This is a genomic window from Pseudoalteromonas sp. NZS11_1, assembly GCF_015864275.1.
GTDB lineage: Bacteria > Pseudomonadota > Gammaproteobacteria > Enterobacterales > Alteromonadaceae > Pseudoalteromonas > Pseudoalteromonas arctica.
Genome location: NZ_JADYXK010000002.1, coordinates 115,344 through 230,686, shown reverse-complemented (window position 1 = coordinate 230,686; position 115,343 = coordinate 115,344). Strand labels below are relative to the sequence as shown.

Sequence of the window (115,343 nt, the reverse complement as noted above, 5' to 3'; positions counted from 1 at the left end):
TCAATACTCTGACCGTGTGATTGCACTGTACTTAATGAGGGGTCTTGCCAAAAGGCTAAATCATTTAATTCGGGCAGTAATAAAAACAGTATACCGCCTGCTTTAACGGTGCCGGTAAGTGCTGCAAGTTTATCAGGGTGCAAACCACTAAAACCATTATAAACAGCGTGAGCAAATTCTTGCCCTAAAATTTGGTGAGTGCGAGTAGGCCAGTACGAATTTTTAATCGCGCACTGCTTTGATACAACAAGTGTATTGTTTTCATCTATTAATGAGTTAAGTAATTCATAACACCAAGCAGGGCTGCCGGTAATCAACACTAGCTGACGATGATACGCGCCAGCTAGTTGTTGTTCTAACTCATTTAGGTGAGATTTATACAGCTTGTAATCGTGCATAGGCCGTTACTAACCATTTACTGCCAAGGTCGTCAAAGTTAACTTGTACGCGAGATTGCGCGCCACTGCCTTCGTAATTAAGTACGGTACCAACACCAAACTTAGCATGCAAAACTCGTTGCCCTAAGTTAAAACCACTGTCTTCAAATGCGGCATGGCTAACTGATGCGCTAAAACGCCCGGCGGCAGGCGGACGAGAAACCTGTGTTTTAATACGGATTTCTTCTACGCAGTCCTCAGGTATTTCGCGTAAAAAGCGTGATGGGCTATGGTATTTTTCTTGCCCGTATAAGCGGCGACTCTCAGCATGGCTAATGTATAACTTATCCATTGCTCGTGTCATGCCTACATAACAAAGGCGGCGCTCTTCTTCTAAGCGGCCAGACTCTTCGTTACTTTGCTGAGAAGGGAACATGCCCTCTTCTACGCCCACCATAAACACTAACGGAAACTCTAATCCTTTAGCTGAGTGAAGTGTCATCATTTGAACGGCATCTTCGTGCTCTTCTGCTTGTCCTTCACCTGACTCAAGTGATGTATGTGCTAAAAAGCCTTGTAAAGGCGAGCTGTATTCTTCGTCTTCAGGAAGTTCGTACTGGTCACATGCGCTAATTAGCTCTTCTAAGTTTTCTACGCGAGCACGGCCTTTTTCACCTTTTTCAGCTTGGTACATTGCCATTAAGCCTGAGGTTTGAATTGTGTACTTGGCTTGCTCATGCAAAGTTAGATCGCTAATTTTATCTTCTATTTGTTCAACTAGTTCTACAAACTTACTTACTGCACCAGAAGCACGACCAGATAAGTGCTGTTGTTCTACAATTGCTTTTGCGGCATACCAAAGCGGTAACGATTCTGCTCGTGCACAATCTCGTATATGGCTCAATGTTTTATCACCAATACCGCGTGCTGGCGTATTAATTACACGCTCAAACGCGGCATCGTCTTGACGATTACCTACTAGGCGTAAATACGAAAGCGCATCTTTAATTTCTTGTCGTTCGAAGAATCGCATACCACCATAAATACGGTATTTTAAGCCTTCTTGCAGCATGGCCTCCTCAAGTACACGAGATTGCGCGTTACTACGGTATAAAATTGCGGCATCTTGTAGGGCATTACCTGCATTTAACCAGCTTCGTAGTTTGCTACTTACAAAGCGTGCTTCGTCTAACTCATTAAATGCTGCATAAATAGAGATTGGCTCGCCATCGTTACCGTCGGTCCACAAGCTTTTACCCATACGTTCTGAGTTATTTTGAATTAATGCGTTGGACGCTTTCAAAATAGTCGCGGTTGAACGGTAGTTTTGTTCAAGACGAATGGTTTCAGCGCTAAAGTCAGTTAAAAAACGTTTAATGTTTTCGATTTTAGCACCACGCCAACCATAAATGCTTTGGTCATCGTCGCCTACAATCATAATGCTGTTAGTATCGCCAGCAAGTAACTTTAACCAAGCATATTGAATGGTATTTGTATCTTGGAACTCGTCTACGAGCATATGTGCAAAGCGTTGCTGATAATGACGCAGTAACGTAGGGTTATTTTTTAACACTTCGTAGCTGCGTAGTAATATTTCAGCAAAATCAACTAGGCCCGCTCTATCACAGGCCTCTTGATAGGCGGCATAAACACGCAGCATCATTTGCTCATTAATATCGTATGCTTGAATATCTTTAGGGCGAAGTGCTTCATCTTTTTTGGCGCTTATGTACCAGCCAAATTGCTTAGCGGGCCATTTTTTATCATCAATATTCATCGATTTTAATAAGCGCTTGATCATTCTAAGCTGATCGTCAGAGTCTAAAATTTGAAAGGCTTCAGGTAAGTTAGCTTCACGGTGATGAGCACGTAAAATACGATGCGATAAACCATGGAAAGTACCAATCCACATGCCACCTACAGGGGCCTTTAGTGTTTCTTCAACGCGGCCACGCATTTCTTTAGCGGCTTTATTAGTAAAAGTAACTGCAAAAATACTGTAAGCGGAGGCTTGCTCAACTTGCATAAGCCACGCAATACGATGAACTAACACTCGTGTTTTACCAGACCCAGCACCTGCTAATACCAGCATGTTTTGTAGTGGGGCTGCAACGGCATCGCGTTGTTTGTCATTTAAGCCATCGAGTAATTGTGAAACGTCCATCGTTACGCCTTTTTAATCAATATTGTGGCCAGTATAACAGGTGTTTTTGTTAGGCTAAATAAAATACTGTTTTTATAAACAGCTATTTATAAAATAGTGTTCAAAACGAGTAACTTGCTAATTAATTGAGCGAATAGAAAAGTGCAAACACATAACAAAAATTTCTAATTTGACCTAAAGTTAGCAAAATTTACTAACTCTCTAAATCTAGACTAATTTAACTATTTGATTTGTAAGCTTTAATAAATTGGCATAGAGTGTGTAAGTAAATAATTATAAAATCAAATAAATACAGAGGTTAGTATGGCAGATCAAGGTTCTGGCGGTAACGTAATCGCAGCATTATGTAATATATTTTTTCCTGGTTTAGGGCAGTTAGTGCAAGGGCGTATTTTAGCGGCTATATTTTTTGCACTCGCTATTATAATAAGTTACGCACTAATTTATGTGCTTGTAGGCTTTGTACTTGTGCCTATTATTTACTTATGGTCGATTATTGACGCAGCGCGTTATAGATCGCGAAGTTAACGGTTTTCAAGTTGAGTAAAATAGCGCCCATGTGGCGCTATTTTACTTTATATGTCCTGTGGTTTACGGGCGTTTACGTATATAATTACGCAATTAAAGATTTACAGGCAAACCCTATGGAATATCAATTTATTCGCGACCCTATTAGTGGGCTACGTATTAAAATAAGCAGTGAACACGCTATTATTGGTCGCTGGCTAAACGAAGAAATAGGCAAAGACAAAGTAGCCATGGTGCAAGCGCTTATTGCATCGGTAAGTTCAAGCTATGAGCCGCTAACGCTAAAAGGCCAAGAAATAGATTTAATATTAACGAAAGACGAAGCATTATTTGAAGCCCATGCACTTCATCAAGACAGCGAAGACCTAATAGCGTATCAAGATGACGATTTAGCGCTTGAAGAAAATGGTTTAAGTAGTGGTTGTGGCTTTGAAGATTTCATTGATTTAATTGATTCATGGCATGAGTTTACGACGTCACGATAAACATAATTAGGACACTAATAAAAATATACAGCAATGCACAATCAGCATTTTATCTGTATTATTACACCAACGAAAATTACGCCAACCAAAACGACAGGAACTGATATGTCTGCCAATTTAAACAAGCTAGTAGTGATGCTAGAAATGCAAAACGCCATGAATACTAAAGTACATGAGCAATGGTTTACTCAAGGGTTTGAATGGTACCGCGCTATTTGGGTTGAGTGTGCTGAAATGTTGGATCATCATGGTTGGAAATGGTGGAAAAAACAAACACCAGATACTGAACAAGTTATTTTAGAGTTAGTTGATATTTTTCATTTTGGTCTATCGCTTAGAATTGACGGTGAAACTAGCTACGAAGACTTAGCAAAGCAACTTGAAACTGAGCTTAGCAATGCTCAACAAGCTGATGACTTTAAACAAACACTAGAGATATTGGCGGCGTCTGCTGTTGCTGATAAAACGTTTAATGCAGGTGCCTTTGCCGGCTGTATGGCGCAAATGGGTATGGATATTGATGATTTATATCGCGGCTACGTAGGTAAAAACACGTTAAACTTTTTCCGCCAAGATCACGGTTACAAAGATGGTAGCTATATTAAAGAATGGAATGGGCAAGAAGATAACGAGCATTTAGTTGAAGTAGTTAAAAGCCTTGATACAGAACATGCAGATTTTGCAAAGTTAGTATATCAAGGGCTAGAAGCGCGTTACCCAAAAATTTAAGTCACGTAAGTTGAGTTAGATAATCTTACGATAGTCGGTAACACTTAGGTAATCGGCTATTTCGTTATGTGGTTGTTGGCTATCTGGGTTAGCAACTGCAAGTAAGTGCTCAATGCCGTATTCTCGTGCGGCATTCAAAACCGGCACACTGTCATCTACAAACAAAGTGCGCTGCTTATTAAACCCTAAGTCTTTTTGTACTTGGTGCCACAAACTTTGTTGCTCTTTACTTACTCCATATTCATGAGTAGACACTACGCCATCTAGGTAGTTATCAATCGCTGTATGCTCAAATTTAAGCATGACACTCTCAGGGTGGGCGTTGGTAAGTAAAATTAACTCTTTGCCTGCTTTTTTAAGCTCAGTTAAAAAATGAGGTACGTCTTCGCGCATTTTAATTAAATGCTGAGACTCTCGTTTAAGCTCCATTATAGGCAAGCTTAATTGCTGCTCCCAATAATCTAAACAATACCACTGTATTTGACAGCTCACAGCTTGATAGCGTTTTAAAATATCTGCTTTAGCTGCATCTAGGCTAATGCCCCTTGCTAATGCGTGTTGCGCAGGAATAACGTTAAGCCAAAAATGACTGTCGTAATGTAAATCGAGTAATGTTCCATCCATGTCGAGCAAAACGGTATCGATTTTTGACCAATTTAACATAGGAATTTCAACTTATAAGGTTTATTATTGAACTAACTGCCATGATAGCAAATTAACGCCAATGACACAGAAAAAGCACCCAACACCACCACAAATCCTCAGTAACAATGTTGTCGCTAAAAGCCGCCTGTTTACTGTGGAGTCTTTAGAGCTAAAGTTTTCTAATAACGAAGAGCGCCAGTATGAGCGAATTCGCGGCGGTGGCCGGGGAGCAGTGATGATTGTTCCGTTAAGTGCAGACAACGAATTACTACTTGTACGTGAATACTGTGCGGGCACAAACGATTACCAGTTAGGTTTTCCTAAAGGCTTAATCGATCCGGGCGAAACGCCAGAGCAAGCTGCTAACAGAGAGCTTAAAGAAGAAATTGGCTTTGGTGCTGAGTATTTTAAACCATTAAGAACAGTAACAATGGCGCCGAGTTACTTTAATGCCACTATGCATATTTTATTTGCTAAGCAATTATACCCACAAACCCTTATTGGCGACGAACCAGAGCCGCTTGTTGTTGTTAAGTGGCCATTAACTCAGTGGCAGTCATTATTAGACCAAGAAGATTTTACCGAAGCACGCAGTGTTGCAGCTTTGCTATTATTAGATAAGTATTTAGCGTCTGGAGCTGCCGATGAATAAATTAATCGAACCGTGTATTGAATTAGCTGAGCGTGCTGGCGATGCAATTATGGCCATTTATAAAAAAGGCGATATTGGCCAACAAGAGAAATCAGATAATACGCCTGTTACCAAAGCTGACTTAGCAGCAAATGACGTACTGGTTGCTGGATTAAAAGTCTTAGCGCCCGATATCCCAATTATGTCGGAAGAAACACCTATACCAGCACTCGCCGACAGACATGACTGGCAGCGCTATTGGTTGCTCGATCCGATGGATGGTACAGGCGAATTTATTTTAGAAAGTGGCGACTTTGCAGTAAACATTGCATTGATTGAAAATAATCATCCTGTGCTTGGCGTTATTCATTGGCCTGCAAAAGGTGTGACTTATTTTGCTACAGCTAAAAATGGTGCCTTTAAACGTGAAAACTCAATTGATAAGCAAATATCTGTAGCGCCGCCAGAGAACTTGACGCTTGCAGTGAGCCGCCGCCAAAAAATAGAAGCGGTGAGTCAGTATTTAAATAGTCAGTTTACAACTATTGCTATTGGTTCGTGCTCATTAAAAGCTTGTACTGTTGCAGAAGGCAAAGCAGATTGTTTTTTAAGAATTGGTCCAACGGGAGAGTGGGATACAGGTGCTTCACAAGTTATTGTTGAAGAAGCCGGTGGTTGTATTACCGATGCAGAATTTAACCCGCTAACGTACAACCAACGCGAGAGTACTGAGAACCCTGACTTTATAGTGATGGGACATCCAGACTGGGAATGGCAAAAAATGATTAATCCGCATCAAAGGTTGAGCGCAGAATAGCAATTTGATTGCTTTTTGTTCGGTTGAACAACTTTAATTAGTTTAGGCCTTGCATTAAATGTTTATTCCTATATAGTAGCGCTCTCTTCAAGGCAGGCTCGTAAATATTACGAAAATGTTTTAAAGAAATTACAGGCGCGGGATGGAGCAGTCTGGTAGCTCGTCGGGCTCATAACCCGAAGGTCGTCGGTTCAAATCCGGCTCCCGCAACCAATTTTTTATAAGATTTGGTTACTGTAAACTCTAGCTTAAGAGATAAAATAAAGTAGTCGATAGACTTAAAATATACAGGCGCGGGATGGAGCAGTCTGGTAGCTCGTCGGGCTCATAACCCGAAGGTCGTCGGTTCAAATCCGGCTCCCGCAACCAATTTTTTATAAGATTTGGTTACTGTAAACTCTAGCTTAAGAGATAAAATAAAGTAGTCGATAGACTTAAAATATACAGGCGCGGGATGGAGCAGTCTGGTAGCTCGTCGGGCTCATAACCCGAAGGTCGTCGGTTCAAATCCGGCTCCCGCAACCAATTCTTTAATTGGAAGCCAAGTTGTAATGTAAGCAACTTTAAACAAGTCTACAAATTTCAGGCGCGGGATGGAGCAGTCTGGTAGCTCGTCGGGCTCATAACCCGAAGGTCGTCGGTTCAAATCCGGCTCCCGCAACCACTGAAATTAAATACCTAAAAAGTTAAAACAAAATAGCACTCTTTATCGAGTGATTTTTTGCGTCTGCAGTTTAATAAATTCTTATAATTATAAAACTCACCGTTACTGGGCAAAACACTTTGCACAAGTAAGCGAAGGTCGTCGGTTCGCTTTTTACAAACTCAAGCTCCCGCAACTACTGAAATTAAATACATAAAAAGCTAAAACAAAATCGCACTCTTTATCGAGTGATTTTTTGCGTCTGCAGTTTAATTAATTCCTATAATTATAAAACTCACCGTTACTACGCAAAATACTCTGCATAAGTAAGCGAAGGTCGTCGGTTCGCTTTTTACAAACTCAAGCTCCCGCAACCACTGAAATTAAATATCTAAAAATTCAAAACAAAATCGTACTCTTTATCGAGTGATTTTTTGCGTCTGCAGTTCAATGAATTCCTATAATTATAAAATTCACCGTTACTGCGCAAAATACTTTGCACAAGTAAGTGAAGGTCGTCGGTTCGCTTTTTACAAACTCAAGCTCCCGCAACCACTGAAATTAAATACCTAAAAAGTTAAAACAAAATCGCACTCTTTATCGAGTGATTTTTTGCGTCTGCAGTTTAATGAATTCCTATAATTATAAAACTCACCGTTACTACGCAAAATACTCTGCATAAGTAAGCGAAGGTCGTCGGTTCGCTTTTTACAAACCCAAGCTCCCGCAACCACTGAAATTAAATATCTAAAAATTTAAAACAAAATCGCACTCTTTATCGAGTGATTTTTGTGTCAGCAGTTTGATAAAATACCTTATATTCTGCTTTATTTAATGACTTTACTCTAATATCTGTGACGTTTAACAAATAACTTATTTTTTAAAAAAGAGTATTTTATGTTAAAACGGTTAAAAGATTTTAAGTAACAATACACATCACATGACAGAACTTTATCACTGGTTTGATTTAATAGGCATTGCGGTGTTTGCTGTGTCGGGCACTTTGCTAGCGTACGAAAAAAAAATGGATGGCTTTGGAGTCGTAGTTTTAGCGACGGTAACTGCTATTGGTGGTGGTACAGTGCGAGATCTAATTTTAGATGTTCCTGTGTTTTGGTTACACGATCAAAGTTACTTTTTTGCCATACTAGCTTCAGTATTTGTTACAACACGCCTTATAAATAAACAAAAGCCGATACCTCATTATATTTTACAAACAGCGGATGCGTTTGGTTTAGCTTTTTTTGCAGTAATGGGGGCGCAAAAAGCGCAGCTTGTTGGTATGCCCGATATGACAGCGGTAATTATGGCTGTAATTACAGGCTGCTTTGGTGGATTAATTCGAGATGTGCTTGCACGCGAGATCCCTATGCTATTAAAAGGTGAGCTTTACGCTATTACCTGTATAGCGGGTGGCACTGTTTATACGCTTGGCATTAGTTTTTCGTTAGTAACCGAAATGGCGATGGTATTAGGTATGTTAATGACCTTATTACTTCGTTTAGCTGCTATAAAATGGCAAATCACATTACACGTTTTTAAATATCCTGACTAAACTGGTGTAATCACACCATTTACTAGGATAAGGAATGTCGTTAGCTCGTATATTTTCTCGTGCTCAAGTGGGTATAAATGCCCCTGAAGTTATTGTAGAAGTTCACCTAGGAAATGGTTTACCCGCTTTTCATATAGTAGGCCTGCCCGAAGCGTCCGTTAAAGAATCAAAAGATAGAGTACGTAGCGCACTCGAAAACTCACAATTTGGTTTTCCCGATCAACGAATAACTGTAAATTTAGCCCCTGCCGATTTGCCAAAAGATGGCGGACGGTTTGATCTTGCTATTGCGGTGGGTATTTTAGTCGCCTCTGGGCAAATAGTGTGTCCTGATATTCACAAGTACGAGTTTTATGGTGAGCTTGCTCTTAATGGTGAGGTGCGTGGTGTAAACGCTATTTTACCTTCGGTACTTGCTGCAAAAGAGCAAGATCGTTGCTGCTTTTTACCTCTTGCAAACGACAGCCTAGCAAGCCTAGTTAATGGCGTTAAACGCAAAGCCGTAAGCTCTATTCAAGAAGTGTGGGGGGATTTACTTAATCAACAACCCTTACCATTAAATATAGAGTATCCCGACTGCACACAAGCCCCTGACTTTTTACTTGATTTAAGCGATGTGAAAGGTCAGCCCGGTGCAAAGCGAGTACTCGAAATTGCTGCAGCTGGCGGGCATAATTTATTATTTTTAGGCCCTCCAGGTACTGGTAAATCGATGCTGGCCCAGCGAATGGCAACTATAATGCCTACTATGTCGGACGATGAAGCTATTTCGACAGCTGCGCTTTACTCTATTATTGGGCAATCCATAGATTTAACTAATTGGCGACAGCGGCCATTTCGTAATCCACATCATACTTGTTCAGCTGTTGCCTTGGTGGGGGGCTCTTCGAATCCCAAACCTGGTGAAATTTCTCTGGCACATAACGGTGTGCTCTTCTTAGATGAGTTACCGGAATTCGAGCGTAAGGTACTTGATTCACTGCGTGAGCCAATGGAAACCGGTACAGTTACTATTTCACGTGCAGCTAGGCAAATGGAGTTTCCGGCGCAGTTTCAGCTTATTACAGCATTAAATCCAAGCCCAACAGGGAGCCATACTGATAAGCGGGCAACTCCCGATCAAGTTATGCGTTATTTATCGCGAGTATCAGGACCTTTTATTGACCGTATTGATTTGCAAATAGAACTACCTCGTTTAACGAGTGTTGAACTACAAAGTACTCAGCCGGAGGAAAGTAGTGCTGAGGTTAGAGCAAGAGTTGAAACGGCTTATTACCTACAACTAAAACGTCAAGGTAAGGTTAATGCGAGGCTTAATAATAAAGAAATGAGTGTGCACTGTGTACTAGCGCCTGCAGAGTTGCAGTTTTTAGCCAGAGCAAGCGAGAAGTTGTCTTTATCGCCACGCTCTTATCATAGAGTGATTAAAGTGGCGCGTACTATTAGTGATTTAAAAGGCGCTGAAAACATTAGTTTAAATGAGCTTAAAGAGGCACTTAATTACCGCGCATTTGAGCGTCTTATTGCGCAATTAACTAAGTATTAAATAGAGAGCATATAGCCTTTACCGCGTACGGTAACAATGCGTTTTTGATCTTTTTCGTCATTTAATTTTTTACGTAAACGACCAATCAGCACATCAACAGTACGATCGTTTGGACTCCAATCGGGCTGGCCTATTTCTTCTGATATTTTTTCACGGGATGTGGCTTTACCCGCATTACTAATTAAGCAAATAAGCACTTTATGTTCGGCTTCAGTTAAGCGTGATTCAACGCCTGCAGCAGTAATTAGTGTGCGGTTATCGGGGTGAAGCTTAAAGTCAGCATACTCTATAAATTCTTCGCTTTCGTCGTCTTCTAGGTTAACTGCAACACGCTTATAGAGCGCGCGCATGCGAAGTTCTAACTCAAGTAAATCGACGGGCTTACAAATATAGTCATCAGCGCCTTGTGCAAGGCCTGCAATACGATCGGCTTGGGAGTCACGACTCGATAATACAATAACGCCAATATCGGTAAGTGTGTTTAATTCTTTTGCCAGCTGAAGCCCATCACGCTTTGGCAAAACAATGTCAATTATGGCTAATGATATAGCACCGCGCAGGTTTACCCGCTGCCTTACAATGTTAAGTGCATCAGCGCCAGTTGGGTCTACCTCTATTGTAAATTCGGTATCTGCAAAGTGATTTTGGATGCGTTTAACGAGTAGTTCATCGTCTTCAACCAATAAAACATTAATAGCCATAGTACTTTATTTTGAATGCTTATAGCTCTGTATGGTAGCACCATTAGGTAAATGCTGAGAAGGGGGTTTATTAGTTTTAAGTAACTTAATATTTCAAAGGTGTATAAGACGTTATTAGAGGATGAGGTTAGCACCTTTAAACTAATTAAAAGGTGCTAAATAATTAATACTACTATTAATAAATCTGTATTAAGTCGTTATTTTAAAGGTTCAGGCTCAGTCATTTTTATACATTGAGTCCCACCATTGAGGTTCATCTTTTAGCTTTTTATCAAAGTATGCGAGCATGGTGTTCCACCAATCAAATCGTTTATCGCGTGCAAAAATTTGGTGGTCGGCGCCTTTGTATTCGATTAATTCTACGTCCTTATTAAGCAGTTTAAGCGCAGTGTACATTGTTAAGCTTTCGCCAACAGGTACATTGGTATCACTATCACCATGAAGAAGCAGCATAGGTGTTGTTACTTTGTCGGCATGAAATACAGGGCTATGTTGGCTGTAAAGCTCAGGGTTATTCCATGGGAAGCTATTTTTTGATGCTTCGCCAGAATATAAGTAGCCCCACCAACCTTCACCCCAATACGAGGTAATATTAGAAATACCCGCATGAGCTATTGAAGCACTAAATATATCGGTTTTAGTTGCCAATAACATGGTCATGAAGCCACCGTATGATGCCCCTAAATTTCCTATCTTTTCACTATCAACATAGTTGTATTTCTTTAAAAAGGCTTGCGTGCCTTCGATAATATCGTCTGCAGTGTAGTCGCCCCAGGAATTAACATGCTGCGCTGAAAACTTTTGTCCAAACCCTGTTGCGCCAGTAGGCTGTACTACATAAACAATGTAGCCATTTTCTGCCCATAAGTTAAACGGATAACGACCTGTAAAACCACGCGTAACTGGTGAAGTGCCGCCGTAGTAATACACGAGCGCCGGGTGCTTTTTAGTTTTATCTAAATTGCTAGGAATATAAACGCGGCCAGTTATTTCAACCCCATGTTTATTTTTAAAATTAAACTCTTCTAATGTAGGGAGTCGTGTATTTGCATAGCTACTTGGTTTTGAATCCCATATTAAATCTGTTTTATTTTTACTGACGTAAAGGCGCTTTAGCTGTTGTGGCGCTAAAGCGTTAGTGCCACTTAATAAAATTTCGGTATTACGGTCGTGTGAGTAACTAAATTGTTCAACAATATCCAATCCTGTATTTAACTTTTTAAAGCGCTGTTTACTTAAATCAAATAGGTAAAGCGGTTGAGTGTCTTGCTCTGTTACTTTAATGAGCGCATCGCCGTTTTCTAAAACTTGCAGTTGGCCAATAGCAGAATCGAATTGTTTACTAAGTGCTTTTACGTTTTTACCGCCTTCAGTAAGTAGGTAAAGTTGCCCGTCGTAGTTATTAGCAAGCATTGCTTTTGGTAGAGCTCTGCCTGCGCCATTTTTAAAGTCAGGGCCTGCAACTACATAAATATCTTTATTTGCGTATTTGGCTAAATTAAACGTTTTGAATTTACCAAGCGATGAAAGCTTGTTTGATTTTAAATCGAGTTCGGCTAACTCTGTTTCAGGGTGAGTTGATGCTTGCATTGCCATTACTGGGCGGCTCATTAATATTTTGCCACGGTTACTATTTGAATCTTCAAGGCTGTAAGAAAGAGGACCTTGGCTAAGTGCTTTTGTTAAACCACTTTTAGTATCAAACATATAAATTTGGCTGGTGGTACGTGCATACGACCAGCGATCTTGTAGACCTTTATAGTGCTTAGTTAAGCTGTTAGTGCTCTCAGGTGATTTAGACCAGCTAAACAAAAGGCTGGTGTCGTTATAAAAGGTAAAGCCATTGGCTCCTTCTAAATCGTTTGCTAATGTTTTTATTGAGAAGTTTTTACGGCTAAGTTGTTTAAGCTCACCATTTAACAAATACACTAAATATTGGTTATCTGGACTCCAAATAATGTTACTTGGTTGGCCTGCTTCGAAGCGATAAAGCGTTTGATTATCTGAATCTTTAAGTACTGTAACTGTATTTGCTTGGTTTTGTGCTTTATCGCTATAAGTGCGAGTAGTAGTAACGTACTGCTTAGCATTAGGTGCGAGTGATAATTGGCTGATTGTAGGGGCATCAAACAATTGTTTTGCAGATAAGCGTTTTGTTTGTGAGGCGCTAAGCGTAATTTTATCAACGTCGCTTTTAGGTGCAAAATCAAGCATTACGTCGTGCCAATTAGCTACTTGTTGGGCTACTATTAAAATAGAGTGAGTACTATTATTTAAAGCTAACTTATAGCTATTTTTATCGCCTGTTTGTAGTTCGCCATTAATAAATAACTGGCCTTGTTCAATTCCTTTTAAGGTAAGCGTACCTTGTGTGAAACGGGTTGTTTCAATATTAAACTTTAGTACCTGTAACCCACCTAAAGTGAGCGCATTGATTTTATTAAATGGCTGCCAATTTTGTTTTTTCCCAAATATAGAAAAGCTATCTGAGTTTGCTTGTAGTTGCGGCAATAGGTTATTAATAATGGCATTGCCATGAGGTGTTTGAAAAGGCTTTAACTGCATGTCTTCGGCAAGTGGGCCGATAAACTGAATTTTTGATTTATCCAATGGTGCAGCTATTGCAGCAAAGCTTAAGCTGCTAAGCGTTAAAAGAGCTGCTGCGTACTTAAATAGCTTATTTTGATGACACCATGGTGCGCTAAATTTCATTATTATGCCTATTATTATTGGAAGTTTGGCCAAATATAGCATGTATTGATACCATGCTCACATATCCAATATAGAGGAGAGAAAGTGACTTTACTGATAGTTTATATGGTAGTGGCGATTGTTATTTCGTTTTTATGTTCTGTGATGGAGGCTGTGTTATTAAGTATTTCGCCCAGCTATGTTGCATCACTTAGGAAAGAGCACCCTGAGCTGGCTAAACAGCTCGAAAAGCTTAAAAACAATATAGATCAGCCTTTAGCTGCTATTTTAACTTTAAATACGGTTGCCCATACTGCGGGTGCTGCTGGGGTAGGCGCACAGGCAGCTGTCGTGTTTTCCGATGCGGCTGTAGGTATTGCATCAGCCATTATGACATTCCTCGTATTAATCCTTTCTGAAATTATCCCTAAAACCTTGGGGGCTAATTACTGGCGAGCTCTAACGCCAAGTGTTACTTACGCTTTGCGGTTTTTAGTTATATCGCTAAAGCCTTTTGTATGGTTTGCACAAAAGCTAACAAATTTAATGGGTCCAAAGCACGATGAGGCTTACTATATTCGTCAAGAGATAGAGGCAATGGCTGATATAGGTACGGAGTCGGGTGCATTACATCAGGATGAGTCCGAAATAATTCGTAATTTATTGCATTTTAGGCATGCAAAATTATGCGATTTAATGACGCCTCGAACTGTTATTTTTAAAATCCACAAAGACTTAACCGTGAATCAGTATTTAAACGATCACGGCTCGTCGTCATTTTCTCGTATATTGGTATTTGATAAAGACAGCGACGATATTGTAGGGTTTGTGCATAAAAACGATATTATGCTGGCATTTCACCGTTTAGGTACCGATTACAAAATTAGCAAATTGATTAAGCCTATTTATACGGTGCCGAGTTCTCAAAATGTATCGTCGTTGCTGCAAACTCTTTTAACAAAGCGCACGCATATATGCCTAGTTGTAGATGAGTACGGTGACGTGCAAGGTATTGTAACGCTAGAGGATATGATTGAAGCTTTAATGGGGCTAGAGATTGTAGATGAGCGTGACCAATCTACTAATATGCGCGCAGTAGCAAGGCAGCGTTGGCACAAACGTTTAGCAAGCAGTGCGCATATAGTCAGTGAAGAAGATAAACACACTCGAGGTGATAATTAGTTAACCAGCCCCGATTAAATATTAATACCGCTTTAAGCGGGGCTGCCATCAGTTTTCAGCCAATCTTTAGCCCAAGATATAAATTCGTCTTGTGGTTTAGGGCGGCTAAATAAAAAACCTTGTATGGCTAGTTTTCTTTTATAATGCCTTAAATAAACGAGCTCTTCTGGTCGTTCAACACCTTCTGCCACTAAGTCTAAATTATCTTTACTCGTAATATTAAATAACGAACTTACGACCACTTGAGAAAATAAATCTGTTTCTATATGGCTAATAAGTGAACGGTCTATTTTAATTTCAGTAAAAGGAAGATTTCGAAGCTGATTCATATTAGTAAAACCAACACCAAAGTCATCTAGCGATATACCAAAGCCATGCATTCTTAATCTGTTTAGTGTTTCTAATTGCATGAGGCTTGAGAGTGCATGTTGTTCTGTTATTTCTATAATTATATTACTAGGCGTGAGTTGATTTAGTTCTAAAATGAGCAGTAATTTATTAGGGCAGTTTAGGTCGTCGAGCTGAGTTGGCGATAAGTTAAATGCCATCTTAAAATCATGACCTAGTTGCGCTTTCATATTTTTGAATTCGCTGGTGGCCTTTTCAAAAAGAGAAAATGTAATTTGATTAATTAAGTTATGTTGCTCGGCAATACCTATAAAACGGTTAGGTAAAATAATATTGCCGTCTTTACTTGATAAAATACGCGCTAAGACTTCAACGCTTTCAATTTTATTGTTATCAGCGTTTATTTTTGGTTGGTAAAAAGGCGTTATTTCATCATTTTTTAATGCTTCAATAAGCTCATCTTTTGAAATGGCTGACTCTTTTAATAAAGTATGGCTATTTAATTGCGCTACTTTAATAAGTAACCTACTTACCTGAGATAGTTGCACTGGTTTTGTAATATTACCAATGAGGTGAGCGTTATGTTGCTTGGCAAGGCTGGCAGCTAAACTAATAACTTTATGGTCCATTTCAGAAACAATAATAATACCGCCTTGATAATGTAACTCACCTAAGTGGCGGATTAATTCCATGCCGTCCATTTCGGGCATATTGAGATCAGTAAAAATAGCATCAAAGTAGTTAACATCTTCTTTTACTTTTTCAAGAGCTTCTTTTGCACTCAGACACGTAGTTATAGTGTTAGACATACCCAATTCGTTAAGTATAGCTTCCATAACGATCAAAATTGCTTTTGAGTCGTCAACAACTAAAATATTAGGTACTATTTTCTTCACAGTAATCTCTTCCAATGCGAATTTATTATTACTGTAAAAGTAGTAGCGTTATTGTATTTTGTCAGTACTTTTAATTTATATTTTTATCTGATAATTCTAATTAAAAAAGAGATCTTTATTATGCGGCTCGTGTTTTGTAAGTGAGTCGGTATACTAGCGCCATTGTTTTAAACGGTCTTAATTATGATAAGAATAGATCTTACTTTAGCCGAGCAGCCATTTTCGCTTATGGTGTCTGGGCAAAAAATTGTGCAGGTATTTCACGCGCAACAAGCCATTACATTTGATAACCCTCGTGAAAACTATTTTCAATTTACTTACGACAACAAAGTAATAGGTATTGATACAGCGGCGGTGAAAGAGCAAAGCATTTCGCTCTTTGTAGATGATCAATTTGCAACACAACTTGCGTTACCAGCACCTACAAATGGGTCACCTAAAAAAGGCTTTTTAGGTCTGGCTGCATTAGGTTTTAAGCTTTTTAAAAGTGCTAAGGTAATTAAAGTAGTGCTTGCAGGGGCTTCTGTTGCAGGCTATGCGTGGTTATTTAGTATAGAATTTGCATTAATGCTAATTGGGTGTTTAGTTGTACACGAATACGGCCATGTGCGAGCAATGAAATACTTTGGCATAAAAACCAAAGGTATTTACTTAATCCCATTTGTAGGTGGGCTAGCTGTAAGTGACGACAAAATAACGACTCGTTGGCAAGATGTCGTTATATCGCTAATGGGACCTGCATTTGGTTTAATTACCTCGGTACTGGGTGTCGTTTTATATTACGCCACCGAGACGGAGATATTTGCAGGTGTTGCGGTGCTTAGTGCGTTATTAAATTTATTTAACTTGTTACCAATTTTACCGCTTGATGGCGGGCATGTATTAAAAAGTATTAGCTTTTCAATGCGTTCATGGATTGGTTTGAGCGTATGCTTATTAGGCGTACTATTTGGCTTATGGCTGAGCTACACCTTTGGCTTAATGTTACTGGTATTCTTTTTGTTTGTAGGTGCGCTGGAAATTGTATTTGAGTGGCGAGGCCGTCACTATTCACATTTAATGCCGCTAGATAAATATGGCCAAGGCTTTTCAGCGGTAATGTATGCAGTTGTAGTCGCTGGGCATGTAGCTGTAATGATGCATTTTGCCGATTCAGAAAATCCAATATTGAGCCTGCCGATGACTATTTTATCGAGCTAGTATTTATCGTTCTAGGTAAAAGTGGGCTGTAATATTTGTTACAGCCCGTTAAAAATTAATAAAAGCTCAATACCAGCGATATAAAAACCCCAGTTACAAATAACTGCACAACACAAAATCCCATAATATCTTTTGCTTTTAAGCCTGCGATAGCAAGGACGGGTAATGCCCAAAAAGGTTGAATTAAATTAGTCCACGCATCACCCCATGCAACGGCCATTGCAACGCGAGATATATCGGCGCCTAGCTCTTGCGCTGCGGGTATTACAATGGGTGCTTGTATAGCCCATTGGCCACCGCCAGAGGGAACAAACATATTAATGAGCCCTGCACTTATAAAACTAAAAAATGGCAAGCTATCAGCATCTGCAACGGCAATAAAGCCACGTGATATCTGTTGTGCTAATCCGCTATCAACCATTACCGCCATGATGCCGGCATAAAAAGGAAATTGAATAACAATGCCAGCCCCGCTTGGAATTGCTTGTTGCAGACTGTTAAGTAAATTATGGGGTGTTTGATGCAGCGTAATAGCTAAAAACAAAAATACGGCAATAACGCTATTAAGGTTTAAGTTTCCGCCAGTAATAAAAAAGTAATAGCCTAAATATGCCAAACCTAATAAGCCAATTGCCATACCGAGTAGTTTACTTTGTTCTAAATGTTGAGCGGGTCTACTTATAGTAGTGGGTTTAGGTGCTATCTCTTGTAAAAGAGCTGGGTCGATATATACGCTTTCTTGCTCGCTTGGCAGCATATAGCGATTAACGAGCGGCATAATAATGAATAAACCAACTAATATGGCTATATTAAAGCCCGCAAATAAAGTGTGCTCTGTACTAATAATACCAATGCTGGCCTCTGAAAAGTGACCATCGGTTGCGATAGTTAAAGGAATCGAACCGGCTAATCCGCCATGCCATACAACAAAACCTGAGTAAGCGCTGGCTACTAATAATCGATAATCAACACGAGTATGTTTAGCAATTGCCTTGGCAAAAAGGGCACCAATAACTAAGCCAAATCCCCAATTTATCCAGCTCGCTAAAAGCGAAATAAGCGTTACCAATATAATTGCTTTAGGTGCTGTATTTGCGAATGTTGCTAGTTTTTCTAATAACTTACTTATAGGTGGCGTACTTGCCAACATATAGCCTGTAATTAACACTAGTAGCATTTGCATAGCAAAACTTAATAAGTTCCAAAATCCACCTCCCCACGCTTGTAATACTTCAATGTTGGTTGCGGTTGTAAATAAGCTCGCACTAATAAGAGTAATTATTGTAAGTAAAATTACAAATATAAAAGGGTCGGGAAGATAGCGCTCTACAATTTTAGTAAAAGGGCGGGCTATTTTATTAAGCATAAGCACAACTGTTTTGGTTATTATTTTAACGCTAATTAATCATGAAAAATCATCATTGGCAAACAGCATTTAGTCTTATATTTGCGGTTAAAAGCTTAAACATTGCTTAAAAGCATCGCTTACAGTAACGTACTGTTTATAGATAATTTACTAACGAAGACTTTGTATTATGCCGGTGATATTTAAAAGGTTAGCGTTACTTGTTCGCGCTCATATAGATCAGTTGAGTTGGCAAGCAGTGGCATTAGCTATTTTGACTCATATGCTATTAACATGGAGCTTACTATTTATAGCGAATGAGAAAGCGTTAACCTCGCTTACTACCTTTTTTTACTATTACACAGTAACAACATCAACAGTGGGATATGGTGACTTTAGTCCAACTACTGATCTTGGTCGTTGGGTGGTTGCATTAATACAAATTCCATTTGGTTTAGCTTTATTTGGTGTTTTGCTAGGAAAAGCAGGACAAACTGTTACTTACTTAATTAGGCGCGCTATGACTGGTGATAAAAACTTTGCCCACAGTAACCACCATATTATTATTTTTGGTTGGCATGACACTCGTACAAAAAAGATGATTGATTACATTTTGGCAGATACGAAACGTACTGACCGTCGTATTTTACTCGCGGTAACAGAGCAAATGGATCATCCTTTTTTAGCTAACGAAAGCGTTGATTTTGCACGTTTAACGAGTTTTACAAATTTAGCTGAACTAGAGCGTGTAGCTATTCGCAGTGCTGATAAGGTGATTATTGATGGTCAAGATGACGACCAGACATTTACGACAGCCCTGCGCATAAGTCGCTTAGTAAAAGATGATTGTCATATAAGTGCTCACTTTTTAGATGAAACTAAAGTTGAGATGATGTTAGAGCATTGCCAAAATGTAGAATGTAGTAGTGCAAAATCAGCTGAGATATTAGTACGCTCAATGCAAGATCCAGGTTCGAGCCGTGTGCAAGAGGAGCTGCTATCTACTTTGCACGGCGATACACAATTTAGCTTGAAAGTACCAAGTGGCTGCAAAGATATGGAGTTTGGTACTTTGTTTCATCATTTTAAGCTTGAGCATGATGCAATACTGTTAGGTGTTGCCCATAATTTAAGTGCGCAAAATATGGATTTAAACCCACCATTAGATTACAAAGTAAGTGAAGGCGATATTTTGCACTATATATCGGTAGATCGAGTATTAAGTAGTGAAGTAGACTGGTCGAGCCTAGAAAAATAATGAATGAAGTTGTATTTTTAATTGTTGTTTTAAGTGCTTACATATTACCTGTCGTTATTGTACTCAACAGTAAGCGTACACAGGGTCATGAAAAGAATGGCTGGCTAATGGGAATCATTATATTTTCTTGGTTAGGTTTAATGATGTACTTTACCATTGTGCCCAAGCATAGGCACAAAAAGAAAAAGGCTAAATAGAGTAGTTAGCCTTTATAGCCGTTTTAGTTGGAATAATTACTCTTCCAACTGTTTGAGTTTATGCTCAATTAGAGGGTCGTCAGGTAGAAGTTGCTGGGCGACTTCTAATAGCTGAATAGCATCATTAGGGTGCTGATCTTGGTGCTTAAGTGCCACATCTATTAATGGCTGAATATCAATTTTTGCTTGATGCTCTTGTACATACACTTCTTTTTCATCAGCTAAAATTTTATGCGCTGTACTCAATAATGCTAAACGATGGGGGGAGTCTGCATTAGCCGTATTGAGACTTTGATAATAATCTTCTTTTAAGCGTAAGGTTTTGGTTTGCAGGCGAAACTGTGCAATATCGATTTGCTGATGTTGAATGAAATCAACGGCTACTTGCTTATAAAACCCAAACTTATTCAAATATGTAGCGTGTGTGCCATGTCCCATACCAAATACTCGCAAGTGAGTTAACTGCTTATAGCGCTTGGCGTGCATTCGGTCTATACGATTAGTAGGATCGTAAATAATATAGCCTTGGGCATCTCCTAAATCTAGATCGTGATAATCTTGTTGCCATTCAAACTGCTGAGCTATATCGGTACTAGAGCGGTCATCCCACGGTACTAATTCTTTATTTTTAGTACTTACCGGGTGAAAGAACAGTACTTGGTTTAGCTTTAATAGTTTAGCAAAAGCGCCAACAGCAAATCCGCCACGGCTTAAGCCATAGCCTAATCGACAATTAAACGGCGTAAGTAATGTTGATAATTGCTCGAGAAAAAAGATTAAATTACGATTACGAAACCAATTACTTTTACCTAAATGCTGAAAAGCGATTACGTTTACGTTTTGTTTTTGAGCCAAGTGATAACCCCATGGTGCAAAATCAGGGTGAAGATCTTGCTCTTGCACCTTAGTGCCTGCGGGTGAAAAGGTAAAAAGCAGGGGCTTATTAACGTCAACAAAATCATACTTAACAAATACATCGCCGAGTAAATCACTACCCGTCATGGGTAATCGAGTTTGTTGCTCATTGCGCGGGAGAGTTAACCATTCATCTAACCAATACAGTAATTTCATTAATCCTCCAGCTATAAGTCAGCGTAGATCATATCAAACTCAATGAAATTAGGTCAAACCGAGAGGGTGTTACTGCGCCATTTTGATTATTTCATCCCAGTCATTTTTAGTAACAGGCATTATTGATAGTCGTCCGCCTTTTTTAAGTGCGATTTCAGTAATATTATTATTGGCTTTAATATCTTTAAGGCTAATTAATTTTTTTAAATGGCTTTGGTAAGTAACCTCAACAACAACCCAGCGTGGTTTGTCGCTGGTGGCTTTTGCATCGTAATAGTCGCTACTTAAATCAAACTGAGTAGGATCTGGGTAGGCATCGTGTGTCACTTCGGCAATGCCCGCTACGCCCACGTGTTTACAGCTTGAATGGTAAATCATTACTGAATCCCCGACCTTAACGCCATCACGCATAAAATTGCGTGCTTGATAATTACGCACGCCTTCCCAAAGAGTCGTTTGTTTTGGTGCGTTTTTTAAATCATCTAATGAAAACGCATCGGGTTCAGTTTTAAATAGCCAGTAAGCCATAACAGTATTCCTAACAAATATTTACTTCCCACTATTGTATAGTATCATTTGCATACTAGGGTAATGAGGAAGAAGTAATGAGCCAAGTATTAGATGATTTATTGTCGTTGTTAACACTTGAAGAAATTGAGCAAGGTTTATATCGAGGACAAAGCCAAGATTTAGGCTTTGGTGCAGTGTTTGGCGGTCAAGTTATGGGGCAGGCGCTTTCTGCCGCTAAAGAAACTCTACCTGAGGGGCGTATAGTTCACTCATTACATTCTTACTTTTTACGCCCAGGCGATCCAGCTAAACCGATTGTTTATGATGTAGAAACTATTCGCGATGGAAAGAGCTTTAGTACTCGCCGAGTAAAAGCGATTCAGTACGGTAAGCCAATTTTTTATATGACAGCGTCGTTTCAGGGTGAAGAAAATGGTTTGTCGCATCAAGCTACAATGCCTGATGTACCCGCACCTGAAGAGTTACGTTCATCACTTGAGTTTTACCAAGATAACGCTTCGCATATCCCTGAAATCATCCGTAATAAGTTTACGCGTGAAATGCCAATTGAAATGCGACCGGTTACTTTTCATAACCCATTTAAACCAGAAGTTATGGAGCCGGTAAAGCATATTTGGTTTAAAGCTAATGGTGAAATGCCAGACGATCAGCGCATCCACAATTACTTATTAGCATACGCCTCTGATTTTGAGTTTTTACCAACAGCATTGCAGCCTCATGGTGTATCGTTTATGCAGCCAAATATGCAAGTAGCTACTATTGATCATGCAATGTGGTTTCATCGCCCATTTAGAATGGATGATTGGATTTTGTATTCAATTGATAGTCCAAGTGCGAGTAATGGGTGTGGTTTGGTACGCGGGCAGTTTTTTGATCGCCAAGGCAACTTGGTTGCCTCAACAATGCAAGAAGGGGTTATGCGTCAGCGCTAACCCCCTTTTATAGATATAGTACTAGTTACACTGATCTTGTACTATATCGCTGATTGACTGCCAGACGCGTGCTGGCAGTAATGTTTTAAGGTGTGCGTAGGTTTCGCAAAGTTGTGTACTGCCTACTAAGCCTTTATCACCCTCTGTTATTAACGACTCGCCACGTAAGTTCTCGATAAAACTAACAAGTACTTTTTTATCAAAAAATTCAGGTGTTTTAATACCATGCAGTGTGCCTAAACGCTGTGCAAGCACTTGGCTCTCTCGTTCTAATTCTGCTTTTTCAATGCCATCACTTGTTTGAATAAAACCAATCACAATAGCGTAACGTTGTAGAGTAAAACTAAGTGCTCGTCCAAGCATTTCTAGCTTAGCTAAGCAGTCATTACTGTTCGTTATATGAATGTTATCGCCATCAAACTCAATTAAATTTTGATCAGCAAAGTTAGCTAAAATACGCGTTATATAGTTTTCATCAAGAGGCTGTAAATACCATTCTTTAGCAAATAATGGATAAAATGTTTTTACAAGTTGCTGGCATTGCTCAATAGTTGTGCTGTGTTGTTTAAATAGATGTAGTGCAATTAAGCTTGGTACTGCAAATAAGTGCAAAATATTGTTTCGGTAGTAATTAAACAGTACTTTTTCTTTATCGCTAATAGTAATAATTTCGCCAAATTCATCACTGATAACTTCAAACTTATTCAGCTTTAATGCATGCGTTAGTAATTGCTCTGGTGTTTCGTCTGGCGCGGTTACTTTATCGCTATAGCTTGCATCGCGCTGTAAGCGCAGATAAAAATCAAGTTGTGCTAATAGCTTTGGTTTACTCAATGCTTGTTTATCGTTAACCAGCAATATCATCGCTAGTAAGTTAACCGCATTAAGCGCCGCCGCATTATTAATTTTAACCATTACTTGGTCGGCAAGTTTAGTTACTTGTGGCGCTAACCATTGTGGCTTTTGTACATCGGTAGGGTGTATTGAATCACGCCAATCAGGTTGGTTATCGTTTAAGTATTGGTTAATCGAGATTGGATCACCAAAGTTTAAATTACCACGACCGTAGTTTTTAAGGTTTTTGATTGCCTTAAAAATACCAAATATAGATTCGCCTTTTTTATCTTTTCCATCTAGCTCTTTAAGGTAGGTGTTAATTTCCATTACGTGCTCGTAGCCAATGTACACAGGAACGATAGATATTGGTCTGTCTATTCCGCGCAGCATTGCTTGTAATGTCATAGATAGCATACCTGTTTTAGGTGGAAGTAAGCGCCCAGTTCGGCTTCGACCGCCTTCCGTGTAAAACTTAACAGAGTAACCTTTAATAAACAGTTGGCTTAAATACTCTTTGAATATGGCAGAATAAAGTTTATTGCCTGCAAACGAGCGACGAATAAAGAATGCCCCAGAGCGTCTAAATATGCCACCGGCAGGGAAAAAGTTAAGATTTATACCTGCAGCTATATGTGGTGGAACTAAGCCTAAATGATAAATAGAGTAAGTAAGCAGTAAGTAATCCATATGACTGCGATGACAAGGCATATAGATTATTTCATGGCCTTTATCTGTTAGTTCATGAATTTGTTCTGCGTGTTTAATATCAATACCGTTATAGAGCTTATTCCACAACCAAGTTAAAAATCGCTCGGCCACACGTATCATTGCTTCAGAGTAATTAGCAGCTATCTCATCAAGTAGCTTAAGTGCATTTTGGCGGGCTTCTGTTTGGCTAATGTTTTTAGCTTTAGCTTCATCTTGAATTGCTTTTTTTATTGTAGGTGACGCTAATAATGAATTAAATAATTGTTCACGAGAGGGCATTTTAGGGCCTGTAGCAGCTAGCTTTTGGCGCTTAAAGTGAACACGTGCTACACGTAATAATTTATGTGGTAACTCGCTTACATCGGCTTTTTCATTGACTAAAAGCGATAAGTCGAGTGGTTGGCTAAAGCGAATAAAGTTGTCGCGTCCTGAAAACAACACCACAAAAAACTTTCTAAACCAGCTAGGAGTTAGAGAGTGCGTAATTAAAGTTCGTAGCCCCGGCTTTTCTTTACCCGGGTCGCGACCCCATAAAATAGTAACCGGAACCACTTGTACGTTTTGCTGCCCACTTTGTATTAGGTATTCAATAATTTGTTTACCTTGAGCTAAAGCATTGGTTGGCTTAGCTTCATCACCAAAAAGTGGTGGTGGATTTTTAATACCAATAAAACGGTCTAAATCTTGGTTACCTAATACTTGCTCTTCGGTTGGGCTAGGTAGACCATTTTTTTTACACGCATGTGCGAGAGCCGCTAAATCAAATCGTGAATTTAAACGCACTATATAAAATGTAGGGTACTCAGGGTTTAGATCATACTGTTTAATCGGATTTTCTGGCAGCACTTTGCTTTTTACAAATAAGCGGCTAAATCCAGCAGACATAACATTTAAACAATAATTAAAAATACGCATCGACTCACCATATTGAGAGTATTAAGGGCAAAATTAGCGCAGTAGGATACCATAATATCTAAAAATCCCTTAGTTTGCGTAATTAAGGTGTTAACTTGTTTATTGACTAACAGTAGAGGTATTAGTTCAAGTATAGCTAGTAAGCATGTATGGGTGCTTATTTAATCAAATTTATAGGCATTGTATTGTTTCTAAATAGTTGTTGCATTTATCACCAATACCTCTATAATACGCAGGCTTTCAAAATTCCTCTGGGAACTAGAAAGGATAAATTAAGCTTGGATTTCAAGCTAATAAACAGGAGTTCCGATTTGGAACTCAACGTAGATATAATCAAACAGCCGACATCTTAAGTTTTAAGATTGTTTCGGTCGTTTTTTTATGCTCTTTTATATGCTCTTTATATTGAGGTTAAGAATGTCAAATCAACGCATTCGTATTCGCCTAAAAGCTTTTGACCACCGTTTGATTGACCAATCAACGGCAGAAATCGTGGAAACTGCGAAACGCACTGGCGCACAAGTACGTGGTCCAATCCCACTACCTACACGCTTTGAACGTTTTACTGTACTAACTTCACCGCACGTTAATAAAGATGCGCGTGATCAGTACGAGATCCGCACCCATAAACGTCTGATAGACATCGTAGAACCAACTGACAAGACTGTAGACGCGCTTATGCGTTTAGATCTTGCTGCTGGTGTTGATGTTCAAATCAGCCTGGGTTAATCGAAAGATTAGAGAGGTTTTAGGAAAATGGCATTAGGTCTAGTCGGTCGTAAAGTGGGTATGACACGAATCTTCACTGAAGATGGTGTATCTATCCCTGTGACAGTTATTGAAGCGACACCTAACCGCATTGCTCAGATCAAATCTGACGCAACAGACGGTTATAACGCGCTTCAAGTAACCGCAGGCACTAAAAAAGCAAGTCGTGTAAACAAAGCTAAAGCGGGTCATTTCGCTAAAGCTGGTGTTGAAGCGGGTCGCGGTCTGTGGGAATTCCGCCTTAACGGTGGTGAAGGCGATTTTGAAGTAGGCGCTGAGCTTACTGTTGAATTATTCAACGAAATCAACAAGGTTGACGTAACCGGTACTTCTAAAGGTAAAGGTTTCCAAGGTGGTGTTAAGCGCTGGAATTTCAGCATGCAAGACGCTACACATGGTAACTCTCTATCTCACCGTGCTCCTGGTTCAATCGGTCAAAACCAATCACCTGGTAAGGTGTTTAAAGGTAAGAAAATGGCCGGTCATATGGGTGCTGAGCGTGTAACGACTCAAAACTTAGAACTAGTTCGCGTTGACGCTGAGCGTAATTTGCTTTTAGTTAAGGGTGCAGTACCTGGAGCTATTGGCGGTGACGTTATCGTTAAACCAGCTGTTAAAGCATAAGTCCTGGAGATTTAGTGATGGAATTAGCAATTAAAGACGCTTCTGGCGGTCTTGAAGTTTCTGAAGCTACTTTTGGACGTGAGTTTAACGAAGCATTAGTACATCAAGTAGTTGTTGCATACGCAGCAGGTGCTCGTCAAGGTACTCGTGCTCAGAAGACACGTTCTGAAGTAAGCGGTGGTGGTAAAAAACCATGGGCTCAAAAAGGTACTGGCCGTGCACGTGCCGGTACAATCCGTAGCCCAATTTGGCGTTCAGGTGGCGTTAGCTTTGCAGCTAAACCACAAGACCACAGCCAAAAAGTAAACCGTAAAATGTACCGTGGTGCGATTAAAAGCATCTTATCTGAATTAGTTCGTCAAGAGCGTTTAATCGTTGTTGAAAGTTTTGCTCTAGCAGCACCAAAAACTAAAGAACTAGTTGCTAAGCTTAAAGAACTTGAGCTTAAAGATGTTCTTATCGTGACTGAAGAAGTAGATGAAAATCTTTTCTTATCGGCACGTAACCTTTATAAGGTTGACACACGTGATGTAGCTGGTATCGATCCTGTAAGCTTAATTGCTTTCGATAAGGTACTTATTACAGCCGCTGCTGTTAAGCAACTTGAGGAGGCGCTAGCATGATTCGCGAAGAACGTCTTTTAAAAGTGATCCTTGCTCCACATATCTCTGAAAAAAGCACAATTGCTGCTGAAGAAAACAATACTATTGTTTTTAAAGTAGTAAATGACGCAACTAAAGCTGAAATTAAAGTAGCAGTTGAGAAGCTTTTTGAAGTAGAAGTAACTGGTGTTCGCACACTTAACGTTAAGGGTAAAACAAAACGTACTGGCGCACGTTTCGGTCGTCGTAGCGACTGGAAGAAAGCTTACGTTACTCTTAAAGAAGGCAGCGAGCTAGACTTTGTCGGCGGCGCCGAGTAATAAGGGGATAGAATTATGGCACTTCAAAAGTGTAAGCCTACTTCTGCGGGCCGTCGTCACCTAGTTAAAGTGGTTAACTCTGATCTACATAAGGGTAAGCCATACGCACCACTTTTAGAGAAAAACTCTAAATCAGGTGGTCGTAATAACAATGGTCGTATTACGGTTCGTCATATCGGTGGTGGTCATAAACAACACTACCGTTTAATCGATTTTAAACGTACTAAAGATGGCATTCCAGCTACTGTTGAACGTTTAGAATACGATCCAAATCGTAGCGCAAACATCGCTCTTGTATTATATGCAGACGGTGAGCGTCGTTACATTATCGCACCTAAAGGCTTAAAAGCTGGCGATGCAATCCAGTCTGGTGTTGATGCACCAATCAAGCCTGGTAATGCATTACCAATGCGTAATATGCCTGTAGGTTCGACTGTTCACAACGTAGAATTAAAACCAGGTAAAGGTGCTCAAATCGCACGTTCTGCTGGTGCATACGTTCAAATCCTTGCTCGTGATGGTCAGTATGTAACATTACGTCTTCGTTCAGGCGAAGTTCGTAAAGTTGAATCTGATTGTCGTGCGACTCTAGGTGAAGTAGGCAATGCTGAGCATATGCTTCGTTCACTTGGTAAAGCAGGTGCAAATCGCTGGCGTGGTATTCGTCCGACAGTTCGTGGTGTTGCCATGAACCCGGTAGATCACCCACACGGTGGTGGTGAAGGTCGTACATCTGGTGGTCGTCATCCTGTGTCTCCATGGGGTAAACCGACTAAAGGTGCGAAGACGCGTAAGAACAAGCGTACGGATAAATTTATAGTACGTCGTCGTACTAAGTAATATTGAGGAATAGCCATGCCACGCTCTCTCAAGAAGGGTCCTTTTATAGACCTACACTTGCTGAAGAAGGTAGAGAAAGCTTTGGAAAGCGGTGAGAAAAAGCCAATTAAAACTTGGAGCCGTCGTTCAATGATCATACCTAACATGATCGGATTGACCATTGCTGTCCATAATGGTCGCCAGCACGTACCAGTTTTCGTTTCTGACGAAATGATCGGTCACAAACTAGGTGAATTTGCACCAACTCGCACTTACCGTGGCCATGCTGCGGATAAGAAAGCGAAGAAACGATAAGAGGGGAAGATAAATGCAAGCATTAGCTAAACATAAATTCGCCTCTGGTTCGGCGCAAAAAGCACGTCTAGTTGCAGATCAGATCCGCGGGTTACCTGTAGATCGCGCACTAGAAATCCTGGCGTACAGCCCGAAGAAAGCGGCTGTATTAGTTAAGAAAGTACTTGAGTCTGCTATTGCTAACGCAGAGCATAACGAAGGTGCTGACATTGATGAGCTTCGTATAACAACGATCTTTGTGGACGATGGTCCTACAATGAAACGTATTATGCCTCGTGCTAAAGGACGCGCAGACCGCATCCTTAAGCGTACAAGCCATATCACTGTTATGGTTTCAGATAGCTAGGAGTATAAGTAATGGGACAAAAAGTTCATCCTACTGGTATTCGCCTAGGTATATCTAAACCTTGGGTTTCTACCTGGTACGCGAGTTCAAAAGATTTCTCTGCACAGCTTTTTGGCGATCACAAAGTTCGTACATTCCTTACTAAGGAATTGAAAACGGCTTCTGTGTCTAAAATCGTTATTGAGCGTCCAGCAAAATCAATCCGTGTAACAATTCATACGGCTCGTCCGGGTGTTGTTATCGGTAAAAAAGGCGAAGACGTAGAAAAATTACGTCAAGCGGTAACTAAAATCGCTGGTGTACCTGCTCAGATTAATATCTCTGAAGTACGTAAACCAGAACTAGATGCACAACTAGTAGCAGACGGCATTGCCTCTCAACTAGAACGTCGTGTTATGTTCCGTCGCGCTATGAAGCGTTCGGTACAAAATGCAATGCGCATCGGTTCTAAAGGGATTAAAGTTGAAGTTAGCGGTCGTCTTGGCGGCGCTGAAATCGCACGTTCAGAATGGTATCGTGAAGGTCGTGTACCTCTACATACTCTTCGTGCTGATATCGATTACGCAACTTCTGAAGCCTTAACCACTTATGGTATCATTGGTGTTAAAGTTTGGATCTTCAAAGGCGAAGTTATTGGTGGTTTACCACTAGTACAAGAGCAAGAGAAGCCAGCTAAACGCGCACCAAAGAAAGCCAAGAAAAGTGCTAAGTAGAGGTAGCGACTAATGTTACAGCCAAAACGTACAAAATTCCGTAAAATGCACAAAGGCCGCAACCGCGGTTTAGCGCAAAACGGTAACAAAGTAAGCTTCGGTACTTTCGGATTGAAAGCAACTGGCCGTGGCCGTATGACTGCTCGTCAAATCGAAGCAGCTCGTCGTGCTATGACGCGTCACGTGAAACGTCAAGGTAAAATCTGGATTCGTGTCTTCCCTGACAAACCGATTACAGAAAAACCTCTTGAAGTTCGTATGGGTAAAGGTAAAGGTTCTGTTGAATATTGGGTTGCTGAAATTCAGCCTGGTAAAGTACTTTACGAAATGGAAGGTGTTTCAGAAGAGCTTGCTCGTGAAGCATTCGACCTTGCTGCTCGTAAATTGCCATTCAAAACAACTTTCGTAACTCGGACGGTAATGTGATGAAAGCTAGCGAACTAAAAGACAAAAGCGTAGAAGAGCTTAATGCTGAACTTCTAGGACTACTTCGTGAGCAATTTAATATGCGCATGCAAGCTAGCACTGGTCAGTTAGCTCAGACACACACGCTAAGAACAGTACGCCGCGATATCGCGCGTGTAAAAACAGTTATTAACCAGAAGGCAGGTCAATAATGAGCGATAAAATTCGTACTCTTCAAGGCCGTGTAATCAGCGACAAGATGGAAAAATCTTTCACTATCGCTATCGCACGTTATGTGAAGCACCCAATCTATGGGAAATTCATTAAACGTACGACTAAGTTACACGTACATGACGAAAATAACACAGCAAAAGCGGGTGACGTAGTTACTATCCGTGAATGCGCACCAATTTCTAAGAATAAATCTTGGACTTTAGTAGACGTTATTTCTAGTCCAAAACAAGCTTAATTTTTTAATTAAGTTAGTTTTGTAAAAAAGCCCCGGCATTAGCTGGGGCTTTTTGTATTTAAAGCACCTGTAAACAGTAAACTAGGGTGAGCGGGTCATTTGGGTTAGTCTTTTATCTGAAAATACAAAGTTATCTTGGGGAGTGGTGAGAGTTTCATGTACCAGTTACTTTTTTGCTAGCAGAACCATCTACTGAATCAGAAGAAGTTAGATAATAAACTTACATATCTCAGTTAATTTAATGCCAACATGGGGCCATCTAATTCATGGTGTTACTTTTCTTTTACAGTCTTTTAGTCTGAGAACCCACTTACCTTATTTTATTACAATAATACAGTTTCAAAGTATCGAAAATAGACATCCATACACAACTTCTATCATTAGCTTATCTGGTTTTTTTATGTCTAAAACCTCAATTTATCGCCTTAAATTAATATTCTGGTATGATTAGCAAATATGCGCTTTTGAATGAATTTTTGAGGTAGTAATGACGCGTAGTTTTGAATTTCATTTGACTGATGAAGTAGCCACGGTCGCAATGGGTAATTGCGTTGCTGATATTATAGAGCAAGGTGCGGTTATTTATTTACATGGTGATTTAGGCGCTGGTAAAACAACGTTTACTCGAGGTGTAGTGCAAGGCTTTGGACATACAGGCAAAGTTAAAAGCCCAACGTATACACTTGTTGAACCTTATGAACTCGAGCGCGCAAATGTTTATCATTTTGATTTATACCGCTTAGGTGACCCTGAAGAACTAGAATACATGGGAATACGCGATTATTTTTCACCAGATGCAATTTGCGTTGTTGAGTGGCCAGAAAAAGGTGGTGAATTTATTCCTGTGCCTGATTTAGATATTACTCTAAGCTATATGGGTAACGAACGTAAAATTGTTATTAATAGCGCCAGTGAGCGTGGTGTAGCAATTGTCGAAAAACTAAATAACAAATAATAATATAGTTAAGGCAGTAATTATCAAATGAGCCGAGGTGTAGTTAAACTCTTTATTTACCTTATGGTTATTACCATAAGCTTGCCGCTGTGGGCCAAAAATACAATTAACAGTGTACGCGTATGGCCATCCCCTGACAGTACGCGTGTGGTATTTGATTTAAATGATAAGCCTGACTTTAGCTATTTCATGCTTAAAAACCCAAGCCGCTTAGTAATTGATTTAGAAAACACTAGCGAGTTAAAAATACTACCAGGTGTACCACCAAAACATCAAATAGTGAGCAAGCTACGCTACTCAAAACCTAAAAATAAGCACAGTGTTCGGTTAGTGTTTGAATTAAACGCACCAGTAAAGCCAGTTGTATTTGCTTTAGCGCCTACAGGTCCTTATAAAAACAGGCTCGTTGTTGATTTATACAATAAAAGCCAAGCTGCCACAGTTGTTTCTCCTGCTCAAACAGCCGCTAAAAACCGCCAGTTAAGCCAAGAACGCGATATTGTGATTGCAATTGATGCGGGTCATGGCGGCGAAGATCCAGGTTCAATTGGTCCCTCTGGCACGTACGAAAAAACAGTAACACTGCAAATTGCAAAACGTTTAGAGCGCATGATTGATGGCGAACGTGGGATGATTTCGCGCATGGTACGAAGCGGTGACTACTTTGTAAAACTTAATACGCGAACCAATCGTGCTCGTGAAAAAAAGGCCGACTTTTTTGTCTCTATTCATGCTGATGCATTTACGAGCCCGGGACCAAATGGTGCCTCTGTTTGGGTGTTGTCGTTAAGGCGTGCTAATTCAGAGATAGGTAAATGGATAGAAGATAAAGAAAAGCACTCTGAGCTTTTAGGTGGCGCTGCGGATGTAATGAAAGATGCCGCTAACGAAAAATACTTAGCGCAAGCATTACTTGATATGTCGATGGATCACTCTATGAAAACCGGCTTAAACGTAGCTGACGAAGTGGTTAAAGAGCTACGTAAAGTTGCTAAGTTGCATAAGAAAGATCCCCAACATGCGAGTCTTGCTGTACTTAAATCACCAGATATCCCATCAATTTTAGTAGAAACAGGGTTTATATCTAACCCACGAGAAGAAAAGCTGCTTAAAAGTGCTAACCATCAAGAGCGTTTGGCTAAAGCTATATTTACTTCAATTAAAAATTACTATTTAAAAAATCCACCTGATGACTCTTTATTTGCTAAATTAAAGTCGCAATATCCAACAAAGCACAAGGTACGCCCGGGTGAATCTTTAAGTATGTTGGCGAGTCGCTATGGCATTACAGTCACTGAATTAAAACAAGTTAATAAGCTTAGCTCTAATACTTTGTTTATTGGGCAAGAGCTCGATATACCACAAAGTTAGTCATTATTATTAGCGCAATGCTTGCTAGGAAATCTCATGAATATTGAAATATTACCCGCGCGTTTAGCTAACCAAATTGCCGCAGGCGAAGTGGTTGAGCGCCCAGCGTCGGTAGTAAAAGAGCTAGTCGAAAACAGTTTAGATGCTGGCGCTACACGTATTCAGATAGATATAGAGCGTGGCGGTCATAAGCTTATTCGTATACGTGATAACGGTTCAGGGATAAGTAAAGATGAGCTAACGCTCGCGCTTTCTCGTCACGCTACGAGTAAATTAAAATCTCTAGATGACCTTGAAAATATTTGTTCACTTGGTTTTAGGGGAGAAGCGCTTGCGTCAATTAGCTCTGTATCGCGTTTAACGCTGAGCTCAAAACCAAAAGATCAAGAAGCTGCTTGGCAAGCATTTGCAGAAGGTCGCGATATGGCCGTGCAAGTAAAGCCAGTAGCGCACCCTGATGGCACAACCATTGAAGTAAAAGATTTATTTTTTAACACCCCAGCTCGTCGTAAATTCTTGCGTACCGAAAAAACGGAATTTAGCCATATTGATGAGTTGATAAAGCGTATTGCGCTTAGTCGCTTTGATGTCTCTATTACACTAACTCACAACGAAAAAGTAGTAAGGCAGTATCGTGCAAAGACAGATCCCTCTCAGGCTATTACACGTGTAGCGCAAGTTGCAGGTAAGGCTTTTGCTGAGCAAGGTTTGCATATTCAATCAGGAGAGGGTGGCTTACAGCTGCATGGTTGGGTGCTACCTGTAGGTTCAGCTAATACGACTCAGTATACTTATGTTAATAATCGTATGATGCGCGATAAACTTATTCTGCATGCTATACGCCAGGCATTTGAAGAAGTAAGCGGAACACAAGAATTACCCGGTTTTGTCATTTATATTGATATAGACCCTCGGCAGGTTGATGTAAATGTTCATCCAGCTAAGCATGAAGTCCGTTTCCATCAAGGGCGCTTAATTCATGACTTTATATTACAGGCTATTAAGCAAGTGGTAGTGCCGCTGCAAGGTGAGTTTACGAATGAACCGCTTAGCTCTGAGGTGGAATCTGCGCCTGTGTTTATGGGGTCAGCGCATAGTAGTTCTAATGATATAAAAGCGGATGGAGTATTTGATTACCCTAAATCGCAATTACAGCCCTCTTACTCTGGAAGTGCTGGTAGTTCAGCATCAGGTACTAGAAGTGTTGGCGGTGGCGGGGCATACCGTGCTACACCAAGTACGAGCCATCATGATGTAAACGCGTTTTATCAAGGTGTGAGTGAGCAACACGCTGCGCATTTTGATAATGTAGCAAACATACCCGTAGCACAACACCAGTTAGAGTCTGCGCATAATGTTTTAAAGACAGTTTCAATCATCAGTGTTAATGAAGGTGCGTGTGTATTTAGTGTTGAGCAGCAATTGTATTGCTCACATTTCAAATATGCATTGGTAGATGATTGGCATAATCAAATTAAAGAGTCCGGAAGTTTAGAAGGGAAAGCTCTTTTGCTGCCCGTAAGAGTAAACTTATCAAAAGAAGATTGCTTACTTATAGAAGCTCAGCAATCGTGGTTTACTTTACTTGGTTTTGAACTCGTAATAGAAAAACAGTTTGTAATGGTTAAAAAATTGCCAGCGTGCTTATATTTACTTGATGTAAGTACAGCGATAGGTGAGCTACTTGATGGGTGTAAAGCAGGGCTTGAAAATATAGAGAATTGGTTAGAGTGGCAGATAAAATGTGTACCTCCCCGGTTTTATTTAAGCAATGTGTTTTTAGCGCAACAAATGCGCTTACAAAATAATCCGCAAACTATTGAACGCTTACGCGAAAAAGCAGTTAAAATAGAGCTAAATCACTATTTAATGCAATTAGATTAAGGTATCAGTGTTGAGTAATTTACCAGTCATATTTTTAATGGGTCCAACTGCTGCTGGTAAAACAGCATTGGCAATCTCACTGTGCGAGCATTTAAATACAGAAATAATCAGCGTTGATTCAGCGTTAGTGTATAAAGATATGAACATTGGTACTGCAAAACCCGATGCAGAAGAACTTGCTAAAGCTCCGCATCATCTGATCGACTTACTTGACCCGAGTGAAACATATTCAGTTGCTGATTTTAGGCGCGATGCAGTACAAAAAATTGACGAATTTCATAGACAAGGTAAAGTGCCTGTATTGGTTGGAGGTACAATGTTGTACTTTAAATCTTTAATTGATGGTTTATCGCCTTTGCCTGAAGCAGATACAGTAATAAGATCAGAGCTAGAAGCACAAGCTAAAGAATTTGGCTGGCCTCATTTATATAAAGAATTAGTTAAAGTTGACCCAAAAGCAGCCGAAAAAATAAGTGAGAATGACTCACAAAGGATTAACCGAGCTTTAGAGGTTTACAGGTTAACTGGTAAGACCATGACTGAGTTGCAAAAGCAAAAACAGCCGGCTTTACCTTATACTTTTCATCAATTTGCGATTGCACCGCAAGAACGTAGCGAATTACATCGCCGAATTGAAGAAAGGTTTAAAATAATGATTGATCAGGGGTTTGAAAATGAAGTTTCGACCCTATATCTACGTAAGGATTTACACCCCAATATGCCTTCTATTCGTTGTGTTGGTTATAGACAAATGTGGGATTACCTTGCGGGTGAAACAAGCCATGATGAAATGGTTTTTCGTGGCATCGCAGCAACACGTCAATTGGCAAAACGTCAGTTAACGTGGCTTCGTAGCTGGCCTGATGTTACTTGGTTAACAACGGGTGACGAAGAAAACTTGCATCGTGTAGTAAGTTCGCTAAGCTAGTAGTAGTTGAATATTGTTTTTTATCAAATAAGTTCAGCCACTTAATTATAATAACACCTAGAACGAAGGAACAATAACATGGCAAAAGGCCAATCGTTACAAGACCCATTTTTGAATGCACTACGACGTGAGCGCATTCCAGTATCAATCTTTTTGGTAAATGGCATAAAATTACAAGGCAAAATTCAGTCATTTGACCAATTTGTTATTTTACTAGAGAACACCGTAAATCAAATGGTTTATAAGCATGCAATTTCAACAGTTGTCCCTGCTCGCGCAGTTAACTTCCAAGCAGTTCAAGGGAGTGAAGACACTGAAGAACCAGAAGCTGGTAACTTTTAATTAGGAGCATAATGTTTGTTTGACCGCTATGAATCCGGCGAACAGGCAATTTTAGTTCATATCGACTTACCTAAAGAAGGGGATCGTGAAGATCTTCATGAATTAGAAATGTTGGTATCTTCTGCTGGTGTTAGTAGTTTGGCGGTTGTGCAAGGCAGCCGTCAAGCACCACATCCGAAACTATTCGTCGGTACCGGTAAAGCAGAAGAAATAGCTGAGATTGTCAAAATCCACAATGCAGATGTCGTAATTTTCAATCATCAACTCAGGCCGTCACAAGAGCGTAATTTAGAGCGTGTTTGTCAGTGTCGTGTGCTTGATAGAACGACGCTAATTCTTGATATTTTTGCCCAACGTGCACGTACCCATGAGGGTAAGCTGCAGGTTGAATTGGCACAACTTCGCCATATGTCGACTCGATTAATTCGGGGCTGGACCCATCTTGAACGCCAAAAAGGCGGGATTGGTTTACGTGGACCTGGTGAAACCCAACTTGAAACAGATAGACGATTACTTCGTGCCCGAATTCAAAATATCCGTGCGCGTTTAGCTAAAGTAGCAGTGCAACGCGAACAAGGTAGGCGAGCTCGTACTCGTAACGAAATACCTACGGTATCGTTAGTTGGCTATACCAATGCGGGTAAATCTACATTATTTAATCGAATTACGAATTCAGATGTATACGCGGCCGATCAGTTGTTTGCAACGCTTGACCCGACTCTACGTAAGCTTGAATTAGGTGATGTTGGTCCTGTTATCTTAGCTGATACAGTGGGCTTTATTCGTCATTTACCGCACGACTTAGTTGCTGCTTTTAAAGCAACGCTAACTGAAACTCGTGAAGCTGATTTACAGTTACATGTAATTGACGCAGCAGACTCTCGTCTTCAAGAAAATATTGAACAAGTACAATCGGTGCTTAAAGAAATTGAAGCCGATGAAGTACCACAGCTATTAATTTATAATAAAATTGATGCGCTGGATAACGTAAGCCCACGTATTGATCGAGATGACGAAGGCCAACCTATAAGAGTATGGCTTAGCGCTCAGACTGGTGAAGGGTGTGAATTACTTAGTGAGGCTATTAGTGAACTGCTTGCTAAGAAGATGTTTAACGAAACATTATTTCTTACGCCATTGTATGGTCGCCTAAGGGCTGCATTGTTTAGTTTAAATGCAGTACATGAAGAACGCTTTGATGAGCAAGGTAATTGGCTGTTAGATGTTAGAATGCCAATGGTTGAGTGGAATCGTTTAATTAAAGAATTTGGTCCTGAAATTGCTGGTTTTATCAACCGTAATTAAAAATTGACGTTTTAATGTCGGTTTTTGTATGAGAAACGCGGTAGATTTGTTAGATTTAACACAATTTCCTAATTTATTTAGATAACAATGGAGTATAGCTATGGCCTGGAATGAACCGGGTAATAATGGCAATGACAAAGATCCGTGGAATAATAAAGGCGGACGTGATCAAGGCCCACCTGATTTAGACGAGGTGTTCCGCAAGTTTAGTAACAAGTTCGGCGGCTTATTTGGCGGGAAAAAATCCGGCAATGGTAGCGGCGGTGGACTTGGCGGAGCCGGTATTTCATTTATACTTATTATCGCCGTTATTGTATGGGCGTTAAGTGGTATTTATACGGTTAAAGAAGCCGAGCGTGGTGTGGTTCTTCAATTTGGTAAATATGACCGAATTGCTGATCCTGGTCTGCGTTGGAAAATGACGTTTATTGAAACGGTAATCCCAGTAGATATTGAAGCAGTTCGTTCATTATCGGCTTCTGGTTTTATGCTTACTGAAGACGAAAACGTAGTGAGCGTTGAGTTTCAGGTGCAATACCGTGTTATTGACCCATACCTTTATGAATTTAGCGTAACTAACGCTGATAGTAGCTTAGAAGAAGCACTAGATAGTGCACTACGTTACGTTGTGGGCCATGCAAAAATGGACCAAGTATTAACTAATGGCCGTGAGGTTGTTCGTCAAAATACATGGGATGAGCTTAATAAGATTATCGAACCATATAACTTAGGTTTAATTGTTACTGACGTGAACTTTAAAGACTCTCGTCCGCCAACTGAAGTTAAAGATGCATTTGATGATGCGATTGCTGCACAAGAAGATGAAGAACGTTTCATTCGTGAAGCAGAAGCATATGCTCGTGAAATTGAACCGCGTGCTCGTGGTCAAGTAACGCGTATGACTCAAGAAGCGGAAGGTTACCAAGAGCGTATTACATTAGAAGCACAAGGTGAAGTAGCTCGTTTTGAAAAGCTATTACCTGAATATCAAGCAGCTAAAGAAGTTACTCGTGAGCGCTTATACATTGATGCAATGGAAGAAGTGTTAGGGAGTAGTTCTAAAATATTGGTTGATGTTAAAGGCGGTAATAACATGCTTTATTTACCACTTGATAAGATCATGGATAAGCAAGGGACAGCAACACGTGTTGCACTTCCAAGCTCTAGTGATATTCAAGATTTACGCAATAAAGTAAATACGTCGCGCAATAGCTCTGTTAATAGTGGTAATGACCGCTTTAACAATGACCGCTTCAATGATGGGAGATAATCATAATGAAAAACTTTAGTTTAGTAATACTATTAGCTGCCATTGTTATGTCTTTCTCATCGGTATTTGTTGTACCTGAAGGGCAAAAAGCAATTGTAATGTTATTTAGTAAAGTACAAAAAGACAGCGACGATCAAGCGATTGTATATGGCCCAGGCCTACAATTTAAGGTGCCATTTTTTAGCCAAGTACGTCGCATTGATGCACGTATTCAAACGCTAGATGGTGCGCCGGATCGCTTTGTTACTAGTGAGAAAAAAGACTTAATTGTTGATTCGTTTGTAAAATGGCGTGTTAATGACTTTAGCGCTTTTTACTTACGTGCCCGTGGCGATAAGCAATATGCTGAAACGCTACTTAAACAAAAAGTAAATAATGGTCTTCGTACAAACTTTGGTACACGTACAATTCGCGAAATTGTATCGGGTGAGCGTAGCGAGTTGATGGAAGAAGCGTTAGTACAAGCTTCTGAAAGTGCACGTGAGCTTGGTATTGAGGTGCTAGACGTACGTGTTAAGCAAATTAACCTACCACAAGAAGTGAGTAGCTCTATTTACCAACGTATGCGCGCTGAGCGTACTGCTGTTGCAAAAGAGCATCGTTCTGAAGGTCAGGAAAAAGCCGAGACTATTCGTGCGGGTGTTGACCGTCGTGTAACAGTAATGCTTGCCGATGCAGAGCGTAATGCGCGTTCTGTACGTGGTCAAGGCGATGCTGATGCCGCAGGCATCTATGCAAGCGCGTATAACAAAGACCCTGAGTTCTTTAGTTTTGTGCGTTCGCTTGAGGCTTACAAAAAGACTTTTAAAAATAAGCAAGACGTTATGGTGCTTTCACCAGATAGCGACTTCTTCCAATATATGAAAGGCGCTAAAGCTCAATAGGCTTTACGTTAATTATTTAGAAGTTAAAAAGCCTCGCATTTGCGGGGCTTTTTGTTAAACACAGTCTAGTGCTTTAAATCACTGTTATTTATGTGGTTATTAGCTAATATTTGGATATAACAAATGCGCGCAGAAAAAATAAGCTGAACAGGGGTGATCTTTACTTTAGTTTTCTGGTAAAATCTCGTCCTAATTTTCTCTAAGTGAATTTACGATGGGTAAAAACGTTGTTGTATTAGGCACCCAATGGGGTGACGAAGGAAAGGGTAAGGTAGTTGATCTCCTTACAGACAAAGCATCTTTAGTAGTTCGTTATCAAGGTGGCCACAATGCGGGTCATACTTTAGTTATCGAAGGTGAAAAGACGGTTCTACACCTTATTCCATCGGGTGTATTACGTGACAATGTTAAATGTGTGATTGGTAATGGTGTAGTTTTATCACCAGAAGCGCTAATGAGAGAAATTGGCATGCTTGAAGAACGCGGCGTACCAGTACGTGAGCGTCTTTTAATAAGTGAAGCATGTCCGCTAATCTTGCCTTTCCATGTTGCATTAGATGTAGCCCGCGAAACTGCTCGTGGCGATAAGCCAATTGGTACAACTGGCCGTGGTATCGGTCCTGCGTACGAAGATAAAGTGGCTCGCCGTGGTTTACGCGTAGGCGATTTATTTAATCCTGAATTATTTGCAGCTAAATTAAAAGAAGTTCTTGAATACCATAACTTCACTTTAGTTAACTACTACAAAGTAGACGCTGTAGATTTCCAAAAAACGTTTGATGATGCAATGGCTGTTGCTGATATCTTAAAAGCAATGGTTGTAGATGTAACTGAGCTTTTAGATCAAACGCGTTTAGCAGGCGAAAACATTTTATTTGAAGGTGCACAAGGTACGTTACTTGATATCGATCACGGTACTTACCCTTATGTAACATCTTCAAATACTACAGCTGGTGGCGTTGCTACTGGTGCAGGTTTTGGTCCATTAAACCTTGATTACGTTTTAGGTATTATTAAAGCGTACACTACACGTGTTGGTTCAGGTCCTTTCCCTACAGAGCTTTACGACGGTCTTGAGAAACAAGATCCAGTTGGTAAGCACTTAGGTGATAAAGGCCATGAGTTTGGCGCTACAACAGGTCGACTTCGTCGTACTGGTTGGTTAGATGCAGTGGCTATGCGCCGTGCGGTTCAAATCAACAGTATTTCAGGTTTTTGTTTAACTAAGCTTGATGTTTTAGACGGCTTAGAAACGCTTAAAATCTGTATTGGTTACAAGCTTGAAGATGGCACAGTTACTAACGTAACACCATTAGCAGCTGAAGGTTACGATAAAGTAACGCCAGTATACGAAGAAATGCCAGGTTGGTCAGAAAACACTGTTGGTGTAACGAGTCTTGACGGTTTACCAAAAGCTGCGATTGACTACATCAAGCGTATTGAAGAAATTACGGGTGTTCCAATTGATATTATTTCTACAGGTCCAGACCGCGTAGAAACTATGGTACTTCGCAACCCGTTTGCGTAATTACCATTAGATTAAAAAAAGCTGCCTAGTGCAGCTTTTTTTGTATCTAAAATTCACCTTGGAACGATCTTTGTATATATTTTAATAAGTTTATTTTTATAAGTGGTGAGCATGCGTTTATTTTACCGTAATTGCGTATTAAGGCTTTCATTAATTCCGCTGTCTTTATTTATAGCAACCAACAGCTTAGCTACAGAAAGCCCTGCTGCTGTACCGCTGTATACAGAATCTGAGCTAATTGCGTTAATAAATAAAAATACGCATTTAGCGCGGGTAAAGGCAGATGATTGCCAGTTAGTGCAAGATATAGAAGCACGAGCCAATAAAATGGCATTGCCGTCTTATCAATTTTTATACGGCGATATGCTGGCTTATAACGTGTGCGTGGATCGTAATGTAGAGTTAGGTGTGTATTACATGCGAAAAGCGGCTGAACAAGGCTTAGCGGCAGCGCTAGAGCAGTTAGGGCGTTACTACGACACCGGGCGTTTAGTTCAGCAAGATAAAGCAATGGCAATTACGTATTTGCGTGAAGCGTCGTCGCAAGGCAATTTAAAAGCACAACTACGTTTGGTTAAATTATTTAATGATGGCTATGGCAGCCCGCGTGATTTTGAAGATGCATACCGTTGGCTATTTAATTCTATGGTCGCAGATAAAGCGACTCATAAAAAAATTGAGCGAGCGCTGACTAAGTTAGCGCAAAAAATGCCAGATAGTGTGGTTGCGCGAGCTCGCCTTCCTATTTAATGGCTCTTAAAAAACAAAACCCTAACTTTTTAAGTTAGGGTTTTTGAGTTTTTACAGGTAGTAAAAGTGTTTAACTTTCTTCTTTAGCCTTTGTTTGCGGGTCTTTTAAGACCGACATTTTAGGCGGCTGTAATGCAACAACACGTTCACCTTCTTGCGGTGGTTTTTCCATGTTGATTGTAAACGGTCTTAGCTTAATTGGCGTATCGTCGTCGCTGTCTTTATCACCTTTAAGAATAAACAAAGGGATAGCCTCAGGGTTCATTTCTAGGTATTGCTCCCAGCTAAACTCATCCGAGATACGTGTTGAACTAACCTTACCGCCTTTAGCTATGATACTGCTCAAACGTGCGTATGAGCCTTCGTCGCCAAACAATATTTGTCTAGATAAAAACGTTGCACTGTCTTTATTTGCTTTAGCATGCGACGTTGATGAGCGAAGCGAAAATACATTTTTTTCATTAAGTAAATGCGAAAAGTATTGAACGCCTAGCGCATTATGATGACGGTTTGGCGATAGCGCTAAGACACTGCGAATAGTTGTTAGAGGTAAGTAGCGTTCAGCATGCTCTGATTGCGGGTTACCATAATAACAAGCTAAGCCATCCATACGTGCCATTCTGCAGTTTTCCCATGCAGGATCTGAAAGGTGAACCGGAATATTCTGCTCTTGTAAGCCACGTCCAATTGCACGCGATACATGGTTTGCACCAATAATTAATATTGTATTTGGTGATGGTTGGCGTACGCCTAATAGCTTGGCAACAGGAATGGCTGTTAAGCTTTGCAGCACAACCGTAATGATGATCACCGTAAATATAAGTGGCACCATTTTTTCAGCATCAGCAACGCCAGCTTCCATCATACTTAGTGCAAATACTGACCCAACGGCTGCGGCAACTATACCGCGTGGAGCAATCCAGGCAAGTACCAAGCGAGACTTCATTGGTAAGTCAGTACCAAAGGTCGAAATAGCAATACACAGTGGGCGTGCAACAAAAAGCACAATAGCTAAAAATATAAATACATCGCTGTCGAGCATCATCAAATCAGAAAGCTGTAAACGTGCTGCAAGTAAAATGAACAGCGTTGATATTAATATCATCGACAAGTCTTCTTTAAACTCAAGTACAGAATCTATTTCTAAATCGTCTTGGTTCGCAAGCCAAATACCAAATACAGTTACTGCTAATAAGCCTGATTCATGGCTTAAATAATTTGATACAGAAAAACTAATAAGGACTAGTGCTAAAATTCCAAACTTATGTAATTCAAATGGCAGCCACTCGCGACGCATTAATAGGGTTGTTAGCCAACCTGCAGCAACACCAATACTTAAACCAACACCCAGGGTTTTAACTAAAGCAATAATAGTATGACTAAATACTTCGCCTTGGCCTACAAGCATTACAGCTTCAAATACCAATACAGCAAATAATGCGCCAATTGGGTCTATTACAATACCTTCCCAGCGAAGTATGCGGTCTATGTCTTGTGTTGGACGCATTGAGTTTAATAGCGGTGCTATAACGGTAGGGCCAGTAACAACGAGTACTGCGCCTAGTACCGCAGCAACACGCCAGTTAAGCTCAAGCAACCAGTAGGCGCTTAGGCTAATAATAATGCAGGTAGTAAGCATACCGATTGAGCAGAGATTCCTTACAACTTTTCCTATCCCTTTTAATTCTCTGAAATGCAGAGTTAAGGAACCTTCAAATAAAATGATGGCAACGCTTAGTGATACTACTGGAAACAGTAAATCACCTAAAAGTGCATCAGGGTCTAAAACACCACTAAATGGTCCAAGTAAAAGACCAGTAAGCAATAAAAAAAGAATAGCGGGTACTCTAAAAGCCCACGCGACCCATTGGGCAAGCACAGAGCAAAGTGCGATACCGGCTATGTAAATTGCTGACATAGATTAAGAATTCCTTATTTATGACGATATGTTTAGAAAGTATAACTTTTGTTAATTATTAATACAGGGGTATACACCGGAAACTGAAATATTACTAATCAATTTTAGCTGCTTATAAAAGATTAGTAGGCTTAAATTATTTAGCGAGAACTTAGCCACCTTATTTTAAAGTGTATTAATTGTTTAATTTATTGAATTTTAATAACAATATAAAGGGTATGAGTGTTTCGTATTAACTTAGTTCGAATTTTAACCTTGATTTTAAAGGGGTATTTGGTGTATTATACTTCGTGTTCTAATAATTAGTCATCTAACGAAGTTTATTGAAGATAAATCAGGCTTGTTAATCTTAACGTCATTTTTAATCTTTATAATCATGTGTTAGTGATGTTTCTAGTATTAGAGCATTACAAAATATCATTTGCCGAATTCTTGGTATGGTTTTGCCAAACAAGTTTATTTAATTATTTAAGTAAATAAAGGTTTGAGTTGAACTATTACTTTCAATATTTAGCCCCCCATCGTGGCGGTTAAATCTCGGTCCTTTGGTCTTCACCCTATCTGTTGGTGTATCAGACTTTAGAGGCTCTATGTATGTTGTTAATAAAAAAGCCACACACAGCTTTTTACAGCGATGCATAAACAACACTTTTAAATTTTTTGATTAGTGCTGCTCAATATTATTGGGTTGTTGCTACTTTTACTTAACCTCAAATCTAAGCCTCTTGTTTTAGATATGGTTTTTGCGTGTGTGTAAAAAAGTGTTGCCTAAATGAAAAGAAAAATTCGAAGCTATGTTTTAAACCTAGCTACTTAGTTTTAGCTCGTCTAATTAAGATGAGCGCAGATAAAATGGAAAGTTGAGCATTTATGCAAAAGTTAAATTGGCGACGTATCGTACTTAAAGTAGGTAGTGCATTAATTGCACCAGATCAAGATGGCTGCCGTTCGCGTTACATATTAACCATCGCACAGTTCATTGTTCGTTGTCGTGCCCGTGGAATCGAGGTGATTTTAGTATCATCGGGTTCTGTAGCGGCTGGAGCGCATTTATTCCCATCAGACAAACCTCGCTCTGTGGTGATGAAAAAAGCAATGGCAGCAGCAGGCCAAACAGAAATGATCGCCATGTGGGACCGCTTTTTTGACTTTCCATCTGCGCAACTATTATTAACGCACGGCGATTTACGTGACCGCGAGCGTTACCAAAGTATTCGCGAAACAGTGTTTACTTTGCTTGAGCATGGTGTTTTTCCTATCATTAATGAAAATGATGCTGTAACTACCGACGACTTAAGAGTGGGTGATAACGACAACTTATCAGCAATGGTCGCAGCAGCAGCCGATGCCGATGCTTTATTAATATTCTCAGACGTTGATGGGTTATATGATAAAAACCCTAACTTACATGATGATGCGGTGTTACTGCCTGAAATAAAATCAATTGATGAATCTATTTATGCTATGGCAGGATGTGCTACAAGTGCTGTTGGTACTGGTGGCATGAAAACCAAAATAGAAGCGGCAGAAAAAGCAACGTCACATGGTATCGCGACTTATATTATAAACGGCTTTAAAGAAGAAACATTTACGAAACTGCTAGCTGGGGAAAATCCTGGTAGCGTATTTTTACCTTACGAAAAACCGATGCAAGATTCTGTACATTGGATGACACACACAGCAAATGAGCAAGGTGAAGTTGTTGTTGATGGATCATTTGATGAATCCCTTGAAGGTGAAAGTGGATGTATTCGCGGTGATGAAATCATGGAAGTCCATGGTGAATTTGCTGTTGGTGATACCATTTTAGTACGTAGTGAAGACGGTACGCGTTTAGCTAAAGCGACCGCAAATTATAGTAGCTGTTTGTTAAACTTTATTGCAGACAACGAACAGAGTGAATTCAGCGAAAAAATGCAGGATTCAATTGGACCAGTTATATCTGAAAAACATATCGCATTATTGGAGAAGTCATGAGTTTAATTACGGACATTTCACGCCAGACAGCTAAAGCTGCCCATACACTTGCTTTACTCGATACCGAGACTAAAAATCAAGTACTAGTTGAAATGGCAGCGGCATTAAGAGAGCAAAAAGCATTTATAATCAAAGAAAACGAAAGTGACCTAAGCGCAGCACGCGACAATAACTTAGCAGCCTCAATGATCGACCGCTTAACGCTAAACGATGAGCGTATTGAAGCAATGGCAGAAGGTATTGAAGTAATCGTAAGCCTGGACGATCCTGTTGGTCAGCTACGTGATATTACAGAGCGTCCAAATGGCATTAAAATTCGTAAAATGCGCGTACCTCTTGGCGTTGTATGTATGATTTACGAAGCACGCCCAAATGTAACAGCAGACGCTGGCGCATTATGTTTTAAATCAGGTAATGGCGTAATTTTACGTGGCGGTAAAGAAGCACTTAAAAGTTCGCAAGCTATCGCAAGTGTAATGCACAGCGTACTTGAAAAGCATAACTTACCAGTATCACTTATTTCAGTGATTCCAGATCCAGATCGTGCACTATTAATGGAATTAATGCAGCAACGTGAAAGCATTGACTTAATAATTCCACGTGGCGGTGAAGGCTTAATTAACTTTGTTACTGAAAATAGTACGATCCCAGTAATTCAGCATTACAAAGGCGTTTGTCATCTATATGTAGATAAAGATGCAGACCTAGAAATTGCGCTTAACTTACTACTTAACGGTAAAACGCAGCGTACCGGTGTTTGTAATGCACTTGAGGGCTTAGTAGTTCATCAAGATGTTGCAGATGAGTTTTTAAATCTGTGCGCAGTTGTATTACGCCAAGAAGGTGTAAAAATAAATGCTGACAGCTTTGCAGCTAAATACTTTGATAATGCAACTGTGTTAGCCGATAACGAATTTGGTGAAGAATATCTAGACCTAGAAATCGCTATTCGCGTTGTACCAAACTTTACGGCAGCGGTTGAACACATTGCACAGTTTGGTTCAAACCACACTGAAGTAATTTGCACTAAGAACGCAGCCGCTGCAGAGTTATTCCAGCGTAGTGTTGATGCTTCTGTAGTGATGGTTAATACATCATCTCGCTTTTCTGATGGCTCACAGCTGGGTCTAGGCGCAGAGATTGGTATAGCAACTTCTAAGCTTCATGCATACGGCCCTATGGGACTTGAGTCACTGACTACTGAGAAGTACTTAGTGAATGGTGAAGGCCAAGTTCGTGAGTAACCGCTAAAGCTTAATTTCATTAAAAAGCCGAGTATGGAAATACTCGGCTTTTTTGTTTTTTCAGACTACTCTGTAATTAATTTTTCAAGCCAGTCGCTTGCAGGTTCAGGCCTGTGTAAATAATAGCCTTGAAGAATAACTTCTGGATATTCTTGCAATAAATCAAAGTGGGACTGATTCTCTACACCTTCGGCAACTATCTCGAGTTCAAATAAACGGCCTAAGCTTACAATCATATCAATAATTAACTTATCGTTATTATCAGTCGGTGCTTCCAATACAAAAGAACGGTCAATTTTTAGTTCTTGTATGGGTAATTGTTTAAGATAAGTTAAACTCGAATATCCAGTACCAAAGTCATCAATTGATACCCTAATACCTAGCTTCTTGAGAAAGTGAACAGCCTCAATAGCCGCTTCCATGTGATTAAGCAATGTACCTTCAATTATCTCAATAGTGAGTTGCTGAGGATTAATGCTATGTTGCTTTATTTGTTGGCTAATAAAGCTTAAAAAACGCGCTTCATGAAAGTGCCTGCCACTTACATTAATTGATAGGTTTAACTCAGGGTGAGTTTTACTAAGTTGCGTTAATATTTCAAGTGCATTTGAAGTTACCCAGCAATCTAAGTCATAAATTATATCTGACTCTTCGGCTATAGATATAAACTCACCAGGGCTAATGAAGCCTTTTTGAGGATGCTCCCATCTTAATAAAACCTCAGCCCCTTTAAGGGTTTGGCTTCGGTCAAATTGGGATTGTAAATATAGGGATAACTCATTATTTGAGATTGCTTTACGTAAATCTTGCTCGATTTCAAAACGGCGTTTTGCTTGCTCGCCAAACGAAGTATCAAAAAAGGTAACTCTATTACCGCCTTTTTCTTTTGCTTTGTAACAAGCCGCCTCACAGTTACGAATTGTTTCTATAGCACTTTCCCACTGATCTTCTCGAGGAAAAATATACGTGCCAATACTTACGGTTAAGCTAACGTCTTGTTCATCAACCACAAAGGGGTGGTTTACACTTATGAGCAGTTCTTGGGCTTTATTTTCAGCCATAGCTTGGGCTCTGATCCTGCCAACGCCTTTTTCAACTGTACACAGTACTGCAAATTCATCACTGCCTAAGCGAGCAATAACATCTTTTTTACTCACCTTAGAATGAATTCGTTTAGTTAATTCTTTTAAAATGTTATCGCCAGCGAGTAGGCCTAATCCATCATTTATTGAGTGGAAGCTGTCTATGTCAATAATATAAATATAGGCATAACTATTTTCGGTACTACAAACCTGAAGTTGCTGCTCCAACTGTTTTAAAAAACCATTTCGGTTGGGCAAACCTGTAAGTTCATCATGCCATGTGAGGTAGTGAATTCTTTCTTGCGTTATCTTAACGCTAGAAATATCACTAAATACACCAATATAGTGCACGTTGGTATCTTGCTCGCCTTTTACCATACTAAGAGTTAATAACTCAGGATAAAGCTCGCCATTTTTTCGTCTAGTTACTAGCTCTCCACTCCAATAGCCTGCTTGGTTTGCATGATGCCATACTTGATCAAAGCTAATACTAGGGTGGTTATTTTGTTTAATATCGTGCAACTGCATTTGCAGGGAGTCAGATTCAGAGTAACCTGTAATCCGGCAAAATGAAGGGTTTACGGCAATAATTTTTCCGTTACTGTCGGTAATAACAACGCCATCAGCGGTTCCCGTTAGGGCTTGATAAAATAACTTTTGTTTTGAGGAGAGTTCTTTTAATTCTTCTTCACGCTGACTTAATTCTTTCGCCAGTGACTCTATTTCAAGTAGTTTGTCGTGCAGGTCAAAGTTTTTTTCTATAAGCCTATCTAGCATGCCTTGAGCGGTAATATGAGTGCGAATGCGTGCTCTAACGAGCGCTAGCTTGTAAGGTTTGTGTATGTAGTCAATTGCGCCCATAGCAAAGCCTTTTTCTTCAGACTCTTCCTCGGTAAGCGCAGTTACAAATATGACGGGGATGCCTTTGGTATTTTGTTTCGCTTTGAGTATATTACATACTTCGTAGCCGTCCATGCCGGGCATCATTATGTCTAATAAAATCAAGTCAGGCCGAGTTGACTCAATAAATATCAAAGCCTGCTCACCACTAGTAGAAATACGTACATCGTAGTCAGTTAAAAGTCCTTCTACTAATACGTGTAAATTACTAGGTTCGTCATCAACAATAAGAATTAAAGGTTTATGCTTTTGTTCTGTGGTTAATCCATTATTGTTTGCGAGGTAATTTGAATGCACTATCTGTCCTTCTCTGCGTTCTTTACAATATTAAATCTAGTTCAGGTTAGTGGTTATGCCTAATTTTTATTATCGTTTCTATACTTATCAATAAGCTCAATTACTAACGCGTAGTTAAAATGATCAATTGCTTCTTTGAGCTTAAATAGGGAGTGGCCTCTATCATATTGATTCATTTCTAGCTGTCTAACCAAACTGCTAGGTACGGGGCGAGCCGTTAATGCTAATGAGTATATATTATCAATAACCGAGTCTTCGTTTTCTAGTTCATGTTGCTGTATATGTTCTTTTTTAAAGCTATCAGCTATCAAAAATTGTTTTACAGCAAAAAGTGTAAGTATTAATTGCTCATTAAAATGAGATAAATTAATACTTTTCTTATCTATTAAGCTTTCCTCAACACTTTGCGCGCTTTGTTGCAGTAGCTCAAAGCCTAATGTGCCGGCCAAGCCTTTGAGTGTATGTACTAGTCGAATTAAGCTTTCTAACTCTCCATTTTTGATTAATATATCAGCTTTAATCGAAAAGTCATTGTAATCGTTGACAAACTGAGTAAATAATTTAGCTAACAATTCGTCATTGTTTTCTAGGTTTTCTTTTGCTAAAGGCAGGTTTATAGTGCTCAGAGATTCGCTACTTTGCAGATGCTTTTCAATACTTTCGTAAAGCGCATCAAAAATAATCGGTTTTACTAAAAAGTCATCCATACCCGCTCTAAACGCTGCTTTTTTATCATTAGGATCTGCGGCTGCAGTAATGGCAATTATGGGAGTTTTGTAGCCTCGCTCTCTTAATATGCTTGTTGCTTCAAGCCCATCCATAACTGGCATTTGAACATCCATAAAAATAATATCGATGTCATTTATCTCTACTTTATCTAATGCATCATGTCCATTATCAGCAATGATCACGGTCATATCTAATCTTGCTAAAAGGGCGGAGGCTATTTCTTGGTTAATTCTATTATCATCAACAACTAATGCATTAAAACCCGAGAATTTAGGGTGAGGCTTTAATTGCTTTTCTTTAAAATTATTTGGTGAAAGCTTTCTTAAAATTTCAACTTCACTATTTTTATTACCAATAATTATAATGTCTATATTTTCATTTTTTGCAATTGGCTCAGGAGACTCTTCATCGGTAATTAATAAAATCAGTGTCAATTTTTCATTAACGTTTTTATTTTGAGCGTACAGTTGTTGTAAAATAAAGTTATCGTTGAGCTCTTTTTTTTCTATCGACATTATTACAATACTAAATGGGCTACTAGGCTGAGACATTTTTGCAATGGCCCTTAATGGTTCTTGTGTTGTTTCTGTCGTTATATTTATATCACTTAGTAAGTCCATTAATTTTTTAATTTGCTCATTATCAGGGCTAATTAATAAGGCGTGTTTTTTAAGCTTTTGTTGCTCAGATAAAGTAAAGGGTAAAGTAAAGAAAAACTCGCTACCTTGATTAATCGTGCTCCTTACTTGTATATCTCCGCCCAGCAATTTAGTTAATTGTTTGCTTATAGTGAGTCCTAAACCGGTCCCACCATACTTTCTTGTTGTGCTTGAATCACCTTGCGAGAAAGACTGAAATATAATTTTTGATTGCTCTTCGGTCATCCCAATACCCGTGTCTTTTATACTAAAGCGTAGGTTTATTGTTTTTTCGTGTTGAGATGTCGCTTCTATAATTAATGATATTTCACCATGCTCTGTAAACTTAATTGCGTTACCTACACAATTATTTATTATTTGGCTTAAGTGCATTGGGTCGCCAATAAGTTCAAGTCCTGCATCAACGTGTAAAGTGAAATTTAGTAGCAAGCCTTTTTGCTTGGCATTTGTTGAGAATAAATTTTGAACGTTAGAAACAATAGTATGTAAAGTAAAAGGGATTTGCTCTAACTGGACTTTTTCCGATTCTAGCTTAGAAAAATCTAGAATATTATTTAAGATCTGCAATAAATTTTGAGCACTTGAAAAAGCTTTATCTGCGTAGTGTTTTTGCCTTGAGGGAAGCTCACTGCTTTGTAAAAGCTGCAACATACCTAATATGCCATTCATTGGAGTGCGAAGTTCATGACTCATATTGGCTACAAAATCTATTTTTGTTTTATTGGCTTTATCGGTTTGCTCCATAGCGCTCGTCAGGTCGGCATTCATTGCTTCCATTTGGGAATTTAATACGCGGGTTTCATTGAGTAGCTCTTTGGTTTGCTTATTTTTTAAATATAAAGCATTAGCTGCTTTTATTACCGACGCTATTTCAGTTTGATTTTGGCTGTTATTTGAAATAGTTACTGGCTTTTCGCTATTCATATCTTTAAGTAATAAAGTGAGCTGAGTAATTGGTTTTATAACCGATCTAAAAATAAAATAGCTTAAAAATAAAATGATTAACATAATTAAAACGGCAAATATATTTGCCTGTTCTGTATTTTTTGTTAAGTGGCTACTTAGTAGCTCTTCTGTTTTGATAAGTTTATTTTTTTCTATGTTTTTAATTTCATTAGTTAAATACAGCAATTCGTTTTCTATGCCTGTAAGCACTACATTTACAGAAAAAGTGTAGCTACGGGTGAGTAATACAAGTTGGTTATAAGCTTGTTTTAAGCTTGTTGTTTTATTGGAGAGGGATTCATTTATTACAGAGGTGCTCGTTAGTTTTTTATGTAAGTGATTTAAGTTTTGTTTTACATTCTGTGCTTCATCAAAATTAGGTTTATAGAGATAGCTTATAATTGCGTGTTTTAAATTACTTATTGTAAGTAAAACATCGTTAAAAATAACTTTATTATCATTGTTTGAAGACCCTTCTAAATTGCTAATTGTTACCTGTAGGTCATCAATAGGCTGTTTGAACTGAGTAGTGTAAAGGTGTTCGCGTTTTTGTCTGTTTACGACAACTTGGCCAAATGTATCTTGGTAATTATTTAGATACTCGCCAAGGCGTATTAGTGAGTTTTGATACTCAGGGGTTTGGTTTTGAGTGTTTGTTTTTAGCTGCTCGAGATTTAGATTTGCCTTATTTAAATAAAAATTAAATTTGGTAATCGTATTTTCATTTGCATTGTCAATAAATGAAACTGCATGCCCTTGCAGGGAAATAATATCGTTTTCTAAGTGATTCACAGCTTCACTTTGAATAAGCGCGTTATGCTGCGACTTTTGCAAGTTAAGTAAGGACGTTTGCGAATAGTTAAACAAATAGCTTTGTAAAAGAAGTAATCCAATCAGCGAACACAAAGCTAATATTATTTTTGATTTAATTGAATTTATTATCATTATCGGCTAATCAACTCATACCATTTTTGCAGGCTGTAGTCATAGGTTGGCATAACTGTATTCCATACTGCTACATTGCTAAAGCGTTTATGGTAACTACCACCATTACGTTGCGCACCAGCTTTAATAGCTACGTCGCCATTTGTATTTAATAAATCTATGTTTGTTGCTTTTCCACCGTACCAGTAATCCCATTCGGCCGGCGATAAGAGTAGTTTAGAGCGCTGCGGGTTACTAATGTAATAACCTTGGCGAGCAATAAATGCACCAGGCCAGCCTGAAAGCCACCAATTCATATAATCGTACGCAGCATCTTTTGCGCTACTTTGTATTTGTGACGACAAACACATAACACCATGCCAGCCTCGGTAGCCTTCTTTTGGCGCGGCAAATCGTACATTAATATTTTGGCTGTTTAATGCAGACACGGCAGGCGAAAACATACTTTCTATATGGGCTCGTTTACTTTTCATAAATTCAATCGACTCAGGAACCGAGTTCCAATAGCCACTAAAGTGACCTTGGCGTTTAAAGTCGAGTAATATACTAAACAATCTATCAAGTTCTGGGCGAGTCATCGCACCTATATTGTTAAATTTTATAAGCCCTTTACTTTGTGCTGCTAGGGCTAGGTCAAAGAGTCCAATGGTAGGCGCATTTACGATAGCTACTTTACCTCTGTTCTCGTCATCAAGCAGCCAACTCCAGCTTTCGGTTTCGTATGCTATACCGGGCTTAATAAAATCGGTGTTGTAACCAAAAGAGTCAACATTATGCACATAAGGTAAAAAGCTAATATGATCGCTTTCTTGTGCGCTTAATGTGCCATCGGGTTGAACATTTAATAATTTATAGGGGGCATCACCTGCACCAATACTTGCAGTTTCGGTTAGTTTTCCCGTTTTAGTGAGTGGATTTATCTCATTAAAGTAGGTGAGTCGTTTTTTTTCTATTGGCTGTATAGAACCTGCATCCCAAAGCACATTAATGCTGTTTGACCATTGTTCGTATAAATCAAAGGAGCTAGGGTCCATTGATGCCTTTTGCAAAACGGCAGCGCTGCCTGCGGGAGTAAATTCTATATTAATACCCAAGTCACTCATCGCTTGTTTGCGGATAGCCTCTTGGAGTGTTACATGCGTACCAAGCACTCTTAATGTGACTTTTTTTCGGGCAAAAACATAAGGCGCATGTGTTATTGCACCAGCTGTTAAACCTATAGCAGCTAGCTTTTTTAGCGTCGAACGCTTAGGTATGTCCATGTTAAGCCTAAAGTACTAATGTGTGACATTATGTATAGCTAAGAACTTGTAAAGACACAAGTTGAATGGATAAATTTAAAATTATATAGAATGAAAAATTAGAATAGTAGGGTATCAAAAAATAATAAAACAATGGAAAAATAGAAGAGTAGAGCGAATTTGAAAAGGAGTAGGAAAGTGGTGGAGCTAAGCAGGATCGAACTGCTGACCTCCTGCGTGCAAGGCAGGCGCTCTCCCAGCTGAGCTATAGCCCCACATTCCTAAGTTACATATAATGTAACTGCTTGACTGCTGAGTTCCAAGCGGGACGAACTTTAAGTTTTTTTATAAAATTGGTCAAGTATTTTTTCGTAAATTTTCACTGTTTACGTCAATTTTTGTTAGACTCGGCTTAATTCAAAACTAAAACGATAAAAAACAATGAAAAAATGTGTTCTAGCGCTTATGGTTTTACTCGCTGGCTGTGCCTCAAATGATGAGCCGCCTTTTGAAATAAATAATAAACAGTTTCACGAAAAGCAAGATGAGCAAGGCAATAAGCTTTTTGCTTATGTTGTTTCGGTAAAAGCTAAGCATCGTGAAAACTTTAACCTAGACCGTGGTCCTAACAATAGACCAAGCCGTGGTGAGGTTAAGCAGTATATAGAGAAAGAGCATTTTGAAGAGTCGAGCATTCTAAAGTTACAGCTAGAAGATCAAGCAGTTGAATTATTAAATCAAGAGCTAAAAGAGCGTGAGTATTGCGATAACAAACATGAAGTTAATGATGTTTTATGGCGAGATTTGAGCGTACAGCTAAGAGGACGTTGCTTGTAATATGTTGGCTGATAAAACTAAGTTAGCAGAGCTTTTAGTGCGCCTAGATATTACTTACGATGCAATAGAACATCCGCCGCTACATACTAGCTTAGCGGCTGATGAGTTTATGATTGAGCGCCCAGGTACTCGTCTTAAAAACCTATTTTTACGCGATAACGAAGGCAAGCGACACTTTTTAGTTATTACAGCGCACAATAAGCAACTCGATTTAAAGGCACTATCAAAGCAACAAGGGCTTTCGCGTTTAGGGTTTGCATCGAGTGAACGCTTAGCGACGTATTTAAAAGTGGCTCCTGGGTGTGTATCTATGTTGGCTCTTTTAAATGATAAGCAAAACGAAGTGAGCTTATGGGTTGACCAAGATATTTGGGGTGGTGATTTGTTTCATTGTCATCCGTTTGAAAACACCCAAACATGGTTGCTTAGTAAAGCTGATTTAGAAACATTTTTTAATCACACAAAGCATCAACCGCGCGTTGTATTTTTACCCTCAAAATAAGCCCACATAATTAACGATAAACCGCATAAGCAAACCGCGAGCAGCGCAAACATAAACGCTGTTTGCCCATGATGTTGGTATACCACACCGGGTAATAACGACCCCAATGCACCGCCACTGTAATAAAACGATACATATCCGCCATTGGTTACACTTGGCGGGGCTTTACTTATTTTATTAACGAGTGGCGCTGCGGTTGAGTGAATCACAAACATCGCACCACAAAACAAAGTAAATGCGATTAAAAATAAGCTAAGCTGGTGGCTCATTAATAAAATAATACTCACACTATAAAAACTAAATACCGCAGTTAATAAATGCCAAGGCGAAGGGACTTTTTTAAGTAACCAAGGTGCAGCAATAGAGGCGAGGGCACCAACTAAATAACCACTGTAAACTAAACCTATGTCACGAGTATTGGTAATTAAAAACGTGTTTTGTAATATAAACGGTAAGTAATTAAGTAATGCAGCAAAACAAAAAAACATACAAAAGACGGCACCGTACACTTTAAGGGTAGCGCCTTCTTTAAGTTGTTTAATGTAATCCAGAGGGGAGAGCTGCGACGGTGTAGCTGGGTTTGTAAAGCGAGAATGCTTAATTGTCAAAGCTAAGCAAATAAGCATAAAAGCAATTACGTAATAAAAGCTCTGCCAATTCCATAAGTCGCTAAACAAAGCTGCGAGCACACGACCAAAGTAACCACCAACTATACTGCTACCAATATATAGGGTCATATTTTTTTGAAGTGTATCAGCGCTATAGCTCATACCTATATAGCTAGTCATTGCTGTTAAAGCTGCAGGGAGTGTTAAACCTTGTAAAAATCTGACTAATAATAAAAGCTCAAAGCTAGGTACATAAATAAAAAGTAAACAGCTAAGGCCTAAAAGCACCATTGCAATACGTAATATAAGTAGTGGATTTATTTTTGCTAAAAATAAACCATAAACGAGCGGGGCAATGGCTAAGGGCAGCATAGTTGCAGTCATTAAGCTGCCAGCTACCGCAGGTGCTACATTAAATTCGCTCGCAAAAAGGCTAAGTAGGGGTTGGGGTGCATAAAGCACAAAAAATATAAATACCGAGCAAACGAGTAGATGAGGTAAACGCATTATATGGCTTGTGCATTTGCTGATTGGTTGCGTGGTATTGTATTAAAAATTGCTTTTAATTCATAATTAAAACCATAGTCATTGCGCTATATCATGGTTTGTTTTAACTAGTTTGCTAGATTAATGTCGATAGCGCTGTTATTTGAACTCGTTGGTGATTAAAATAGCGATAATATTAGTTTTTAGTGGAACAAAGCCATGGGTTCATTACAAGACCAATTGCTTCAAGCAGGATTAACAACATCGCATAATGCTAAAGTTGCTAAATCAGAAAAGCGTAAGCAACAAAAAAAGCAAAAAAAAGGGGCTACTAGCAACCCAAGTGATCTGCAAAAGCATATTCAACAAACCAAGCTAGAACAGCAAAAAAAAGCTGAAGAGCTTAACCAAACACGCCAAGTGAGCTTAAAGCAGCGTGAGCAAGAAGCGCGTGTTAAACAAATTTTAGAGCACCACAACCAAGACGCTATTCGTGGTGAGCGCACATTTAATTTTACTTATCAAAACAAAGTAAAAAATATCGACGTGAACGAGAAAACGCAAAAAGCGTTATCGGGCGGTCGTTTAGCTATTTGTGTACTAGAAGGGAAATTTTACGTACTAGACGACGAACCAGCACGCAAAGTGGCTGAAGTTGACGAAAAGTATATTGTTTTTCATGTAGAGCCAGAAAACAAACCAAAAGATGAAGATGACCCGTACGCAGACTTTGAAGTACCAGATGATATAGTGTGGTAATAGTCCATTAAGGGTAAGCTCATTTTTATTTGATAAAGTATATAAAAGTGAGACAGAAACGAGTTAGCGGTTTTTGGTTAAGTTGATCGTCTAGCGTCGTTTCGTACGTATGCTTTTTATTTGATTGTTTACTACAATCAATAGAACAGTTTTTCTAACCGTCAAAAAAGAAGAGTAAATACAATGAGCAAGATGAAAACACTACTATTAGGCGCGGGTATTACTTTAGCCGCAAGCTTCTCGTTTAATGCAGCAGCTGCCGATGGCGCTGCACTTTATACCGCTAAAAATTGTCAAACTTGTCATGGCGCTGAAGGTAAAGCACCAATTATGGGTATGTACCCTAAACTAAACGGTCAAAACAAAGACTACTTAGTAGCGCAAATGAAAGACATCAAATCAGGTGCACGTAATAACGGTATGACCATGGCTATGAAAGCAATGGTTGCAACGGTAACTGATGAAGAGTTTGAAGCAATTGCAGATTACCTAGCTAACGTAAAATAATTTACGCAGCTATACCATTTTAATGCAATTGGTATTTTAGTTTTACAAACAGCCACACAATAGTGTGGCTGTTTTGTTTGGTGTTTGCTATAAAATAGAGACTGCTTTAGACTTCTAAACATCTGTTCGTACAGGTTAATAATGTACGTTTTTAAAAGGCTCATTATGTTTGATTTACCCCAACTCGATTTAAAAAATAAAGTATCAGCACAAGAGTGGCAACTTCGTGTTGATTTAGCCGCGTGTTATAGACTGGTAGAGCACTTTCGTTGGGGGGATTTAATCTATACGCATTTATCAGCACGTTTGCCTGGCACCGACCACTACTTAGTGAATGCGTTTGGTTTAACCTTTGATGAAGTAACTGCCTCTAATTTAGTAAAGGTCGACTTAAACGGCAATATTATTGACGATACGCCATTTAGTATTAATCCTGCTGGCTTTACTATTCACAGTGCGATTCATGAGGTACGCGAAGACGCTCATTGTGTTATTCACCTTCATACTAAAGAAACAATCGCTGTGGCTACACAAAAAAATGGTTTATTACCGCTTAGCCAGTATTCAATGTTTTCACTGCCATCGCTTTCTTATCATGGCTACGAAGGGCTTGCAGTAAACGACGACGAGCGAAAAGTGCTGCAAGATGATTTGGGCAGCACTAACCATATGTTATTGGTAAATCATGGTGGCTTAACAGTAGGCCCAACGGTAGGCGATGCGTTTATGCGCTTTTATGATTTACAGCGAGCGTGTGAAATTCAATTAGCACTACAATCAAGCTCGCAAGAGGTGATTGAAGTACCGCAACCTATAATCGACAATATTTATAATCAAGCAAACGTAGTACACAGTGGCAGCACTGGCGGGCAACTTGCGTGGCCTGCGATGTTACGTAAAGCGTATCGACTTGACCCTAGTTTTGCAAAATAACCCATAGCGGTTAATAAGGAATTTTAATGAAAGTAAATCGCGTTGAAGTATTTGATATTCACTGTCCTGATAGACCTTCGTGGACACCTGTGTTTGTACGTATTCATACTGACGAAGGTATTAGTGGTGTTGGCGAAGCGGGCCTTGCATACGATTTAGGTCACAGTGCTGCAGCGGCTATGATTAAAGAAATGGCCGACGCCTTTTTAATCGGCCACGACCCATTTCAAACAGAAAAACTATGGTCTCGTATGTTACGTGAAAGCTTTTGGGGCTTAGGCGGCGGACCTGTTGTATATGCTGCAATGAGCGCAATTGATACCGCGCTTTGGGATATTAAAGGTAAAGCGCTTGGTTTACCTGTATATCAATTATTAGGCGGTAAAGTTAACGACAAACTACGTACGTACGCATCGCAATTACAGTTTGACTGGGATAGCGAATTTAAAGCGCTAGTACAGCCGCAAGAATACGCAGAAGCTGCTTTAAAAGCGATAGCTGAAGGTTACGACGCAGTAAAAGTAGACCCAATTCAGTACGATAAAGACGGCAATACTTATTACGACCGTACAAAAATAATTTCACGCACTGAAATGAAGCTATACCGTGCACGCATGCAAGCTATTCGCGAAGCGGTAGGCGACGAAGTAGATATTATTTTTGAATGCCACAGTTTACCGGGTGTTACAACAGCCATTCAGTTGGGTGAAATTGCAGAAGAATTTGACTGTATGTACTTTGAAGAGCCAGTTAACTATTTAAACCATTCATTACATGCAAAAGTAGCAGATAAAGTTAATGTGCCAATTGCTGGTGGTGAACGTTTGTATAATCGCTGGGGTGTGCGCCCGTACTTAGAAGATCAAAGTATTGATGTTCTACAACCTGATATTGGTTTATGTGGTGGTTTTACCGAAACCAAAAAAGTGTGTGATTACGCTGATATTTTTGATGTGCGTATTCAAGCTCACGTATGTGGCGGGCCTGTTGCAACGGCAGCATCACTGCACTTAGAAACGGCTATCCCTAACTTTTTGATTCATGAGCACCACACTTATGCGATTAAAAAGTGGAACCGCGAGTTATGTTTACAAGACCCACAACCTAAAAATGGTTTCTTTGAAGTATCAGAAGAGCCTGGGTTAGGTATTGAATTAAACGATGAGATTGTTATGCGTTCTCAACGCGTAGAAATAAAATAATAGCCTTTTAACCTAACTTTAGGTTATGCATTAAAAAACCGGTAAGTGATTAGTCACTTACCGGCTTTTACTTGTTCGGCGGGAGGTAAGGCTTGTTATAACTCGTTGATTTTACATTCCACGTCTTTAAGTTCAATAGTTGCTTTGCTATCGAGATGGCGTATATAGCATTGCTTGCCTTTAATCATCAATTCAAACTGATCGGGTGTATTGCGACTTTGCGTGTCGATAATATTATTACCATCTACATTGCTAAGGGTTACTGTGCTGCTGGTAGTAAATACATCATCAGCTAATTGAGTCTCTTGCATATGTACAAGTGTTTTAATTGCTTTGCTAACCGTTGTTTTATTTGGCTTTGCCAGTAGAGCATGTTGCAGCTTAGGTGTCGGGTCTGGATTTTGAGATATGCAGCCATTGAGAAGAAGCGCTGAAAATACAACGATTAGTAAAAAGTACATTTTCATAAATTGGCCGTATTATCATAAAAAGAGAGTTTAATATAACTAGTTTTACTTACACTTGGTAGTAGTGCTTAGCGTTTGTATAGCTAAGGTCATGCCATGTCTTATCGTTTGAGCATAACGCCTTATGGCAGTGCCATAGAGTGTTATAGCTTGTATTTATTTGGCACACAGGGAAGTTACTAGCAAACATAATGCGCTGCTGTCCAAAGTGATTAAAAAGAAAATTAAAACACGCTGCTTGTTGCTCGCTGGTGAGCTGTAGTAATTCAAAACCAGAAAATTTAATTGCTATGTTGTCATGCTGAGCAAGTAACTCAACACCTTGTCGCCAATCATTTAAATTACTCGGCAACCCTGCATGATTAATTATAATTTGAAGTTGCGGTAGCTGCTTAGCGTAGTAAGTTATTTGTTTGGTTATTTCGCTATTTTCAATATCAAATTGAGCTTCAAAATGCAGTCGGGTATCTGATAACGTTGTTAGGTTTTTAAAGCTATTAGCATCTAATAAACGCTTTGCGTCAGTACCTTCGGTTATATCTCTAATGCCACACAAACTCAGATGGGCTAAAGCTTCTAACGAGTTTATAAACTCATCAGCCGATAAGTCAATTTGGTTGTAGCTAATGGCTTTAAATGGAATACCTTTTAAATGCGAGTCTAGCCAGTTTAGCTCGTTAATAGGGGAGGTGTTATCGAATCCGGCTTCTATATGAACAAGCCCTACTAGCTCAAAGTCAGTACTTTTAACAAGTTGCTGTGCACTTACTGGTTGTTTAATTTTTTCTAGGTTAGGCCACGCTGGTGGGTTAGCACCTTGTAGCCATGAGTATTGACCTTCTACTAAATTAAAAAAGTGTACGTGTGGGTCAATAATTTTTAGGCTCATTGCACATTACTCATTGGGCAGTGTAGCCACCGTCAATGCTTTGTAGGCTGCCAGTAATAAAGCTGGCATCGTCGCTTGCTAAAAAGCTCACAAGAGCCGCGACTTCGTCGGCTTGACCTAATCGATTAAGCGGTTGCAGACTTGCTTCCTCGGCAACTATTTCAGCTTTGTTTGCGCCACTTTTTGCACAGTACGCATCTATCGCGTTATGAAATAGCGGGGTTTCTATTGTGCCAGGGCATACCGCATTTGCTCTAATATTAAAACTCGCGTAATCAAGCGCTGTTGTTTTAGCCATTGAGGCAAGGGCATGTTTTGTTAGGTTATACGCAAAAGAGTTTTGCTTACCTATAATTGCCTGATCGGAAGCGACTAATATAATAGCGCCGCCATTTTGCGCTTTCATGCTTGGCAATACGCTTTGTATTGCGGCATAAGCGCCTTTAACATTAAGCGCAAAAAGTGCATCGAGAGTTTGCTCGTCGGTGCTTTCTATATTTGCGCTTAAGTGTTTTCCAGCATTAGAAACAAGTACATCAATACGTTTGCTTTGTTCACAGATAGCGTTGATACAGCTTTGTACCGCCGATACATCACTTACATCACACTGATGAAATATACCGATTTCGCTCAGCTCTATATCAAGGTTATGTACTTCATAGCCATTGTTTAGCAAACGCTTAACTACGGCTAAGCCAATACCTTTTGTACCACCTGTAACGACTGCAACTTTAGACATACTTACTTCCTTTATTGCTAACTAGTGAGAGTGACCACAGCCGCCTTCAGCGTGCACGTGTCCGTGAGAAACTTCTTCACTTGTTGCTTCACGTACTGATATAACTTCAACGTCAAACGTTAGCGTTTTACCAGCAAATGGGTGGTTTAAATCACAATCTGCGTTAAAACGACCAACCTTAACAATAGTAACCTGATGACGACCTTGGTTAGAGCTAACCATTGCTGTCATACCTGGTTTCCATACTTTAACATCACCTTGTAGATGCTTAAGCGGGATACGCTGAATTAAGTCATCAACACGCTCGCCGTATGATTCACTTGGCTCTAGAGTTACACTAAATTTTTCGCCAGCTTCTTTGCCTTCAAGTGCTTTTTCTAAACCAGGAAGCATGCCTTCGCTGCCATGAATGTAAGTAAGTGGCGCTTCGTTTGTGCTACTTTCAATTTGCTCGCCCGCTTCGCTAAGGGTGTAATGAAATTCAACTGCTGAATTTTTGCTAATTTGCATGCTTGTCTCTTCAAATAATAACTATGTTAGGGCGCAATTTTACGCGAAATATACTTGTTTATAAACTTAACGTGGCTGATTTAGTGTTTTTTGTAAATTTAGCAGAAAATCTTTTTTTGTTGGGGCTGCTTTTTGCTTTTCAGCTTGTGGTATAAACAGTACTAATTGAGTGCCAGGCTTTAAAATACTTGATGCAGAGAGTTTGTTCCATTTTGCCAAGTCGCTATGAGGTACATCGTAAAGCTGACTTATACTCCAAAGGCTATCGCCCGACTTAACTTCGTAATCTATTTCAATGGTGGGAATCGCAATCTCTTGGTGTTCTAAATAAGGGCTGATTTTGTAATCAACAGTTAATGTGCTTGGCAGGGTTTTAGGTTGTCCAACTAATAACTTTTCTCCAACGCCTATTAAATTATTATTTTTGTTATTAAGTTGTTTTAAAGCTTTTACCGACATACTAAAACGTCCAGCAATACCGTAAAGCGTGTCGTTTTGTTTAACGATGTACTCTCCAGCAAAGTTTGATTTAAAAAACTGACTTTTTAATAAAGCCTCCTGTCCTATAGGAAGCAGTAAAGTATGCGGCCCGTTAGGTGAGCTTTGATTTTTTAAATATCCCTGATTAATCGCGTGTAACTGCTTTGAACCTATACCAGAGAGCTTAGCGATGACTGAAAAGTCGAACTGCTGGCCTATATTCATCTGTGTTGTAAATGGCTTATATGCAAGCTTTGGGCGTTTAATGCCCTTTTGTGGATGCTTAACTAAATAGCTTAAAGCGAGTAACTTGGGTACGTAGTCGGCGGTTTCTTTTGGCAGGCTAAGCGACCAGTAATCGGTGCTTTTACCGCGTTTTTTGTTTTTTTCGATTGCGCGTTTAACGCGGCCCTCACCGCTGTTATAAGCGGCCAAAGCATGTAGCCAATTACCATCAAAGCGTTTATGTAAGTAGCTTAAGTAATCAAGTGCTGCATCGGTTGAAGCAAGTACGTCTTGGCGCCCGTCGTACCATTGGTCTGACTTAACTCCAAAGTGATGCGCTGTTGCGCCAACTAACTGCCAAACACCAACAGCTTGCTGTGATGAGGCTATCGTTGGTCTAAAATCGCTTTCTACAAATGGTAGTAAAGCGAGCTCCATAGGTAGTTGCTTTTGCTCAATTTTTTTTACGATATGATACAGGTAAGGCGCTGCGCGTTTACTCACAGTTTGCAAGTAGTTAGGTTGCTTTGCGTACCAGCTGATACGCTTTTTTAACGCGCGATTTTGATAAACCGTAAAGTGTAGATTGTTGGCTATATGCACCCACAGATCGGTGGTTTTTGGTGGGCGCTTTTTTACGATTGTTTTTTTGAATTGAAGTGGCGTAACGTGCTCACTAACTTGGGGCGTTTGAGCTACTTCATCATCAATATCATAAGTATAGTCAGGCTCAAAATGAGTAAATATTTGTGGAGCTTCTTGTGGTTCTTGCTCCGTTGATTGACAACCAAATAACAAAATACCCAAACAACATAAAACCAAACTGCGCATAGTGATCACTTTTGTAAATTCCTTTTATTATTTTAACACAATCCGTTGTGTTGAGTTATTCTGCGCTTTTTGCGCGATTTAGGCCAGCTTGTAAAAAGAAGTTGCTCGATTTTATATTAAGCGCTTCTTGTTTATAAGGCTCAATAACTGATTCAGGAAACGATAGCATTAACTGCTCAATACTTTGATCTTTATTGTTTTTAACGTGCTCTGTTATGGCTGTTAAAAATGATAGAGGCTGTTTCAGCTGCTCTTTTGTTAATGTACCGCCGTGCCCAGGTAAAATAATAGTGAGCTTTTCGTCGTTAATATATTGCTTAAGCAACGTTTGCCAACTTTTAAGTTCACCGTGTCCAGGGTAAGGAAGCCAGTCAACGATATCGCCACCAATCAGCACACTGCCATTATTAGTAGTAATAGTTAAATCACCGTTAGTATGGGCTTGCTGCGGCTCAATGGTTATCTCAAAACCACCAAGGTCGATAGTTTTATGATTATCGATTATTATTTTTGGTTCGCCAAGTTGATATTCTTGCCAGCGAAAAAGTCGTTTTTTTGCAAGCTCTAACTTATTTCGCCATTTAGCTTGCTCTTCTTTGGGCACATTCGCTAATCGTTGGTAGCTCAGCTCAATGCTCTTTTCATACGTGTCTAGCTTGTCGGTATATGCTGTTTGATAAAGGTTAAAATTTTTATTTACCTGCTGATGAACAATGAGCTTGGCATCAGGATAAAAATTTTGCATAACCGCCATACCTAGCAAGTGATCGTCATGGTAGTGGGTAGCCACTAAATAGCATAAGGGTGTTTTAAGGCGGTTCTTTAAATCTTTAGCAAGTTGTTCAACTGCAGCAAAATTGGCGCTCGTATCAACAAGTAGGGCACATTTCTCGCCTTCAATTAACACTTGGTTAGAGTCGTAAAAGCGAAGCTTGTCTTGTTGCTTTAAAAACTGAATATGAGGGTTTATTGTATTCCAAGTGACGGCAGCATAGGTGCTAGGTACTATTGATAATAAAGTGCATGCTAATAGTAAGTGCTTACATGAAGAGGCTATGTTTGAAAGTTTTAACTTCATTTATTATCTCTACGCTGATGTTTAATTACTTTAATAATAAACAAAAAGCGCAGTATGCGCTTTTTATTTTTGGTGTTTGGGGTCATTTGCCAAATGCTGACTGAGTTTATCAATCATTTGGTCTTGATGCTGTTGCTCAACTGTAGCCTGTGTTTTTGCTTCTAGCAATTCGTGGCTTAAGTTTAATGCTGCCATTAGTAGGGCTTTTTGATCGTTTCTAACGGTTGAGCGTTGCTTCATTTGCTCAACTAAGTCATTTAGATTTTTAGCTGCTGCTATTAATGCATCTTCCTGCCCTTCAGGGCAAGCAAATTGCTGCTCTTTACCTAGCAACTCAACAGTGACCCGCTGGTTTTGCAGCTCAGACATTAGCTAGCCTGTTGTGCGCTTTGTAACTTATCAAGAAGACCAGATAAAGTAGTGCTGGCATCTTTTTGCTTTTCTTCATTTTCTAAAGCTTCAAGTTGTAGCAATTCGTTGTCATCGCTTAGTTTAGTGTTCTGTTCTTTTAAAGTAACAACATCTGTTTGTAATTGGTTATTACGTTCGATTAAAGAATCGATCAGTTGCTCGAGTTGTTGAAGAGTAGTGTTATTCATAAAGGCGCTCATATAACTGTAATTAATGTCATGCAAATGTAAAGCAAAGTGTGTTGATTTGCCAGCATTTACGGTGGTTTTAGCTGATTTTTCTTTTGCGTTAAGGGATAATTCAGCATATGGGCTTTTTCATTCAGAAATGGTTCACTTAAACACTCTCTTATCTTGGTGTAAGTTGCCAAAGCCTAGTGCTTATGGTTCACTTACAATATTAAATTGCGTATGGCGAAAATAAATAATGCTTAGTTACAGACACTCATTTCATGCGGGTAATCCTGCCGATGTACTTAAACACTTAGTACTGGCACAAGTGCTAAATTATCAAACAATTAAAGATAAACCGCTTGATTATATAGACACACATTCAGGTGCTGGCTTTTTTGAACTTGCAGCTGCCGATGCGCAAAAAACGCAAGAGTATCAAGATGGTATTGAAAAACTTTGGCATCATAAAAGTGAGCATGCTGAGCTTAATGAATACATTGAATTAATTAAGTCATTTAACGACACTGACGAACTTGCGTTTTATCCAGGTTCACCAAAAATTGCAGAGCACTACTTACGCCGCCAAGATAAGGGTTGGTTTTTTGAACTGCACCCGCGCGATTTATTATTACTTGAAGAAAACATGCAAGGTAAGCGATCTATTCGTGTACGTGGAGAGGATGGTTTTGCAGGTTTAGTTGGTTTATTACCACCAGCATCTCGCAGAGCGTGTGTGTTAATTGACCCTCCATACGAAATTAAAGATGACTACGAAACGGTTGTAAAAACCTTAGTTAAAGCTTATCAGCGTTTTGCTACAGGTACTTACATGATTTGGTATCCGGTTGTAGATAGAGAGCGCATTGATAATATGGAGCAGGGCTTAATTGATTCAGGAATGCGCAACATTCTGTTATTTGAATTAGGCACTGAAGCGGATACTGACGTACACGGTATGACAGCATCGGGCATGATTGTAATTAATCCTCCATGGAAGCTAAAGCAAACAATGGATGCAATAATGCCTGAACTTGTTAGTTTGTTAAGTGAGCCAAGTGGTTTTTACAGAAGTGAACAACTCGTTGATGAGTAACTTTAAATAGCGCTTATAACGAATAATAAAATGCCCAGCTTTGCTGGGCATTTTATTTAAAATCAATACGAATGTGTTAGGTAATATATATAAGGGAGCTAAATATTAATTAAAATAAACCGCACTAAAAGTAGCAAGCGTATTACCGCGACTGTTTTTAAGTTTTAGTGATTCACCTGTTATTTCCCACTTTGAAGTTTTGCTAAGTACGTCAGACATAGCCGCTTCTTGGCTCATATTATCCGAGCACATCTTTTTTGTACTTGCTAGCTGACTAAGTGTAATTGTTTGCTGCTCGGTACTATAGCTTCCGCTAAAATTATTACAGCCTAAAAAGCCATTAACGCGGTGGTCTTTATTGAACTGAATGAATGGTTCTTTAGTTGTAACATTCACAGTTTGAGCATTTATTGTTATTGCTTTCCAGTAAGTATTTGTGAGTGTTACATCGGGTTTTTGAGTCGACACTTTTGAAAGCTCAATTTTATAGGGGGTAGTTAACTGTGATTCTGCAAACGGGTCATGATTTGTTGTACTTGTGTAAAGCACTTTGTCTTTATTTATAATTCTGGCGCTTAGGCTATAGCGATGTTTATCGCTAATTTTGCTGGCATCATAAATTAGCTCAACGGTAAATGGCGGGGCTTGGGTTACATCAATCACTTCTTGTGTGATTATATCGGCTTTTACATCCATTTTAGATACATTGGAAAGCGTAACTATTAATTGCGAGCCAGGGCGAAGCATACTGCGATCTTTGTAGCTAGCTTGGATAGTTAGGCTGGTTATTGCTTCTGCAATTTCTGTGTTTTCAGTCGATTTAGTTTGCTCACCGCAGCCAGTTACTGCAAAAGCGCTAAGCGCCAATAAGCCAATCCCTGCAACTGCCTTTTTACGCGAAGATACTGCTTGATGCTTTTCCATGTTGGTTATCCTTACTCAATATTATGTCCTTAGTGTATTACCTAGTTACTTAATCATTCCTTAACTTATTTTAAACATAAAAAAAGGCGCATTAGCGCCTTTAATAATTAAAAACAAACGATTATTTTTTAACAAACTTAGTTAAAATAACAATGCGCTGGCCGTCAACTCGCCCTTCAATATGTTCAGGGTTGCTGGTTAGGCCAATATTACGAACAGCTGTTCCACGTTTAGCGGTAAGGCTACTGCCTTTAACGTCTAAGTCTTTAATTAGGGTAACAGTATCGCCTGCTTGAAGTACTACACCGTTGCTATCTACATGCTTTAAATCGTCATCTTCGGCAAGTGCTTTTTTAGCCCAGGTTAGCGTGTCTTCTTCAAGGTAAATCATGTCTAGCGCATCTTGTGCCCAGCCATTATCAGGCGCTAAACGCGAAAGCATTCTGTAAGCTACAACTTGTACTGCAGGAGTTTGGCTCCACATGCTATCGTTTAAACAGTGCCAATGTGTAGGCGTTATTTCGCTGTTATTCTCGATTTGATCTTTACATGTTTGACACGTGTAAATACATTTATCTGAGTGGGTTTCAGTTACCGGTGGTACTTCATAAACAGATAAGTTCTCGGTGGCTGCACACAATTCACATTGATTATTACTACGTTCGATTAAGGCTTTTTCAATACTCATGGGGCTCTTTCTGATTCTGGTCGAGTTAACATTTGCTGCTATTATACTCCAAAACACGAGCTCTGCGCCATTAGTCCCTTAATTTTGTGTGGGTATATTACTCATATACTTATCTTCAATACTTTTTATATATCCTTGAGCGTGAAGGTTTTTAATTGCTAGGTTTATTTGGGGCAATAACCCTTTATGTTTGCTCAATAAACGAATTCTTAAAAAACCATGGGAATGCTGTGCGCCAAAGGCAATGTTTATCCCTAACTGCTTTGCCCAATAGAGTGCAGTTAACTTACCTACTAGTGCTGCTTCTACACGGTTTCTTGATAGAGCGGTCATAAGTTCTTTCTCGGATGGAAAGTCAACACGCTCAAAGGTGTTATCATTAAAGTAATAGTAACCTAGTACCGTTCCTATATTTTTGCCCTTTAAGCTATCAGCGCTTTGCCAGTTCCGGGCATTTTGAGGCAAGGTAACAATCATTTCTGTGGCATAAATAAGGGGCTCTGAAAAAACATAACGAGAGTCATTTCTCTCATCCTTTGGAAGCCATTCTAATGAAATAACATCAAAATCGATTATTTCATCTTGTAAATATTTGGTAATACGCTTTGTGGGTAGGTCGATATGAGAAGCTGCAATATTTGCATCATCGAGTGCTTTTTCAATAATTTCGGGTAATACACCAGGCTTTTCTGGATCATTTGTATAATATGGATAATGACTACCTGACGCGCTAACATTGTATTTGAGGGGAGTAGGGTTAATGCTGGCATAGCTAAAAGATACAAATAGTAGAGGGCTCAGTACTAATAACCGAATAAAGTTAGCCAAATCTCCACCTTTTATATTAATATTTTTATATTAGTGTTGTGTAATTTTAACATTTTTGCAATGACGACTATGTTTATCTTATGCGAGTTGCATTAAAGTACACATATTATTGGCTGTTTTGCCATCTCTTATTTATAGGTTTAGAGCCAAGTGAAATTAAATAACATACCTGATGAGGTACAAAAAATAACTCAGTTTGTCGCGCGGCAACCTATTTTTGATATAGACCAGAATGTTTTCTCGTACGAACTGCTTTATCGAGACTCAGCCAACAATGCGTTTCCTGTGGGCACTTCTGATGTGCATGCGACAAGCCGCCTGTTTTTTAATGCATTAATGTTGGTAGGTTTAGATAGACTTACCGCGCATCATTTAGCTTTTATAAACTTGTCATCAGAAACTATTCTCGATAACTTTCCCAAACTTTTATTGCCAGAAAATAGTGTTATTGAAATAGTAGAGCGCACGGGCAATATTCCTGCGGTTGCTGAGCGTGTGCAAGAACTTAAAAAAGAAGGGTATGTTTTTGCACTTGATGATTACGATGGCGATCCAAAATGGGAGCCACTATTAGCACATGTTGATTACATAAAAATTGAGATAGATGATCCGGTTATTAAAACCAATATGCGCATTAAAAAAATAAAACGCGCAAATCCACATGCAAAAATAATTGTTGAACGAATAGAGACGCATGAACAATTTAATATATTAAAATTGGCAGGCTGTGATTTATTTCAGGGGTTCTTTTTCTCTCGCCCAGAAATGATTACGTATAAAGGTGTAGAGCCTTCAAAGTTAACTGTTTTTGATCTATTGCGTTTTACAGCAAAACAAAAACTTTGCTTTAAAGAAGTTCATCAACGAGTGGCCAGAGATGTAGCCATAACAGCCAGGGTTTTAAAGCTGGCTAACGCGCGTTCAGGAAAAGCAAATTTAGTTATTACTTCTATTTCACAAGCGGTTATTTATTTAGGTGAAGATACAATAAGGCAATTTGTTCGTGTATTAGCAATTAGTGAGTTGGGGGTCGAAAAACCAACCGAATTAACTAAGCTTGCTTTAACGCGGGCTCAATTTATGTCGCTTATTTTAGAGCAAAATAATAAAGAGCTGACCGAGCAAGGGTATCTAGTGGGTTTGTTCTCGGTGCTTGATGCTATTTTAGATGCTGATTTAAAAGACATAGTTAAAGAGTTTACCTTAGATGCAGCTATATCTGATGCGTTACTATTAGAGAGCGGCATTTTAGGAAACTGTTTATCGCTTATAAAAGAATTTGAATTAGATAATGTAGATGAAGCTATGGTCCATTTGGCCAACATAAACTCAGAGCTACACATTGGCGATATATTTAATTTTTTACTGGATGCTGTTTTATACAGTGACGATATTATTGAGGCAATAGCAGAATAAATATGCGTAATTGGTTGTCGGTTATAAGTGTAGTGGTTGCTCTTTGTTTATTGTTTCCTGGTATTACAAAACCAGTATTAACAATAGAGGGCAACATAGATAAATCAAAACTAGCGCAAGCGGGTATTGAAATGCTGGCTGAAGAGGGCGATGGTCGAACTCGCAGTATGCTAATGATGTTCTCGAACATGCTAGGGCTTGATAAGTTAGAAGGTGAGATTAGCGCCTATAACAAAACACAAAGTATTTTAGGCACAGTTAAAGAGCTTGCTAGCAATAATAATTTATTTGTAGCCGCTTTAGTGGGGTTGTTTTCTATTGTTATTCCAAGCTTAAAGCTGCTATTACAATTGCTTTATTGTTGCCTACCTTTGAATGGGTTTAAGCAAAAGCTCGGTCTGGTTATTTGTGCATTAAGTAAGTGGAGCATGGTTGATGTATTTGTTATTGCATTAATAGTGACTTACTTAGCAGGTAACGCCCATGGTAAAAGTGGCGAGCTACTTGTTATGAATGCACAATTTGGTGAAGGGTTTTGGTATTTTAGCGCATATTGTATATTTGCAATTATCGCGAGTAACTTAATTAAAACACCTGCTAAACCGCAGTCTACATAATTAAAGTATTTGTGGTTGCCGTTAGGTTACCTTACAATCATTTTAAAGTTTATTAAAAGGCATAATGTTGCAACGTTTTTACTCTAGTTTACTCATGATAACTTTACTGCTCACTTTTGTGGGTCAGGCAGTTGCGTCTGTAGCTATGGTATGCGAAATGCCACATATGCCAACTAAGACAGCAACGCATGCCCAAATGCCAATGACACAAAGTAGTGATGCAACAGCTGTCGTTAGCATGTCTGAAAATATGATGCAGATGGATTGTTGCGACGACGAAAGTACGCCACAAAATGACTGTAAATGCCCTATGAGTGGCTGCGCTGCTAACTCAATGCTTAATGTTGATACTTTATTTAGCGTTACTTTACTTGAATCTGAAAAAGTAAATGTACGTGTATTTACTACACAAATTAATATACCTCGTTCACTCTACCGCCCTCCTATGTCTGCTTAATAGCAGGATAGGTGTAATATCAATTTTATTGAAAACATGCTCATTCTAGCGAGTTAAATAACTCTCTAACTGCGTTAAAAATTACTTATATAAAGCAACTATACTGCGTAATTTTTTCCTTGTTATAGAGCTATTTCCCTACCGCAATAATAGATCATTAATTCAATGCAATTGATATAAAAGGTTTTTGTAAAACTCCTAAACACCTTTTTTGCTTTCTAATTTAAGATTTTCTTTTATTTTTAGATGGAGCAGGTGATGAACCACGCTGTAAGTATTAAAGTCGTATTATGTAGTGTTGTGTTATTTAGCACAGCTGTTAATGCGCAAAACAATCAAAACAATCAAAATAACCTAAATACCGAAACACTAAAGCAAACTAGTAATGAGCAAACGCTTAGCTTAACGCAAGCGCTTAATTATGCGCTAACGCATGAGCCATGGCTAAAAGCGAGTGGCTACCAAGAAGATGCAGCAATAGCGCAAAGCATTGCCGCTGGCACCTTACCCGATCCTGTTTTAACGGTTGGCTTACTCAACTTACCTACTAACGGTTATGCGTTTGATCAAGAAGGGATGACGCAGCTTAAAGTTGATTTGAGCCAAAAGTTTAGCCGAGGGAATAGTTTAGCGCTTAGACAAAAAGCATTAGCACAGTCTGCTCAACAATACCCTTGGCAGCGCGCCGATCGCTTAGCACAAGTAAAAGCAATTGTGATTGAGTCGTGGTTAAACGCGTATCGTGCTCAGCGAAGTATTGCTTTAATTGAGCAAGATAAAGGGCTATTTACTCAACTTATTGACATTACCGAAGCAAGCTACGCAAGCACCTTAGGTAAAACACGTCAGCAAGATATTATTCGTGCGCAATTAGAACTCACCCGTCTTGAAGATAAGCTGGTTATGCTTGAGCAGCAATTTGAAAGTGCTAAAAACCGTTTAGCACAGTGGTTACCTATGAATATGCTTATGCAGCCTTTAAATACTGAGTTTACTAAAACCACAGGGCTGGTTGATTTTGCGAGCCTTGAATTTGATGAGCTAATACAGTTGCTTATGGCGCATCCCGCAATTATTGCGATAGATAAAACCGTAACGGTAAAGCAAACCGAAGTTGCGCTCGCTAAGCAAAGCTACAAACCTCAAATGGGCGTTAATGTGGGTTATGGTTACCGAGATGATACCCCGATGGGTGAGTCGCGAGCTGATTTACTCTCTGTAGGGTTTAGTATTGATTTGCCATTGTTTACTGATAACAGACAAGATCAACAGGTTAAATCGGCTATTGCTAGTGCAGAAGCTACTAAAACACAAAAGCTGGTGGCGCTTCAAAAACTCAAAGGCATGTACTTTAAGGAGTTTAGCCAACTCGCTCGTTTGCAAAAACGCGATGCGCTTTATCAAAATACGTTATTACCGCAAATGTCAGAGCAATCTCAGGCAACACTAAATGCTTATACACGCGACGACGGGGATTTTTCTGACGTGATGCGCGCGCGCATTGGTGAACTTAACGCCAAAATTGATGCACTGAATATTCAAGTAGATCAACATATTATTACCGCCCGCCTTAATTATTATGCAAGTAGCTTAGACACCCAAGTAATGAGCGAGCAAACTGGAGAATTACACAATGAATACTAATTTAAAGTTACTTGTTGCCGCCTTAGTTGGCGCAGGCGCCTTTGGGTTAATAGGCGGCTTAGTAATGCAGTTTTTACCTAGCAACTCGGCAATGAATGAACAGCAAAGCGCTGAAAAACAGCCCTTATATTGGGTAGCCCCTATGGATAGTAATTACAGGCGTGACGCGCCAGGGCTTTCGCCAATGGGAATGGATTTAGTACCTGTGTATGAAAACGCTAGCAAGGCTCAGGATGGACCAGGTGCTGTAACTATTTCGCCTGCAGTCGTTAATAACTTTGGTGTAAGAACTGCCAAAGTGCAGCTTAAAACACTTCACAGAGATATAAATACTGTGGGTTATGTGCAATATAACCAAGACCAACTTATTCACATTCATCCGCGTGTAGAAGGCTGGATTGAAAGTTTATACGTTAAAGCACAAGGCGCAGAAGTTAAAGCCGGTGAGCCTTTATATACATTGTATTCACCACAATTGGTGAACGCACAGGAAGAGCTTTTATTGGCGGTTAATCGTAATAATACCGTGTTAATTCGCGCTGCAAAGGCGCGTTTAGAGTCTTTAAATGTGTCTGATGGATTTATCGAGCGCTTACAAAAAAATAAAAAGATAATGCAAAATATTACTTTTTACGCAAAGCAAAGTGGTGTGGTAGATGAGCTAACAGTACGAGAAGGCTTTTACGTTAAACCAGGCACATCAATGATGAGTATTGCCCAGCTTGATGAAATTTGGGTAGAGGCGGAAGTGTTCGAGCGCCAATCAGAACAAGTGAGTGTTGGGTTGCCCGTTACAATGACGCTTGATTACTTAAAAGGTCAAAAGTGGGAAGGTAAGGTTGATTACATTTACCCCGCGCTTGATGCTAAAAACCGGACTCTGCGTGTAAGGCTTAGGTTTGAAAATGCAGATCATCGGTTAAAACCAAATATGTTTGCACAAGTGAGCATTCACGCTAAAGCGAGTAAGGCGCAATTTACAGTCCCTAAAGAAGCGGTAATCCGCACGCAGCATCAAAACCGTGTGGTTATTGCATTAGGTGAGGGGCGTTTTAAATCGGTAGAAGTTGAAGTTGGGCAAATTAATAGTAATGAAGCGGTCATTTTGTCAGGTGTAATGACAGGTGACACGGTAGTTACTTCAGCGCAATTTTTAATAGACTCTGAATCGAGTAAAAGCTCCGACTTTAAACGAATGGAAATGCCTAGTTCTAGTATTAGCTCAGGTATGAGTTCTGTTTCAGGCTCGAATATGAACATGGATATGCAGCCACAAAACGCCACGGTTAACGGCACTATTAATGCCATAGATACACAAAATCGCATTATTAATATTAGCCGAGAAGCCATTGAAAAATGGAATCGAGAACCCGCCACAATGGACTTTGTATTAGCGCCAGATATTGATATTAGTCAGTTTGAAAATGCCCAGTATATTAATTTTACTTTTAGCATTATTAACGATGAATTTGTAATTACTAAAGCGCAAAACGCAGAGCCGATTGATCATTCTACTATGCAACATAGTTCTCACTAGGAGCCATTATGATAACTGCCATTATTCGCTGGTCTGTTAGCAATCGCTTTTTTGTGTTGTTGCTTACATTAATTTTACTGGGTGGAGGATTGTTTGCGGTAAAAAATACGCCCGTGGATGCCTTGCCTGACTTATCTGATGTTCAGGTCATTATAAAAACCACTTACCCGGGGCAAGCGCCGCAAGTAGTGCAAGACCAAGTTACATTTCCGCTCACCACAGCAATGCTTTCTGTGCCGGGTGCGCAAACTGTAAGGGGTTTTTCGTTTTTTGGAGACTCGTACGTTTACGTTATTTTTGACGAAAAAACCGATTTGTATTGGGCGCGTAGCCGAGTACAAGAATACCTAAGCCAAGTAGCGAGTAGATTACCCGATAGCGCTACGCCAGAGCTTGGCCCTGATGCAACAGGCGTAGGTTGGATTTACTTATACGCACTAATTGATAAAACAAATAAACACGATATTAGTCAGCTACGAAGCTTACAAGATTGGTTTTTAAAGTTTGAGCTACAAACTGTGCCCGGTGTATCTGAAGTGGCTGCTGTTGGTGGCATGGTTAAGCAATACCAAGTCAATGTAGAGCCCGATAAATTACGCGCATATGGTATTCCGCTTAGCCTCATTCAAACCGCTATTCAACAAGGCAACCAAGAGATGGGTGCCTCAGTAGTTGAAATGGCTGAAGCTGAATACATGGTAACAAGCACGGGTTATATTAAAAGTGTTGCCGACTTGGAAGCTATTCCGCTTGGTGTAAACGCCAACGGTACTGCGCTGCAATTGCGTGATGTAGCCGATATTAGAGTCGGACCGCAAATGCGCCGTGGTATTGCAGAACTGAATGGTGAAGGCGAGGTAACCGGCGGCATTGTTATTATGCGCTATGGCGAAAATGCACAAAAAACCATTGAGCTTGTAAAAGCAAAATTAGAATCGCTTAAAAAGGGATTGCCAGAGGGCGTTGAAATAGTCCCTGTGTACGATCGCTCCAACTTAATAAATAACGCGGTAGATAATTTAACAAGTAAGCTAATTGAAGAGCTTATTGTAGTTGCCTTAGTGTGTGTGGTGTTTTTGTTTCATGTGCGCTCATCGCTGGTGGCGATTATTACATTACCGCTTGGAATTTTAACAGCATTTATAATTATGTATTGGCAGGGGATTAACGCCAACATTATGTCTTTAGGAGGAATTGCAATAGCCATAGGTGCAATGACTGACGGTGCTATAGTGATGATTGAAAATATGCATAAGCATATGGAAAAAACACCACTCACCGACGAAAACCGCTGGGAAGTAGTTGCTAAATCGGCAAGTGAAGTAGGGCCTGCATTATTTTTTAGTTTATTAATTATTACTGTCAGTTTTATGCCGGTATTTATTTTAGAAGCGCAAGAAGGGCGTATGTTTGCGCCACTGGCTTACACTAAAACCTACGCTATGGCTGCGTCTGCTGGGCTTGCTATTACTTTAGTGCCGGTATTAATGGGTTACTTTATTAGAGGTAAAGTCATTTCGGAGCAAAAAAATCCAGTTAACCGATTACTCGTCGCAGCGTATCGTCCACTACTTAACTGGGTGCTTAAATTTCCAAAAATGACACTGGTACTCGCGGTGGTTGTTTCTGTTATTGGCTTTTACCCGGTAAACAAAATAGGCAGTGAATTTATTCCGCCACTTGATGAGGGCGACTTAATGTATATGCCCACAACGTATCCTGGTTTATCGGTAGGTAAAGCGCGCGAAATATTACAGCAAACCGACAAGCTAATTGCCACAGTGCCCGAGGTTAAAACAGTATTTGGTAAAGTTGGGCGAGCAGAAACTGCAACAGATCCTGCGCCGCTTACAATGATAGAGACGTTTATTCAGTTAAAACCAAAAGACGAATGGCGCGAAGGGATGACTCTTGAAAAACTAAAAAAAGAACTCGACGGTTTGGTTAAGTTTCCGGGGCTAACAAATGCGTGGGTAATGCCAATTAAAACACGTATTGATATGCTCGCAACCGGTATTAAAACTCCCGTGGGTATTAAAGTTGCGGGACCAAAGTTGAGCGAAATTCAAAAAATTGGTCAACAAATAGAAGTACTATTAAAAGATGTGCAAGGCACCGCATCGGTTTACTCAGAGCGAGTAGCCGGTGGACGTTATATAAAAGTAGATATAAATCGTGAAAAAGCCGCGCGTTATAGCTTAAACATTAGCGACGTACAGCAAGTTGTATCTACTGCAATAGGTGGTACAAACGTAACACAAACGGTAGAAGGGCAAGAGCGTTACCCTGTTAATTTACGTTATCCGCAAGCATACAGAGACTCGCCAGAAGAGTTAATGTTGTTACCTATTGTAACGCCTACAGGGCAGCGTATAGCACTTGGTGATGTAGCCGATGTATTTATTGAAGATGGACCGCCTGGTATAAAAAGCGAAAATGCACGTTTAAACGGTTGGAGTTTTATTGATATAGATGGCGTTGATATTGGTACTTACGTTGAGCACGCTCAGCAAGTGCTCGATAAAGACCTAATACTACCTGCTGGTTACTCAATTACGTGGGCTGGGCAGTATGAATACATGCAGCGCGCTAAAGACAAACTGACTTATGTATTACCACTTACATTAGCGATTATTATTGTATTGCTTTACCTTAATTTTAGAAGCTTTGCTGAGGTCACTATTATTATGGCTACGTTGCCACTGGCAATGATTGGTGGCGTATGGCTGATGTATTTAGAGGGCTTTAACTTTTCAGTTGCAGTAGGTGTAGGCTTTATTGCCTTAGCCGGTGTTGCGGTAGAAATAGGGGTCATTATGTTGGTGTATTTAAACCAAGCCTATCAAGAAAAATGCCTCGAAGCAGAGCAAGCCGGAAAACCGCTTAGCTTAGTGCAATTACAGCAAGCTATCATTGAAGGAGCAGGGCTTCGAGTACGCCCGGTTATGATGACTGTCGCGACAATTATTATCGGTTTATTACCTGTACTTTATGGTACAGGCACCGGAAGCGAAGTAATGAGCCGAATAGCAGCGCCTATGGTTGGCGGTATGGGCAGTGCAATTGTACTCACCTTACTTGTTATTCCTGCTGTTTACTTGCTGTGGCGCAAACAAGGACTTAAATAATATAAAACAACAAGACTATAGAGCAGTGCGGTTACTACTCACGCATTGCTCTATAAAAATTACCTATAATTTGTAAGTTGTTCTATTAAATAGCTAGTTATTACTCATATTTAAATTAACTAACTGTTTTTAAATAGCTTTTTAATTGGCACGCTTTACGCAGTGTATTACCTATACAGTCAACTAAGTAAGGAATGCACATGCAAGTTAAAACAATTAAAGAGGTATACGATTGGACCGTTTTGTTTCATACGCAAATGGCGGCTAATTTTTATAGCGTAAAGGATTTACTCGATGAACATAATGCAATGCTGGTGGACTACTACCTAAATTACGAAAAAAAACTCGCCGAAGATTTAGTCGGGTTTAAAGCGATAACTGAAATAAATACGCTCGATACGTACAGTTATGAATACTTTGCTAAAAATCCTGAGCTAATTACTTTTGAAGACATTAGTAAAGATCAGCAATTCGATGAAGAAGTCATTCAAGGCTATTTAGCACAGCAACATCAAAAAGTGATTGAGTTATATGAATACTTACTTGAACGCGCCGAAACCGAAAGTGGGCAAGAAAAGCTTCAACAAATACTAGAGCTTGAAAAGCAAGGTATAAAGCAAATGATGCAAAGTACTAATCGTCATATGGATATGTAGCTTTATAAAAGAGCGGGATTACTGAGTTTATCTCGCTCTTATTAGCTTTAAGGTGATTATTTAAAATAGCTGATGCTTGCATCGGCTTATTTTATGTCTGCGTTAAATAATCTGCAGAGCATTTTGATGGACTGAAATGGTATGCGTGTCAGTTGTATGGCACGCATAAATGGAGGTTAAACTTCTTCCGTATCTACAATTAAATCACTTGTAATTGATTCCAATGCTTCAATAACTTCGTCTTTATCCATACCATTTGGCAAAGTAACGGTAGCAACAGCGCTAAAAATAGGCACTCCCCAATTAGGTGCACTTTGTTGTCTTGAATTTAAGTGAGTAATATTAGCGCCTTTATGACGTATTACACTTGCCAGTTCTTGAACAATACCAGGACGGTCGTTACCTGTTATAACTAGATTAATTTGCTCTAGTGTTGATGGTTCAATCTCTGTGTTTCCGGTTTCAATACGAACGTCTAACTTAGGTAACTTATTTAAAGCACTTTGTAATGATTGAAAATGCTCCTCAGCAACTTCAAGTTGAATAATACCTGCAAAATGACCTAATAAATGGCTTAAGTTACTGCTTAGCCAGTTGCCATGATTCTGTAATACGACTGATGAGATGCTCTCTACTAAACCAGGGCGATCTTTCCCTAAAATAGTTATAACCAACTGCTTCATAAATAATTCTCTTTTTAAGCCCAAAGAAAGTAAATGCATAGGCATTAAGTATGTTGTCTAATTTAAATTGTGTGTTGTTGCACTTTTTTATAAATCTTTGATTATAAATTAAAAAAATGGATATAGTTGTGTTGACTATACGCAGTATTAATAGTCATTATTATTTACTAAGTACTCTTTTAGTATTGACCTCGATAAATACTTTGTCCAATTATTTTATAATTTAGTTCACTTATAAATCACCTATTTGAAGCTAATTTAGACTTTTCCCTCGTTAGTTTTATTTAAAGCTGTTTTAGAGTGCTTATTATTACTGCTGTAACATTACTGTCATCTTGATGAAATATAATTTATGCAACGTTAAGATTTAAGGGTGTTTTGATGACTTCAAATCCGAATAAGCCGACTTTTAATACGGATCGAAGCCGTCTATTTAAAGATCGGTTTGCCAAGTTTGGCATAACCGCTGGTGGGATAATGGTATTGGTAGCACTGCTATTAATATTCTTTTACCTTCTTTATGTAGTACAGCCAATTTTTGAATCAGCAAAAGTAGAAAAACGCGATAGCTTTCATGTTGGTAATTCACAGCAAATAGTAGGCTTAGGTGTAGAAGAGCAAACTGAAGTTGCTTATTTACTAAGTCAGCAAGGTCAGGTTGATTTTTACAGTGTTGAGTCAGGTAGTTTTGGTAAAAAACTCAGAACACTTAATGCAGATTTACCAAGTGATGCAACAAGCTTTGCAACAAGCGCGCCTTTTCAAGGGCATTATGCGTTTGGTTTAGAAGATGGCACCGTAATGGTTGTTGCACCTAAATTTTTAGTTACCTTTCCAAACAACGAGCGTAAATTAACACCTCGCTTAGGTTTTCCTCTAGGGGAAATGGCTTTAGAAGTAGATGAACAAGGTGCAGCTATTAAACGCTTTGCATTTAGTCACTATGAAGACAAAACAGCGGTTGTAGCTCTTACAGAAGATAAGCGTGTATTATTTAGCAGCTTTATTGCTGAAGAGAATATGTTTACCGGTGAAGTAGAGTGGGTTGTTGAGCGCACAGAACTTGATGTTGATGGACGTGTAGACGAGTTATTAATGTCGCCAGATACAACACGTACTTTTGTACGTTCTGCTAATCAAGTGTACGTATACGATACTCGCGACCCAAGTGATGTGGAGCAAATTCAGTTGCTTTCGGCTAACGAAGAAAATGCAAATATTGTATCTGCACAACTGCTAGCGGGCGCAAACTCACTCATGCTTGCTAATGATAACGGCGAGATTTCGCAGTGGTTTGAAGTAAACACTGACACAGGCCGTGAATATCAAAAAATTCGCTCATTTGAAACAACTAAGCAAAGTAAATTAAATATATTTACTGAGTTTTACCGTCGTACTTTTTTTACTACTGGCAATAATGGTGAGCTAGGTGTTTATTACACAACGAGTGAAGCAAAATTATGGCAGGGAAAAGTAAGTGAAGGCGCAATAGAGAACTTTGCAATTGCACCACGTTCAAATGCTGCGTTAATTTTAGCGGATAATAAGCTAACAGTATTAGACATTCATAACGAGCACCCAGAAGTTACTTGGTCAGCACTTTGGCAAGAAGTGTGGTACGAAGGTTACCCAGAGCCAGGTTATATTTGGCAGTCAACATCAGCCAGTGACGACTTTGAATCTAAGTTTTCACTTGTGCCAATTTCGTTCGGTACATTAAAAGCAGCACTTTATGCGATGTTGTTTGCTGTACCAATCGCGCTTTCGGCGGCTATTTACACGGCATACTTTATGTCGAGCAAATTACGTAAAGTGGTTAAGCCTACCGTTGAAATAATGGAAGCATTACCAACCGTTATTTTAGGTTTTTTAGCGGGTCTTTGGTTAGCCCCATTAATAGAAGAGCACTTACCTGCCATTGTTGGGTTACTCATATTATTACCTTTAGGTATGTTAGCGACAGGTTTAGCCTGGACTAAATTACCAACAAAAATACGCCATAGAATTCCTGATGGTTCGCATTCAATCATCCTTATTCCGGTCGTTTTACTTATTGGTTGGTTTTCGTTTGCTATGAGCGAATTTGTTGAACTTTGGATGTTTGACGGCAATGTACGTCAGTACTTAACAAATGAGCTAGGTATGACATTCGATCAACGTAACTCGCTTGTTGTAGGTATTGCGATGGGTTTTGCGGTTATTCCTACTATATTCTCAATTGCAGAAGACGCGGTATTTAGTGTTCCAAAGCATTTATCAAATGGCTCATTAGCATTAGGTGCAACGCAGTGGCAAACACTAATACGTGTTGTATTACTAACAGCAAGCCCAGGTATTTTCTCTGCGGTAATGATGGGACTTGGCCGAGCAGTTGGTGAAACCATGATTGTACTTATGGCAACCGGTAATACACCGATTATGGATTGGAGCATTTTCCAAGGTATGCGTACGCTTGCAGCAAATATTGCAGTTGAAATGCCAGAGTCAGAAGTAGGTAGTTCGCACTATAGAATATTATTCTTAGCAGCCTTTGTATTATTCATATTCACATTCATTTTTAACACAGTCGCTGAGTTTGTTCGCCAGCAACTGCGTGAAAAATACAGCTCAATGTAAGCGGAGAGACATGACATGGTAAAGCAGTGGTTTAAGTCTGGTTCTCCTTGGATTTGGATGACCGGTGGTGCAGTGAGCATCAGTTTGATTTCAGTTTTAGGCTTATTAGCAATGATAGCCTGGAAAGGGTTAAGCTTTTTCTGGCCTTCAGAAGTTGTACAGTTTGAACTTGAAGGGTCGATTGCAAAGCAAACCGTTATTGGCGAAGTTTACGACCGTGAATTAGTACCAAAAACACGTTTAGCCGCGACAGGTATTGATGTTAGCGGGTTTGAAAAAGAAGAAATAGAGCGCTTACTTATTAAAACAGGTAACCGCGAATATGTAGATTTAGATTTTCGTTGGATATTAGAAACCGACATAACAAATAAAACAGCACCAGCGGCGCTTGCAGTATTTGAGCGTAGTAAAAACGGTAACTTTTATGGTTATGTGCAAAACGTTATTAAAGACGGTCAACCGGTTAATGGCGACAAAATAGAAGCACTACATGAGCTTGTTGAGCGTGCGGTTGATTTGAACGACGAAGCACTTGATTTGCAAAATGGCGACATTGGGCATATTAACTACGCACTTGAACGCTTACGTTTAAAAGAAAAAGGCTACTTACTTGATAACGCTCTCACTGATGAACGTGTTGCTGAGCTTGCTCAAGCACGTGCTGAATTACGTGCAGAGTATGGTGTACTCGAAAAAGATTTATTTGCACTACGCAAACAAGCTAAACGTGACCACGTAACTGTAAAAGATATGCGCGGTGAAGTTGTTACGATACCAATGTATCAAGTACTTGATGTTTGGTTTCCAAACGATATGGGCTTTTTTGCAAAGCTAGGCCACTACTTTGTGCAACTAGGTAAGTTTGTATCCGATGATCCACGTGAAGCAAATACAGAAGGCGGTGTTTTCCCTGCTATATTTGGTACTGTATTTATGGTTATGCTGATGGCTGTAATTGTGACGCCGTTTGGCGTTGTTGCTGCAATTTACTTACACGAGTACGCCGCAAAAAATGCAATCACTAAAATGATTCGTATCGCAGTGATTAACTTGGCCGGTGTTCCTTCAATTGTATACGGTGTATTTGGCCTCGGCTTTTTTGTATACATGTTAGGTGGTAGCTTAGACCAATTATTTTATCCAGAATCGTCGCCAACGCCAGTATTTGGTACGCCAGGTGTAATGTGGTCTGCATTAACGCTCGCCATACTAACGCTGCCAGTTGTTATTGTATCGACTGAAGAAGGTTTATCTCGTATTCCAAGTACCGTACGTGATGGTTCACTAGCGCTTGGCGCAACAAAAGTTGAAACGTTATGGCGCATAATTATTCCAATGGCAAGCCCTGCAATTATGACAGGTTTAATACTGGCAGTTGCACGTGCTGCAGGTGAAGTTGCACCGTTAATGCTAGTAGGCGTTGTAAAAATGGCCCCTACATTACCACTTGATGGCAACTTCCCGTATTTTCACTTAGATAGAAAGTTCATGCACTTAGGCTTTCATATATACGATGTTGGCTTCCAAAGCCCTAATGTTGAAGCGGCACGCCCGCTGGTATACGCAACGGCCTTTTTATTGGTGTCGGTGATTATTACCCTAAACATAACGGCCATTGGTATACGTAACCATTTACGTGAAAAGTACAGATCGCTTGAACACTAATTAGTAAAGATTTTATAGGTAACAAAAATGATTACAGTCGCTCCAAAAGTAAACCAAGCTAATATAGGCCAGAAGTTAGACCTAGAAAATTTAACGGATGACCAAAAAGCGCTAGAGATTAAAGATCTCGATCTTTACTACGGTGATAAGCAAGCGCTTAATAAAGTAAATATGAACATTCCAAAAGGCCAAGTAACTGCGTTTATTGGACCATCGGGCTGTGGTAAATCAACTCTATTACGTTGTATTAACCGCATGAACGATTTGGTTGATATTTGTCGTATTGAAGGTGAAATATTACTTCACGGTCAAAATATTTACGATAAGAGCGTAGATGTAGCAGCACTTCGTCGTAATGTAGGTATGGTGTTTCAGCGTCCTAACCCATTTCCTAAATCAATTTATGAAAATGTGGTTTATGGCCTACGCTTACAAGGTATTAAAGAGAAGCGTAAGTTAGATGAAGTGGTAGAGCAATCACTTCGTGGTGCTGCTTTATGGGATGAAGTAAAAGATAGATTACACGACAGCGCGTTTGGCTTATCGGGTGGTCAGCAACAGCGTTTAGTTATTGCTCGCTCAATTGCAATTGAGCCAGAAGTTCTTTTATTAGATGAACCTACATCAGCACTTGACCCTATTTCTACTTTGGTAATCGAAGAGCTAATAAACGATTTAAAAAACCAATTTACCGTTGTTATTGTTACACATAACATGCAACAAGCAGCGCGTGTATCTGATCAAACAGCCTTTATGTATATGGGCGAATTGATTGAGTACTCAGACACAAATACCTTATTTACTACACCAACGAAGAAAAAGACCGAAGATTATATTACCGGTCGTTACGGTTAATTAGCCCGTTGTAGCGTGTTGTGCAAGATTAAGAGAGAAGGTAACTATGGAACATAATATTAATAAACATATTTCTGGGCGTTTTAACCAAGAACTAGAAAATGTACGTAATCATGTATTAAGTATGGGTGGCTTAGTTGAGCAGCAGTTAAACAGTGCGCTTGATGCGGTGAGTCGTAACGATGCAGAGCTTGCTCAAAAGGTACGTCAGAACGATTATAAAGTGAATGCAATGGAAGTAAGCATTGATGAAGAGTGTACGCGTATTATTGCTCGTCGTCAGCCTGCAGCAAGCGACTTACGTTTAGTGATTGCAATTGCAAAAACAATTGCTGATTTAGAGCGTATTGGCGATGAAGCTGAGCGAATTGCTAAAGTTGCACTAGACTCATTTACCAAAGATCAGCAAGATTTATTAGTAAATATTGAAAATATGGGCCGTCAAGTTTTAAAAATGCTACACGACGTACTGGATGCATTTGCGCGTATGGATGTGCAACGCGCATTTCAAGTACATAAAGAAGATGCAAAAGTTGACCGCGAATATGAAGCCATCACACGTCAAATAATGACTTACATGATGGAAGATCCACGCTCAATCCCTAAAATCATGGACTTAGTTTGGTCTGTTCGCTCATTAGAGCGTATTGGTGATCGCTGTCAGAACATTGCTGAATACATTATTTATTTTGTTAATGGCAAAGATATTCGCCATACATCTCAAGAAGATATAGAAAAATCACTATGATTTTTTATCCATCATGTATTTCTATTAAAGCGGCTTAGTGCCGCTTTGTGTATTGCAAGCTTTAGTGAAGTAATAAAAAGCGTTCACAATCTTGGTTAATACTGTAAAATTCATGCTGCAAAGCATATCAATTTGATTAAAGGGTCAGTTATGCCTACAAACGCGTTTTTAGGAGTATTTGCAAAATCTCCTATCAAACCAATGGAAGAACACATCAAGAAGGTTCATCAAGCAAGTAAAGCTTTGATACCTTTTTTTAATCACGTATTTAAAGAAGAGTGGGTACAAGCAGAAGAGCTTCGCATCACTATTCGCAATTTAGAACGTGAAGCTGATGATATGAAAAGAGATATACGTTTACAATTACCGCGTGGTTTATTCATGCCGGTAGAGCGTACAGATCTTCTCGAACTAGTAACTCAACAAGATAAAATTGCCAATAAAGCAAAAGATATTGCAGGGCGAGTGATTGGTCGTGAAATGACCATTCCAAAAGTTATGCAAGCTGATTTCTTAGCTTACTTAACCCGTTGTGTAGATGCGACTAAACAAGCATCTAAAGCAATTAACGAATTAGAAGAATTGCTAGAAACGGGTTTTAAAGGTCGAGAAGTCACCTTAGTAGAAAAAATGTTAGTTGAATTGGATGCCATAGAACAAGACACGGACGAAATGCAGATAAAAGTACGCCGCCAGCTACGTGATGTAGAGGGTGAGTTAAATCCAATTGATGTTATGTTTTTGTACAAAATCATTGAATGGGTTGGCGAGCTTGCAGATATTGCAGAGCGCGTAGGATCACGTCTTGAGCTGATGTTAGCTCGTTAATTTAAAATCAGTTCAAACACGAAAGATTAAGGTTTTACAATGGATATCATTGCATCTTACGGCACGGTATTAATTTTAATTGCCGCAGCAGTCGGCTTTTTTATGGCTTATGGTATTGGCGCGAACGACGTAGCGAACGCCATGGGCACATCTGTAGGTTCAAAAGCGCTAACAATCAAACAAGCTATTTTTATAGCGATGATTTTTGAATTTGCAGGCGCTTACTTAGCAGGTGGTGAGGTTACATCAACAATTCGTAAAGGAATTATCGATGCCGCACCATTTGCAGACATTCCTGAACTTATGGTTCTGGGTATGATTTCATCTTTATTTGCAGCGGGTGCTTGGTTATTAATGGCCTCGTTCTTGGGTTGGCCAGTATCAACGACTCACTCAATCATTGGTGCAATCATTGGTTTTGCGTTAGTTGCTGTTGGTACTGAGGCGATTCAATGGGATAAAGTAGGTGGTATTGTTGGTAGTTGGATTATAACGCCCGCCATATCAGGCTTTATTGCATACTTAATATTTATGAGTGCACAAAAACTTATTTTTAATACAGATGCACCACTAAAAAATGCTAAACGCTATGTACCACTTTATATGGGTTTAGCAGGTTTTATAATGGCCTTGGTTACAATTAAAAAAGGCTTAAAGCATGTTGGTGTTGATTTAGGTGCAGCCGAAGGGTACGCCTTAGCAATAGCTGTAGCAGTTGTCGTTGCTATAATTGGTAAAATTGCTATTTCTCGTTTAAATATCGATCCAAAAGCAGATAAACAAATGCAATTCAACAATGTTGAAAAAGTGTTTGCTGTTCTTATGGTATTAACAGCATGTTGTATGGCCTTTGCACATGGTTCTAACGATGTTGCTAATGCAATCGGTCCACTAGCTGCTGTTGTAAATATTGTTGAAAACAATGGTGAAATTGCTAAAAAAGCGGCTATTGCTTGGTGGATTCTACCTCTAGGTGGTTTTGGTATTGTTGCGGGTCTTGCTATTTTGGGCAAAAAAGTAATTAAAACGATTGGTGAAGGCATTACACATTTAACGCCTAGCCGTGGTTTTGCTGCTGAACTAGCCGCTGCTTCTACCGTTGTTATTGCATCAGGTACTGGTATGCCAATCTCTACTACTCAAACCTTAGTAGGTGCGGTATTAGGTGTAGGTATGGCACGTGGAATTGGTGCACTTAACATGGGTGTTATCAGAAACATTGTAGTTTCTTGGGTAATTACATTGCCAGTTGGCGCTGCCCTTGCTATTGTTATTTTCTACGTACTAAGAACCGCATTTGGGGTTTAACAAAAAAGTACTCAAAGACTTTTAGCTTGAAAAGATCTCAATGCCCTAGGTGTTGGGGTCTTTTTATTTGTGGAAAGAAAAAATGACCAATCTTCCAAGTATCAAACAGCTACAGTATTTATTAGCTGTTCATCAACATCAGCACTTTGGCAGAGCTGCCAGTGCCTGTTTTATTGGGCAATCTACTTTAAGCAGTGCTATTCAAAATCTTGAAGAAACTTTGGGTTGCCAGCTTATTGAACGCGAAAATCGCAGCCTCATGTTTACCAGTATTGGTGAAGAAGTTGTTGAGCGCTCTCGTAAAATAATTAACGATACAATTAGTTTAAAAGAGCTCACTAAAAGCTTTTTAACACCACTGAGTGGTAAATTAACGGTGGGTGTTATACCTACAATTGCTAGCTTTATAGCGGCTCCTCTGTATCACTTTTGTAAAGAAACCTTTTGTGATTTAGAGCTGGTATTAATAGAAGATACGAGTGATAAGCTACTGGATAAACTTGAGCATGGGCATATTGATTTAGCGCTACTTGCACTGCCATACGAAACCGATAAATTTCATACACAAGTATTGGCAAAAGATCAGTTTAGTTTAGTGCACCATAAGGATTACAGCGCTGCAAAGGGCGTAGTCGACTTTAATCTATTACCAGAGGCTAGCGTATTCTTACTCGAGCGTGAGCACTGTATGACAGGCCATGCGCTTAGTGCATGTCATTTAAATCGTGCTAGCTGTATTAACCCATTTGAAGCAGCAAGCTTGCATACATTATTAAGTATGGTTGAGCATCAGCTCGGGGTGACTTTTTTACCACAAATGGCGATTAACGCCGGAATTTTAGATAATAAAAATATGGTGGCTACACCATCACAAAGTGATGCATATAGAGATATTGGCATATTGTGGCGGAAAACTACGGGGCGGATCCGCGACTTTAAGTTATTTAGTCAACAGCTTGAGATATTTTTAAAGCGCCAATGTAGTTTAGATTTTTCTAAATAAGAATAGTAAATGAATGAAAGCAGCCTATAAAGGCTGCTTTTGATTTTTAAAATGGCTTTCAAAAGGCTCAAGTTCGGGTAAAAATAGTAAATAAATCCATACCACCAAGTTAAAGTAAGGCACGCAACCTAATACAGTAAAAACCTTAACTGGGTAGCCTTTAATATTTGCGTAACGATAACACTGATACGCGATTGCAAAATGTATAATCAGTAATAACATAACTAGCTGTGTCATACCTTTCTCCTTAAAAGCTTAAATAGCTTTGAAACCCACTATAAATATCAGTACTACGTCGCCAAAAGGTAATGTCATGTTTTTAAAGTGAAATACATTAAAATGCACGACATTTTTTATTTGATACTGAAAGTATAGGCAAGAAAGGTAATATTGGTAGTAACAAATTGTTTAATTTTGTTTATTTTGGGCTAGCTTGTTGTTGGTAAAACGTTTTATTTTTTGAAATTTTTTCAAGCTCATCTTTTACTTTTTCAACAGGTACTGGGCGTGCAATAAAGTAGCCTTGTCCATAATCAACACCTATCTCTTTTAGTGCAAAAAATATCTCTTCGTTTTCAACGTACTCAGCTACAGAGCGCTTATCGAGAGACCGACTAATATCATTTATTGCTTTTACTAACGCTAAGTCTATAGGGTCATTAAGCATGTCGCTTACAAATGAGCCATCAATTTTTACATGTTGTGCTGGAAGCTGCTTTAAATAGTTAAATGTACTAAAGCCAGTTCCAAAATCGTCAATAGAAAAATGACAGCCTAAGCTATTAAGCTTCTCAATCATTTTACGAGTCGCTTTTAAGTTGTTAATACTTGCTGATTCAGTTATTTCAAAAATTATCCGCGAAGGGGGCACGTTATACTTTTCAAGATTTGATTCAATTAATGGCAATAAGCGTTCATCTAAGAATGATTGTGCTGACAAATTAATAGCAACTTGGTTTAACTCTGGGTGCTTAGACACACAAGCAACGGCATTACGTATAACGCATTGATCCATCAAAAATGTGTCGTTAAGCATCTCTAAAGAGGGAATAAATTGATTTGGGTACACAAGTTTACCTTTGAGTTTTAAGCGTAAGAGCGCTTCAAAATAAGCAACTTTACACTCTTTAAAATCCCAAATAGGTTGGTAATGCAGTTCAATATTATCTTGCTGCAGTGCTTGTCGAATTTCGTGACCCCATTCAAGCCCAGTTTGAAGCGTATTGTTTTGAGCGTCCTCTTTTGAGTAGCAATGTACTAAGTTACGCCCTAAATTTTTGGCAATATACAAAGCAATATCGGCTTGTTTTAAACACTCATTAGGGTCGTTATTTTGTGTCGTGATTTGAGTTAAACCAATAGAGCAGCTAATAGTGTATATCTGATCTTCTGATTTAAAAGCATGTTTTTCTATCGCACTACACACACCTTCTGCAATAAGGTGTGCATCCAGTAAATTCATATCGGTAAGTATGACTGCAAACTCATCGCCGCCTATTCGGCACACCAAATGGTCTTCGCCAATATTTGTTTTAAATAATTGCGCCACTTCTTTTAATACTATGTCACCTTGGTGGTGACCTTTGCTGTCGTTTATTATTTTAAAGTGATCGAGGTCAATATAAATAACAGCATGCTCTATACCATCATACGTGTATTTATCTTGGCATATTTTATTAAGCTGTTGATCAAAGTAATAACGGTTATGTAAACCAGTTAGTGGGTCATGGTGTGCTAAATGACGTAGTTGGATCTCTGCTTGTTTACGTTCATGTATGTTGTCGATAGTGGCAGTTATGGTCGCGTTATTACGACTATTTTTGATTAGCTGTAATCTGCATTCGACCCAAATTAAATTGCCATTTTTATGGGTGAGCTTTACTTCTATTTGTTGCTGTTGCTCGCCACCATGTAAAATGTCATTAATAGTATAATTTAGTCTTCCTTTATCTTCGTTATTACAATAAGCGCTTAATGGGGTTTGTAGCGATGATTTAACACCAAAACCGCTCAATGCCTCCCATGCAGGGTTAATAAAACGAATATGCCCTTGCTGATCAAGCTCTAAAACAACCGTATTCAAATGCAATAAAATACGCTGATGAGCCGAAAATAACTCTTTGTAACGCACTTCGCTCACGCTAAGCTGCTCTACTTTGTAAGCAAACTCAGCATAACTCACCATAAAATCTTCACGTCGTGCGGCGTGGTCACACACTTTATTTAAAAATGAAGGGTCGTATGGGGCTCTAATAAAATCGGTAACACCAGACAGCAAAAGCTGCTCAGCGTAATCAGCATCATCACTTTCTATAATCGTAACAATAGCTTGTTTAGAATTGTGCTGTAGGATTTCTTCAACGAGTACACTCGAGCTCTCTGCACTTGATGTAGTGGCATCGAGTAGCACAATTGAAAACTGCTGTTGGTTGTAAGCGTTTAGTGCTGCTTTGGCTGAGGTAACGTGAGTAATAGCAAAGTTTAACTTTAACTGTTCACTTATTTTGTCGGCCGTATTTTGGAGTGGCTCTAATAATAATAAGTTTAGCCGGCTACTTTTTTCTAAGTGAGTAGATAAAACATTCGCAAGTACTTGAGGGAGCATGTCTTTATGTTCAAACGGCAGTACAGCATCTATCCCGTAGCTTCGGGCTGTTGTTTCTGCAATACGCTCACAGTAAATTGGCGGAATAAGTAAAATTGGGGTGTTTTTCGGTGTTTTTAATAATCCTGAGCGGATCATCCTCGAAAAGCGCCAGCCGTCAATTTTCCCAACATTAATGCCCGTTATTATAATATCAACAGGGTGTTGTTTTAAAAGCTTTAAAGCTTGTTGGCTATCTTGCGCATCAATAAAGGTAAATACATTTAAGCTATCTAAAGTGCCTTTAATCGCGCGGCGTTCAGCACTACTTGCGTTTAATATTAGCAATTTAAGCTGGTTTGGCACGTGTTGAACACCCCTAATGTAACTTATAATAATTCAGCCGAACAAGAATAGTGACATTTAACCATAAGAACAAGAAAATTTAATGATAAACACGCAAACAAGATATTATAAGTTTGGCTGATTTCTTGAGCTTAATATCCGATACATATACACTTGGCGCGATTTTAAATGATGTGGATTACTAATTATGCGCGTGGCTGACTTTAGCTTTGACTTACCTGATGAATTAATAGCTCGTTTTCCTAAAGCGGACAGAACTAGCAGCCGTTTACTTACTTTAGATGGCCCAAGCGGAACTCTAGAACATAAAGTGTTTAGCGACATACTTGATTTAGTAAACGAAGGCGATTTGTTAGTCTTTAACAATACACGCGTTATTCCAGCACGTATGTTTGGTCAAAAAGCCTCTGGCGGCAAAGTTGAAGTGCTTGTAGAGCGAGTGCTAGATGAACATCGCGTACTTGCGCACGTACGCGCGAGCAAGTCGCTTAAGGTTGGTAACGAAGTTATTCTTGAAGGCAAAGCTAAAGCAATAATGGTTGCACGCCACGATACATTATTTGAGCTTGAGTTTGATCATAGCCAAAACGTGCTAGATATACTTAATGATATTGGTCATATGCCACTGCCTCCTTATATTGACCGACCTGATACCGAAGCTGATCGCGAGCGTTACCAAACTGTTTATGGAGAAAAGCCAGGTGCAGTTGCTGCGCCAACAGCGGGCTTACATTTTGACGATAAGTTAATGACGGCACTAAAAGATAAAGGTGTAAACATGGCTTTTGTTACTTTGCACGTTGGCGCCGGTACTTTTCAGCCAGTACGAGTGGATAGTGTTGATGAGCATGTAATGCATTCCGAGTACATAGAAGTGCCCGATGATGTAGTTGCTGCCGTTGCACAAACCAAAGCAAGTGGCGGGCGTGTAATTGCGGTTGGCACAACTTCAGTACGCTCATTAGAGTCGGCAGCTAAAGTTCACGGCGGCAAGTTAGATACGTATTTTGGTGATACCGATATATTTATTTTTCCGGGTTACCAATTTAATGTTGTTGATGCCATGGTCACTAATTTTCACTTACCTGAGTCAACACTCATTATGTTAGTAAGTGCTTTTAGCGGACAAGACAATATTATGGGCGCATACAATACCGCAATTGAACAAAAATACCGCTTTTTTAGTTACGGTGATGCGATGTTTTTAACACGCAAGTAACAGCTTGTTATTTAATACTCAGTAAAAAACATTAAAAACCCCAGCTTCGTTGCTGGGGTTTTTGTTTAGCGTAATAAGCAAGATTGTATTTATCGCAGCTAATAGTATTAATGAGGCAAAAAGGGTAGAATCGAGCGGTTAAATTATAGCTTGTTGGACTGTTTTTCCGACATTGAGGATGATATGAAATTTGAATTAGATTGTACTGACGGAAAAGCGCGCCGCGGCCGCTTAATTTTTGACCGTGGTGTAATAGAAACACCTGCATTTATGCCTGTTGGTACTTACGGTACTGTAAAAGGTATGACGCCAGATGAAGTAAAAGCCACTGGTGCGCAAATATGTTTAGGTAATACCTTTCATTTAATGCTTCGCCCAGGTACTGAAATCATTAAGCAACATGGTGATTTACACGACTTTATGAATTGGGATTTCCCAATTTTAACTGACTCAGGCGGTTTCCAAGTATTTAGCTTAGGCGCAATGCGTAAAATCACTGAAGAAGGCGTGTTATTTCAATCTCCAGTAAATGGTGATGAAATTATGATGTCGCCTGAAAAGTCGATGGAAGTACAGCGCGACTTAGGCTCAGACATCGTTATGATTTTTGACGAGTGTACGCCATACCCAGCAACTGAAAAAGAAGCTAAAGATTCTATGGAGTTATCTCTTCGTTGGGCTAAGCGTTCAAAAGAAGGGCATGGCGACAATCCATCTGCTTTGTTTGGTATTATTCAAGGTGGTATGTACCCAGAATTACGTGCACAATCGCAAGCAGGCTTAGAAGAAATTGGCTTTGATGGCTATGCATTAGGTGGTCTATCAGTAGGCGAGCCTAAAAACGAAATGATGAATATTCTTGATCATTGTGCGTTTAAAATGCCAGAAGACAAACCACGCTACCTTATGGGTGTAGGCAAGCCAGAGGATTTAGTTGAGTCTGTTCGCCGTGGTATTGATATGTTTGACTGTGTTATGCCAACACGTAATGCGCGTAACGGCCATTTATTCATTACCACAGGTGTAGTTAAAATACGTAACGCAGTACATAAAACAGACACAGGGCCACTTGATCCTGAGTGTGATTGCCATACGTGTGGAAACTATTCACGAGCTTATTTGCATCACCTTGATAAATGTAACGAAATTTTAGGTGCGCGACTAAACACAATTCATAACTTACGTTACTATCAACGTGTTATGGAAGGTTTACGTAATGCAATTAGCGAAGGTAAATTAGAAGAATTTGTACAAGATTTTTATGCTCGCCGAGGCCAAGACGTGCCAGAGCTAGTAGATATAAAAAATTAAACTTTAAAATTAAAGAGGAAGTATCATGAGTTTATTTATTTCAAATGCACACGCAGCAGCTGGTCAACCTGCGGCAAGCGGTGGTTGGGAAATGCTAATAATGTTAGCTATTTTCGGTTTGGTTTTTTACTTTTTAATCTACCGCCCGCAAGCTAAGCGCGTTAAAGAGCACAAAAGCTTAATGAGTATGATGGCTAAAGGCGATGAAGTACTTACCCAAGGCGGTTTAGTGGGTAAAATTGTGAAGATTTCTGAAGAGAAAGATTTCATCGTTATCTCTTTAAACGAGCAGGCAGAAGTAACAGTACAAAAATCTGCAGTATCTGCAGTATTGCCAAAAGGCACAATGAAGTCGCTATAAAAATAATAAGGACGACCCCGTGTTAAACAAGTTTCCAGTTTGGAAGTATTTACTTGTTTTAGCTGTGGTAGCCATTGGCCTTTTATATGCCTCTCCAAACTTGTATGGTCGTGATCCGGCTATACAAGTTTCAGGTGCTAAAGGCGCTGATGTCGATCTCAGTGTTGTAGACAAAGTAAACGCAATCCTTGAAAAAAATAATGTAACCGCTAAATCGACAATACTTGAAGATGGGCAAATTTTAGTTCGTTTAAAAAATGTTGAAGAACAGCTTAAAGCGCATGACTTACTGCGTGATTCGCTGAGCGACGATTACATTTCTGCTATTAATATGGCACCTGCTCAACCAGCTTGGTTAAAAGCGGTTGGTGGTAACCCTATGAAGCTAGGTCTTGATTTAAGTGGTGGCGTACATTTCACCATGGAAATCGACATGGCAACAGCGGTTGATAACCAGCTTGAGCAAATGGAACAAGATTTTCGTAGCGACCTGCGCGAAGAAAAACTACGTTACCGTAGTGTTCGCCGCGTAGCAGGCTCCGATCGTATGCGTGTAGAAATGCGTACCGAAGCAGATAAAGACGCAGCAGAGAGCTTCTTAGAAACTCGCTACCCGCTAAATGTCTACATTGATGACAGCAGTAACGATAAAGCATTTTTTGCGACAATGAGTGAGCAAAAACTCAAAGAAATTCGTGACTACGCTATCAAGCAAAATGAAACGATTATTCGTAACCGTATCAACCAAATTGGTGTTGCAGAACCTAACGTACAACGCCAAGGCGCTGAGCGTATTATTGTTCAACTACCAGGTATTCAAGACACAGCACGCGCTAAAGAAATTTTAGGCGCAACAGCAACACTTGAATTTCGCGAAGTAGACGAAAACGCTGATATCAGCGCTGCTGCTCAAGGTCGTATCCCAGCGGGTACTGAAATGATCATGAGCCGCGACGGTTACCCTGTTGTACTTAAAAAGCGTATTATTCTAGAAGGCAGTCATATTACTGGCGCGCAATCTGGCGCTGATGAATACCAACGCCCGCAAGTGAGTATTACGCTCGATAGCAAAGGTGGGGCAAAAATGAATGCCTTTACCAAACGTGCTATTGGTAAGCGTATGGCAACGGTATTTATTGAATATAAGCCATCAGGTAAAAAAGATGCAGACGGTAAAGCGCTTCCGCCTATTAAGGTTGAAGAAGTTATTAACGTAGCAACAATTCAAGCACGTCTTGATCGCTCGTTCCGTATTACAGGTATCGATAACCCAGCTGAAGCACATAACTTAAGTTTGCTACTTCGTGCAGGTGCGCTTGTAGCACCAATTCAAATTGTTGAAGAGCGCACTGTAGGTCCAAGTTTAGGTCAAGAAAATATTGAAGCGGGTATGACTGCGGTTGCACTTGGTTTTGCGTTTGTACTTGTGTTTATGCTTGTGTACTACAAAGGCTTTGGTATGGTTGCAAACCTTGCTCTTGCGGCTAACTTAGTACTGATTGTTGGTGTTATGTCTTTAATTCCAGGCGCGACACTTACGCTACCTGGTATTGCCGGTATTGTATTAACGGTAGGTATGGCGGTTGATGCTAACGTACTTATTTTTGAACGTATCCGTGAAGAGCTAGCCGATGGCCGAAGCCCTCAACAAGCAATTCATTTTGGCTACGATAGCGCATTTAGCACTATATTCGATGCCAACATCACCACGCTAATTGCTGCCATTATACTGTTTGCAGTAGGTACCGGCCCAATAGCGGGCTTTGCAGTAACACTTGCGATTGGTATTTTAACTTCAATGTTTACAGCCATCGTTGGTACCCGTGCGGTAATCAACTTATTTGTTGGTGGTAAACGTATTGATAAACTTTCGATTTAAGGAGCTGACATGCAAATTTTAAGTTTGGGTAGTAGAACCCTTCGTTTCATGTCTCTTCGAAAAGTGGCTATGGGTTTTTCGACGTTATTAATTTTAGCGTCGTTTGCATCAATTTTTGTTAAGGGCCTAAACTTTGGTTTAGATTTTACCGGCGGTACGGCGGTAGAAGTGGGTTTTTCACAACCGGCTGATCTTAAAAAAGTACGTGATGCACTAGCTGATAATGGTTTTGCTGATGCATCAGTGCAGCTATTTGGTTCAAGCCAAGAGATTTTAGTTCGCTTAGCACCACGCGGTAGCGATGTAAAAGCTGAAGTGATTGGTAACCAAGTAATTGATGCGCTTAAAAAAGCAGACGACAGCGTAGTAATGCGCCGTATTGAGTTTGTAGGCCCAAGCGTAGGTGAAGACTTAAAAGAGCAGGGTGGCCTTGCCATGTTAACTGCACTTATTTGTATCTTAATCTACGTTGCGTTTCGCTTTGAATGGCGCTTTGCTGTGGGTGCGGTAGGTGCACTACTACACGATGTTATTATTACTGTGGGTTTATTTTCGATATTAGGTTTAGAGTTTGATTTAACTATATTAGCGGCAATTCTTGCGGTAATAGGTTATTCACTTAACGATACAATTGTTGTATCTGACCGTATACGTGAAAACTTCCGCAAAGTGCGCATTGACGATACTGTAGAAATTATTGATATTTCACTTACGCAAACACTTAATCGTACACTTGTAACATCAATCACGACTATTTTAGTATTGATTGCTTTGTTTGCATGGGGCGGACAAACCATTCATGGCTTTGCAACTGCATTGCTATTTGGTGTGTTTATTGGTACTTATTCTTCGATTTATGTTGCGAGCTCTGTTGCTATAGCAATGGGCGTAAGCAAAGAAGACTTAATACCAGAAGTAATTGAAAAAGAAGGTGCAGACCTAGACGCAATGCCGTAATGGTTTTGTAACTACTTTAAAAAACCGCTCATTGAGCGGTTTTTTATTGCCTGTAATATATTTATGCTCACGATTGTTTTAGCTTTACTGTGCAAGTATGAATAAACAGTGCTAACTTTGTAGAGCACGCCATGAGTGTAACGTCGTACTATGTATTTAAAATAAGTATTAATAGCGCGGTTATTAATAAGTACAGTTACATAATATCGTCATCTTATATTTAGGCGCTGGAAGCTATTTAGCTTAAATAACGCGATAATTTAAACTATCAATAATAACTGTTAAAACTACCGATAATAACTAAGGTGATAATTATGTTGCCATTAAAGTATTTGATTAACGTAGTAAGTTTGTTTGTATGCAGCGCTTTAGCGAGTGAGGTAAATATCGTAAATGTAGCCCAGGAGCAGCGTGTGCAATATGCTCGTGACGACTACCTTAACGAGCTATTAGAAAAAGCATTGGTTAGCGCACAATACCCTGCAGAGATTAACCCCGTTTTAATTCATCCCCATCAACAACGTACTTTAATAGCACTAGATACAAAAAATTTAGATTTATACTGGAGTATGAGCAGTCCCGAAAGAGAGTCTTTAGCTATTGCGATTAAAATCCCATTATTTAAAGGCTACATAGGTAAAAGGGCACTATTAACAAGTAAGAACAGCATTGCTAGATTTAAAGGTATTACTAGCTTAGGGCAGTTAGGTAAGCTTTCTGCGGTGCAAGGTCATGATTGGCCAGATACAAAAATAATGGCATTTAATGGCTTGCATATAAGACCGTTTGCAAATTATCAGGCTATGTTTGCCTTAACAAGTGCAGGGCGTATTGATTACTTCCCACGTTCATTTATCGAGGTTAATTCAGAGCTTCTAGCTAATAAAGAAAGCAACCTAGTGATAGTACCTAACTTATATATAAGTTACCCAACAGGATTTTATTATTTTGTATCAAATAGTAAGCCAGAGCTTGCAGTGGCAATTGAAAAAGGGCTTAAAATAATGCAAAAAAATGGTGAGTTTGATACGTTGTTTGATGAATACTTTGCGAAGGATTTAAATACATTACCTTACGAAAAAGGTAAAACAGTAGAACTCAAGCTAGATAATCCTTATTTTTAGACACAAAAAAAGGAGCCTGAGCTCCTTTTTAGCATGCTATTAATAGCATCAAATTAGCGAAGTAACGACTCAGTTAATACTGGACGAATTTCACGAATAATTGCTTGAGTCAATTTTGGTGAACCACAGATAATATTGCCGCTGTGGTTATAGTTATTACCACCAGCGAAATCTACAACCATACCGCCCGCTTCTTTAACCATAAGTTCGCCTGCAGCAGAGTTCCAAGGTTTTAAACCAATTTCAAAAAATCCATCAACACGACCAGCTGCAACGTATGCCATATCTAAAGCAGAACAACCTGCGCGGCGAATGTCTGCAGTGTGTACAAACAATGCTTTAAACGCTTCAGTGTATGCGTCCATGTGGTTTTTGTTTTTGAAAGGGAAGCCAGTAGCAAGTACAGTGCCTGCAAGGACCGTCGTTTTGCTAACACGTAGACGTTTGCTGTTTAACTGAGTGCCTTGTCCGCGAGACGCAGTGAAAAGCTCGCCACGAATTGGATCATAAATAACAGCTTGGTCTAAACGACCTTTAACTTTAAGTGCGATAGAAACCGCGTAATGAGGGATACCTTTGATGAAGTTAGTTGTTCCATCGATAGGATCTACAATCCATTGGTAATCATCATCCTTGCCTTTATGCTCACCTAATTCCTCACCAACAATAGAGTGAGTAGGGTAAGACTGTAAAATAGTGTCACGAATTACGGCTTCGGCTTCTTTATCAATGTTAGTTACTAAGTCGTTAGCGCCTTTTTGTTGCACTTCAACTTTTGATAAATCTTCACTTGCGCGAAGTAAAATTTTGCCTGCGTTGCGCGCAGCGCGAACCGCAATGTTTAACATTGGATGCATGGTATTACCTTTGGGTTGTAAAAGAACGTTTATATATTTCAGCCGGCGTATTTTAGCGACTTTTGACATAAAGTAAACAATAAACCCCAAATACTTATGTTTGTTTTTTATGCAAGATTGAAATGTGTATATATTTTTAAAAAATAATAATGAGCAATTAATAAGTCATTATGTTCCTTTATGTGTTTATTAAATCGAATTAATTTTAAATAACGCTTTACCTAAAGTTAGCTTGAGGTTTTATCGTGCTCCTAACTTAATTGATAGGACAACATTATGCATTTAGAGCACGTAAACTTAGTCGCGAGTGATATAGATAGCATGCTTAAATTTTATCGCGCTGTATTTCCACATTGGTCGATTAGAAGTGAGGGCAGAGGCGATTGGCATGGAAAACCAAGACGCTGGGTACACTTTGGAGATGACACGCATTACATTGCGATAAGCGATCATGGTGAGGGTGAAAACAGAAACTTATCGGGTCATCAAGTTGGTTTTGCACACTTTGCTTATGTAACTAGTAACTTAAATGAAGTAGTAGCACGCTTAAATAAAACGGGTTTTGGGATAAGTAAGCAAGGTAGTGAGAACCCTTTTAGAAAGAATGTTTATTTTATTGACCCCGCAGGGTTTGAAGTAGAATTTGTAGAATATTTAAGTGATATCCCAAGTGAGCGAAATAACGATTTATAATAGGTTAAGCACCGCAAAGTGCGGTGCTTAACGAGGCTTTATGAACGATTATTTCCAGCGCCAAGTTGTGTTTTTAGCTCATTAGCAAAGCTCATAAATTTTTCTTTAATTGTGCGCTTTATTTTTACTTCGACTGAGCCCATTACTGCCTTTCCTTCAATATGAATAGTAGGACCTTGGCGTTTGTTAAGCGACACAGATTTATTTTCAAGGCTACTTAAAATACAAAACATTTTAGACACTACATTTACATGCTCTGGTACGTAAATCTCATCACTACCAAAAATACAGTTAACGTGAATAGTTACATTTTGATGCGCAAAAATGGCATCGGTAAAATCTAGCACCACCGATCCCATAAAGTTACTCAAATATATATTCTTTGGCACGACCCACTGACCGCTTCGCTCGTTAGAGCCTAAAATGCTGCGTAATGTAAAATCATCATCACTGTTTTGTTGTGCACTATAATGTGGTGTAAATTGCGATTGTTTTTCTGCTTTATATTGCTGATCAGTATTAAGTGTTAAATCTTCTACTAAGGCTAAAAGAGCTTCGTTATTAGGTGCATCCATCGCGTTATCTAAGCGTCTCTCAAATGCATCAACAGAAATAACCCCATGACTGTAATTATAAATTAATTGATCAATTACTTGTTCGCGTACTTGCTCTATTGGGCGGTCTTCGACTTTTACAGACATGGGGCATTCCTTATTATATTTACTATTAATACAGCTCTTGATGTTTATATGCAAAGCACGCACCAAATATAATAACCTTAATTATCAATGATTTAATTTTAAATGATGTTTTATGTTTTGTTATATTAACGATAGATTAACCAAAAATGCAATTATCTAGTTATTTTCACTATTTGAGAAAGTTTTACCGAGTAGCCTGTAAATAGTTACACAGCTATAGATAGTGCCTTATCCCAAAATTACATCAAGTTATTGAAATATATATATAAATAAAGTTGGCCTAAAGCTCGCATTAGTTAAAGTGTCTTTAATCAAAAGGAGAAAGATTATGAAAACATTTAACAAATCTATTATCGCAGCTCTAGTTCTTGGTACTACGGCTATGGGTGCCCAAGCAAACAGCTGGGAAAACGAAAGTAAAGATGCTTGGATTGATGGTAAGGCAGAAACAGTTCTACTTATGAACACTAATCTAAACAACTTTGACATTAACACTGATGTAAAAAATGGCAAGGTAGTACTTACAGGTAAAGTTAATAGCGAGCTTGATAAAGAGCTAGCAGAAGAACTTGTACTTAGCCTAGATGGCGTATCTGATGTTGAAAACAGCCTTACCGTTGTTAAAAGCATGGACACAAAAGATAGAAGCAAAGACATGATGGACGATGATGATAACGACTTAACGGACGCTAAAATCACCACTGTAATCACAACTCGCTTCCTGTTTGATTCAGAAGTTGGTGGTACAGACATCGATGTTGATACCGACAACGGTGTAGTAACTCTGAATGGCTCAGTAGAGTCTGAAGCTGAAAAGCAGCTAGCAGTTAAAATTGCTAAAAATGCTGAAGATGTTCGTGACGTAGTTGATAAACTATCTATTACTGCTGAATAACACAGTATAGTTAAGGCCCACTAACACTGGGCTTTACGCCTTTTTAATGCTTAATTTAAATGGAGTTTAATCATGGATATTATTCGTATAATACTTTCAGTTTTATTGCCGCCATTAGGTGTATTTTTGCAAGTTGGCTTAGGTATGCATTTTTGGTTAAATATTGTATTAACACTGTTAGGTTATTTCCCAGGGTTAATACATGCAATCTACATTATTGCGAAAAAATAATGACAGATTATATATTGTGTAAGCCGACTACTGAGGTTTAGCTAAATAAAAACTTCAGTACTGATCGGCTCACAATATCAGTTTTTAAAGTAAATATTTTTTATCAAAATCTAATTTTTAATTGACTCAAACTAAGTGATTTATTTCTTGTAACTCACTCCCAACATTCCCTCAGCCACACCTATCGTTTACTTCAATTAAGCTTTCTAACTAACAGCAGTGTTCTGATTCTGTATTGATGCCATTTAGGAAGTCTTTAACATTAGTTTGTTTATATATCTACAATACGCGATTAATTACTCTATTATTAAGTGGCAATATTACCATCACTTCTAGTGTTATCATTAAACCAAGTTTTTACGCATATTGAGGTAGCTAATTGAATATTCGACTTATACTGTCAGGCGTTGTGTCATTCGTTTTTTATTTTAGTTGGGCCTACTGGGCAAATAGTTCGGCAGATATTGCTAAATCTGTCACGTTTCAAGCTGCATTAGTACAAGGTTTGTATAGTGGATTTGTAACGCTGTTTTTTACTTTTATTTTAGAAAAGGTCGTCAACAAGTATAAGTCTAGTTATGTAACGCTTGCGTTTGTAACTCCAATTATTTGTATGTTTCATTCTAAAACACCACAAAACGTAGCAATACGACAAAGCTTCAATAATGCAATTAACTCTAGCGCCTCGTATTTAGGTAACAAAAAAATAGCAGGTGTACTTTTTGCGCCTATTATTCCGATTACTGTTCAATCGAGCTTAGTGATTATGGTGAATGTAATTAATCAGACACCCAATTTGGCACTTACAGTAGCCCCAAGCATATTTTTTACAGCCTTGTATGCCTACACATATATGTTAGCTTTACTTAAAAAAGTAGAGCGTTAAATATAAAAGACTACATGTGGGGGGAAGGTTTTTATAATTTAATGCAGAAAATATCATGGGAAATATCTTACATTTTATGCTTATACCCACCTAAAAGATTACTATTTAAGCAGTTAGCTTACTGATTGTTAAAATAAAGGTGTTTGGTAGTGACAAGCACCTAAAAAGTTTTTATACTGCAACCCGCTTTAGTCGCTCTGTGACTGAACGCTTCAAAAATTAACTGCCTAGCAGTTATATAAAAGTTGGCCCCTTAGCTCAGTTGGTTAGAGCACACGACTCATAATCGTTAGGTCCCCAGTTCGAGTCTGGGAGGGGCCACCACTTTTACAAACTTTCCAAAAAAATACCTACTCAAATTATTTAATGCTACATGAATTTAATATCGTGTAATTTATTATTCTTTATTTACCCCTAATAATAAATATAATTTAAATAAAGTTAATCCATAGATTAAGCTAAGCTTTCTTAAATTTGAAAGAGTGCGAATGCACTATTAAATTCCAGCGTTAGATCGGACGCTATTCATGCTCTGTCTTGTAAATAATAATGAGCTGCATCTGATTTCAGAATACAAAAAAAGCCCCTATTGGGGCTTTTTACTTGCTAGTGTTTACTTCTATTGCTCAAAACTACAAGAGTTAACTAATTTTTACGGTATATCTCATGCTCAATATCGTAAATATTTACGCTTAGGCTGTCTGATGCTCTGCAGTATGTTTTTAAGCATGAAAGTAGCAGTTCGCTTAACATTTGTTTTTGCTCAATTGAGCGCCCAGCCAATATATGTACCGCGATATGTATAAACCCTGATTTTCCTGCGCCAAGTTGATATTGCTGATAAGCAATAGCGCGTGTTTTGATGGTTTCTAATTCAAATAAGTTACTTTCGAAAGCGGTAGTGTGAATTTTTTCTACGAGAACTTGTGGTAATACAGGGAGGTCTTCTGAGTGTTCAATAATAATGTGCGGCATTTAGGCGTTTCCTATTATGAGTTACTGCATGAGCGAGAGTTAATTGTATCAAATACAACAGGGTTCGCTAAACCCTGAGCTATCTAAAATCTTTACTTTAAACTAATTTAGTCGTATTTATTTTTGATGTTAGTATAAAAACATACAGGTGAACCTTCGCTTAGTAACGTAGGTGCTAAATTACTTATATATTAATTAAGGATAAGTATGAAATTACCACAAAAATTTAAACGTTTAGTTTTACTTGCAGGTGCTGTTGTTACATTAAGTGCTTGCTCTGATGATGTTGCGTCGGTAAGCCTTGGGTTATTTACAACTAAAGATGTTGTAGTTAATTCGCAGCAAGATCCCATTGTTGAGGGCGTTACTTGTCATATTAGTCATATAGAGGCTAATTTGGATTTTTCTGATCCCTCTGATATGTCTATAGCGTGTCGTCAAACGGGGCCTATTACAGCGCAGCAGCTACAAAAAATAGACCGCAGTAAATCAGGTGAAGTGATATTCAAATCATCTAAAAGTATATTATTTAAATCACTAAAAGTGCGCCGTATTTACGATGCTGAGAATCGTACTTTATTGTACTTATCGTACTCAACTAAAGAATCCAGTGGTAGCCACCACCATGCGCTATCAACAGTGCCGCTATACAATACTCAAGCGTGGGATTGGGCGCTTACACAGAAAGACTAAACTAGCACTAAAACTTATAAGAGCACCTTATGTTAGCTTTATTTAAATCGGCACCTTTATTGGAAGATCAAGAGCAGCAATGGCTTATTGATACATTTATTTGGGCTGTAGAAAATTTTGATGCTGAGTTTTTTACAAAGCAAACACAAATAATACTGCCAACGGCCACTTTTTTCCCTGATTCGGTATCGAGCATTGAGGAAATGGCGAGTAATGTTTTTACCCGCGTTACTAATTACGCGGGTATGAATGCATGGCCTATTCAATTAGTTGCACCTCAGCAGTTACAACCACAAGTTTTTCCGCACTTTGAATTTAGTGATGAAATACGTGGCGAAGGCAGTCATTTAATTGTGCCGCCAAGCCATAAGGTCAGTATCTCTTTTAATCCTAATCAGATTAATCAGCCACAAGATTTAGTGGCAAGTTATGCGGGTACATTGGCCACCATACTTATTCATCACGTTGGGGTGCTACCGCCAGGTGGTAGGGAGTATTTACCACAAGCTGCAGATGCACTTGCCTGTTTTTTAGGGTTTGGTGTGATGATGAGCAACACGGTGTATCAGTTTAAAGGCGGTTGTGGCTCTTGTTATAATCCATACGCTAACCGTGAAGCTAAGTTAAGTGAAACACATACGGTATTTATGCATGCTCTGATTAGTTACTTTAAAAACGATAAAGTGTCTAAAAAACACTTAAAGCCGCATTTACGTGGTCAGTTTAAAAAAGCACAAAAAGAAATTAAAGCATTGGTAAATAACTCGGCTAACCCGCTGTTATTAGCTTATTCGCCAAACTAGCAAGGACCTGCGTGGAATACTTAGATGAATTTTTACTGATTGTTATTGCTCATTTTTTTGCAGTAGCAAGCCCCGGGCCTGACTTTGCCGTAGTACTTAAGCAAAGCGTGCAGCAAGGTAGGCGCAATGCATTGTGGACAAGCGCCGGTGTTGGCGCTGCTATTTTACTGCACGTTGCCTATTGCGTTTTAGGTGTTGCGCTTATTTTAACGCAATCGCCTAGTTTATTTATGGCGCTTAAGTATCTTGCCGGTGCATATTTAGCTTATTTAGGCGTACAAGCACTCAGAGCTGCAAAACCTCCAGCAAGTAATGAAGGCGAGGCTGCAAAAGATGTTGAAAACAAAACCGTCCAAGAAGAACCTGTTTGGCTTGCTTTTAGGCGCGGCTTTTTCACAAATGCATTAAACCCAAAAGCCACGTTATTTTTTATGTCGTTATTTACACTCGTGATTAGCCCAACCACACCTATTAGTATACAGGTCGGCTATGGCGTATACATGGCATTGGCTACGTGGGCGTGGTTTTCAATGCTTTCAATGATACTTTCTAGAAATAATGTAAGGGGTTTTTTCCAACAACGCGGTTATTGGTTTGACCGTGGAATTGGCGTTATTTTAATTGCCCTTGCAGTACGTGTTGTTATTTAACTTATTTAAAAAGTGTAGGAGATAAAATGCCGTTATATAATTTTTCGTTTGGCTCTAATATGTCATCTAATCGTTTGCTAGCGCGCTTACCGAATGTAAAGCGTGTAGGAACAGCGGTACTTAAAGGTTATGAGCTAACTTTTGATATGCTATTTAAAGATGGCTCAGGCAAGTGCAGTATTTGCCCAAGCGATAAAGAAGACGCGCTGGTTTACGGCGTTATTTATGAGCTTAATGAAGATGAAAAAGTTATTTTAGATAGTATTGAGGGCGTAGGTTACGACTGCGTAGATATAGCCCCAACGCTTTTAACGGGTGAGACTGTAACTGCACATTGTTATATAGCTAATACCCACGACAGCGACGTACTACCATACGATTGGTACATAAAACACGTTCATCGCGGATCACTTGAAGCGGGCGTACCAAAAGAATACAGTGATGCGATATTAAATCGCGCACAAAAAAGCGATACCAATCAAGAACGCGCAGCAATTGAATTTGCAGTTCATCAAAAAATAATAAAATAGGATTGATATGAAATTAACCAAACTTGCCGCAATTGCACTATTAGCGGGCACTACGTTTAGTAGCTGGGCACAAGTTGATACCAACAAAATTGACGATGTTATTAAAGCCTCAATGGCACGTTTTGACGTACCCGGTATGGCAGTCGCCATTGTTGAAAACGATAAAGTGATATTTGCTAAAGGCTTTGGTGTAACTAATCTCGATACCAACAAAAAAGTAAACAAAGACACTTTATTTGGTATTGCTTCAAACACCAAAGCATTCACTACTGCGGCACTGGCAAAGTTGGTTGATGAAGGTAAATTAAGCTGGGATGACCGCGTAATTGATCATTTACCAGAATTTAGATTATACGACTCATACGTAACACGCGAAATGCGTATTCGTGATTTATTAAGCCACCGCAGTGGGCTGGGACTTGGGCAAGGCGATTTAATGATTTGGCCAAGTACCGACAAGTCAGTTGATGAAATTTTAGCGGGATTACAGTATTTAAAACCAGCGAGCAGTTTTCGTAGTAAGTATGCTTATAACAACTTAATGTTTGTTACCGCTGGCGAAGTAGTTGCGCGTGTATCGGGTATGAGTTGGAATGATTATATCGAAAAAAACATATTGCAGCCGCTACACATGGACAACTCGCGCGCGGGATTTTCGCGTATTCCAGAAAGTAATAAAAACTGGGCAACCGGTCATATTCCTATGGATGGCACGCTTCATCCATTTTTTGTGAACTACCTAGAAGATTTTAGAGGTGCAGGTGCAATTGCTTCAAGTGTAAGCGACATGAGCCAGTGGCTTCGTACACAATTAGCAGGCGGTAAAATGCCAAACGGCAAGCAGCTATTTAGCGAAAAGCAACAAGCGCAAATGTGGCACCCACATATTACGTCTATGGCGTCTAAAAGCGCGTTTGAATCGTATCATCAGCAGTTTAGAGGTTATGGGTTAGGTTGGAGCATTGAAGACTATCACGGCTTTAAAAAGCTAGGTCACGGTGGTGGTATTTTAGGGATGGTATCGCAAGTTACTTTATTGCCTGAGAAAAAGCTTGGTATTGTTATTTTATCTAATCAACAAGCTTTTGGTGCGCTTTCGGCGGTAACCCATGAAGTACTTGAAGATGCGCTTGAGCTTGAAGATAAAGACTGGGTAGAAGATTTAGCTAAAAGTCATTTTGAAGGTAAACAACACGCGTACGCTAATGCAAAACCAGAAGCTCCGGCTGACTACCAACCGCAATTACCAAACATTAATTACACCGGTACATTACATGATGATTGGTATGGCGATGTGATTATTGAGCAGCTTGATAGTAAATTGCATATTGATTTTACGCATACCAAGCGCTTAAAAGGCACACTTGAGCATTACACCGGTAATACATTTATAGTTAAGTGGGATGAAAAACTGCTTGAAGCGGATGCGTTTATTCGTTTTGAAATGAGCTCACAAAACCGTGTAAATAGCGCTAAAATGCGTGCAGTATCAACAGCGGTTACCGACTTTAGCTTTGATTTTAGAAACCTGCATTTAAAGGCAAAGTAGCTAATAGCTTTGATATTTAAAATGTTGATATAAACCAAAGTCGCAAAGCCACCTGTCGGTGGCTTTGTTATATTAAGTTTTTACACCTTGTAAGGGACTTTTTATGCGTACCGCTGTTATTTCTCATCCTCATTGCCGTAAGCATAAAATGATAGACGACCATCCTGAGTGTCCTGAGCGCTTAGATGCAATTACCGACAGATTATTAGCCAGCGGTGTAGATGTTGGCTTAACCCACCTTCAAGCCCCTAAAGCCGAGCGTGAGCATTATTTACTTGCTCACGATGAATCTTTAGTTAAACACGTAGAAGCCACGATACCAACCGAAGGGCTTGCTAATTTAGATGGCGATACTTGGCTATGCCCAGATTCGTTTAAAGCGATTGAGCGTGCAGTAGGTGCGGGGGTTTTAGCTGTTGATGAAATACTTGCTGATAAACTCGATGCCGCTTTTTGTTCTGTGCGCCCGCCAGGGCATCATGCTAATAAAGATTCGTCATCCGGATTTTGTGTATTTAATAACTTAGCCATTGCTGTTAAGTACGCCCAAAGCAAAGGGGTTAAACGGATTGCGATTGCTGACTTTGATGTACACCACGGTAATGGCACACAAGACATTTTTATTGATGACGAAAACGTACTGCTTTGTTCGTTATTTCAGTATCCGTTTTATCCTAATACAGCGGTTAAAAATAATAGTCATATTGTTAATTCACCTCTGCCAATTGCTAGTAATGGCGACGACCTAAAAGAGGTGTTTACTGGGCAATGGTTACCAAAATTGAAAGCGTTTAAGCCTGAATTACTTTTTATAAGCGCAGGGTTTGATGCTCACCTAGAAGATGATATGGCAAGCTTAAAGTTTGTTGAGGATGACTACATTTGGCTTACCGAGCAACTATGTGGTGTTGCTAAAGAGGGCGGTTGCAAAGGGGTTATTTCGTATTTAGAGGGTGGCTATGCGCTATCAGCTTTAGGTCGCAGTGCTGTAGCGCATATAAAAGTACTTACTGAACTTTAAATAAAAAGGGAGTTTATAACCCTAGTAAATCAAACGCCTGCGCTGCACTTAGGGTTTTGATTTTACCAAGGCAGCATTGCCCTTCATTTAATAAGTAAGCTGTAACAAGCTGTGCTAGCTGCTCGCCATTCAATTTAGGGCAAGCAGTGCCTTGTAAATTAAGGAAGTCACCTTGCTTATTAAGTACTCGCACATCGCTTAGCTCACTTTGCATAACGCTGTGTAAGCATTCTTGTTGCTCTTGTTGGTTATGGGCTATCTCAAGCTCATTATAAATAACCAATAACTGTGGGTAGCTGTTTAACATAGCCCGTTAGCCTACGGTTACTTCATAAGACGTAAATTTACGAATATTAATAACGCCTTTTTCAAAAATTAAGTATTGGCCTTTAATACCTTGTAAAACACCACTTACAACAGGGTCTTTATCAAAGTTAAATGAGCTGATTTTTGTTGGGTATTCGGTTACTGGAAAGTTTAAATCAACCACATCTTCATCAAGTTGTTCTATTGCTGTTGCGCCAAATAATTCACTGAGCTCGTTTAGCTTTTCACTAATTTGTGGGATCAGCTCGGCTGCAGCTGCTTTTAAGTCAATTGCTTCGTTTTGACCTTTTAGCATATTGCGCCAATTCGTTTTATCGGCAATAAATTCAGCCAATGCAACTTCCACTAAACCTGATTGCAGGCGAGTTTGCACTTTAAAAATAGGTAATGCCTGAGTCGCGCCTTGATCAACCCAACGAGTCGGTATTTGTGTGTGGCGGGTAATACCTACTTTTAACCCAGAGGTGTTAGCGAGATATACATAGTGCGGAATCATGCAGTTTTCTTCACCCCACTGTGGCTCTCGGCACGTGCCTTGGTCGTAGTGGCAGGTTTCTGGTTTCATAATACACATATCGCAACTAGCGAGCTTGCGCATGCATACAAAACAGTGACCTTGAGAATAGCTTTTTTTGGTTTTTTTACCGCAGTTAGAACATAAAATAGTGCCACTAAAGGTAAGCGTAAGCTCCTTACCTATAAATGCATTTAAGTCTACTAGGTGTTCACCTACAGGTAAGTGATATTGTACTGGTTCGGTTAAGCTCGATTTTAATTTACGCAGTGTGCCTTGCATCTTTACTTGGCCCCTAAAGATGTTAAAAAGAGGAGTCTAACATTTTTAAGCTATATTGGCTTTTTAAGAAGTGTAAATAGTCGGTGTAAGGCAGTGCTTTTGCGTATAAATAACCTTGGGCGTAGTCAGCGTTCATATCTTTGAGTAAGTGATGGATTTCTTGGGTTTCTACCCCCTCAATTGTTATTGATAAATTGAGGTTATGCGCCATATCAATGGCTGTTTGTACAATAACCTGGTGAGTAGGGTTATTAGGTAAATCAAAAACAAATGACTTATCTATTTTAAGTTCACTAAAGTGATAATTGACTAAGTAGCTAAGTGATGCATAGCCTGTCCCAAAGTCATCCAGTACTACTTTAATACCTAATGCGGTTAGCTCATCAACTAACTTTATAAGTGCATCCTGGCTATCTACGAAGGCCGATTCGGTTAGTTCAAATTTAAGTAACTGTGCCGGCACTTGGTATTTAATTAAAATATTTTCTACTTTTTCGGCTAAGTTATTTATAGTTAAGTTTTTAGCGCTTAAATTTACGCTAATTGTGTGCTCGTTATAGCCATTTTTTGTTAGCTTGACTATGTCTTTACAGGCTTGCTCTATTACCCACAGTGTTAGCTCGTTAATAATGCCTGTGTGCTCAGCAAGTATTATTAGTTCTTCAATTGATAAGTTGCTGTAAGTTGGGTCGGGCCAACGTAATAAAGCTTCAGCACCACTTACGTGGTTACTTAATAAGTTTATTTGAGGTTGGTAATAAAGTGCCAGTTGATTTGTTTTGATGGCTTGTTGCAGCTTAGCGGCTAGAGCAACGTCCATCATTAGATTATTACCATTTGACGATGACCCAACTTGATTAACGCTACCTTTTGCTTTTTTAAGCGCTAAATAACCACGCTTTAACCAATATTCAAAGTCGTTACTCTTACCTGCACTACTAATACCTATACTGTAACTAAGCTGCAGGTTTAGCCCTTTAATTTCATATTGTTTTGGTAGGCTGCTAATTATTTTAGTCAGTAGTGCTTCTAGCATTTCTTGGTTTTGTGTTTTAGTAGAAATACAGGCAAATACGCCACTGCTTAAATCGGCTAAGCGTGGGCTGGTGTTTAAATCTGTTTCGAGGTTTGTAAATTCGCGTTCATGGCTGAGTTCTAATTCAAGCTCTTTGGCTACATGCTTTATAAGTGTGTAGCCCTGAGAAGAGGTAATAATAGTATTGAGCGAATTAAAGTGACGTATTTTTATTAAACATAAAGTTGTTGAGCGGTTTTGGCTTTGTAGCGCCATAAATGCTTGTTTTAGCTTGGAGCTATTAAGTAACTTTGTTTGTTGTGTGTGCGTGGCATGGTAAAGCGCACGTTCGCGCTGATACCTTACTCGGTCTGCTAACGCCATTGCCATTAAAATAACTTCGCACAAAATAGCGACTAAAAAGGCATGGCGGGTTGTAAAGGTATACGGTAAAACACCAGTGAGTTCCATGGGCTGAATTGCAGCACCAAATATTAGTGGTATCCATGAAAAAACATAAAACTTAGCCCACCTAAAACCACTACGTAACTTGTTATATATTAAAATAATACAGGTAATATAAAGCAGTACCATCACACCAAAAAATATAGGAGCCGCTATATTCTCGGGAATAAACAAGCTACATACAGCAAGAACAAACATAAGCCAAAGTAGGGTGATGCTCATTTTGTAGCGCCAGCATTTATCCTTATGGTAGCGCAAAAACATGGTGCAAAAAGCAAGGGTGAAAAAAGCGACCCCATAATTACTAAACACGACTTGTTCGTTAATAAGGAGCTGCCAGTGATTAGGCCATATATAAAAACCAAAACCTAATACAGCCCCCATTAACGTAATAGCGCTGACGATGTAGCCAATATAAATTAAATAAACACGGTCTTTTATGCCAAAATAAAGCACCAAGTTATAAAGCGCAGCCATCAATAGCACGCCTACAAAAATGCCCCAGATCCCAGTTTGAGAGCGCACTAAGTCAATAAACTCTTTATCACGATATAAGTTTACAGGTGTTTTACTTATGCCGATTGTGTCTATTTTCATTACTAGGCGCTGTGACGACTTTCTTTCTACTAAAAAACGAATATGCGGTACGCTGTATTCAAACAAAGAGAGGGCTTCTTCTTTATCGCCGAGTTTGTATGTTTCAATTAGTTTGTTATTTTTGTCGAGGCGATAAACCGTAAGGTGATCGACCATAGGGTTGTCAAAATGTGCCACAACATTTTGCTTATTAAGGCTTTTATTTTCTAAATCAAGAAACAACCAATAGTTTTGCTGGCTAAAACTCCATGGAACATCTGAAAATGGTTGATGAGTAAGTAATTCAGGTTGGTTAATAATGGTATCGAATGTTTTAGTTTTAGTTTCGTCAATATAGTAGGCGTAATCGAGGTACATTGGAGCCGTCTTATCAATTGTATATCGTGTAGGCACGACAAGGTTTGATGCCAATGTACTGATTATAAAAAATATAAAGATCAGTATGGCAACAGCAATTGCATGATAACGTAAAGTTCTTAGTTCCAACGTTTGTGTACTTTTAAAAAACCTTTTAATTAGTGTAGCACTAAAAAAGCGCAGGGAAACTGCGCTTTTTTAGTTAAATTAACTGGTTATACCAATGAATAGGTATTACAGGCTATTGCTCGCGTGCAATAGCACGGTAAGCTATATCAGTACGATATTCCATACCATCCCAGCTAATTTGTTTAACAAGCTCATAGGCGCGCTGCTGCGCTTGCGTAACGGTGTTACCAAGTGCTGTTGCGCATAATACGCGACCGCCTGCGGTTACAACGTCATTGCCACTTTTCTTAGTACCCGCATGAAACACTTTTTCACCCGCAGGGTAATCAACTTTTAGCCCCGAAATTGCATCACCTTTAGGGTAATCACCAGGGTAACCTTTAGCTGCAAGTACAACACCAACGGCTGCGCGTGGGTCAAACTTAATCGTTGTTTTATCAAGTTCTACACGGTTAGCAGCTTCAATCAATTCAACTAGGTCTGATTGTAAACGTAGCATCATTGGTTGAGTTTCAGGGTCGCCAAAGCGACAGTTGTACTCAATTACTTTAGGGGTACCTGTTTCGTCAATCATCAAACCTGCGTATAAAAAGCCGGTGTACGGATGGCCTTCGCTTGCCATGCCTTCTACCGTAGGGTAGATCACTTCGTTCATAATACGCTGGTGGATTTCATCCGTAACAACTGGCGCAGGTGAGTATGCACCCATGCCACCCGTGTTAGGACCGGCATCGCCATTGTAAGCGCGTTTATGGTCCTGACTGGTAGCAAATGGTAATACGTTTTTGCCATCAACCATTACAATGAAAGACGCTTCTTCACCGTCTAAAAACTCTTCGATAACAACACGACTTCCCGCATCGCCAAAAGCATTACCCGCAAGCATATCGCGAATAGCTGCTTCGGCATCGGCTTGCGTCATGGCTACAATTACGCCTTTACCTGCAGCTAAACCATCTGCTTTTACAACAATTGGCGCGCCTTTTTCTTTTAAATAAGCTAGGGCTGGGTCAATTTGTTCAAACGTTTGATAATCGCCTGATGGGATATTGTGGCGCGCTAAAAAATCTTTAGTAAACGATTTAGAGCCTTCAAGCTGAGCTGCGCCTGCCGTTGGGCCAAAAATAGCCATGTTATGTTCACGAAACTTATCAACAACACCCAGTACTAACGGTATTTCTGGACCTACAATAGTAAGCTCTACATTGTTTTGCTGTGCAAAACTAAGTAAACCCTCTAAGTCGTCAACGTTTATTGCTACGTTTTCAAGTTTTGGTTCAAGTGCAGTACCTGCATTACCAGGGGCTACAAATACAGTATTTACTTTGGTGTTTTGAGCGGCTTTAAACGCAAGTGCGTGTTCGCGGCCGCCGCTGCCAATGACTAAAACATTCATGGCGAAAATTCCTATTTAAAGCGGTTTCTTAAATTTCAGCGTCATGCGGTCGCTTTCACCAATGGCTTTATATTTGTCAGCATCTTGTTCGCCGAGTCTTAAGCTTGGTGGTAGCGTCCATACACCTTTAGGGTGATCGGCTGTATCTTTTGGATTTGCATTTATTTCACTGCTTGCTACCAATTCAAACCCAGCTTGTTTAGCAAGGTCTACTACGTAGCTCTGCTTCATATAACCTGATGTTTTTTGATCTTCGTCAGCACGTTCTTCAGCTAAACGGTGTTCAACTAAACCTAATGTACCACCTGGTTTAAGGGCTTTATAAAAAGCTTGAAAAGCACTTAATGCACCGCTTTTATCTTTGCCCATATACCAGTTATGCACATTACGGAAAGTTAAAACCATATCGGCACTGCCGGCTGGCGCAATATCTAAATGTGTTACAGGTGCAAACTCAGTAATTTTAACGCCACTAAAGCGCTCATCTTCAGCTACTTTTTGTTTAAAGCCCGCAAGAGAGCGTTGGTAGTAGCCAACTGATGAATCAGCAGGAAAGTGCGCGGCATAATAAGTGCCTTGCTCTTTTAGTGCTGGCGCTAAAATTTCACTATACCAACCACCGCCTGGCGCAATTTCAACAACTGTCATAGTTGGTTTAAAGCCAAAAAATGCCAGTGTTTGAGCCGGGTGACGATATTCGTCACGAACGCTGTTTTTAGCGCTACGTTCGCTTGATTGAAGTGCATGCTCAAGGCTCGATTCGTGGTTATGGCTAAGCGCCATAGTCGATGTCATCGTTAGTGTGGCTACAAGTAGCGATTTTAGCGCAAATTTCATTGTTTGTTCCTTCACATTATAATTTTAAATAGGTTATTGAATAATCAGAATACGTGAATTTATAGCAAACAAAAAGGGTTAAACCAACGTTTAACCCTTTGTGTGATTAGTGGCGGAAATGGCGCATACCAGTAAGTACCATTGCCATGCCAGCTTCATCAGCAGCTGCAATCACTTCTTCATCACGCATTGAGCCACCTGGCTGAATTACCGCAGTAATGCCAGCGGCTGCTGCTGCGTCAATGCCATCACGGAATGGGAAGAATGCATCAGACGCCATAACTGAACCTTTAACTTCAAGGTTTTCGTCTGCAGCTTTTATGCCTGCAATTTTAGCTGAGTATACGCGGCTCATTTGGCCTGCGCCTACACCAATGGTCATACCGTCACGGGCATAAACAATTGCGTTTGATTTAACAAACTTAGCTACTTTCCAACAAAATAGTAAATCTTTAAGTTCTTGCTCTGTAGGTTGGCGCTTAGAAACAACTTTTAAGTCGCCTTGCGTTACCATGCCTAAATCGCGGTCTTGAACTAAAATACCGCCGTTAACGCGTTTAATATCTTGGCCAGCTGCTTTACCTGTCCACTGTCCACATTCTAATAAACGAACGTTCTTTTTAGCTTCAACAATTTTTGCAGCGTCGCTCGAAATACTAGGTGCGATAATTACTTCAACAAACTGACGATCAACAATTGCTTGTGCAGTTGCTGCATCTAGCTCCCGGTTAAAGGCAATAATGCCACCAAATGCTGATGTAGGGTCTGTTTTAAAAGCGCGCTCGTATGCTTGTAGAATATTGTCCCCAATTGAAACACCACACGGGTTAGCATGTTTTACAATTACGCACGCAGGTACGTCAAATTCTTTAACACATTCAAGTGCTGCATCGGTATCTGCAATGTTGTTAAACGAAAGGGCCTTACCTTGCAATTGAGTTGCTGTTGCAACTGATGCTTCAGCAATGTCACTTTCAACATAAAAAGCAGCATCTTGATGTGAGTTTTCACCGTAACGCATATCTTGCTTTTTAGTGAACTGCATATTGATAGTACGTGGGAATTTAGTCTCTACAGCAGCTTCCTCGGTGTAATCAGGAACCATTTTACCGAAGTAGTTAGCAATCATGCCATCGTATGCGGCAGTGTGCTCGTAAGCTGCAATCGCTAAGTCAAAACGTGTTTTATATGTAGTAGAGCCATTATTGTTTTGCATTTCACTAATAACACGGTCGTAGTCACTCGCGTTTACCACGATTGTTACGTCTTTGTGGTTTTTAGCGGCTGCACGAACCATTGTAGGGCCGCCAATATCAATATTTTCAATAGCATCTTCAAGGC

Annotated in this window: 110 protein-coding genes and 6 tRNA genes (2 of these 116 cut by a window edge); 77 read left to right on the top strand and 39 right to left on the bottom strand. The window is 39.4% G+C overall.

Annotated elements, in window-relative coordinates:
* Nucleotides 1–398, bottom strand: partial view of a GNAT family N-acetyltransferase gene (locus I6F44_RS03750; RefSeq protein ID WP_197173314.1) — the beginning only. Its footprint begins 1,672 nt before the window's first position; 398 of the gene's 2,070 nt are visible here — the first part of the coding sequence; the start codon lies at nt 396–398; its stop codon lies off the left edge, out of view.
* A complete protein-coding gene (uvrD, locus tag I6F44_RS03745; RefSeq protein ID WP_007586555.1) occupies nt 376–2,541 on the bottom strand; it encodes a DNA helicase II in 2,166 nt (721 codons plus the stop codon). Before uvrD ends, I6F44_RS03750 begins: the two co-directional genes overlap by 23 nt.
* 303 nt (nt 2,542–2,844) lie before the next feature.
* Here uvrD and I6F44_RS03740 point away from each other — a divergent pair, with 303 nt between their 5' ends.
* The 3 genes from I6F44_RS03740 (at nt 2,845) to I6F44_RS03730 (ending at nt 4,283) form a co-directional block, all read left to right on the top strand.
* Nucleotides 2,845–3,069, top strand: a complete 225-nt coding sequence (locus tag I6F44_RS03740; protein ID WP_002963009.1) for a hypothetical protein — start codon at nt 2,845–2,847, stop codon at nt 3,067–3,069.
* 116 nt (nt 3,070–3,185) lie between these two features.
* Nucleotides 3,186–3,554: a YacL family protein gene (locus I6F44_RS03735; protein ID WP_024592461.1), complete on the top strand. Its 369-nt coding sequence runs from the start codon at nt 3,186–3,188 to the stop codon at nt 3,552–3,554.
* 105 nt (nt 3,555–3,659) lie between these two features.
* Entirely contained in the window at nt 3,660–4,283 is a 624-nt protein-coding gene (locus I6F44_RS03730) for a dUTP diphosphatase (RefSeq protein WP_007586550.1), read from the top strand.
* A gap of 15 nt (nt 4,284–4,298) precedes the next feature.
* Here the strand turns inward: I6F44_RS03730 and yrfG are convergent, their stop codons facing one another.
* Entirely contained in the window at nt 4,299–4,946 is a 648-nt protein-coding gene (yrfG, locus tag I6F44_RS03725) for a GMP/IMP nucleotidase (RefSeq protein ID WP_197173313.1), read from the bottom strand.
* A gap of 61 nt (nt 4,947–5,007) precedes the next feature.
* Here yrfG and nudE point away from each other — a divergent pair, with 61 nt between their 5' ends.
* The 8 genes from nudE to I6F44_RS03685 all read left to right on the top strand — a co-directional run bounded on the left by nudE (nt 5,008) and on the right by I6F44_RS03685 (nt 10,120).
* Nucleotides 5,008–5,580: an ADP compounds hydrolase NudE gene (gene nudE, locus I6F44_RS03720; protein ID WP_007586548.1), complete on the top strand. Its 573-nt coding sequence runs from the start codon at nt 5,008–5,010 to the stop codon at nt 5,578–5,580.
* Nucleotides 5,573–6,376, top strand: a complete 804-nt coding sequence (gene cysQ / locus I6F44_RS03715; RefSeq protein WP_197173312.1) for a 3'(2'),5'-bisphosphate nucleotidase CysQ — start codon at nt 5,573–5,575, stop codon at nt 6,374–6,376. The genes nudE and cysQ overlap by 8 nt, the downstream gene beginning before the upstream one ends.
* A gap of 136 nt (nt 6,377–6,512) precedes the next feature.
* Nucleotides 6,513–6,589: transfer RNA gene (locus tag I6F44_RS03710), tRNA-Met, on the top strand.
* 79 nt (nt 6,590–6,668) lie between these two features.
* Nucleotides 6,669–6,745 (top strand) — tRNA-Met (locus I6F44_RS03705).
* Nucleotides 6,746–6,824: 79 nt separating this feature from the next.
* A tRNA-Met gene (locus I6F44_RS03700) sits at nt 6,825–6,901 on the top strand.
* 62 nt (nt 6,902–6,963) lie between these two features.
* Nucleotides 6,964–7,040, top strand: a tRNA-Met gene (locus I6F44_RS03695).
* 919 nt (nt 7,041–7,959) lie between these two features.
* Nucleotides 7,960–8,574, top strand: coding sequence for a trimeric intracellular cation channel family protein (locus I6F44_RS03690; RefSeq protein WP_007587018.1), 615 nt, complete (start codon nt 7,960–7,962; stop codon nt 8,572–8,574).
* 34 nt (nt 8,575–8,608) lie between these two features.
* Nucleotides 8,609–10,120 (top strand): YifB family Mg chelatase-like AAA ATPase, encoded by a 1,512-nt coding sequence (locus I6F44_RS03685; RefSeq protein WP_007587019.1) that lies wholly within the window; start codon nt 8,609–8,611, stop codon nt 10,118–10,120.
* Here I6F44_RS03685 and I6F44_RS03680 read toward each other — a convergent pair.
* Complete coding sequence (locus I6F44_RS03680; RefSeq protein ID WP_002957913.1) at nt 10,117–10,821, bottom strand: response regulator transcription factor; 705 nt, start codon at nt 10,819–10,821, stop codon at nt 10,117–10,119. The genes I6F44_RS03685 and I6F44_RS03680 overlap by 4 nt on opposite strands.
* A 216-nt stretch (nt 10,822–11,037) precedes the next feature.
* Complete coding sequence (locus I6F44_RS03675) at nt 11,038–13,533, bottom strand: alpha/beta hydrolase family protein (RefSeq protein ID WP_197173311.1); 2,496 nt, start codon at nt 13,531–13,533, stop codon at nt 11,038–11,040.
* 84 nt (nt 13,534–13,617) lie between these two features.
* Here I6F44_RS03675 and I6F44_RS03670 point away from each other — a divergent pair, with 84 nt between their 5' ends.
* Complete coding sequence (locus I6F44_RS03670; RefSeq protein WP_101217615.1) at nt 13,618–14,694, top strand: hemolysin family protein; 1,077 nt, start codon at nt 13,618–13,620, stop codon at nt 14,692–14,694.
* A gap of 32 nt (nt 14,695–14,726) precedes the next feature.
* Here the strand turns inward: I6F44_RS03670 and I6F44_RS03665 are convergent, their stop codons facing one another.
* A complete protein-coding gene (locus tag I6F44_RS03665; RefSeq protein WP_197173310.1) occupies nt 14,727–15,938 on the bottom strand; it encodes an EAL domain-containing response regulator in 1,212 nt (403 codons plus the stop codon).
* 183 nt (nt 15,939–16,121) lie between these two features.
* Here I6F44_RS03665 and I6F44_RS03660 point away from each other — a divergent pair, with 183 nt between their 5' ends.
* On the top strand, nt 16,122–17,138 hold the full coding sequence (locus I6F44_RS03660; protein ID WP_197173309.1) for a metalloprotease: 1,017 nt from the start codon (nt 16,122–16,124) through the stop codon (nt 17,136–17,138).
* 55 nt (nt 17,139–17,193) lie between these two features.
* Here I6F44_RS03660 and I6F44_RS03655 read toward each other — a convergent pair whose 3' ends face one another.
* Nucleotides 17,194–18,504, bottom strand: coding sequence for a short-chain fatty acid transporter (locus tag I6F44_RS03655; protein ID WP_197173308.1), 1,311 nt, complete (start codon nt 18,502–18,504; stop codon nt 17,194–17,196).
* Between the two features lie 169 nt (nt 18,505–18,673).
* On the opposite strand from I6F44_RS03655, the gene I6F44_RS03650 reads away from it, so the two are divergent.
* Nucleotides 18,674–19,741: a potassium channel family protein gene (locus I6F44_RS03650; protein ID WP_007587041.1), complete on the top strand. Its 1,068-nt coding sequence runs from the start codon at nt 18,674–18,676 to the stop codon at nt 19,739–19,741.
* A complete protein-coding gene (locus I6F44_RS03645) occupies nt 19,741–19,938 on the top strand; it encodes a PLDc N-terminal domain-containing protein (RefSeq protein WP_007587044.1) in 198 nt (65 codons plus the stop codon). Before I6F44_RS03650 ends, I6F44_RS03645 begins: the two co-directional genes overlap by 1 nt.
* Nucleotides 19,939–19,974: 36 nt before the next feature.
* Here I6F44_RS03645 and I6F44_RS03640 read toward each other — a convergent pair whose 3' ends face one another.
* Together I6F44_RS03640 and I6F44_RS03635 are read right to left on the bottom strand one after the other, a co-directional pair.
* A complete protein-coding gene (locus I6F44_RS03640) occupies nt 19,975–21,009 on the bottom strand; it encodes a cytosolic protein (RefSeq protein ID WP_197173307.1) in 1,035 nt (344 codons plus the stop codon).
* A gap of 69 nt (nt 21,010–21,078) precedes the next feature.
* Nucleotides 21,079–21,537: an EVE domain-containing protein gene (locus I6F44_RS03635; RefSeq protein WP_197173306.1), complete on the bottom strand. Its 459-nt coding sequence runs from the start codon at nt 21,535–21,537 to the stop codon at nt 21,079–21,081.
* A 77-nt stretch (nt 21,538–21,614) separates the two neighbouring features.
* Between I6F44_RS03635 and tesB the strand changes: the two genes are divergently transcribed.
* Nucleotides 21,615–22,472: an acyl-CoA thioesterase II gene (tesB, locus tag I6F44_RS03630; protein WP_101164339.1), complete on the top strand. Its 858-nt coding sequence runs from the start codon at nt 21,615–21,617 to the stop codon at nt 22,470–22,472.
* Nucleotides 22,473–22,493: 21 nt separating this feature from the next.
* Here tesB and plsB read toward each other — a convergent pair whose 3' ends face one another.
* Complete coding sequence (plsB, locus tag I6F44_RS03625) at nt 22,494–24,932, bottom strand: glycerol-3-phosphate 1-O-acyltransferase PlsB (protein WP_101217114.1); 2,439 nt, start codon at nt 24,930–24,932, stop codon at nt 22,494–22,496.
* A 417-nt stretch (nt 24,933–25,349) separates the two neighbouring features.
* On the opposite strand from plsB, the gene rpsJ reads away from it, so the two are divergent.
* The 21 genes from rpsJ (at nt 25,350) to I6F44_RS03520 (ending at nt 41,530) form a co-directional block, all read left to right on the top strand.
* The gene (gene rpsJ / locus I6F44_RS03620) at nt 25,350–25,661 is read left to right on the top strand and encodes a 30S ribosomal protein S10 (RefSeq protein ID WP_002957900.1); all 312 of its coding nucleotides are present in this window, start codon (nt 25,350–25,352) and stop codon (nt 25,659–25,661) included.
* Between the two features lie 27 nt (nt 25,662–25,688).
* The gene (rplC, locus tag I6F44_RS03615; RefSeq protein WP_002957898.1) at nt 25,689–26,324 is read left to right on the top strand and encodes a 50S ribosomal protein L3; all 636 of its coding nucleotides are present in this window, start codon (nt 25,689–25,691) and stop codon (nt 26,322–26,324) included.
* A gap of 17 nt (nt 26,325–26,341) precedes the next feature.
* Nucleotides 26,342–26,947 (top strand): 50S ribosomal protein L4, encoded by a 606-nt coding sequence (gene rplD, locus I6F44_RS03610; protein ID WP_002957897.1) that lies wholly within the window; start codon nt 26,342–26,344, stop codon nt 26,945–26,947.
* Nucleotides 26,944–27,246: a 50S ribosomal protein L23 gene (gene rplW / locus I6F44_RS03605; protein ID WP_002957896.1), complete on the top strand. Its 303-nt coding sequence runs from the start codon at nt 26,944–26,946 to the stop codon at nt 27,244–27,246. Before rplD ends, rplW begins: the two co-directional genes overlap by 4 nt.
* A 15-nt stretch (nt 27,247–27,261) precedes the next feature.
* Complete coding sequence (gene rplB, locus I6F44_RS03600) at nt 27,262–28,086, top strand: 50S ribosomal protein L2 (protein ID WP_002957895.1); 825 nt, start codon at nt 27,262–27,264, stop codon at nt 28,084–28,086.
* Between the two features lie 15 nt (nt 28,087–28,101).
* Nucleotides 28,102–28,380: a 30S ribosomal protein S19 gene (gene rpsS, locus I6F44_RS03595; RefSeq protein WP_004588689.1), complete on the top strand. Its 279-nt coding sequence runs from the start codon at nt 28,102–28,104 to the stop codon at nt 28,378–28,380.
* Between the two features lie 13 nt (nt 28,381–28,393).
* Nucleotides 28,394–28,726, top strand: a complete 333-nt coding sequence (gene rplV / locus I6F44_RS03590) for a 50S ribosomal protein L22 (RefSeq protein ID WP_002957892.1) — start codon at nt 28,394–28,396, stop codon at nt 28,724–28,726.
* A gap of 11 nt (nt 28,727–28,737) precedes the next feature.
* Complete coding sequence (gene rpsC, locus I6F44_RS03585; RefSeq protein WP_002957891.1) at nt 28,738–29,439, top strand: 30S ribosomal protein S3; 702 nt, start codon at nt 28,738–28,740, stop codon at nt 29,437–29,439.
* A 12-nt stretch (nt 29,440–29,451) separates the two neighbouring features.
* On the top strand, nt 29,452–29,865 hold the full coding sequence (rplP, locus tag I6F44_RS03580; protein ID WP_002957890.1) for a 50S ribosomal protein L16: 414 nt from the start codon (nt 29,452–29,454) through the stop codon (nt 29,863–29,865).
* Nucleotides 29,865–30,056: a 50S ribosomal protein L29 gene (rpmC, locus tag I6F44_RS03575; RefSeq protein WP_002957889.1), complete on the top strand. Its 192-nt coding sequence runs from the start codon at nt 29,865–29,867 to the stop codon at nt 30,054–30,056. The genes rplP and rpmC overlap by 1 nt, the downstream gene beginning before the upstream one ends.
* Nucleotides 30,056–30,313 (top strand): 30S ribosomal protein S17, encoded by a 258-nt coding sequence (gene rpsQ / locus I6F44_RS03570; protein WP_002957888.1) that lies wholly within the window; start codon nt 30,056–30,058, stop codon nt 30,311–30,313. The genes rpmC and rpsQ overlap by 1 nt, the downstream gene beginning before the upstream one ends.
* 487 nt (nt 30,314–30,800) lie before the next feature.
* A complete protein-coding gene (gene tsaE, locus I6F44_RS03565) occupies nt 30,801–31,268 on the top strand; it encodes a tRNA (adenosine(37)-N6)-threonylcarbamoyltransferase complex ATPase subunit type 1 TsaE (protein WP_007586392.1) in 468 nt (155 codons plus the stop codon).
* 27 nt (nt 31,269–31,295) lie between these two features.
* Complete coding sequence (locus I6F44_RS03560; RefSeq protein ID WP_024597271.1) at nt 31,296–32,639, top strand: N-acetylmuramoyl-L-alanine amidase; 1,344 nt, start codon at nt 31,296–31,298, stop codon at nt 32,637–32,639.
* A gap of 36 nt (nt 32,640–32,675) precedes the next feature.
* Nucleotides 32,676–34,523: a DNA mismatch repair endonuclease MutL gene (gene mutL, locus I6F44_RS03555; protein WP_197173305.1), complete on the top strand. Its 1,848-nt coding sequence runs from the start codon at nt 32,676–32,678 to the stop codon at nt 34,521–34,523.
* Between the two features lie 10 nt (nt 34,524–34,533).
* Nucleotides 34,534–35,451: a tRNA (adenosine(37)-N6)-dimethylallyltransferase MiaA gene (gene miaA, locus I6F44_RS03550; protein ID WP_007586400.1), complete on the top strand. Its 918-nt coding sequence runs from the start codon at nt 34,534–34,536 to the stop codon at nt 35,449–35,451.
* Nucleotides 35,452–35,529: 78 nt separating this feature from the next.
* Nucleotides 35,530–35,793 (top strand): RNA chaperone Hfq, encoded by a 264-nt coding sequence (gene hfq / locus I6F44_RS03545; protein ID WP_007586402.1) that lies wholly within the window; start codon nt 35,530–35,532, stop codon nt 35,791–35,793.
* A 15-nt stretch (nt 35,794–35,808) separates the two neighbouring features.
* Complete coding sequence (gene hflX / locus I6F44_RS03540) at nt 35,809–37,098, top strand: ribosome rescue GTPase HflX (RefSeq protein WP_007586404.1); 1,290 nt, start codon at nt 35,809–35,811, stop codon at nt 37,096–37,098.
* A gap of 100 nt (nt 37,099–37,198) precedes the next feature.
* Nucleotides 37,199–38,368, top strand: a complete 1,170-nt coding sequence (gene hflK, locus I6F44_RS03535) for an FtsH protease activity modulator HflK (protein WP_010554352.1) — start codon at nt 37,199–37,201, stop codon at nt 38,366–38,368.
* A gap of 5 nt (nt 38,369–38,373) precedes the next feature.
* Nucleotides 38,374–39,252, top strand: coding sequence for a protease modulator HflC (gene hflC, locus I6F44_RS03530; protein WP_010554353.1), 879 nt, complete (start codon nt 38,374–38,376; stop codon nt 39,250–39,252).
* 214 nt (nt 39,253–39,466) lie between these two features.
* On the top strand, nt 39,467–40,780 hold the full coding sequence (locus I6F44_RS03525; protein ID WP_010554354.1) for an adenylosuccinate synthase: 1,314 nt from the start codon (nt 39,467–39,469) through the stop codon (nt 40,778–40,780).
* Between the two features lie 111 nt (nt 40,781–40,891).
* Nucleotides 40,892–41,530, top strand: coding sequence for a tetratricopeptide repeat protein (locus I6F44_RS03520; protein WP_007586412.1), 639 nt, complete (start codon nt 40,892–40,894; stop codon nt 41,528–41,530).
* A gap of 70 nt (nt 41,531–41,600) precedes the next feature.
* On the opposite strand, the gene I6F44_RS03515 is transcribed toward I6F44_RS03520, so the two are convergent.
* Nucleotides 41,601–43,448, bottom strand: coding sequence for a cation:proton antiporter (locus I6F44_RS03515; protein WP_007586413.1), 1,848 nt, complete (start codon nt 43,446–43,448; stop codon nt 41,601–41,603).
* Between the two features lie 870 nt (nt 43,449–44,318).
* On the opposite strand from I6F44_RS03515, the gene proB reads away from it, so the two are divergent.
* On the top strand, nt 44,319–45,425 hold the full coding sequence (gene proB / locus I6F44_RS03510) for a glutamate 5-kinase (RefSeq protein ID WP_010554355.1): 1,107 nt from the start codon (nt 44,319–44,321) through the stop codon (nt 45,423–45,425).
* Nucleotides 45,422–46,669, top strand: coding sequence for a glutamate-5-semialdehyde dehydrogenase (locus I6F44_RS03505; protein WP_007586417.1), 1,248 nt, complete (start codon nt 45,422–45,424; stop codon nt 46,667–46,669). Before proB ends, I6F44_RS03505 begins: the two co-directional genes overlap by 4 nt.
* 65 nt (nt 46,670–46,734) lie before the next feature.
* Here the strand turns inward: I6F44_RS03505 and I6F44_RS03500 are convergent, their stop codons facing one another.
* From I6F44_RS03500 to I6F44_RS03485, 4 genes are all read right to left on the bottom strand, one after another.
* Nucleotides 46,735–48,948, bottom strand: a complete 2,214-nt coding sequence (locus I6F44_RS03500; RefSeq protein ID WP_169044372.1) for a two-component system response regulator — start codon at nt 48,946–48,948, stop codon at nt 46,735–46,737.
* A 59-nt stretch (nt 48,949–49,007) separates the two neighbouring features.
* Entirely contained in the window at nt 49,008–52,226 is a 3,219-nt protein-coding gene (locus I6F44_RS03495; protein ID WP_197173304.1) for an ATP-binding protein, read from the bottom strand.
* Entirely contained in the window at nt 52,226–53,488 is a 1,263-nt protein-coding gene (locus tag I6F44_RS03490) for an ABC transporter substrate-binding protein (RefSeq protein WP_197173303.1), read from the bottom strand. Before I6F44_RS03490 ends, I6F44_RS03495 begins: the two co-directional genes overlap by 1 nt.
* A 178-nt stretch (nt 53,489–53,666) precedes the next feature.
* A tRNA-Ala gene (locus I6F44_RS03485) sits at nt 53,667–53,742 on the bottom strand.
* Between the two features lie 166 nt (nt 53,743–53,908).
* Here I6F44_RS03485 and I6F44_RS03480 point away from each other — a divergent pair.
* Together I6F44_RS03480 and I6F44_RS03475 are read left to right on the top strand one after the other, a co-directional pair.
* Entirely contained in the window at nt 53,909–54,304 is a 396-nt protein-coding gene (locus I6F44_RS03480) for a hypothetical protein (protein WP_010554359.1), read from the top strand.
* Nucleotide 54,305: 1 nt separating this feature from the next.
* Nucleotides 54,306–54,806: a prolyl-tRNA synthetase associated domain-containing protein gene (locus I6F44_RS03475; RefSeq protein ID WP_010554360.1), complete on the top strand. Its 501-nt coding sequence runs from the start codon at nt 54,306–54,308 to the stop codon at nt 54,804–54,806.
* Here I6F44_RS03475 and I6F44_RS03470 read toward each other — a convergent pair.
* Nucleotides 54,773–55,921, bottom strand: coding sequence for an MFS transporter (locus tag I6F44_RS03470; RefSeq protein WP_197173302.1), 1,149 nt, complete (start codon nt 55,919–55,921; stop codon nt 54,773–54,775). The two genes, I6F44_RS03475 and I6F44_RS03470, sit on opposite strands and share 34 nt — an antisense overlap.
* A 198-nt stretch (nt 55,922–56,119) precedes the next feature.
* On the opposite strand from I6F44_RS03470, the gene I6F44_RS03465 reads away from it, so the two are divergent.
* The 4 genes from I6F44_RS03465 (at nt 56,120) to I6F44_RS03450 (ending at nt 59,301) form a co-directional block, all read left to right on the top strand.
* Complete coding sequence (locus I6F44_RS03465; RefSeq protein ID WP_197173301.1) at nt 56,120–56,659, top strand: DUF2058 domain-containing protein; 540 nt, start codon at nt 56,120–56,122, stop codon at nt 56,657–56,659.
* 183 nt (nt 56,660–56,842) lie between these two features.
* Complete coding sequence (locus I6F44_RS03460) at nt 56,843–57,166, top strand: c-type cytochrome (RefSeq protein ID WP_002957866.1); 324 nt, start codon at nt 56,843–56,845, stop codon at nt 57,164–57,166.
* A gap of 165 nt (nt 57,167–57,331) precedes the next feature.
* On the top strand, nt 57,332–58,099 hold the full coding sequence (locus tag I6F44_RS03455; RefSeq protein ID WP_169060687.1) for a class II aldolase/adducin family protein: 768 nt from the start codon (nt 57,332–57,334) through the stop codon (nt 58,097–58,099).
* Nucleotides 58,100–58,125: 26 nt separating this feature from the next.
* Nucleotides 58,126–59,301, top strand: coding sequence for a mandelate racemase/muconate lactonizing enzyme family protein (locus I6F44_RS03450; protein ID WP_007586432.1), 1,176 nt, complete (start codon nt 58,126–58,128; stop codon nt 59,299–59,301).
* Between the two features lie 95 nt (nt 59,302–59,396).
* On the opposite strand, the gene I6F44_RS03445 is transcribed toward I6F44_RS03450, so the two are convergent.
* The 8 genes from I6F44_RS03445 to I6F44_RS03410 all read right to left on the bottom strand — a co-directional run bounded on the left by I6F44_RS03445 (nt 59,397) and on the right by I6F44_RS03410 (nt 65,119).
* The gene (locus I6F44_RS03445; RefSeq protein WP_197140970.1) at nt 59,397–59,768 is read right to left on the bottom strand and encodes a hypothetical protein; all 372 of its coding nucleotides are present in this window, start codon (nt 59,766–59,768) and stop codon (nt 59,397–59,399) included.
* Between the two features lie 49 nt (nt 59,769–59,817).
* On the bottom strand, nt 59,818–60,657 hold the full coding sequence (locus I6F44_RS03440; RefSeq protein ID WP_197173300.1) for an amidohydrolase family protein: 840 nt from the start codon (nt 60,655–60,657) through the stop codon (nt 59,818–59,820).
* 10 nt (nt 60,658–60,667) lie between these two features.
* The gene (locus I6F44_RS03435; protein WP_197173299.1) at nt 60,668–61,396 is read right to left on the bottom strand and encodes an SDR family NAD(P)-dependent oxidoreductase; all 729 of its coding nucleotides are present in this window, start codon (nt 61,394–61,396) and stop codon (nt 60,668–60,670) included.
* Between the two features lie 21 nt (nt 61,397–61,417).
* On the bottom strand, nt 61,418–61,906 hold the full coding sequence (locus I6F44_RS03430; protein WP_007586440.1) for an FKBP-type peptidyl-prolyl cis-trans isomerase: 489 nt from the start codon (nt 61,904–61,906) through the stop codon (nt 61,418–61,420).
* Between the two features lie 66 nt (nt 61,907–61,972).
* Nucleotides 61,973–63,442, bottom strand: a complete 1,470-nt coding sequence (locus I6F44_RS03425; protein WP_197173298.1) for a LysM peptidoglycan-binding domain-containing protein — start codon at nt 63,440–63,442, stop codon at nt 61,973–61,975.
* 55 nt (nt 63,443–63,497) lie between these two features.
* Nucleotides 63,498–64,520 carry an MBL fold metallo-hydrolase gene (locus I6F44_RS03420; RefSeq protein WP_197118265.1) on the bottom strand — a complete coding sequence of 341 codons (1,023 nt, stop codon included), beginning with the start codon at nt 64,518–64,520 and terminating at the stop codon, nt 63,498–63,500.
* A gap of 63 nt (nt 64,521–64,583) precedes the next feature.
* Nucleotides 64,584–64,889 (bottom strand): cell division protein ZapA, encoded by a 306-nt coding sequence (locus I6F44_RS03415; protein WP_007586447.1) that lies wholly within the window; start codon nt 64,887–64,889, stop codon nt 64,584–64,586.
* Nucleotides 64,889–65,119 (bottom strand): hypothetical protein, encoded by a 231-nt coding sequence (locus tag I6F44_RS03410; RefSeq protein ID WP_007586448.1) that lies wholly within the window; start codon nt 65,117–65,119, stop codon nt 64,889–64,891. The genes I6F44_RS03415 and I6F44_RS03410 overlap by 1 nt, the downstream gene beginning before the upstream one ends.
* 238 nt (nt 65,120–65,357) lie before the next feature.
* Between I6F44_RS03410 and I6F44_RS03405 the strand changes: the two genes are divergently transcribed.
* Entirely contained in the window at nt 65,358–66,197 is an 840-nt protein-coding gene (locus I6F44_RS03405) for a 23S rRNA (adenine(2030)-N(6))-methyltransferase RlmJ (protein ID WP_197173297.1), read from the top strand.
* Nucleotides 66,198–66,302: 105 nt separating this feature from the next.
* On the opposite strand, the gene I6F44_RS03400 is transcribed toward I6F44_RS03405, so the two are convergent.
* From I6F44_RS03400 to I6F44_RS03390, 3 genes are all read right to left on the bottom strand, one after another.
* Nucleotides 66,303–67,121, bottom strand: coding sequence for an META domain-containing protein (locus I6F44_RS03400; RefSeq protein ID WP_101164326.1), 819 nt, complete (start codon nt 67,119–67,121; stop codon nt 66,303–66,305).
* A gap of 121 nt (nt 67,122–67,242) precedes the next feature.
* Complete coding sequence (locus tag I6F44_RS03395) at nt 67,243–67,809, bottom strand: PhnA domain-containing protein (RefSeq protein WP_007586451.1); 567 nt, start codon at nt 67,807–67,809, stop codon at nt 67,243–67,245.
* Between the two features lie 78 nt (nt 67,810–67,887).
* A complete protein-coding gene (locus I6F44_RS03390) occupies nt 67,888–68,637 on the bottom strand; it encodes a substrate-binding periplasmic protein (RefSeq protein ID WP_197102065.1) in 750 nt (249 codons plus the stop codon).
* A gap of 150 nt (nt 68,638–68,787) precedes the next feature.
* On the opposite strand from I6F44_RS03390, the gene I6F44_RS03385 reads away from it, so the two are divergent.
* From I6F44_RS03385 to I6F44_RS03355, 7 genes are all read left to right on the top strand, one after another.
* Nucleotides 68,788–70,053 carry an EAL and HDOD domain-containing protein gene (locus I6F44_RS03385; protein WP_197173296.1) on the top strand — a complete coding sequence of 422 codons (1,266 nt, stop codon included), beginning with the start codon at nt 68,788–68,790 and terminating at the stop codon, nt 70,051–70,053.
* 2 nt (nt 70,054–70,055) lie between these two features.
* The gene (locus I6F44_RS03380) at nt 70,056–70,670 is read left to right on the top strand and encodes a paraquat-inducible protein A (protein WP_007586454.1); all 615 of its coding nucleotides are present in this window, start codon (nt 70,056–70,058) and stop codon (nt 70,668–70,670) included.
* A 94-nt stretch (nt 70,671–70,764) separates the two neighbouring features.
* Nucleotides 70,765–71,127, top strand: a complete 363-nt coding sequence (locus tag I6F44_RS03375; RefSeq protein ID WP_225913250.1) for a hypothetical protein — start codon at nt 70,765–70,767, stop codon at nt 71,125–71,127.
* A 258-nt stretch (nt 71,128–71,385) separates the two neighbouring features.
* Nucleotides 71,386–72,771, top strand: a complete 1,386-nt coding sequence (locus I6F44_RS03370; protein ID WP_197173295.1) for a TolC family protein — start codon at nt 71,386–71,388, stop codon at nt 72,769–72,771.
* Nucleotides 72,761–74,308, top strand: a complete 1,548-nt coding sequence (locus tag I6F44_RS03365) for an efflux RND transporter periplasmic adaptor subunit (RefSeq protein ID WP_197173294.1) — start codon at nt 72,761–72,763, stop codon at nt 74,306–74,308. The genes I6F44_RS03370 and I6F44_RS03365 overlap by 11 nt, the downstream gene beginning before the upstream one ends.
* A gap of 8 nt (nt 74,309–74,316) precedes the next feature.
* On the top strand, nt 74,317–77,436 hold the full coding sequence (locus I6F44_RS03360) for an efflux RND transporter permease subunit (RefSeq protein ID WP_165736126.1): 3,120 nt from the start codon (nt 74,317–74,319) through the stop codon (nt 77,434–77,436).
* A 200-nt stretch (nt 77,437–77,636) separates the two neighbouring features.
* Nucleotides 77,637–78,092: a hypothetical protein gene (locus tag I6F44_RS03355; RefSeq protein ID WP_007586459.1), complete on the top strand. Its 456-nt coding sequence runs from the start codon at nt 77,637–77,639 to the stop codon at nt 78,090–78,092.
* A gap of 176 nt (nt 78,093–78,268) precedes the next feature.
* Here the strand turns inward: I6F44_RS03355 and I6F44_RS03350 are convergent, their stop codons facing one another.
* Nucleotides 78,269–78,775, bottom strand: coding sequence for a glycine cleavage system protein R (locus I6F44_RS03350; RefSeq protein WP_007586460.1), 507 nt, complete (start codon nt 78,773–78,775; stop codon nt 78,269–78,271).
* Nucleotides 78,776–79,156: 381 nt separating this feature from the next.
* On the opposite strand from I6F44_RS03350, the gene I6F44_RS03345 reads away from it, so the two are divergent.
* The 7 genes from I6F44_RS03345 to I6F44_RS03315 all read left to right on the top strand — a co-directional run bounded on the left by I6F44_RS03345 (nt 79,157) and on the right by I6F44_RS03315 (nt 87,798).
* Nucleotides 79,157–81,391, top strand: a complete 2,235-nt coding sequence (locus I6F44_RS03345; protein WP_197173293.1) for an ABC transporter permease subunit — start codon at nt 79,157–79,159, stop codon at nt 81,389–81,391.
* Nucleotides 81,392–81,406: 15 nt separating this feature from the next.
* Nucleotides 81,407–83,056, top strand: coding sequence for a phosphate ABC transporter permease PstA (gene pstA / locus I6F44_RS03340; RefSeq protein ID WP_007586463.1), 1,650 nt, complete (start codon nt 81,407–81,409; stop codon nt 83,054–83,056).
* A 27-nt stretch (nt 83,057–83,083) separates the two neighbouring features.
* Nucleotides 83,084–83,911 (top strand): phosphate ABC transporter ATP-binding protein PstB, encoded by an 828-nt coding sequence (pstB, locus tag I6F44_RS03335; protein ID WP_007586464.1) that lies wholly within the window; start codon nt 83,084–83,086, stop codon nt 83,909–83,911.
* A gap of 46 nt (nt 83,912–83,957) precedes the next feature.
* Nucleotides 83,958–84,659: a phosphate signaling complex protein PhoU gene (phoU, locus tag I6F44_RS03330; protein WP_007586465.1), complete on the top strand. Its 702-nt coding sequence runs from the start codon at nt 83,958–83,960 to the stop codon at nt 84,657–84,659.
* Nucleotides 84,660–84,809: 150 nt separating this feature from the next.
* Complete coding sequence (locus tag I6F44_RS03325; protein WP_002957838.1) at nt 84,810–85,487, top strand: TIGR00153 family protein; 678 nt, start codon at nt 84,810–84,812, stop codon at nt 85,485–85,487.
* A gap of 39 nt (nt 85,488–85,526) precedes the next feature.
* Complete coding sequence (locus I6F44_RS03320) at nt 85,527–86,795, top strand: inorganic phosphate transporter (protein WP_007586466.1); 1,269 nt, start codon at nt 85,527–85,529, stop codon at nt 86,793–86,795.
* Between the two features lie 82 nt (nt 86,796–86,877).
* Nucleotides 86,878–87,798: a hydrogen peroxide-inducible genes activator gene (locus I6F44_RS03315; protein ID WP_007586467.1), complete on the top strand. Its 921-nt coding sequence runs from the start codon at nt 86,878–86,880 to the stop codon at nt 87,796–87,798.
* A gap of 24 nt (nt 87,799–87,822) precedes the next feature.
* Here I6F44_RS03315 and I6F44_RS03310 read toward each other — a convergent pair whose 3' ends face one another.
* Nucleotides 87,823–88,035, bottom strand: coding sequence for a hypothetical protein (locus tag I6F44_RS03310; RefSeq protein ID WP_121953757.1), 213 nt, complete (start codon nt 88,033–88,035; stop codon nt 87,823–87,825).
* Between the two features lie 181 nt (nt 88,036–88,216).
* A complete protein-coding gene (locus I6F44_RS03305; protein ID WP_197173292.1) occupies nt 88,217–90,748 on the bottom strand; it encodes a two-component system response regulator in 2,532 nt (843 codons plus the stop codon).
* 187 nt (nt 90,749–90,935) lie between these two features.
* Here I6F44_RS03305 and queA point away from each other — a divergent pair, with 187 nt between their 5' ends.
* The 6 genes from queA to I6F44_RS03275 all read left to right on the top strand — a co-directional run bounded on the left by queA (nt 90,936) and on the right by I6F44_RS03275 (nt 97,599).
* Nucleotides 90,936–91,967, top strand: a complete 1,032-nt coding sequence (gene queA, locus I6F44_RS03300) for a tRNA preQ1(34) S-adenosylmethionine ribosyltransferase-isomerase QueA (protein WP_010554380.1) — start codon at nt 90,936–90,938, stop codon at nt 91,965–91,967.
* A gap of 183 nt (nt 91,968–92,150) precedes the next feature.
* Nucleotides 92,151–93,278 (top strand): tRNA guanosine(34) transglycosylase Tgt, encoded by a 1,128-nt coding sequence (gene tgt / locus I6F44_RS03295; RefSeq protein ID WP_007586471.1) that lies wholly within the window; start codon nt 92,151–92,153, stop codon nt 93,276–93,278.
* A 25-nt stretch (nt 93,279–93,303) separates the two neighbouring features.
* On the top strand, nt 93,304–93,639 hold the full coding sequence (gene yajC, locus I6F44_RS03290) for a preprotein translocase subunit YajC (protein ID WP_007586472.1): 336 nt from the start codon (nt 93,304–93,306) through the stop codon (nt 93,637–93,639).
* Nucleotides 93,640–93,658: 19 nt separating this feature from the next.
* A complete protein-coding gene (secD, locus tag I6F44_RS03285; RefSeq protein ID WP_010554381.1) occupies nt 93,659–95,518 on the top strand; it encodes a protein translocase subunit SecD in 1,860 nt (619 codons plus the stop codon).
* A 9-nt stretch (nt 95,519–95,527) separates the two neighbouring features.
* Nucleotides 95,528–96,475: a protein translocase subunit SecF gene (gene secF / locus I6F44_RS03280; RefSeq protein ID WP_024590595.1), complete on the top strand. Its 948-nt coding sequence runs from the start codon at nt 95,528–95,530 to the stop codon at nt 96,473–96,475.
* A 314-nt stretch (nt 96,476–96,789) separates the two neighbouring features.
* Nucleotides 96,790–97,599, top strand: coding sequence for a substrate-binding periplasmic protein (locus I6F44_RS03275; protein ID WP_121953760.1), 810 nt, complete (start codon nt 96,790–96,792; stop codon nt 97,597–97,599).
* 53 nt (nt 97,600–97,652) lie between these two features.
* On the opposite strand, the gene suhB is transcribed toward I6F44_RS03275, so the two are convergent.
* Nucleotides 97,653–98,456 (bottom strand): inositol-1-monophosphatase, encoded by an 804-nt coding sequence (gene suhB / locus I6F44_RS03270; protein ID WP_002957826.1) that lies wholly within the window; start codon nt 98,454–98,456, stop codon nt 97,653–97,655.
* Nucleotides 98,457–98,732: 276 nt separating this feature from the next.
* On the opposite strand from suhB, the gene I6F44_RS03265 reads away from it, so the two are divergent.
* Nucleotides 98,733–99,149, top strand: coding sequence for a VOC family protein (locus tag I6F44_RS03265; RefSeq protein ID WP_121953761.1), 417 nt, complete (start codon nt 98,733–98,735; stop codon nt 99,147–99,149).
* 38 nt (nt 99,150–99,187) lie between these two features.
* On the opposite strand, the gene I6F44_RS03260 is transcribed toward I6F44_RS03265, so the two are convergent.
* Nucleotides 99,188–99,850 carry a LiaF domain-containing protein gene (locus tag I6F44_RS03260; protein ID WP_076924056.1) on the bottom strand — a complete coding sequence of 221 codons (663 nt, stop codon included), beginning with the start codon at nt 99,848–99,850 and terminating at the stop codon, nt 99,188–99,190.
* Between the two features lie 328 nt (nt 99,851–100,178).
* Here I6F44_RS03260 and I6F44_RS03255 point away from each other — a divergent pair, with 328 nt between their 5' ends.
* The 4 genes from I6F44_RS03255 to I6F44_RS03240 all read left to right on the top strand — a co-directional run bounded on the left by I6F44_RS03255 (nt 100,179) and on the right by I6F44_RS03240 (nt 102,186).
* Nucleotides 100,179–100,745, top strand: coding sequence for a BON domain-containing protein (locus I6F44_RS03255; RefSeq protein WP_197173291.1), 567 nt, complete (start codon nt 100,179–100,181; stop codon nt 100,743–100,745).
* Between the two features lie 72 nt (nt 100,746–100,817).
* Nucleotides 100,818–100,976 carry a YqaE/Pmp3 family membrane protein gene (locus I6F44_RS03250; protein WP_121953763.1) on the top strand — a complete coding sequence of 53 codons (159 nt, stop codon included), beginning with the start codon at nt 100,818–100,820 and terminating at the stop codon, nt 100,974–100,976.
* A 379-nt stretch (nt 100,977–101,355) separates the two neighbouring features.
* Nucleotides 101,356–101,862: a hypothetical protein gene (locus tag I6F44_RS03245; protein ID WP_101162741.1), complete on the top strand. Its 507-nt coding sequence runs from the start codon at nt 101,356–101,358 to the stop codon at nt 101,860–101,862.
* Between the two features lie 247 nt (nt 101,863–102,109).
* Nucleotides 102,110–102,186, top strand: a tRNA-Ile gene (locus I6F44_RS03240).
* 321 nt (nt 102,187–102,507) lie between these two features.
* On the opposite strand, the gene I6F44_RS03235 is transcribed toward I6F44_RS03240, so the two are convergent.
* Nucleotides 102,508–102,837: a 5-carboxymethyl-2-hydroxymuconate Delta-isomerase gene (locus tag I6F44_RS03235; RefSeq protein ID WP_002957818.1), complete on the bottom strand. Its 330-nt coding sequence runs from the start codon at nt 102,835–102,837 to the stop codon at nt 102,508–102,510.
* A 207-nt stretch (nt 102,838–103,044) separates the two neighbouring features.
* Between I6F44_RS03235 and I6F44_RS03230 the strand changes: the two genes are divergently transcribed.
* From I6F44_RS03230 to I6F44_RS03205, 6 genes are all read left to right on the top strand, one after another.
* Nucleotides 103,045–103,530: a CreA family protein gene (locus I6F44_RS03230; protein ID WP_121953764.1), complete on the top strand. Its 486-nt coding sequence runs from the start codon at nt 103,045–103,047 to the stop codon at nt 103,528–103,530.
* A gap of 29 nt (nt 103,531–103,559) precedes the next feature.
* On the top strand, nt 103,560–104,333 hold the full coding sequence (locus tag I6F44_RS03225; protein WP_121953765.1) for a hypothetical protein: 774 nt from the start codon (nt 103,560–103,562) through the stop codon (nt 104,331–104,333).
* Nucleotides 104,334–104,344: 11 nt separating this feature from the next.
* Nucleotides 104,345–104,983, top strand: coding sequence for a LysE family translocator (locus I6F44_RS03220; protein ID WP_121953766.1), 639 nt, complete (start codon nt 104,345–104,347; stop codon nt 104,981–104,983).
* 26 nt (nt 104,984–105,009) lie between these two features.
* Nucleotides 105,010–105,513, top strand: coding sequence for a gamma-glutamylcyclotransferase family protein (locus I6F44_RS03215; RefSeq protein ID WP_121953767.1), 504 nt, complete (start codon nt 105,010–105,012; stop codon nt 105,511–105,513).
* Nucleotides 105,514–105,520: 7 nt separating this feature from the next.
* Nucleotides 105,521–107,062: a serine hydrolase gene (locus tag I6F44_RS03210; RefSeq protein ID WP_121953768.1), complete on the top strand. Its 1,542-nt coding sequence runs from the start codon at nt 105,521–105,523 to the stop codon at nt 107,060–107,062.
* Nucleotides 107,063–107,165: 103 nt separating this feature from the next.
* Nucleotides 107,166–108,083 carry a histone deacetylase family protein gene (locus I6F44_RS03205; protein WP_024600162.1) on the top strand — a complete coding sequence of 306 codons (918 nt, stop codon included), beginning with the start codon at nt 107,166–107,168 and terminating at the stop codon, nt 108,081–108,083.
* 13 nt (nt 108,084–108,096) lie between these two features.
* On the opposite strand, the gene I6F44_RS03200 is transcribed toward I6F44_RS03205, so the two are convergent.
* From I6F44_RS03200 to purH, 6 genes are all read right to left on the bottom strand, one after another.
* Complete coding sequence (locus I6F44_RS03200; protein ID WP_121953769.1) at nt 108,097–108,390, bottom strand: hypothetical protein; 294 nt, start codon at nt 108,388–108,390, stop codon at nt 108,097–108,099.
* A gap of 6 nt (nt 108,391–108,396) precedes the next feature.
* Entirely contained in the window at nt 108,397–109,206 is an 810-nt protein-coding gene (locus tag I6F44_RS03195; protein WP_010553372.1) for a DUF2797 domain-containing protein, read from the bottom strand.
* Between the two features lie 22 nt (nt 109,207–109,228).
* The gene (locus tag I6F44_RS03190; RefSeq protein WP_121953770.1) at nt 109,229–111,769 is read right to left on the bottom strand and encodes an EAL domain-containing protein; all 2,541 of its coding nucleotides are present in this window, start codon (nt 111,767–111,769) and stop codon (nt 109,229–109,231) included.
* Nucleotides 111,770–111,881: 112 nt separating this feature from the next.
* Nucleotides 111,882–113,165 carry a phosphoribosylamine--glycine ligase gene (gene purD, locus I6F44_RS03185; RefSeq protein WP_197173290.1) on the bottom strand — a complete coding sequence of 428 codons (1,284 nt, stop codon included), beginning with the start codon at nt 113,163–113,165 and terminating at the stop codon, nt 111,882–111,884.
* Between the two features lie 15 nt (nt 113,166–113,180).
* Nucleotides 113,181–114,002 (bottom strand): class I SAM-dependent methyltransferase, encoded by an 822-nt coding sequence (locus I6F44_RS03180; RefSeq protein WP_197173289.1) that lies wholly within the window; start codon nt 114,000–114,002, stop codon nt 113,181–113,183.
* Between the two features lie 106 nt (nt 114,003–114,108).
* A protein-coding gene (gene purH / locus I6F44_RS03175; protein ID WP_007586526.1) for a bifunctional phosphoribosylaminoimidazolecarboxamide formyltransferase/IMP cyclohydrolase crosses the window boundary here: on the bottom strand, nt 114,109–115,343 show its 3' portion. The gene runs 352 nt beyond the window's last position; 1,235 of the gene's 1,587 nt are visible here — the last part of the coding sequence; the start codon falls outside the window, past its right edge — the gene reads right to left on this strand; the stop codon is at nt 114,109–114,111.

Excerpts from the sequence above, each read along its gene's own strand:
- uvrD (WP_007586555.1), bottom strand. The coding sequence starts at position 2,541 with ATGGACGTTTCACAATTACTCGATGGCTTAAATGACAAACAACGCGAT.
- I6F44_RS03740 (WP_002963009.1), top strand. The coding sequence starts at position 2,845 with ATGGCAGATCAAGGTTCTGGCGGTAACGTAATCGCAGCATTATGTAAT.
- I6F44_RS03735 (WP_024592461.1), top strand. The coding sequence starts at position 3,186 with ATGGAATATCAATTTATTCGCGACCCTATTAGTGGGCTACGTATTAAA.
- I6F44_RS03730 (WP_007586550.1), top strand. The coding sequence starts at position 3,660 with ATGTCTGCCAATTTAAACAAGCTAGTAGTGATGCTAGAAATGCAAAAC.
- yrfG (WP_197173313.1), bottom strand. The coding sequence starts at position 4,946 with ATGTTAAATTGGTCAAAAATCGATACCGTTTTGCTCGACATGGATGGA.
- nudE (WP_007586548.1), top strand. The coding sequence starts at position 5,008 with ATGACACAGAAAAAGCACCCAACACCACCACAAATCCTCAGTAACAAT.
- cysQ (WP_197173312.1), top strand. The coding sequence starts at position 5,573 with ATGAATAAATTAATCGAACCGTGTATTGAATTAGCTGAGCGTGCTGGC.
- I6F44_RS03690 (WP_007587018.1), top strand. The coding sequence starts at position 7,960 with ATGACAGAACTTTATCACTGGTTTGATTTAATAGGCATTGCGGTGTTT.
- I6F44_RS03685 (WP_007587019.1), top strand. The coding sequence starts at position 8,609 with ATGTCGTTAGCTCGTATATTTTCTCGTGCTCAAGTGGGTATAAATGCC.
- I6F44_RS03680 (WP_002957913.1), bottom strand. The coding sequence starts at position 10,821 with ATGGCTATTAATGTTTTATTGGTTGAAGACGATGAACTACTCGTTAAA.
- I6F44_RS03675 (WP_197173311.1), bottom strand. The coding sequence starts at position 13,533 with ATGAAATTTAGCGCACCATGGTGTCATCAAAATAAGCTATTTAAGTAC.
- I6F44_RS03660 (WP_197173309.1), top strand. The coding sequence starts at position 16,122 with ATGATAAGAATAGATCTTACTTTAGCCGAGCAGCCATTTTCGCTTATG.
- I6F44_RS03655 (WP_197173308.1), bottom strand. The coding sequence starts at position 18,504 with ATGCTTAATAAAATAGCCCGCCCTTTTACTAAAATTGTAGAGCGCTAT.
- I6F44_RS03650 (WP_007587041.1), top strand. The coding sequence starts at position 18,674 with ATGCCGGTGATATTTAAAAGGTTAGCGTTACTTGTTCGCGCTCATATA.
- I6F44_RS03645 (WP_007587044.1), top strand. The coding sequence starts at position 19,741 with ATGAATGAAGTTGTATTTTTAATTGTTGTTTTAAGTGCTTACATATTA.
- I6F44_RS03640 (WP_197173307.1), bottom strand. The coding sequence starts at position 21,009 with ATGAAATTACTGTATTGGTTAGATGAATGGTTAACTCTCCCGCGCAAT.
- I6F44_RS03635 (WP_197173306.1), bottom strand. The coding sequence starts at position 21,537 with ATGGCTTACTGGCTATTTAAAACTGAACCCGATGCGTTTTCATTAGAT.
- tesB (WP_101164339.1), top strand. The coding sequence starts at position 21,615 with ATGAGCCAAGTATTAGATGATTTATTGTCGTTGTTAACACTTGAAGAA.
- plsB (WP_101217114.1), bottom strand. The coding sequence starts at position 24,932 with ATGCGTATTTTTAATTATTGTTTAAATGTTATGTCTGCTGGATTTAGC.
- rpsJ (WP_002957900.1), top strand. The coding sequence starts at position 25,350 with ATGTCAAATCAACGCATTCGTATTCGCCTAAAAGCTTTTGACCACCGT.
- rplC (WP_002957898.1), top strand. The coding sequence starts at position 25,689 with ATGGCATTAGGTCTAGTCGGTCGTAAAGTGGGTATGACACGAATCTTC.
- rplD (WP_002957897.1), top strand. The coding sequence starts at position 26,342 with ATGGAATTAGCAATTAAAGACGCTTCTGGCGGTCTTGAAGTTTCTGAA.
- rplW (WP_002957896.1), top strand. The coding sequence starts at position 26,944 with ATGATTCGCGAAGAACGTCTTTTAAAAGTGATCCTTGCTCCACATATC.
- rplB (WP_002957895.1), top strand. The coding sequence starts at position 27,262 with ATGGCACTTCAAAAGTGTAAGCCTACTTCTGCGGGCCGTCGTCACCTA.
- rpsS (WP_004588689.1), top strand. The coding sequence starts at position 28,102 with ATGCCACGCTCTCTCAAGAAGGGTCCTTTTATAGACCTACACTTGCTG.
- rplV (WP_002957892.1), top strand. The coding sequence starts at position 28,394 with ATGCAAGCATTAGCTAAACATAAATTCGCCTCTGGTTCGGCGCAAAAA.
- rpsC (WP_002957891.1), top strand. The coding sequence starts at position 28,738 with ATGGGACAAAAAGTTCATCCTACTGGTATTCGCCTAGGTATATCTAAA.
- rplP (WP_002957890.1), top strand. The coding sequence starts at position 29,452 with ATGTTACAGCCAAAACGTACAAAATTCCGTAAAATGCACAAAGGCCGC.
- rpmC (WP_002957889.1), top strand. The coding sequence starts at position 29,865 with ATGAAAGCTAGCGAACTAAAAGACAAAAGCGTAGAAGAGCTTAATGCT.
- rpsQ (WP_002957888.1), top strand. The coding sequence starts at position 30,056 with ATGAGCGATAAAATTCGTACTCTTCAAGGCCGTGTAATCAGCGACAAG.
- tsaE (WP_007586392.1), top strand. The coding sequence starts at position 30,801 with ATGACGCGTAGTTTTGAATTTCATTTGACTGATGAAGTAGCCACGGTC.
- I6F44_RS03560 (WP_024597271.1), top strand. The coding sequence starts at position 31,296 with ATGAGCCGAGGTGTAGTTAAACTCTTTATTTACCTTATGGTTATTACC.
- mutL (WP_197173305.1), top strand. The coding sequence starts at position 32,676 with ATGAATATTGAAATATTACCCGCGCGTTTAGCTAACCAAATTGCCGCA.
- hfq (WP_007586402.1), top strand. The coding sequence starts at position 35,530 with ATGGCAAAAGGCCAATCGTTACAAGACCCATTTTTGAATGCACTACGA.
- hflK (WP_010554352.1), top strand. The coding sequence starts at position 37,199 with ATGGCCTGGAATGAACCGGGTAATAATGGCAATGACAAAGATCCGTGG.
- hflC (WP_010554353.1), top strand. The coding sequence starts at position 38,374 with ATGAAAAACTTTAGTTTAGTAATACTATTAGCTGCCATTGTTATGTCT.
- I6F44_RS03525 (WP_010554354.1), top strand. The coding sequence starts at position 39,467 with ATGGGTAAAAACGTTGTTGTATTAGGCACCCAATGGGGTGACGAAGGA.
- I6F44_RS03520 (WP_007586412.1), top strand. The coding sequence starts at position 40,892 with ATGCGTTTATTTTACCGTAATTGCGTATTAAGGCTTTCATTAATTCCG.
- I6F44_RS03515 (WP_007586413.1), bottom strand. The coding sequence starts at position 43,448 with ATGTCAGCAATTTACATAGCCGGTATCGCACTTTGCTCTGTGCTTGCC.
- proB (WP_010554355.1), top strand. The coding sequence starts at position 44,319 with ATGCAAAAGTTAAATTGGCGACGTATCGTACTTAAAGTAGGTAGTGCA.
- I6F44_RS03505 (WP_007586417.1), top strand. The coding sequence starts at position 45,422 with ATGAGTTTAATTACGGACATTTCACGCCAGACAGCTAAAGCTGCCCAT.
- I6F44_RS03495 (WP_197173304.1), bottom strand. The coding sequence starts at position 52,226 with ATGATAATAAATTCAATTAAATCAAAAATAATATTAGCTTTGTGTTCG.
- I6F44_RS03490 (WP_197173303.1), bottom strand. The coding sequence starts at position 53,488 with ATGGACATACCTAAGCGTTCGACGCTAAAAAAGCTAGCTGCTATAGGT.
- I6F44_RS03480 (WP_010554359.1), top strand. The coding sequence starts at position 53,909 with ATGAAAAAATGTGTTCTAGCGCTTATGGTTTTACTCGCTGGCTGTGCC.
- I6F44_RS03475 (WP_010554360.1), top strand. The coding sequence starts at position 54,306 with ATGTTGGCTGATAAAACTAAGTTAGCAGAGCTTTTAGTGCGCCTAGAT.
- I6F44_RS03470 (WP_197173302.1), bottom strand. The coding sequence starts at position 55,921 with ATGCGTTTACCTCATCTACTCGTTTGCTCGGTATTTATATTTTTTGTG.
- I6F44_RS03465 (WP_197173301.1), top strand. The coding sequence starts at position 56,120 with ATGGGTTCATTACAAGACCAATTGCTTCAAGCAGGATTAACAACATCG.
- I6F44_RS03460 (WP_002957866.1), top strand. The coding sequence starts at position 56,843 with ATGAGCAAGATGAAAACACTACTATTAGGCGCGGGTATTACTTTAGCC.
- I6F44_RS03455 (WP_169060687.1), top strand. The coding sequence starts at position 57,332 with ATGTTTGATTTACCCCAACTCGATTTAAAAAATAAAGTATCAGCACAA.
- I6F44_RS03450 (WP_007586432.1), top strand. The coding sequence starts at position 58,126 with ATGAAAGTAAATCGCGTTGAAGTATTTGATATTCACTGTCCTGATAGA.
- I6F44_RS03445 (WP_197140970.1), bottom strand. The coding sequence starts at position 59,768 with ATGAAAATGTACTTTTTACTAATCGTTGTATTTTCAGCGCTTCTTCTC.
- I6F44_RS03440 (WP_197173300.1), bottom strand. The coding sequence starts at position 60,657 with ATGAGCCTAAAAATTATTGACCCACACGTACACTTTTTTAATTTAGTA.
- I6F44_RS03435 (WP_197173299.1), bottom strand. The coding sequence starts at position 61,396 with ATGTCTAAAGTTGCAGTCGTTACAGGTGGTACAAAAGGTATTGGCTTA.
- I6F44_RS03430 (WP_007586440.1), bottom strand. The coding sequence starts at position 61,906 with ATGCAAATTAGCAAAAATTCAGCAGTTGAATTTCATTACACCCTTAGC.
- I6F44_RS03425 (WP_197173298.1), bottom strand. The coding sequence starts at position 63,442 with ATGCGCAGTTTGGTTTTATGTTGTTTGGGTATTTTGTTATTTGGTTGT.
- I6F44_RS03420 (WP_197118265.1), bottom strand. The coding sequence starts at position 64,520 with ATGAAGTTAAAACTTTCAAACATAGCCTCTTCATGTAAGCACTTACTA.
- I6F44_RS03415 (WP_007586447.1), bottom strand. The coding sequence starts at position 64,889 with ATGTCTGAGCTGCAAAACCAGCGGGTCACTGTTGAGTTGCTAGGTAAA.
- I6F44_RS03410 (WP_007586448.1), bottom strand. The coding sequence starts at position 65,119 with ATGAATAACACTACTCTTCAACAACTCGAGCAACTGATCGATTCTTTA.
- I6F44_RS03405 (WP_197173297.1), top strand. The coding sequence starts at position 65,358 with ATGCTTAGTTACAGACACTCATTTCATGCGGGTAATCCTGCCGATGTA.
- I6F44_RS03400 (WP_101164326.1), bottom strand. The coding sequence starts at position 67,121 with ATGGAAAAGCATCAAGCAGTATCTTCGCGTAAAAAGGCAGTTGCAGGG.
- I6F44_RS03395 (WP_007586451.1), bottom strand. The coding sequence starts at position 67,809 with ATGAGTATTGAAAAAGCCTTAATCGAACGTAGTAATAATCAATGTGAA.
- I6F44_RS03380 (WP_007586454.1), top strand. The coding sequence starts at position 70,056 with ATGCGTAATTGGTTGTCGGTTATAAGTGTAGTGGTTGCTCTTTGTTTA.
- I6F44_RS03375 (WP_225913250.1), top strand. The coding sequence starts at position 70,765 with ATGATAACTTTACTGCTCACTTTTGTGGGTCAGGCAGTTGCGTCTGTA.
- I6F44_RS03370 (WP_197173295.1), top strand. The coding sequence starts at position 71,386 with ATGAACCACGCTGTAAGTATTAAAGTCGTATTATGTAGTGTTGTGTTA.
- I6F44_RS03365 (WP_197173294.1), top strand. The coding sequence starts at position 72,761 with ATGAATACTAATTTAAAGTTACTTGTTGCCGCCTTAGTTGGCGCAGGC.
- I6F44_RS03360 (WP_165736126.1), top strand. The coding sequence starts at position 74,317 with ATGATAACTGCCATTATTCGCTGGTCTGTTAGCAATCGCTTTTTTGTG.
- I6F44_RS03355 (WP_007586459.1), top strand. The coding sequence starts at position 77,637 with ATGCAAGTTAAAACAATTAAAGAGGTATACGATTGGACCGTTTTGTTT.
- I6F44_RS03350 (WP_007586460.1), bottom strand. The coding sequence starts at position 78,775 with ATGAAGCAGTTGGTTATAACTATTTTAGGGAAAGATCGCCCTGGTTTA.
- I6F44_RS03345 (WP_197173293.1), top strand. The coding sequence starts at position 79,157 with ATGACTTCAAATCCGAATAAGCCGACTTTTAATACGGATCGAAGCCGT.
- pstA (WP_007586463.1), top strand. The coding sequence starts at position 81,407 with ATGGTAAAGCAGTGGTTTAAGTCTGGTTCTCCTTGGATTTGGATGACC.
- pstB (WP_007586464.1), top strand. The coding sequence starts at position 83,084 with ATGATTACAGTCGCTCCAAAAGTAAACCAAGCTAATATAGGCCAGAAG.
- phoU (WP_007586465.1), top strand. The coding sequence starts at position 83,958 with ATGGAACATAATATTAATAAACATATTTCTGGGCGTTTTAACCAAGAA.
- I6F44_RS03325 (WP_002957838.1), top strand. The coding sequence starts at position 84,810 with ATGCCTACAAACGCGTTTTTAGGAGTATTTGCAAAATCTCCTATCAAA.
- I6F44_RS03320 (WP_007586466.1), top strand. The coding sequence starts at position 85,527 with ATGGATATCATTGCATCTTACGGCACGGTATTAATTTTAATTGCCGCA.
- I6F44_RS03315 (WP_007586467.1), top strand. The coding sequence starts at position 86,878 with ATGACCAATCTTCCAAGTATCAAACAGCTACAGTATTTATTAGCTGTT.
- I6F44_RS03310 (WP_121953757.1), bottom strand. The coding sequence starts at position 88,035 with ATGACACAGCTAGTTATGTTATTACTGATTATACATTTTGCAATCGCG.
- queA (WP_010554380.1), top strand. The coding sequence starts at position 90,936 with ATGCGCGTGGCTGACTTTAGCTTTGACTTACCTGATGAATTAATAGCT.
- tgt (WP_007586471.1), top strand. The coding sequence starts at position 92,151 with ATGAAATTTGAATTAGATTGTACTGACGGAAAAGCGCGCCGCGGCCGC.
- yajC (WP_007586472.1), top strand. The coding sequence starts at position 93,304 with ATGAGTTTATTTATTTCAAATGCACACGCAGCAGCTGGTCAACCTGCG.
- secF (WP_024590595.1), top strand. The coding sequence starts at position 95,528 with ATGCAAATTTTAAGTTTGGGTAGTAGAACCCTTCGTTTCATGTCTCTT.
- I6F44_RS03275 (WP_121953760.1), top strand. The coding sequence starts at position 96,790 with ATGTTGCCATTAAAGTATTTGATTAACGTAGTAAGTTTGTTTGTATGC.
- suhB (WP_002957826.1), bottom strand. The coding sequence starts at position 98,456 with ATGCATCCAATGTTAAACATTGCGGTTCGCGCTGCGCGCAACGCAGGC.
- I6F44_RS03265 (WP_121953761.1), top strand. The coding sequence starts at position 98,733 with ATGCATTTAGAGCACGTAAACTTAGTCGCGAGTGATATAGATAGCATG.
- I6F44_RS03260 (WP_076924056.1), bottom strand. The coding sequence starts at position 99,850 with ATGTCTGTAAAAGTCGAAGACCGCCCAATAGAGCAAGTACGCGAACAA.
- I6F44_RS03255 (WP_197173291.1), top strand. The coding sequence starts at position 100,179 with ATGAAAACATTTAACAAATCTATTATCGCAGCTCTAGTTCTTGGTACT.
- I6F44_RS03250 (WP_121953763.1), top strand. The coding sequence starts at position 100,818 with ATGGATATTATTCGTATAATACTTTCAGTTTTATTGCCGCCATTAGGT.
- I6F44_RS03235 (WP_002957818.1), bottom strand. The coding sequence starts at position 102,837 with ATGCCGCACATTATTATTGAACACTCAGAAGACCTCCCTGTATTACCA.
- I6F44_RS03230 (WP_121953764.1), top strand. The coding sequence starts at position 103,045 with ATGAAATTACCACAAAAATTTAAACGTTTAGTTTTACTTGCAGGTGCT.
- I6F44_RS03225 (WP_121953765.1), top strand. The coding sequence starts at position 103,560 with ATGTTAGCTTTATTTAAATCGGCACCTTTATTGGAAGATCAAGAGCAG.
- I6F44_RS03215 (WP_121953767.1), top strand. The coding sequence starts at position 105,010 with ATGCCGTTATATAATTTTTCGTTTGGCTCTAATATGTCATCTAATCGT.
- I6F44_RS03210 (WP_121953768.1), top strand. The coding sequence starts at position 105,521 with ATGAAATTAACCAAACTTGCCGCAATTGCACTATTAGCGGGCACTACG.
- I6F44_RS03205 (WP_024600162.1), top strand. The coding sequence starts at position 107,166 with ATGCGTACCGCTGTTATTTCTCATCCTCATTGCCGTAAGCATAAAATG.
- I6F44_RS03200 (WP_121953769.1), bottom strand. The coding sequence starts at position 108,390 with ATGTTAAACAGCTACCCACAGTTATTGGTTATTTATAATGAGCTTGAG.
- I6F44_RS03195 (WP_010553372.1), bottom strand. The coding sequence starts at position 109,206 with ATGCAAGGCACACTGCGTAAATTAAAATCGAGCTTAACCGAACCAGTA.
- purD (WP_197173290.1), bottom strand. The coding sequence starts at position 113,165 with ATGAATGTTTTAGTCATTGGCAGCGGCGGCCGCGAACACGCACTTGCG.
- I6F44_RS03180 (WP_197173289.1), bottom strand. The coding sequence starts at position 114,002 with ATGAAATTTGCGCTAAAATCGCTACTTGTAGCCACACTAACGATGACA.